The organism is Paenibacillus sp. p3-SID867 (genome assembly GCF_025142895.1).
GTDB lineage: Bacteria > Bacillota > Bacilli > Paenibacillales > Paenibacillaceae > Paenibacillus_AQ.
The window spans coordinates 1-115,343 of sequence record NZ_JAMBDM010000015.1; the positions used below are offsets into that span (position 1 = coordinate 1).

At 51.3% G+C, this 115,343-nt stretch carries 108 protein-coding genes, 9 tRNA genes, 1 rRNA gene and 1 pseudogene (1 of these 119 running past the window's edge); 94 read left to right on the top strand and 25 right to left on the bottom strand.

The window, feature by feature from the left end:
* The 28 genes from M4D81_RS25555 to trxB form a co-directional block, all read left to right on the top strand.
* A 23S ribosomal RNA gene (locus M4D81_RS25555) occupies positions 1 to 152 on the top strand; the annotation flags it as partial.
* An 83-nt stretch (positions 153 to 235) separates the two neighbouring features.
* Positions 236 to 327 (top strand) — tRNA-Ser (locus M4D81_RS25560).
* A 32-nt stretch (positions 328 to 359) separates the two neighbouring features.
* Positions 360 to 436: transfer RNA gene (locus M4D81_RS25565), tRNA-Met, on the top strand.
* 9 nt (positions 437 to 445) lie between these two features.
* Positions 446 to 521: transfer RNA gene (locus M4D81_RS25570), tRNA-Val, on the top strand.
* A 25-nt stretch (positions 522 to 546) separates the two neighbouring features.
* A tRNA-Thr gene (locus tag M4D81_RS25575) sits at positions 547 to 622 on the top strand.
* A 13-nt stretch (positions 623 to 635) separates the two neighbouring features.
* Positions 636 to 712: transfer RNA gene (locus tag M4D81_RS25580), tRNA-Asp, on the top strand.
* A gap of 84 nt (positions 713 to 796) precedes the next feature.
* Positions 797 to 869, top strand: a tRNA-Phe gene (locus M4D81_RS25585).
* 12 nt (positions 870 to 881) lie between these two features.
* Positions 882 to 967, top strand: a tRNA-Tyr gene (locus M4D81_RS25590).
* 7 nt (positions 968 to 974) lie between these two features.
* Positions 975 to 1,047: transfer RNA gene (locus M4D81_RS25595), tRNA-Lys, on the top strand.
* Positions 1,048 to 1,197: 150 nt separating this feature from the next.
* Positions 1,198 to 2,418 (top strand): PucR family transcriptional regulator, encoded by a 1,221-nt coding sequence (locus tag M4D81_RS25600; RefSeq protein ID WP_260068490.1) that lies wholly within the window; start codon positions 1,198 to 1,200, stop codon positions 2,416 to 2,418.
* Positions 2,419 to 2,526: 108 nt separating this feature from the next.
* Positions 2,527 to 3,651, top strand: a complete 1,125-nt coding sequence (locus M4D81_RS25605; protein WP_071219439.1) for an ABC transporter ATP-binding protein — start codon at positions 2,527 to 2,529, stop codon at positions 3,649 to 3,651.
* A gap of 434 nt (positions 3,652 to 4,085) precedes the next feature.
* Positions 4,086 to 5,024, top strand: a complete 939-nt coding sequence (hprK, locus tag M4D81_RS25610) for an HPr(Ser) kinase/phosphatase (RefSeq protein ID WP_071219440.1) — start codon at positions 4,086 to 4,088, stop codon at positions 5,022 to 5,024.
* Between the two features lie 20 nt (positions 5,025 to 5,044).
* Entirely contained in the window at positions 5,045 to 6,178 is a 1,134-nt protein-coding gene (gene lgt / locus M4D81_RS25615) for a prolipoprotein diacylglyceryl transferase (RefSeq protein ID WP_071219441.1), read from the top strand.
* A gap of 7 nt (positions 6,179 to 6,185) precedes the next feature.
* Complete coding sequence (gene ppaX / locus M4D81_RS25620) at positions 6,186 to 6,836, top strand: pyrophosphatase PpaX (protein ID WP_260068491.1); 651 nt, start codon at positions 6,186 to 6,188, stop codon at positions 6,834 to 6,836.
* 13 nt (positions 6,837 to 6,849) lie between these two features.
* Positions 6,850 to 7,356 carry an acyltransferase gene (locus M4D81_RS25625; RefSeq protein ID WP_071219443.1) on the top strand — a complete coding sequence of 169 codons (507 nt, stop codon included), beginning with the start codon at positions 6,850 to 6,852 and terminating at the stop codon, positions 7,354 to 7,356.
* Positions 7,357 to 7,537: 181 nt separating this feature from the next.
* Positions 7,538 to 8,764 (top strand): acyltransferase, encoded by a 1,227-nt coding sequence (locus M4D81_RS25630; protein WP_260068492.1) that lies wholly within the window; start codon positions 7,538 to 7,540, stop codon positions 8,762 to 8,764.
* Positions 8,765 to 9,162: 398 nt separating this feature from the next.
* Positions 9,163 to 10,356, top strand: coding sequence for an ATP phosphoribosyltransferase regulatory subunit (locus tag M4D81_RS25635; RefSeq protein WP_071219445.1), 1,194 nt, complete (start codon positions 9,163 to 9,165; stop codon positions 10,354 to 10,356).
* Positions 10,357 to 10,409: 53 nt separating this feature from the next.
* A complete protein-coding gene (gene hisG, locus M4D81_RS25640; protein ID WP_071219446.1) occupies positions 10,410 to 11,057 on the top strand; it encodes an ATP phosphoribosyltransferase in 648 nt (215 codons plus the stop codon).
* A gap of 124 nt (positions 11,058 to 11,181) precedes the next feature.
* Positions 11,182 to 12,465 carry a histidinol dehydrogenase gene (gene hisD, locus M4D81_RS25645; RefSeq protein ID WP_260068493.1) on the top strand — a complete coding sequence of 428 codons (1,284 nt, stop codon included), beginning with the start codon at positions 11,182 to 11,184 and terminating at the stop codon, positions 12,463 to 12,465.
* A gap of 60 nt (positions 12,466 to 12,525) precedes the next feature.
* Entirely contained in the window at positions 12,526 to 13,131 is a 606-nt protein-coding gene (hisB, locus tag M4D81_RS25650; protein WP_009595657.1) for an imidazoleglycerol-phosphate dehydratase HisB, read from the top strand.
* Between the two features lie 3 nt (positions 13,132 to 13,134).
* Entirely contained in the window at positions 13,135 to 13,749 is a 615-nt protein-coding gene (hisH, locus tag M4D81_RS25655) for an imidazole glycerol phosphate synthase subunit HisH (RefSeq protein WP_071219448.1), read from the top strand.
* Between the two features lie 42 nt (positions 13,750 to 13,791).
* Positions 13,792 to 14,523 carry a 1-(5-phosphoribosyl)-5-[(5-phosphoribosylamino)methylideneamino]imidazole-4-carboxamide isomerase gene (gene hisA, locus M4D81_RS25660; RefSeq protein WP_260068494.1) on the top strand — a complete coding sequence of 244 codons (732 nt, stop codon included), beginning with the start codon at positions 13,792 to 13,794 and terminating at the stop codon, positions 14,521 to 14,523.
* Positions 14,524 to 14,591: 68 nt separating this feature from the next.
* Positions 14,592 to 15,350, top strand: coding sequence for an imidazole glycerol phosphate synthase subunit HisF (hisF, locus tag M4D81_RS25665; RefSeq protein ID WP_071219450.1), 759 nt, complete (start codon positions 14,592 to 14,594; stop codon positions 15,348 to 15,350).
* Positions 15,347 to 16,048: a bifunctional phosphoribosyl-AMP cyclohydrolase/phosphoribosyl-ATP diphosphatase HisIE gene (hisIE, locus tag M4D81_RS25670; RefSeq protein ID WP_260068495.1), complete on the top strand. Its 702-nt coding sequence runs from the start codon at positions 15,347 to 15,349 to the stop codon at positions 16,046 to 16,048. The genes hisF and hisIE overlap by 4 nt, the downstream gene beginning before the upstream one ends.
* Before the next feature lie 11 nt (positions 16,049 to 16,059).
* Positions 16,060 to 16,899, top strand: a complete 840-nt coding sequence (hisJ, locus tag M4D81_RS25675; protein WP_260068496.1) for a histidinol-phosphatase HisJ — start codon at positions 16,060 to 16,062, stop codon at positions 16,897 to 16,899.
* A 173-nt stretch (positions 16,900 to 17,072) separates the two neighbouring features.
* Positions 17,073 to 18,023 carry a ribose-phosphate diphosphokinase gene (locus M4D81_RS25680; protein WP_071219453.1) on the top strand — a complete coding sequence of 317 codons (951 nt, stop codon included), beginning with the start codon at positions 17,073 to 17,075 and terminating at the stop codon, positions 18,021 to 18,023.
* An 89-nt stretch (positions 18,024 to 18,112) separates the two neighbouring features.
* Positions 18,113 to 19,849, top strand: a complete 1,737-nt coding sequence (locus M4D81_RS25685; protein ID WP_397376780.1) for a tetratricopeptide repeat protein — start codon at positions 18,113 to 18,115, stop codon at positions 19,847 to 19,849.
* A 111-nt stretch (positions 19,850 to 19,960) separates the two neighbouring features.
* Positions 19,961 to 20,914 (top strand): thioredoxin-disulfide reductase, encoded by a 954-nt coding sequence (trxB, locus tag M4D81_RS25690; protein WP_071219455.1) that lies wholly within the window; start codon positions 19,961 to 19,963, stop codon positions 20,912 to 20,914.
* A 127-nt stretch (positions 20,915 to 21,041) separates the two neighbouring features.
* Here the strand turns inward: trxB and M4D81_RS25695 are convergent, their stop codons facing one another.
* Both M4D81_RS25695 and M4D81_RS25700 read right to left on the bottom strand, forming a co-directional pair.
* The gene (locus tag M4D81_RS25695; protein WP_071219456.1) at positions 21,042 to 21,524 is read right to left on the bottom strand and encodes a spore coat protein; all 483 of its coding nucleotides are present in this window, start codon (positions 21,522 to 21,524) and stop codon (positions 21,042 to 21,044) included.
* Between the two features lie 84 nt (positions 21,525 to 21,608).
* Complete coding sequence (locus M4D81_RS25700; protein ID WP_071219457.1) at positions 21,609 to 22,061, bottom strand: GNAT family N-acetyltransferase; 453 nt, start codon at positions 22,059 to 22,061, stop codon at positions 21,609 to 21,611.
* 186 nt (positions 22,062 to 22,247) lie between these two features.
* Here M4D81_RS25700 and M4D81_RS25705 point away from each other — a divergent pair, with 186 nt between their 5' ends.
* From M4D81_RS25705 to M4D81_RS25725, 5 genes are all read left to right on the top strand, one after another.
* The gene (locus M4D81_RS25705) at positions 22,248 to 23,066 is read left to right on the top strand and encodes a methyltransferase domain-containing protein (RefSeq protein WP_260068497.1); all 819 of its coding nucleotides are present in this window, start codon (positions 22,248 to 22,250) and stop codon (positions 23,064 to 23,066) included.
* Positions 23,067 to 23,187: 121 nt separating this feature from the next.
* Positions 23,188 to 23,526 (top strand): YuzF family protein, encoded by a 339-nt coding sequence (locus M4D81_RS25710; protein WP_260068498.1) that lies wholly within the window; start codon positions 23,188 to 23,190, stop codon positions 23,524 to 23,526.
* Positions 23,527 to 23,692: 166 nt separating this feature from the next.
* Complete coding sequence (locus M4D81_RS25715) at positions 23,693 to 24,469, top strand: aminoglycoside 3'-phosphotransferase (protein ID WP_260068499.1); 777 nt, start codon at positions 23,693 to 23,695, stop codon at positions 24,467 to 24,469.
* Positions 24,470 to 24,481: 12 nt separating this feature from the next.
* Positions 24,482 to 24,982 (top strand): GNAT family N-acetyltransferase, encoded by a 501-nt coding sequence (locus tag M4D81_RS25720; RefSeq protein WP_260068500.1) that lies wholly within the window; start codon positions 24,482 to 24,484, stop codon positions 24,980 to 24,982.
* Between the two features lie 45 nt (positions 24,983 to 25,027).
* Complete coding sequence (locus tag M4D81_RS25725; protein WP_260068501.1) at positions 25,028 to 25,579, top strand: GNAT family N-acetyltransferase; 552 nt, start codon at positions 25,028 to 25,030, stop codon at positions 25,577 to 25,579.
* A 233-nt stretch (positions 25,580 to 25,812) separates the two neighbouring features.
* On the opposite strand, the gene M4D81_RS25730 is transcribed toward M4D81_RS25725, so the two are convergent.
* From M4D81_RS25730 to M4D81_RS25745, 4 genes are all read right to left on the bottom strand, one after another.
* A complete protein-coding gene (locus tag M4D81_RS25730) occupies positions 25,813 to 27,234 on the bottom strand; it encodes an NAD-dependent malic enzyme (protein WP_260068502.1) in 1,422 nt (473 codons plus the stop codon).
* 37 nt (positions 27,235 to 27,271) lie between these two features.
* Positions 27,272 to 28,798 (bottom strand): tripartite tricarboxylate transporter permease, encoded by a 1,527-nt coding sequence (locus M4D81_RS25735; protein ID WP_260068503.1) that lies wholly within the window; start codon positions 28,796 to 28,798, stop codon positions 27,272 to 27,274.
* An 18-nt stretch (positions 28,799 to 28,816) separates the two neighbouring features.
* Complete coding sequence (locus M4D81_RS25740; protein WP_071219463.1) at positions 28,817 to 29,272, bottom strand: tripartite tricarboxylate transporter TctB family protein; 456 nt, start codon at positions 29,270 to 29,272, stop codon at positions 28,817 to 28,819.
* A gap of 68 nt (positions 29,273 to 29,340) precedes the next feature.
* Positions 29,341 to 30,348: a Bug family tripartite tricarboxylate transporter substrate binding protein gene (locus M4D81_RS25745; RefSeq protein ID WP_071219464.1), complete on the bottom strand. Its 1,008-nt coding sequence runs from the start codon at positions 30,346 to 30,348 to the stop codon at positions 29,341 to 29,343.
* Between the two features lie 257 nt (positions 30,349 to 30,605).
* Here M4D81_RS25745 and M4D81_RS25750 point away from each other — a divergent pair, with 257 nt between their 5' ends.
* From M4D81_RS25750 to M4D81_RS25815, 14 genes and pseudogenes are all read left to right on the top strand, one after another.
* Positions 30,606 to 32,216, top strand: a complete 1,611-nt coding sequence (locus M4D81_RS25750) for an ATP-binding protein (protein WP_260068504.1) — start codon at positions 30,606 to 30,608, stop codon at positions 32,214 to 32,216.
* Positions 32,194 to 32,886, top strand: coding sequence for a response regulator (locus M4D81_RS25755; RefSeq protein ID WP_071219466.1), 693 nt, complete (start codon positions 32,194 to 32,196; stop codon positions 32,884 to 32,886). Before M4D81_RS25750 ends, M4D81_RS25755 begins: the two co-directional genes overlap by 23 nt.
* A gap of 89 nt (positions 32,887 to 32,975) precedes the next feature.
* A pseudogene (locus M4D81_RS34980) lies at positions 32,976 to 33,447 on the top strand (HAD family hydrolase); the annotation flags it as partial.
* 228 nt (positions 33,448 to 33,675) lie between these two features.
* A complete protein-coding gene (locus M4D81_RS25765) occupies positions 33,676 to 34,086 on the top strand; it encodes a hypothetical protein (protein ID WP_260068505.1) in 411 nt (136 codons plus the stop codon).
* Positions 34,087 to 34,394: 308 nt separating this feature from the next.
* Entirely contained in the window at positions 34,395 to 35,501 is a 1,107-nt protein-coding gene (locus tag M4D81_RS25770; RefSeq protein WP_260068506.1) for a VanZ family protein, read from the top strand.
* Between the two features lie 104 nt (positions 35,502 to 35,605).
* Entirely contained in the window at positions 35,606 to 36,223 is a 618-nt protein-coding gene (locus M4D81_RS25775; RefSeq protein WP_260068507.1) for a hypothetical protein, read from the top strand.
* Positions 36,224 to 36,271: 48 nt separating this feature from the next.
* A complete protein-coding gene (locus tag M4D81_RS25780; RefSeq protein ID WP_260068508.1) occupies positions 36,272 to 36,601 on the top strand; it encodes a hypothetical protein in 330 nt (109 codons plus the stop codon).
* 186 nt (positions 36,602 to 36,787) lie between these two features.
* The gene (locus M4D81_RS25785; protein WP_071219470.1) at positions 36,788 to 37,249 is read left to right on the top strand and encodes an NUDIX domain-containing protein; all 462 of its coding nucleotides are present in this window, start codon (positions 36,788 to 36,790) and stop codon (positions 37,247 to 37,249) included.
* Between the two features lie 66 nt (positions 37,250 to 37,315).
* Positions 37,316 to 37,519, top strand: coding sequence for a DUF4177 domain-containing protein (locus M4D81_RS25790; protein WP_006207549.1), 204 nt, complete (start codon positions 37,316 to 37,318; stop codon positions 37,517 to 37,519).
* 26 nt (positions 37,520 to 37,545) lie between these two features.
* A complete protein-coding gene (locus M4D81_RS25795) occupies positions 37,546 to 38,295 on the top strand; it encodes a DUF3891 family protein (RefSeq protein WP_260068509.1) in 750 nt (249 codons plus the stop codon).
* A gap of 102 nt (positions 38,296 to 38,397) precedes the next feature.
* A complete protein-coding gene (locus tag M4D81_RS25800) occupies positions 38,398 to 38,574 on the top strand; it encodes a hypothetical protein (RefSeq protein WP_164762893.1) in 177 nt (58 codons plus the stop codon).
* Between the two features lie 63 nt (positions 38,575 to 38,637).
* A complete protein-coding gene (locus M4D81_RS25805) occupies positions 38,638 to 39,447 on the top strand; it encodes a DUF368 domain-containing protein (protein ID WP_260068584.1) in 810 nt (269 codons plus the stop codon).
* A 202-nt stretch (positions 39,448 to 39,649) separates the two neighbouring features.
* Complete coding sequence (locus M4D81_RS25810; protein WP_260068510.1) at positions 39,650 to 39,844, top strand: hypothetical protein; 195 nt, start codon at positions 39,650 to 39,652, stop codon at positions 39,842 to 39,844.
* A gap of 162 nt (positions 39,845 to 40,006) precedes the next feature.
* Positions 40,007 to 41,020, top strand: coding sequence for a serine hydrolase domain-containing protein (locus M4D81_RS25815; protein WP_260068511.1), 1,014 nt, complete (start codon positions 40,007 to 40,009; stop codon positions 41,018 to 41,020).
* Positions 41,021 to 41,105: 85 nt separating this feature from the next.
* On the opposite strand, the gene M4D81_RS25820 is transcribed toward M4D81_RS25815, so the two are convergent.
* The 8 genes from M4D81_RS25820 to M4D81_RS25855 form a co-directional block, all read right to left on the bottom strand.
* A complete protein-coding gene (locus M4D81_RS25820; RefSeq protein WP_260068512.1) occupies positions 41,106 to 41,558 on the bottom strand; it encodes a hypothetical protein in 453 nt (150 codons plus the stop codon).
* A gap of 59 nt (positions 41,559 to 41,617) precedes the next feature.
* Positions 41,618 to 42,307 carry a hypothetical protein gene (locus tag M4D81_RS25825; RefSeq protein ID WP_260068513.1) on the bottom strand — a complete coding sequence of 230 codons (690 nt, stop codon included), beginning with the start codon at positions 42,305 to 42,307 and terminating at the stop codon, positions 41,618 to 41,620.
* Positions 42,300 to 43,178 carry an ATP-binding cassette domain-containing protein gene (locus tag M4D81_RS25830; RefSeq protein ID WP_260068514.1) on the bottom strand — a complete coding sequence of 293 codons (879 nt, stop codon included), beginning with the start codon at positions 43,176 to 43,178 and terminating at the stop codon, positions 42,300 to 42,302. Before M4D81_RS25830 ends, M4D81_RS25825 begins: the two co-directional genes overlap by 8 nt.
* Positions 43,179 to 43,183: 5 nt before the next feature.
* Positions 43,184 to 43,552 (bottom strand): GntR family transcriptional regulator, encoded by a 369-nt coding sequence (locus M4D81_RS25835; protein WP_071219476.1) that lies wholly within the window; start codon positions 43,550 to 43,552, stop codon positions 43,184 to 43,186.
* 171 nt (positions 43,553 to 43,723) lie between these two features.
* On the bottom strand, positions 43,724 to 44,335 hold the full coding sequence (locus M4D81_RS25840; protein ID WP_071219477.1) for a response regulator transcription factor: 612 nt from the start codon (positions 44,333 to 44,335) through the stop codon (positions 43,724 to 43,726).
* Positions 44,268 to 45,500 carry a sensor histidine kinase gene (locus M4D81_RS25845; RefSeq protein ID WP_260068515.1) on the bottom strand — a complete coding sequence of 411 codons (1,233 nt, stop codon included), beginning with the start codon at positions 45,498 to 45,500 and terminating at the stop codon, positions 44,268 to 44,270. Before M4D81_RS25845 ends, M4D81_RS25840 begins: the two co-directional genes overlap by 68 nt.
* 20 nt (positions 45,501 to 45,520) lie before the next feature.
* Positions 45,521 to 46,267: an ABC transporter permease gene (locus M4D81_RS25850; RefSeq protein WP_260068516.1), complete on the bottom strand. Its 747-nt coding sequence runs from the start codon at positions 46,265 to 46,267 to the stop codon at positions 45,521 to 45,523.
* Between the two features lies 1 nt (position 46,268).
* On the bottom strand, positions 46,269 to 47,192 hold the full coding sequence (locus M4D81_RS25855) for an ABC transporter ATP-binding protein (RefSeq protein ID WP_260068517.1): 924 nt from the start codon (positions 47,190 to 47,192) through the stop codon (positions 46,269 to 46,271).
* 309 nt (positions 47,193 to 47,501) lie between these two features.
* On the opposite strand from M4D81_RS25855, the gene M4D81_RS25860 reads away from it, so the two are divergent.
* The 8 genes from M4D81_RS25860 (at position 47,502) to M4D81_RS25895 (ending at position 55,697) form a co-directional block, all read left to right on the top strand.
* Positions 47,502 to 48,452, top strand: a complete 951-nt coding sequence (locus M4D81_RS25860; RefSeq protein WP_071219480.1) for an ROK family glucokinase — start codon at positions 47,502 to 47,504, stop codon at positions 48,450 to 48,452.
* Positions 48,453 to 48,504: 52 nt separating this feature from the next.
* Positions 48,505 to 49,413 (top strand): RNase adapter RapZ, encoded by a 909-nt coding sequence (gene rapZ / locus M4D81_RS25865; protein WP_071219481.1) that lies wholly within the window; start codon positions 48,505 to 48,507, stop codon positions 49,411 to 49,413.
* A gap of 57 nt (positions 49,414 to 49,470) precedes the next feature.
* Positions 49,471 to 50,412 carry a gluconeogenesis factor YvcK family protein gene (locus tag M4D81_RS25870; RefSeq protein WP_181469905.1) on the top strand — a complete coding sequence of 314 codons (942 nt, stop codon included), beginning with the start codon at positions 49,471 to 49,473 and terminating at the stop codon, positions 50,410 to 50,412.
* A 5-nt stretch (positions 50,413 to 50,417) separates the two neighbouring features.
* Positions 50,418 to 51,347 carry a DNA-binding protein WhiA gene (whiA, locus tag M4D81_RS25875; protein ID WP_071219483.1) on the top strand — a complete coding sequence of 310 codons (930 nt, stop codon included), beginning with the start codon at positions 50,418 to 50,420 and terminating at the stop codon, positions 51,345 to 51,347.
* A gap of 102 nt (positions 51,348 to 51,449) precedes the next feature.
* Entirely contained in the window at positions 51,450 to 51,719 is a 270-nt protein-coding gene (locus tag M4D81_RS25880; RefSeq protein ID WP_006207570.1) for an HPr family phosphocarrier protein, read from the top strand.
* A gap of 383 nt (positions 51,720 to 52,102) precedes the next feature.
* Positions 52,103 to 53,902 (top strand): ABC transporter ATP-binding protein, encoded by a 1,800-nt coding sequence (locus tag M4D81_RS25885; protein WP_260068518.1) that lies wholly within the window; start codon positions 52,103 to 52,105, stop codon positions 53,900 to 53,902.
* Positions 53,903 to 53,940: 38 nt separating this feature from the next.
* Positions 53,941 to 54,621, top strand: coding sequence for a response regulator transcription factor (locus M4D81_RS25890; RefSeq protein ID WP_071219485.1), 681 nt, complete (start codon positions 53,941 to 53,943; stop codon positions 54,619 to 54,621).
* Positions 54,621 to 55,697, top strand: a complete 1,077-nt coding sequence (locus M4D81_RS25895) for a HAMP domain-containing sensor histidine kinase (protein WP_260068519.1) — start codon at positions 54,621 to 54,623, stop codon at positions 55,695 to 55,697. The genes M4D81_RS25890 and M4D81_RS25895 overlap by 1 nt, the downstream gene beginning before the upstream one ends.
* 489 nt (positions 55,698 to 56,186) lie before the next feature.
* On the opposite strand, the gene M4D81_RS25900 is transcribed toward M4D81_RS25895, so the two are convergent.
* Together M4D81_RS25900 and M4D81_RS25905 are read right to left on the bottom strand one after the other, a co-directional pair.
* Positions 56,187 to 56,915 carry an amino acid ABC transporter ATP-binding protein gene (locus M4D81_RS25900; protein ID WP_260068520.1) on the bottom strand — a complete coding sequence of 243 codons (729 nt, stop codon included), beginning with the start codon at positions 56,913 to 56,915 and terminating at the stop codon, positions 56,187 to 56,189.
* On the bottom strand, positions 56,908 to 58,296 hold the full coding sequence (locus tag M4D81_RS25905; protein WP_260068585.1) for an amino acid ABC transporter substrate-binding protein/permease: 1,389 nt from the start codon (positions 58,294 to 58,296) through the stop codon (positions 56,908 to 56,910). Before M4D81_RS25905 ends, M4D81_RS25900 begins: the two co-directional genes overlap by 8 nt.
* Positions 58,297 to 58,622: 326 nt before the next feature.
* Between M4D81_RS25905 and M4D81_RS25910 the strand changes: the two genes are divergently transcribed.
* The 7 genes from M4D81_RS25910 to M4D81_RS25940 all read left to right on the top strand — a co-directional run bounded on the left by M4D81_RS25910 (position 58,623) and on the right by M4D81_RS25940 (position 65,219).
* Positions 58,623 to 59,384, top strand: a complete 762-nt coding sequence (locus M4D81_RS25910; protein ID WP_260068521.1) for an SIMPL domain-containing protein — start codon at positions 58,623 to 58,625, stop codon at positions 59,382 to 59,384.
* Between the two features lie 404 nt (positions 59,385 to 59,788).
* Positions 59,789 to 60,760, top strand: coding sequence for an ABC transporter ATP-binding protein (locus tag M4D81_RS25915; RefSeq protein WP_311200706.1), 972 nt, complete (start codon positions 59,789 to 59,791; stop codon positions 60,758 to 60,760).
* A complete protein-coding gene (locus M4D81_RS25920) occupies positions 60,757 to 61,605 on the top strand; it encodes an ABC transporter permease (protein WP_260068522.1) in 849 nt (282 codons plus the stop codon). Before M4D81_RS25915 ends, M4D81_RS25920 begins: the two co-directional genes overlap by 4 nt.
* Positions 61,606 to 62,412, top strand: coding sequence for an ABC transporter permease (locus M4D81_RS25925; protein WP_311200707.1), 807 nt, complete (start codon positions 61,606 to 61,608; stop codon positions 62,410 to 62,412).
* Positions 62,413 to 62,470: 58 nt separating this feature from the next.
* Positions 62,471 to 63,523, top strand: a complete 1,053-nt coding sequence (locus M4D81_RS25930; protein ID WP_311200708.1) for an ABC transporter substrate-binding protein — start codon at positions 62,471 to 62,473, stop codon at positions 63,521 to 63,523.
* 231 nt (positions 63,524 to 63,754) lie between these two features.
* Entirely contained in the window at positions 63,755 to 63,925 is a 171-nt protein-coding gene (locus tag M4D81_RS25935; protein WP_260068523.1) for a hypothetical protein, read from the top strand.
* A 220-nt stretch (positions 63,926 to 64,145) separates the two neighbouring features.
* Positions 64,146 to 65,219, top strand: a complete 1,074-nt coding sequence (locus M4D81_RS25940; RefSeq protein WP_260068524.1) for a PdaC/SigV domain-containing protein — start codon at positions 64,146 to 64,148, stop codon at positions 65,217 to 65,219.
* 541 nt (positions 65,220 to 65,760) lie between these two features.
* Here M4D81_RS25940 and clpP read toward each other — a convergent pair.
* The gene (gene clpP / locus M4D81_RS25945) at positions 65,761 to 66,357 is read right to left on the bottom strand and encodes an ATP-dependent Clp endopeptidase proteolytic subunit ClpP (RefSeq protein WP_006207581.1); all 597 of its coding nucleotides are present in this window, start codon (positions 66,355 to 66,357) and stop codon (positions 65,761 to 65,763) included.
* A gap of 162 nt (positions 66,358 to 66,519) precedes the next feature.
* Positions 66,520 to 66,594 (bottom strand) — tRNA-Arg (locus M4D81_RS25950).
* A 260-nt stretch (positions 66,595 to 66,854) separates the two neighbouring features.
* Between M4D81_RS25950 and M4D81_RS25955 the strand changes: the two genes are divergently transcribed.
* The 14 genes from M4D81_RS25955 (at position 66,855) to M4D81_RS26020 (ending at position 84,284) form a co-directional block, all read left to right on the top strand.
* On the top strand, positions 66,855 to 67,898 hold the full coding sequence (locus M4D81_RS25955) for a sugar-binding transcriptional regulator (protein ID WP_071219496.1): 1,044 nt from the start codon (positions 66,855 to 66,857) through the stop codon (positions 67,896 to 67,898).
* Between the two features lie 100 nt (positions 67,899 to 67,998).
* The gene (gap, locus tag M4D81_RS25960) at positions 67,999 to 69,003 is read left to right on the top strand and encodes a type I glyceraldehyde-3-phosphate dehydrogenase (RefSeq protein ID WP_071219497.1); all 1,005 of its coding nucleotides are present in this window, start codon (positions 67,999 to 68,001) and stop codon (positions 69,001 to 69,003) included.
* Between the two features lie 194 nt (positions 69,004 to 69,197).
* Positions 69,198 to 70,379 (top strand): phosphoglycerate kinase, encoded by a 1,182-nt coding sequence (locus M4D81_RS25965; protein WP_194540401.1) that lies wholly within the window; start codon positions 69,198 to 69,200, stop codon positions 70,377 to 70,379.
* Positions 70,380 to 70,455: 76 nt separating this feature from the next.
* Positions 70,456 to 71,208, top strand: a complete 753-nt coding sequence (gene tpiA / locus M4D81_RS25970) for a triose-phosphate isomerase (RefSeq protein ID WP_260068525.1) — start codon at positions 70,456 to 70,458, stop codon at positions 71,206 to 71,208.
* A complete protein-coding gene (gene gpmI / locus M4D81_RS25975) occupies positions 71,209 to 72,753 on the top strand; it encodes a 2,3-bisphosphoglycerate-independent phosphoglycerate mutase (protein ID WP_071219500.1) in 1,545 nt (514 codons plus the stop codon).
* Positions 72,754 to 72,801: 48 nt separating this feature from the next.
* Positions 72,802 to 74,091: a phosphopyruvate hydratase gene (gene eno / locus M4D81_RS25980; protein WP_071219501.1), complete on the top strand. Its 1,290-nt coding sequence runs from the start codon at positions 72,802 to 72,804 to the stop codon at positions 74,089 to 74,091.
* Positions 74,092 to 74,554: 463 nt separating this feature from the next.
* Positions 74,555 to 75,457 carry an RsiV family protein gene (locus M4D81_RS25985; RefSeq protein ID WP_260068526.1) on the top strand — a complete coding sequence of 301 codons (903 nt, stop codon included), beginning with the start codon at positions 74,555 to 74,557 and terminating at the stop codon, positions 75,455 to 75,457.
* Positions 75,441 to 75,623, top strand: coding sequence for a hypothetical protein (locus M4D81_RS25990; protein WP_260068527.1), 183 nt, complete (start codon positions 75,441 to 75,443; stop codon positions 75,621 to 75,623). Before M4D81_RS25985 ends, M4D81_RS25990 begins: the two co-directional genes overlap by 17 nt.
* A 201-nt stretch (positions 75,624 to 75,824) precedes the next feature.
* On the top strand, positions 75,825 to 77,609 hold the full coding sequence (locus M4D81_RS25995; protein WP_071219503.1) for a sensor histidine kinase: 1,785 nt from the start codon (positions 75,825 to 75,827) through the stop codon (positions 77,607 to 77,609).
* A gap of 72 nt (positions 77,610 to 77,681) precedes the next feature.
* A complete protein-coding gene (locus M4D81_RS26000) occupies positions 77,682 to 78,491 on the top strand; it encodes a response regulator (protein ID WP_260068528.1) in 810 nt (269 codons plus the stop codon).
* A 152-nt stretch (positions 78,492 to 78,643) separates the two neighbouring features.
* Positions 78,644 to 79,975: an ABC transporter substrate-binding protein gene (locus tag M4D81_RS26005; RefSeq protein WP_071219505.1), complete on the top strand. Its 1,332-nt coding sequence runs from the start codon at positions 78,644 to 78,646 to the stop codon at positions 79,973 to 79,975.
* A gap of 275 nt (positions 79,976 to 80,250) precedes the next feature.
* Positions 80,251 to 81,132, top strand: a complete 882-nt coding sequence (locus M4D81_RS26010) for a carbohydrate ABC transporter permease (RefSeq protein WP_071219506.1) — start codon at positions 80,251 to 80,253, stop codon at positions 81,130 to 81,132.
* 12 nt (positions 81,133 to 81,144) lie between these two features.
* Positions 81,145 to 81,972, top strand: a complete 828-nt coding sequence (locus M4D81_RS26015) for a carbohydrate ABC transporter permease (protein WP_071219507.1) — start codon at positions 81,145 to 81,147, stop codon at positions 81,970 to 81,972.
* A gap of 56 nt (positions 81,973 to 82,028) precedes the next feature.
* Positions 82,029 to 84,284 carry an FAD-dependent oxidoreductase gene (locus M4D81_RS26020; RefSeq protein WP_260068529.1) on the top strand — a complete coding sequence of 752 codons (2,256 nt, stop codon included), beginning with the start codon at positions 82,029 to 82,031 and terminating at the stop codon, positions 84,282 to 84,284.
* A gap of 166 nt (positions 84,285 to 84,450) precedes the next feature.
* Here M4D81_RS26020 and M4D81_RS26025 read toward each other — a convergent pair whose 3' ends face one another.
* On the bottom strand, positions 84,451 to 85,335 hold the full coding sequence (locus M4D81_RS26025; protein ID WP_260068530.1) for a LysR family transcriptional regulator: 885 nt from the start codon (positions 85,333 to 85,335) through the stop codon (positions 84,451 to 84,453).
* Between the two features lie 109 nt (positions 85,336 to 85,444).
* Here M4D81_RS26025 and aroC point away from each other — a divergent pair, with 109 nt between their 5' ends.
* On the top strand, positions 85,445 to 86,503 hold the full coding sequence (gene aroC / locus M4D81_RS26030; protein ID WP_260068531.1) for a chorismate synthase: 1,059 nt from the start codon (positions 85,445 to 85,447) through the stop codon (positions 86,501 to 86,503).
* Positions 86,504 to 86,518: 15 nt separating this feature from the next.
* Positions 86,519 to 86,665 (top strand): hypothetical protein, encoded by a 147-nt coding sequence (locus M4D81_RS26035; protein ID WP_260068532.1) that lies wholly within the window; start codon positions 86,519 to 86,521, stop codon positions 86,663 to 86,665.
* A gap of 133 nt (positions 86,666 to 86,798) precedes the next feature.
* Here M4D81_RS26035 and M4D81_RS26040 read toward each other — a convergent pair whose 3' ends face one another.
* The 3 genes from M4D81_RS26040 to M4D81_RS26050 all read right to left on the bottom strand — a co-directional run bounded on the left by M4D81_RS26040 (position 86,799) and on the right by M4D81_RS26050 (position 88,687).
* Entirely contained in the window at positions 86,799 to 87,923 is a 1,125-nt protein-coding gene (locus M4D81_RS26040) for an NADH:flavin oxidoreductase (protein WP_071219511.1), read from the bottom strand.
* 117 nt (positions 87,924 to 88,040) lie between these two features.
* Entirely contained in the window at positions 88,041 to 88,352 is a 312-nt protein-coding gene (locus M4D81_RS26045; RefSeq protein WP_009590170.1) for an ArsR/SmtB family transcription factor, read from the bottom strand.
* 116 nt (positions 88,353 to 88,468) lie between these two features.
* Positions 88,469 to 88,687: a helix-hairpin-helix domain-containing protein gene (locus M4D81_RS26050; protein ID WP_260068533.1), complete on the bottom strand. Its 219-nt coding sequence runs from the start codon at positions 88,685 to 88,687 to the stop codon at positions 88,469 to 88,471.
* 305 nt (positions 88,688 to 88,992) lie between these two features.
* On the opposite strand from M4D81_RS26050, the gene M4D81_RS26055 reads away from it, so the two are divergent.
* Entirely contained in the window at positions 88,993 to 90,027 is a 1,035-nt protein-coding gene (locus tag M4D81_RS26055) for an ABC transporter substrate-binding protein (RefSeq protein WP_260068534.1), read from the top strand.
* The gene (gene fhuB / locus M4D81_RS26060; protein ID WP_260068535.1) at positions 90,024 to 92,129 is read left to right on the top strand and encodes a Fe(3+)-hydroxamate ABC transporter permease FhuB; all 2,106 of its coding nucleotides are present in this window, start codon (positions 90,024 to 90,026) and stop codon (positions 92,127 to 92,129) included. Before M4D81_RS26055 ends, fhuB begins: the two co-directional genes overlap by 4 nt.
* A 134-nt stretch (positions 92,130 to 92,263) precedes the next feature.
* Here the strand turns inward: fhuB and M4D81_RS26065 are convergent, their stop codons facing one another.
* Positions 92,264 to 93,196, bottom strand: coding sequence for an ArsR/SmtB family transcription factor (locus M4D81_RS26065; protein ID WP_260068536.1), 933 nt, complete (start codon positions 93,194 to 93,196; stop codon positions 92,264 to 92,266).
* A gap of 146 nt (positions 93,197 to 93,342) precedes the next feature.
* Here M4D81_RS26065 and M4D81_RS26070 point away from each other — a divergent pair, with 146 nt between their 5' ends.
* Positions 93,343 to 96,144 carry a glycoside hydrolase family 2 protein gene (locus tag M4D81_RS26070; RefSeq protein WP_260068537.1) on the top strand — a complete coding sequence of 934 codons (2,802 nt, stop codon included), beginning with the start codon at positions 93,343 to 93,345 and terminating at the stop codon, positions 96,142 to 96,144.
* A 390-nt stretch (positions 96,145 to 96,534) separates the two neighbouring features.
* Here the strand turns inward: M4D81_RS26070 and comI are convergent, their stop codons facing one another.
* Both comI and M4D81_RS26080 read right to left on the bottom strand, forming a co-directional pair.
* Complete coding sequence (gene comI, locus M4D81_RS26075; protein ID WP_260068538.1) at positions 96,535 to 96,630, bottom strand: competence inhibitor ComI; 96 nt, start codon at positions 96,628 to 96,630, stop codon at positions 96,535 to 96,537.
* Between the two features lie 134 nt (positions 96,631 to 96,764).
* Positions 96,765 to 97,427 carry a M50 family metallopeptidase gene (locus M4D81_RS26080; RefSeq protein ID WP_260068539.1) on the bottom strand — a complete coding sequence of 221 codons (663 nt, stop codon included), beginning with the start codon at positions 97,425 to 97,427 and terminating at the stop codon, positions 96,765 to 96,767.
* Positions 97,428 to 97,565: 138 nt separating this feature from the next.
* Between M4D81_RS26080 and M4D81_RS26085 the strand changes: the two genes are divergently transcribed.
* From M4D81_RS26085 to pdxA, 13 genes are all read left to right on the top strand, one after another.
* Positions 97,566 to 99,548 (top strand): TerB N-terminal domain-containing protein, encoded by a 1,983-nt coding sequence (locus M4D81_RS26085; RefSeq protein WP_260068540.1) that lies wholly within the window; start codon positions 97,566 to 97,568, stop codon positions 99,546 to 99,548.
* Between the two features lie 62 nt (positions 99,549 to 99,610).
* Complete coding sequence (locus M4D81_RS26090; protein ID WP_260068541.1) at positions 99,611 to 100,948, top strand: ATP-binding protein; 1,338 nt, start codon at positions 99,611 to 99,613, stop codon at positions 100,946 to 100,948.
* Positions 100,945 to 103,164 (top strand): DEAD/DEAH box helicase, encoded by a 2,220-nt coding sequence (locus M4D81_RS26095; protein WP_260068542.1) that lies wholly within the window; start codon positions 100,945 to 100,947, stop codon positions 103,162 to 103,164. Before M4D81_RS26090 ends, M4D81_RS26095 begins: the two co-directional genes overlap by 4 nt.
* Positions 103,112 to 103,969 (top strand): phosphotransferase, encoded by an 858-nt coding sequence (locus M4D81_RS26100; protein WP_260068543.1) that lies wholly within the window; start codon positions 103,112 to 103,114, stop codon positions 103,967 to 103,969. Before M4D81_RS26095 ends, M4D81_RS26100 begins: the two co-directional genes overlap by 53 nt.
* 176 nt (positions 103,970 to 104,145) lie before the next feature.
* Positions 104,146 to 105,165, top strand: coding sequence for a LacI family DNA-binding transcriptional regulator (locus M4D81_RS26105; RefSeq protein WP_071219522.1), 1,020 nt, complete (start codon positions 104,146 to 104,148; stop codon positions 105,163 to 105,165).
* A gap of 119 nt (positions 105,166 to 105,284) precedes the next feature.
* Positions 105,285 to 106,274 (top strand): ABC transporter permease, encoded by a 990-nt coding sequence (locus M4D81_RS26110; RefSeq protein ID WP_216535182.1) that lies wholly within the window; start codon positions 105,285 to 105,287, stop codon positions 106,272 to 106,274.
* A gap of 24 nt (positions 106,275 to 106,298) precedes the next feature.
* Positions 106,299 to 107,183 carry a carbohydrate ABC transporter permease gene (locus M4D81_RS26115; RefSeq protein ID WP_260068544.1) on the top strand — a complete coding sequence of 295 codons (885 nt, stop codon included), beginning with the start codon at positions 106,299 to 106,301 and terminating at the stop codon, positions 107,181 to 107,183.
* An 83-nt stretch (positions 107,184 to 107,266) separates the two neighbouring features.
* Positions 107,267 to 108,910: a type 2 periplasmic-binding domain-containing protein gene (locus tag M4D81_RS26120; protein WP_260068545.1), complete on the top strand. Its 1,644-nt coding sequence runs from the start codon at positions 107,267 to 107,269 to the stop codon at positions 108,908 to 108,910.
* Between the two features lie 112 nt (positions 108,911 to 109,022).
* Complete coding sequence (locus tag M4D81_RS26125; protein ID WP_260068546.1) at positions 109,023 to 110,372, top strand: glycoside hydrolase family 30 protein; 1,350 nt, start codon at positions 109,023 to 109,025, stop codon at positions 110,370 to 110,372.
* Between the two features lie 176 nt (positions 110,373 to 110,548).
* Positions 110,549 to 112,261, top strand: a complete 1,713-nt coding sequence (locus M4D81_RS26130) for a sigma-54-dependent transcriptional regulator (RefSeq protein WP_260068547.1) — start codon at positions 110,549 to 110,551, stop codon at positions 112,259 to 112,261.
* A 237-nt stretch (positions 112,262 to 112,498) separates the two neighbouring features.
* Positions 112,499 to 113,488 carry a 2-keto-3-deoxygluconate permease gene (locus M4D81_RS26135; protein ID WP_100539636.1) on the top strand — a complete coding sequence of 330 codons (990 nt, stop codon included), beginning with the start codon at positions 112,499 to 112,501 and terminating at the stop codon, positions 113,486 to 113,488.
* 15 nt (positions 113,489 to 113,503) lie between these two features.
* Positions 113,504 to 114,805, top strand: a complete 1,302-nt coding sequence (locus M4D81_RS26140) for a four-carbon acid sugar kinase family protein (protein WP_260068548.1) — start codon at positions 113,504 to 113,506, stop codon at positions 114,803 to 114,805.
* A protein-coding gene (gene pdxA, locus M4D81_RS26145) for a 4-hydroxythreonine-4-phosphate dehydrogenase PdxA (protein ID WP_260068549.1) crosses the window boundary here: on the top strand, positions 114,802 to 115,343 show its 5' portion. 463 nt of this gene lie beyond the right edge of the window; only the first 542 of its 1,005 coding nucleotides appear in the window; its start codon is at positions 114,802 to 114,804; the stop codon falls past the right edge of the window. The genes M4D81_RS26140 and pdxA overlap by 4 nt, the downstream gene beginning before the upstream one ends.

Here is a 115,343-nt window from a genome sequence, read left to right on the forward strand (position 1 = left end):
AAGCGCTGAAAGCATCTAAGCGTGAAGCCCCCCTCAAGATGAGATTTCCCAACTAGTAAGACCCCTTGAAGACGACGAGGTAGATAGGTTGGAGGTGGAAGTGCAGCAATGCATGGAGCTGACCAATACTAATCGGTCGAGGGCTTATCCAAAAAAATATTTCAATGTGCTGCAAATTTCGTTTCGTATCTAGTTTTCAGGGAATCAATCTCTGTAACTGCATACAAGTTATGATGGAGAGATACCCAAGTGGCTATAAGGGGACCCTCTGCTAAGGGGTTAGACTGCGTAAGCGGTGCGAGGGTTCGAATCCCTCTCTCTCCGCCATTTGAATAACTTGAACGCAAATAGGTTTATATGGCGGTGTAGCTCAGCTGGCTAGAGCGTACGGTTCATACCCGTGAGGTCGGGGGTTCGATCCCCTCCGCCGCTACCATACATACCTGGAGGCTTAGCTCAGCTGGGAGAGCATCTGCCTTACAAGCAGAGGGTCGGGGGTTCGAACCCCTCAGCCTCCACCATGTACTATTTTTATCACCTTACCATGCCGGTGTAGCTCAATTGGTAGAGCAACTGACTTGTAATCAGTAGGTTGGGGGTTCAAGTCCTCTCGCCGGCACCATCTTTAATAATGTGGAACTGTGGTGTAGAGGCCTAACATGCCTGCCTGTCACGCAGGAGATCGCGGGTTCGAATCCCGTCAGTTCCGCCATTATTAATTTTAAGGAATAAAAATAGTCGGTTTTCCACAGATTAAAGTGGGATGCCGAACTTTATTTTTATGTCATTTATGTAAGGCTCGGTAGCTCAGTCGGTAGAGCAGAGGACTGAAAATCCTCGTGTCGGCGGTTCGATTCCGTCCCGAGCCACCTTTATATCCTGGAGGATTAGCGAAGTGGCCAAACGCAGCAGACTGTAAATCTGTTCTCGTCCGAGTTCGGTGGTTCGAATCCATCATCCTCCACCAGTAATAAGAGCCATTAGCTCAGTTGGTAGAGCACCTGACTTTTAATCAGGGTGTCGAAGGTTCGAGTCCTTCATGGCTCATCCGAAGAGTCGTCAACGTTGTTGACGGCTCTTTTTGTGTTGTTTTAAGCTGTTTTTGTACAATGTAAATAGGCTTAGAGAGAAGGCATTGTCGCTTGTACTGGGTCTTATGCTAAAATAAGAAAAAACGATAAAGTGGTGGAGTCATCAATGGTGGAGATGGAGCACATCGTTCAGAAACTGGAGCAGACCTTGGGTACCTCACTCGGTTTAAAAACATTGAATGATCAGGAAGCGGCATGGTTAACAAAATCAATGGCGACCTCACCGCCATTCGGTGATCGGATTGGTCATGAGGTAAGAGCCCAGGGGTCTGATAACCGTGTAGAAAACGGAAACGGAACCTCGCACAAATCACAAAGGGTTAACGGCGCCTATGCTCGCAAGGACCTGGGTGAGATTTGGATTCCAGTGAATCCACAGGATCCTAGCCGGGTAATCGTAGCGGATCAGGGTGCTCTGACGGAGTCGGAGATTGGGCTTATAACTCTACTATTGTCGAGCCTGCAGGATACGATGTCAGGGGGAGTACCCAAGAATACCGGTAAAGTTGAAGAAGAACGACGCGCCCAACAGTTGGGTGGTTGGTTAAAGGAACGCCTGCAAGCCGGTGAACTGCTTGCTGAATTACCAGAGGAAATGTGGATTCGGACAAGTTTGACAGAGGACATGGTTCCCTTTCTTCTAATTCATGAGAGCGAGCATGCCCCCACTCCAAGTTATAAGGCGCTGCATCGATTACTGCGCAGCTATTTTGGCGGGGACATCATTCTGGTGCCGCTGCTTGATAAGGAATGGATTATCCTAGCGAACCAAGAATTGCTGGATGGTATAACGACGGATGATAAAGAGGATACTTCGTTGGAAGGCGACCAGGATTTGCTCTCCTTATTCTGTATGGGGCTCTACGAGCTGATTTCAACGGAATGGGTGGGGGATTTCCATATCTCTGCGATACCGGCGGTTAATGCGCTGCACGCTCTGCCACAGACCGTTAGCATGTTAAGAGAGACCATGACCATCGGCCGTACATTCCAGGTCAAGGAACATATCCATTTATCGACCGGGCTTCATCTGGAGCGTCTGGTTTATAGCATTCCCGAGTACCAGCGCAATCAATTTCTGCGCGAGTACGCTGCCGGCCATACCGATTTGTTCGAGGATAGCGAGACATTGTCAACGCTCGAGTCTTTTTTCGAATTGGATTGTAACGTGAGTGAGACGGCCAAGCACCTGTATATCCACCGTAACACGCTGCTGTACCGCCTGGATAAGATTAAACAGGAGACGGGGCTAGATGTTCGCAGCTTCAGTGATGCGGTTTTAGTGAAAATAACGCTTCTATTGTATAAAGTGACGAAAAGGAAATAGGTTTTTTGTGCAGATTGTGTATAGCAAGTCAGGTGCCTATGGGGTAATATAAGATTATAAATTAATTGTATTCGATTTCATAACATTCATATGAGGGGGCAAATGCACATGGCTGGTGTACGCTTAGAGCATATTTACAAAAAGTATGCAGGTTCGGATAAAGCAACTGTAATTGACGTTAATTTGGATATTAAAGATAAAGAATTTTTGGTTTTGGTAGGTCCTTCCGGTTGCGGTAAGTCCACGACACTGCGTATGATTGCAGGTCTTGAGGAAATTTCTGAGGGTAAACTTTACATTGGCGACCGTGTTGTTAACGATGTAGCACCTAAAGATCGTGACATCGCGATGGTATTCCAATCCTACGCCTTGTATCCACATATGAACGTATACCAGAACATGGCATTCGGTTTGAAACTCCGTAAAGTGAAGAAAGACGAAATCGATAAGCGTGTACGTGAAGCAGCAAAAATCCTGGATATCGAGCATTTGCTTGAGCGTAAGCCAAAAGCTCTGTCCGGTGGTCAGCGTCAGCGTGTTGCCTTGGGTCGTGCGATTGTCCGTGATCCACAAGTCTTCTTGATGGATGAGCCGCTTTCCAACTTGGATGCGAAACTCCGCGGTCAGATGCGTGCCGAAATCACCAAGCTGGTTAAGCGTCTTGAAACCACTTGTATCTACGTAACGCATGACCAAACAGAAGCTATGACAATGGGTGACCGTATCGTTGTTATGCAGGACGGCATCATTCAACAAGCGGATTCCCCAGAGCAACTGTACAACAATCCGAACAACCTGTTCGTTGCTGGTTTCATCGGTTCCCCAACCATGAACTTCATCAACGGTAAATTGTCCGAGCAAAACGGTGGCGTATACTTCACTTCCCAGGGCTTGAACGTTCAAGTACCAGGTGGTAAAGCACAATTGCTCAAAAATAAATCCATGATTGGCAAAGAAGTGATCATGGGTGTTCGTCCGGAAGATATTCATGAAGAGCCAGTCTTCCTGGAAGCTTCCCCGAACACAATCTTCTCTGCAAAAGTCGATGTAACCGAGAACCTTGGTCACGAAATGCTCTTGTACCTGAGCGGCTTGGGCACCGATACGGTTATCGGCCGTGTAGACGGACGTTCGACTACTCGCGAAGGCGACAATGTGAAATTGGCACTCGACATGAACAAAGTTCATATCTTTGATAAAGAGTCTGAATTGAACGTATTGCTCGAAGACTAATCTTCAGCAATCGGGATCTCTTGAAAACCGCCCCCTCAAGGGGCGGTTTTTTTAGGAGAAAAAGACAATATCATGCTAGGATTCTCGCCCTGGGAAAAGGTTTGGATCTCCTTTGCCGATGCCAGTTGAGGTTTTCCATGGGCAGCAATCTATTTAAAGCACACCTCTATATAAGCCTAATGTCGCAATGGAGTAGTCGGTTAGAATTGCATTCATTGGCTTTTTTCGATAAGATAAGCACAAAGCAAGGCATACATAAGTATTGAACATATGGGATGTTGAGCATATTTCATGATAATTCCCAGGTCGAGATAAGTGTACAGAAGTGCTCTTTAGGAATAACTGAATAATGGAATATATCATCCAAGACGGGCCGTGCCATATGGCGGTTTCGTTGTGATGTCAACATACAATGGAAGAAGAGGGGTAAGACCATGGCCAAGAAAGTGAAGGTATCCGAGCTGGTCCAGCAGTTTCAGCTGGAGGTCATCGCAGGTGAGGAGGGCTTGAAACGTCAGATTACAACGGACGATCTGAATCGCCCGGGATTGGAAATGGCCGGTTATTTTGAATACCATCCGCGGGAGCGGGTTCAGCTTATGGGGCGCACGGAGTTGGCTTTCTTCGGAATGCTGAAGCCGGAAGAGCGTAAAGAGCGGATGCGCAGCCTGTGCACGGAAGAAACACCCTGTATCGTCGTAACACGTTCCTTGGAGGTGCCGGAGGAACTGGTGGAACTCGGGAATGAGAGAGGTTTGCCTGTACTGCGCAGCAGCATGGCAACAACCATTCTGACAAGCCGATTCACAAGCTTTCTGGAACGCAAACTTGCACCAACTACAACCATCCACGGGGTATTGTGCGATGTTTATGGCGTAGGGATGCTGATAACAGGCTCAAGCGGTATCGGGAAAAGCGAGACGGCACTGGAGCTCGTCAAACGCGGACACCGATTAATTGCGGACGATGCGGTGGAGATACGTCAGACATCGGATTTTCAGCTGCACGGTACGGCGCCGGAGCTCATTCGCCATCTTCTGGAGATTCGCGGAGTCGGTATTATTAATGTAATGACGTTATTCGGTGCAGGAGCCGTTCGAAACAATAAACGGATTACCCTTGTTGTGCGATTGGAAGCCTGGCAGCAGGATAAACAGTATGATCGTCTGGGGTTAGATGAAGAAACAACACGAATTATTGAGACGGACATCCCTCTGGTCACCATTCCGGTTCGTCCAGGACGTAACCTTGCGGTTATTATTGAAGTGGCAGCTATGAACTACAGATTGAAACAAATGGGACTGAATGCTGCGCTGCAGTTTACGAACAAACTGACAGCTACGATCGCTGAAGATATGGACGATTTGGACTAGGACTAGGGAGGTTATAAAAGATGCAAACATTGCTCATCGATCCGGTGGCGTTCTCCATCGGATCGCTGCGTGTTCATTGGTATGGCTTGATTTTGGGTTTGGGTGCTTTGGCGGGGCTGTTACTGGCCATTCGCGAGGGGAAGCGTTTTGGTATTCCGCAGGAATTTTTCATGGATTTGCTCTTGCTTGGCGTGCCTTCCGCAATCATTGGTGCTCGTATTTATTATGTAGCTTTTAAATGGGAAGACTATAAAGACAACTTCCTGGACGTGTTCAAAATATGGAACGGCGGGATTGCCATATTCGGTGCCCTGATTGGTGCCATTATCTGTGCGTTGATCTATGTTCGCAGAAAAGGCTACTCCTTCTGGCGGATTGCCGATATCTGTGCTCCGTCCCTGTTGGCCGGCCAGATCATTGGTCGCTGGGGGAACTTCGTGAACCAGGAGGCCTATGGCGGTCCTGTAAGCGAGTCCTTTTTACGCGGGCAGCTCCATTTGCCTGATTTCATCGTCAATCAAATGAATGTACAAGGCGTATTCCATCATCCTACCTTCCTATATGAATCCTTATGGAACTTGGTGGGTATTGTCATTCTCCTTATTCTTCGCAGGCAGAAATTCCTGCGCGCAGGCGAGCTCTTCATCGGATATTTCATCTGGTATTCCATCGGTCGATTCTTCATTGAAGCCGTACGCACGGACAGTTTGGCGTTCCAAGGCGCAGCCGGACTTGCCGACTTCATTAACAATACGTTATGGGCACCGATGACTTGGATGGGCTTTGAACTGGGCCATCTGGACCCGGCTTACGGCAATATTAGGATCTCCCAGCTGCTGTCCGTATTGATTGTCATTGGAGGCATCGTACTGATCATTGTGCGCCGTGTAACGGGTCGCGCCAATGTGCGCTATTTGGACCCTATCGTGTCAACGAAAACCGGAGCAGGTCCTACACCTGAAGCGGACCTTCAGACCAATAAAGCCGCGAAGTCGTCTGCGCAGGCACCTGTTAAGCAGGACAAACCGGCAGCAGAGCCAGCAGAGACGGCTGACAAAAGCTCTCTAACCCAAGTCCAGGAGCCGGAAGTTAAATCGTCCCCAGTAGAAGATACTCCGGCAATAAACCCAGATACGGAGGACAAAAAGGAGTAGTTGCAGCATGATCGAAACCGTACTGTTTGATTTGGACGGAACCATTATTGATACGAATGAATTGATTATCTCGTCGTTTCTGCATGTCTTCGAGGCTCAGACCCCAGGAGCGCTAACCAGGGAGCAGATCATTCCACATATGGGAACCACGCTGGAGCAGCAGCTGCAGGCTTTCTCGGGGGGCGTTGAGGACGTTAGTCCGCTTATCAAAGCATACCGCTCCTTCAACACGCTTCATCATGATGAGATGGTTCGACCGTTCCCCCATGTAAATGAAGTCGTGGAGCGTCTTCATCGTCACGGGCTTTCACTGGGGATCGTAACCACGAAGATTCGTCCTTCCACGATGATGACTTTGGAGAAGTTCGATCTGGAGCGTTTCATGTCGGCGATTGTGACGGTGAACGACGTCGAGCATCCGAAACCGCATCCTGAGCCTGTTCTGACGGCGATCGAGCGGCTGGGCGCCAATCCGGCTACGACGTTGATGATCGGGGACAGCCCGGTCGATATTCAATCTGCCAAGGCGGCGGGCGTGAAGGCCGCAGCTGTAGCTTGGTCCCTGAAGGGTGAGCAGAAGCTGATGGAGTATGGTCCGGATTATGTTTTAAAGGATATGAAAGACCTGTATGAGATCGTAGGACTTCAAGAGGAATAGGAGTTTTGGCAGCATGGCCAGAAAGATTACCCGTTATCCTGTAGAAGGGCCCAACGCGTTATGGCAAATCTACCGCACTGTAAGCCCGTTCAAGGGCGTCAAGAACTTCATCTTTATCCAGTTGGCCCGCTATTGTCCTATCCTGCCCTTGAAGAACTGGATATACCGTCATATGCTCGGGATGAAGGTGGGGAGGCATACCGCGTTTGGATTGATGGTCATGGTGGATGTGTTTTTTCCGGAGAAAATATCCATCGGCGAGAATTCGGTGATCGGCTACAATACAACGATTCTTGCCCATGAGTATTTAATAAAGGAATATCGTCTGGGTGAAGTGCGGATCGGGGAGAACGTGCTCATCGGCGCGAACACCACGATTTTGCCTGGTGTAACGATCGGAGATGGCGCGGTTGTTGCAGCAGGGTCTGTCGTACATAAAGATGTGGCACCGGGTGTTTTTGTAGGCGGCAATCCATTGCAAGAGCTGAAGAGGACATCAACGGAAAGTGAGTCAATTTGAGGTAATGTGACAAGTTAGGTTCTCAAGCTACCTGAATTATTGTAGAATGAGTAGAGGATAACATGACACAAAGCGATTCAATAGTCCCCTGGGTATGATAGCCTTGAGGGACTTTTTTGCCCGCCTATCCTTATACAATGACTCTATGAAAATACTTGAAAACAAGGAGGCGACGCCTGACATGAGTGCAACGCTGAACAAAAAGGAAAGGCTCCCGCAGCTCGATATTTATCGTGCGCTGGCCATCCTGGGCGTGCTTCACGTTCATGCGACTTCATTTGCAACTGTGGATGCGATTGATTCGCGATTCTATTATATTATTAATTTTTTGAATATATTTTTTAAATATGGTACACCCTCGTTTATATTCCTAAGCAGTTTTGTCCTGTTCTATAACTATGCGGACCGGCCGCTGACCAAGGATCTGATCAAAAACTTCTACAAACGGCGGCTCTTGTACATTCTGCTGCCTTATGTGTTGTTCTCGATCATCTATTTCTTTGTGCGGATGTATCAGAACGGGTTGCTCAACAGCTCATTTGATCTATGGGCGCAGATGCCGATTTTCTTTGAACGCTTGATTCGGGGGCAGAACTATACGCACTTATACTTTGTGTTTATTAGCTTGCAGTTCTATATCCTGTTTCCGATATTCCTCAAGCTGTTCAAATCGTCCCGGTTTCTCGTACGGTGGGCGGTTCCCATCGGGTTCCTGCTTCAATGGGGCTTTATCATATGGAATAAATACGAGCTGCACTACACGTTTAAAGGAAGCTTGGCGATCTCGTATTTAGCCTACTATATGCTGGGTGCTTATCTGGCGATGAATTACGACAAATTCAAGGGCTGGCTTACGTCATCTTGGAAAAAGCAGACGTCAGGTCAAAGAGCAGGTACAGTCGTGTTATGGGCGGGCTGGCTCGCGATGGCGCTGACGCACGTGCAGATTTGGTACAATCAGAGATTGCACGGTGCCAAATACGACTCCCTGTTGTACGAGATGTTATGGAATCTGCACACGGTTTTCTCCGCCATTGTGCTGATGCAGCTAGCCAGCTGGCTGTATAACAGCGGTTGGAGACTCATCGTGAAGGTGCTGACGCGGATTGGCGAGTTGTCTTTCGCGATCTATCTGGTGCATCCTCTCTGGCTGTTCCTGTATCGGGAGTACGATCTCAAGCTGAATCCGGTAACCGATGATTATCTCATCTGGATTTATGGCGGCATGGTAACTGCGCTGATTGTTAGTGCGCTGGTCGTACAAACGGTGTTCCGGTGGATTCCAGGCTCCTGGGTGCTGCTTGGCAGCGTTCCACGATCATTGAAGCCATCATCCAAAGCGCCAAAATCGCCATCGCAGAGAAAAGACACCGTTGCAGGCGACAGCAAGAAATCAGTTGATCTATAATCATAGCAGGCATATTCTTTATTCTTACCAAACATGATGAAGCAAAGCCGTCCGGCAATCGGGCGGCTTTTTTGTATGATTGGGTCATTCAGAGATTACGGGGGGCCTAATCATACGAAACCAGCTAATGTATTTGTATTTATGCCGCAAAAGACATGGGAGAGGTTTAACCCATAGACAAGCAAGCCACTCCAGCTTGTTCTTGTGTTACAATTATACCCAGAAGTTAAGCGAATTCTTTGGCGGCTAAGGTGAAGAACAACAGAGAACGATACATAGCAGGAAGCGTCCATGATGCATTGACGATCGGGCAGAGTTCATGGTAATATAGCCAATATCCTTTAATTAGGTACCACTTTACCATATTAAAGACTTTTCTGAATTTGAGGTGGAGCGTCATGTCTAAACCGAAAGGCTTCGAGAAACCGGCAGGTGTTCGTGATTATCTCCCTCATGCGGTCACGAAGCTGCGCCGCATTGAACGTGAAGTGCTGGCATGTATGGACCGCTGGGGATACCGGCAGATTATGACACCAACAATGGAATATTACGATACGGTAGGCGTGGCTAGCTCTACGTCGGACCAAAAACTGTTTAAATTATTGAATAAGCGCGGAACGACAATGGTGCTGCGGTCCGATCTGACCGCTCCCATAGCAAGGGTCATGTCGTCGCTGCTGAAGGATGAGCCGTTACCGGTGCGTTTGTCTTATCATGCGAATGTATTTCGCGCAATCGAAGAGGAGGCGGGCCGGGAGGCTGAATTCTTCCAGACGGGTGTAGAGCTTGTAGGCGACGATACACCGGAGGCCGATGCCGAAGTGATTGCACTGGCTATCGAATCCCTGAAGGCGGCAGGCGTGGAGAAATTCAAAATCGCGATGGGGCATATGGGTTACCTTAATGGCCTGCTCCAGGAATTGCTGCCTGAGCGGACGGAGGATCAAGAGAGCCTGAAGCAGGACCTGCTGAACCGCGACTATGTCGGATACCGTAACACCATTGCCAGTCTGCTCCTTACGGAGACACAGCAGGACCAGCTGGAGGGAATCCTGAAGCTGCGCGGGGGCCGGGAGATTGCCGGGCAGGCACTTGAGATTAGCAGCAACAATCTCGCAAGAGCTTCTATTGAGCATCTGTGCAGAGTATGGGAGGTGCTGGAGGCATACGATGTCTCCAGGCATGTTCTGTTTGATCTGACGATGCTCGGGGACTTCTCCTATTACACCGGAATGACATTCGAGGGATATGCCGCTGAACTTGGCTCACCGGTCGCAAGCGGCGGTCGTTATGATAAGCTGCTGCAGCAGTTTGGCCGTGCAGTCCCGGCAACAGGCTTTGCACTCAAAACTAATCGTATTCTGGATGGGGTGCAGGGCGAAGAGATTGCGGAGGAGCTGCCCATTCTGATCCGTTACACGGCTTCTTGTCGCAAAGAAGGTTTGGCGAAAGCGTCAGAACTGCGGGCGCAGGGCCATACCGTCATCACTTCGATCATTCCGGATTCGGCGAATATTCGCGATGAAGGCGTGCCCGTCGTATCCGGCAGTCTGCTTAACAGAGGCTACCAGGAGATCATTACCCTTCGATAGAACGTTGATATATCACCCTATTTTATATAGGTCAAGGTCAGGAGGATTTGAACGTGGCGGAAACGTTGAAAGTAGCGATGCCCAAAGGGCGTATATATAAAAAAGCATCCGCGCTGTTCCGTTCAGCCGGACTTCCGATTCCCCTCGATGTGGATGAGACGCGCAAGCTGGTCATTCCCTTGCCGGAGGCAGGAATGGAATTTATTCTGGCAAAGCCGGTGGATGTGCCGACTTATGTGGAATACGGTGTCGCGGATATCGGAATCGTTGGCAAGGATGTGCTGATGGAAGAGAACAAGGACGTCTATGAGCTGCTCGATCTCGGCATCGCAAGGTGCCGGATGTCGGTTATCGGCTTGCCGGACTGGAAGCCGGGCATTCGGCAGCGGGTTGCCACCAAATATCCGAATGTCGCTTCGCAGTATTTCCGTGAACAAGGCCAGCAGGTTGAGGTGGTTAAGCTGAACGGTTCGATTGAGCTTGCACCCCTTATCGGGTTGGCGGACCGGATCGTGGATATGGTGGAAACAGGCCAAACGCTCAAGGAGAACGGACTGATAGAAATGACCAGCATCTTTGAGATCACAAGTCGCCTGATTGCCAATCGCGTCAGCTATCGGATGAAGAATGATGAAATTCAGGCATTATGCGATCGCCTGCAAACGGTCATTATGTCTGAGGGAGCGAATATACAGCGCTAAGAAACACAGCTACAAACAGGATGAGTATGGTGATCGGACAGATTGATTATCGATTGAGTCAGAAACGATATGCGTGTATCGAAAACAGAATGTGATGCAAGCAGCGGGATTGGGGGAGATTAAGGTGAAGGTTGTATCAGCACGGGACTTTCAGCTGAAACGGGAAAATGATTACGGCACACCAGAGCAGAATGAAGTCGTGAAGGCGATTGTGCGGGATATTCGGTCTGAAGGAGATGCTGCCTTGCTGCGGCATACCGAGCAATTGGACCGTGTCCGTCTGACCGCAGATCAGCTTCGAGTTACAGAAGAAGAGCTCAAAGCGGCTTATGATCATGTGGAGCCCTCGTTCGTGAAGGCAATTCAGGCTGCCGCGGAAAACATACGCGCTTTTCATGTGAAGCAGAAGCGGAATTCCTGGATGGATCTTCAAGCCGACGGCAGCATCTTGGGGCAGATCATTCGCCCGTTGAAACGCGTGGGTGTATATGTGCCCGGAGGAAAGGCAGCCTATCCTTCGTCCGTGCTGATGAACGTAATCCCGGCGCAAGTGGCAGGCGTGCCCGAGATTGTCATGGTCACTCCCCCGGCAACCGGCGGGAAGGATGGGATTAATCCCTATATCCTGGTAGCTGCGGCCGAGGCCGGCGTTACGGAGATCTACCGCGTTGGAGGAGCTCAGGCCATTGCGGCGTTGGCCTACGGTACGGAGACCATTTCCCCCGTTGATAAAATTTGCGGTCCCGGCAATATTTACGTTGCGCTGGCCAAGCGAGAAGTATATGGTGCGGTCAATATTGACAGCCTGGCCGGTCCGAGCGAGATTGCAGTATTAGCCGATGACAGCGCGAATGCTTCGTATATTGCGGCGGATTTACTCTCCCAAGCAGAGCATGACGAGATGGCTTCGGCCATTCTCGTAACGCCTTCACGCAAGCTGGGTGAGGCCGTTGCCGCCGAGGTAGAGCGGCAGCTTGAGATGCTGCCGCGGCGCGACATTGCCCGGGCCTCCGTGGACACTTACGGCGCGGTGATCATCACGGAATCCCTTAACGAAGGAATAGAAGTTATTAACCGTTTGGCGCCGGAGCACCTGGAGATCGTGACGGCGGAGCCGATGGCCATCGTGGGCCAGATCGAGAACGCAGGCGCAATCTTCCTCGGGCCATATAGCTCGGAGCCGGTAGGTGATTATTTTGCAGGGCCGAATCATATCATCCCGACGAATGGGACGGCACGGTTTGCGTCGCCGGTGGATCTGGACGATTTCATTAAGAAATCGAGCTTGATCTACTATAGCAAGGAAGCGCTGCTGCGCGACGGAGAGCAGATTATGGAGCTGGCCCGGCGAGAAGGGCTTGAAGGCCATGCCCGGGCGATCGAGATTCGACTGGAGCAGGAGCGTTAATCAATAAAGAGGAGCATCAATGATTCGTTATATTAGATACGTATAGAGGAGGCAGTCAACGTGAGCAGTTTGGATGCAGCAGCAAGATCAGCCGGCGTGAGCCGCAAAACCAATGAAACCGATATTGCCTTGGATTTCAATGTCGATGGAACCGGGATCTCGGAACTGGAGACCGATGTACCGTTTCTGAATCATATGCTTGATTTGTTTACGAAGCATGGCCAATTTGATCTTCGCGTGAAAGCGAAGGGGGATATTGAGATCGATGACCATCACACGGTGGAGGATATCGGGATTTGCCTGGGGCAGACGTTCCGCGAGGCGCTGGGCGATAAAAAGGGTATTAAGCGATATGCCAGCGTGTTTGTACCGATGGATGAGGCGCTTGCTCAAGTCATTGTAGATATAAGCAATCGCCCGCATTTTGAGTACCGAGCGGAATATCCTTCGCAGCAGGTAGGCTCTTTCCATACCGAGCTTGTTCATGAATTTCTGTGGAAGTTGGCGCTGGAAGCCCGTATCACGCTGCATGTCATCGTTCATTACGGACACAATACCCACCATATGATTGAAGCGGTATTTAAGGCGCTTGGCCGTGCATTGGATGAGGCGACTACCGTGGATCCGCGGGTGACGGGCGTCCCATCCACGAAGGGAGTGCTCTAATCGATGGCGATTGCAATCGTGGATTATGGCATGGGCAATCTGCACAGTGTGAGCAAAGCAGTGGAGCGGCTTGGGTATGAGCCGCTCGTCACGGGGAAGCGGGAGGAGATTCTGGCTGCGGATGGCATCATTCTGCCGGGCGTCGGCGCGTTCGGCGATGCCATGGAGCAACTGCGCGAAACCTCGCTGGACTCGGTCATGAAGGATGCTGCGGAATCAGGGAAGCCGCTGCTGGGAATTTGCCTCGGCATGCAGCTCCTGTTCAGCCGGAGTGAGGAGCATGGCCAGTTTGAAGGGCTGGATATTTTGCCCGGATCGGTTGTTCGGTTTACGGGTGGTGACTACAAGGTGCCGCATATGGGCTGGAATTCATTGCAGTTCGAGAAGCGGGAGCATCCGCTGTTTGCGGGACTTGAGGAAGGTCATGTGTATTTTGTCCATTCGTATCATGTTCTTCCTGAGGTTCAGGCTGATTTGCTGGCGGTTACCGATTACGGTCAGCCAGTGACAGCCATCGTGGGGCGCGGTTCGGTGTACGGCATGCAGTTCCATCCCGAGAAGAGCGGGGAGCTTGGGATGAGCCTGCTTCGCAATTTCTTGGCTTTGACATTAACGTAATGTAAGGCGATCAAATAGACCAGAAGGAAAGTGGGAGTGGGGATGTCCTCTTTTATCATATATCCGGCAATCGATATACGTGGCGGCAAATGCGTCAGACTCGTGCAAGGCGATTATAATCAAGAAACGGTATACAATGATAATCCGCTGGAGGTAGCCAAATCGTGGGAAGAGCAGGGCGGCACGTTTATTCATCTCGTGGATTTGGACGGAGCCAAGGCAGGCCATCCGGTAAATGACGATATCATCGGGAAGATCGCAGCCAGCGTCCAGGTTCCGGTTCAGGTAGGCGGAGGCCTGCGCACGCTGGCGGATGTGGAGAGGCTGTTGTCGCTTGGCGTCAGCCGGGTGATCATCGGTACGGCGGCGATTGAAGACCGTGTCTTTACGGAAGAGGTGCTGGGCAAGTACGGGGATAAGGTGGCCATCGGGATCGATGCGCGCGACGGATACGTGGCAACTAGAGGCTGGCTGGAAACGTCCGAGGTTCAAGCCGAAGTGTTGGCTAAGGAGCTGGCAGCCAAAGGAGCGGAAACCTTCATCTTTACCGATATTTCCCGTGACGGGATGATGCAGGGGCCTAACGTGGAGGGGATTGTCTCGCTTGCCAAAGCCAGCGGCCGCTCGGTCATCGCTTCGGGCGGCGTGACGAAGCTGGACGATTTGCTGGCGCTCAGCGCGCACAGCGGTGACGGTGTAGGCGGAGCAATCGTAGGAAAGGCACTGTATACAGGCAATATTGACTTGAACGAGGCCATTACGCGAATCAAGTGAGGCCGGACCTAGGTTCCGTTCAAATAAGCGATTAATCGACAGAGTTCATAGGGGAAGAGGGGAAAGGCATGCTGGCAAAACGGATCATACCTTGCCTGGACGTGAAGGACGGCCGGGTGGTGAAGGGCGTAAATTTTGTGAATCTCCGCGATGCGGGCGATCCCGTGGAACTGGCGGCTCTCTATGACCGGGAAGGCGCAGACGAGCTAGTCTTTCTGGATATTTCAGCATCGGTCGAAGGCCGGGCGACGATGGAGGAAGTCGTGCGGAGAACGGCAGGGGAAATTGCCATCCCTTTTACCGTGGGTGGAGGCATCTCGTCCGTCGAGGACATGAAGCGGATTCTGCGGGCGGGCGCGGATAAGATCGGGATCAATACGGCAGCGGTCAAGCAGCCGGAGCTTATCTCGGCCGGAGCGCGCAAATTCGGCTCCCAATGCATCGTTGTAGCCATCGATGCCAAGTACAACGAAGCGTGGGGAGAATGGGAAGTGTACACGCACGGCGGACGTACGCCCTCCGGCATCAAAGCGCTGGATTGGGTAAAGCAGGCGGAAAGCCTGGGTGCGGGCGAAATTTTGTTGACCAGCATGGATGCGGACGGAACGAAGGATGGGTTCGATCTGTCGCTAACCTCTGCCGTATCTTCGACGGTGCAGATCCCGGTTATCGCGTCCGGCGGCGCAGGCAAAGAGGATCACTTCTATGACGTGTTTACCAAGGGCAAGGCGGATGCGGGTCTTGCCGCAACGATTTTCCATTATAAAGAGATCTCGATTCCTCATCTGAAGTTGCAGCTTAGTCAAAAAGGAGTGGATATACGGTGAGCGAAGATATGTTGAAGGATTTATCCCTGGAGCAGGTCAGCGAGCATATCCGTTGGGATGCCTCGGGCTTGGTGCCGGCGATTGTACAGGATGCACAGAGCAAGCAGGTGCTGATGATGGCTTATATGAATCGGGAGTCTCTTCGCTTGACGCTGGAAAGCGGGGAAACTTGGTTCTGGAGCCGTTCGCGCGAGGAGCTGTGGCATAAGGGAGCAACTTCCGGGAACGTCCAGACCGTGGTTGCCATGACGTACGATTGCGATGGAGACACCCTCTTGCTGCAGGTGAATCCGAAGGGACCGGCTTGTCATACCGGACAAACGACCTGCTTCTTCAATGAGATTACGGTTCAGGGGCAGAAGAGCGGGCTTGTGAACAACCGTGCAGCTGCAGAGAGCGGGCGGTTTGCGGTTCTTGCCGAGCTGGAAGAGGTTATTGCCCAGCGTGAAGTGGAGCGGCCTGAAGGGGCTTATACGACTTACCTTTTTGATAAAGGGGTAGACAAAATCCTTAAGAAGGTGGGCGAAGAAGCTTCGGAAACGATCATCGCCGCCAAAAATAAAGACAATGCCGAGCTTAAGCTTGAAATCAGCGATCTGATCTACCATCTGCTGGTACTTCTCCAGGAGCGGAAGCTCCCGCTGGATGAGATCATGGATGAGCTAAGCCGCCGCCATGAACGGCCGCGCCGCGATTAGGAGGCTTACCGATGCATATTGATTACCATACCCACCATGCCCGGTGCGGACATGCCGAGGGGCAGCTGGAGGAGTATGTACGGCGCGCTATTGAACTCGGGATGGATCAATTGGGCTTGTCGGATCATATGCCTTTGATACACGTGGATCCGGAGGCGTACTATCCGGAGATGGCCATGCCAATGGACGAACTGCCGCGTTATGTGGAAGAGTGCCTGCAGTTGAAGGAACGCTACCAAGGGCAGATTGACATTCGGATCGGACTCGAAGGCGATTATATCGAGGGTTATGAAGAACAGATTGAGCGAATTGTGAATGACTATCCATGGGATTATGTCATTGGCTCCGTTCATTTTCTTGGTGAATGGGATATTACGGATTACCGTCAGACCAAAGGCTGGGAGGGCAAGGATCCGCTTGAGGTTTATAGACGATATTATGATGCGGTGCAGAAAGCTGCTGCCACCGGCTTCTACGATATCATGGGGCATCTGGACGTGATCAAGCGGTTCGGTTATGGGCCGGGTCCCGAGCAGAAGCCGGAAGTGATCGCATTGGAGCAAGCAGCGCTTGCGGCCGTGGCCCAAAGCGGAAAAGCCATGGAGCTGAACGCCTCCGGCTTATCGAAGGCCTGTGAGGAAATGTTTCCAAGCCGCCGCATGCTGGAGGAAGCGATGAAGCTTGGCATTCCGTTGACTTTAGGGTCGGATGCCCACCAGCCGATGAAGCTGGGCGAGCATCTGGATCAGGCCCGGGCACTGCTATCGGAGCTTGGCGTTCGGGAGGTTGCGACCTTCCGTAACCGGAAGCGGGAGATGGTGCTTTTGAATGTTGAGGGAAACCATGTATAATAAAGAAAAGCACTAATTGCAAACAGGTTTATTGCAGACGGCTGTTTTCTACTCCTAGAGACCCTTCTTCGAAGAGGTTGACGGAGGCGGGAACGGCCTGATTTGACGATAGCGCTTTCAACGAGATCCCTGCATCAGCCGACATTATCAACCACTCTCGTCAGGAGGTCCTCATGTATCGTTCATTACGATTGTTCGCCGGCACTTCAAATCCGACGCTTGCCGCAAATATCAGTCAGCAGTTGGGAGTTGAACTGGGAAAGATCAAGATTTCCCGCTTTCAGAGTGGCGAAGTTTATGTGCACTTTGAAGAGAGCATCCGCAATTGCGATGTTTTCCTGCTGCAGTCCTTTTCTCACCCTATCAATGAAATGTTCGTGGAGCTATTGGTGATGATTGATGCCGCGAAGCGCGCTTCCGCCAGAACGATCAATATCATTGTGCCTTATTACGGTTATGCCAGACAGGAACGAAAGTCAGCGCCGCGTGAACCGATATCGGCCAAAATGGTAGCCGACGTGCTGACCACAGCCGGTGCCAACCGCGTGATAACCATCGATCTGCATGCGCCAGCCATTCAGGGCTTCTTCAATATACCGGTGGATCATCTGACTGCGCTGGATTTGATTACGGAGTATCTGAAGTCCAAGAACATCGAGAATCCGGTTATCGTTTCTCCCGATGCCGGACGGGCGAAGACGGCCGAGAAGCTTTCGAGCCGCCTGGGGTCGCCGTTTGCCATGATGGTCAAGCAGCGTCCTGCCCATAACGAAGCGGTAATTACCCATGTCATTGGGGACGTGGCGGGTCGCACGCCGATTATTATCGAAGACTTGATTGATACGGGAACCACCATCGTGCAAGTGGTGGAAAGCTTAAAGGAACGGGGAGCCAATGATGCCATTGTGTGCGCGACCCATGGCCTTTTCTCCGGTGAAGCACTTGACCGTCTCGACCATGCACATATCGAGGAAATCGTGGTCACAGACTCTATTGTGCTCCCGGATCATCACTGCAAGATGCGGCTTAAGGTGCTGTCCGTAGCGCCAATGTTAGCCCAGGCAACCCATATTATTATCGAGGGCGGATCGATCGCCACTTTGTTCAAAGACGCCGGTGTGTAAACTGGTGTCTTTTTTCTGCAAATGACGTTGAAACTTGTGTTATACTGTTGTGGATAGAGGAGCAAGTTAAAGGAGGTGCCTTGCTTTTCGTGAATGGTCATCCATATGGGTCCAGTGACCCCCACAATGTTATATCTATCGAGATGAATGCCAATTTCTTCTTCGATCGCGCGGTTCGTTCGCTTGATCGTTTCCAATATGACAAGGCTCTGAAATATTTCCGCAAAGCTGTTGAATATGAACCGGATAATCCGGTGAATCATTGCAATATGGCGGGTATATTATCAGAGACGGGAGATTATAAAGCTTCCAACGATGTGCTGGCTCACATTCTGGAGCAGGTTGACCCGTTGATGACGGAGTGCTACTTCTATATGGCGAACAATTACGCCAATATGGAGCAATTCGAGAAAGCGGAAGAAGCGCTTGTTACCTATCTGGAGGAAGACCCGAGCGGTCAGTTTTTGGATGAGGCTGAGGAGATGATGGAGCTGCTTCATTACGAGCTGAATCGTCCAGCCAAGCTGAACCGGATCAAGAGTCGTGAAGGCGTGGTCGAGCATGAGCATGCGCGGGCACTGCTGGAGGAAGGGAAATTCGCACAAGCGGTCAAGCTGTTGGAGGAAATCGTCAAGGATAATCCGGATTTTCTGGCTGCGCGCAACAATCTGGCTCTAGCCTATTATTATATGGGACGCTTTGATACCGCGAAGCGCACCATTGGCGAGGTGTTGGATCAGGAGCCGGGCAATCTGCACGGTCTATGCAATCTGGCTATCTTCTTTCAGCATGAAGGAAATCAGGAGCAGCGTGACCGATTGATGGACATGCTAACGGTGACGGTTCCTTTCCATCAGGAGCATGTGTTTAAGCTGGCGACAACGATGGGAATACTGGGGCAGCACGAAATTGCCTACGGTCATTTTCGCCGTTTGTTGAAGGATGAGGAGTTTAGCGGAGATCCTAGCCTGTATCATTACACGGCCGTTGCGGCATGCAATAGCGGTTATTATGACAGGGCCGAGAAATATTGGCGGCAAGCATTGAAGCTGGATGGGGATTCGGTGATTCCGGATTTCTATCTGGCACAGCTGCAGAAGCGTAAAGAGACCGGTACGAAACAGATGAAGGTGAGTTATCACTATCATCTTCCGTTCGAAGAGCAGTTCAAACGCTGGGAGCATGACGGCGACAAATTGACGGAGGAAGCGAAGCAAAATCCGCTGATTCGTTCTTCGTTCTTCTGGGCGCTCCGACATGGCGACCCCCATACCAAGCTGCAGGTGATCCGGACGCTGGAATTGATTGCCGATGAAGAGGTGCAGCATGCGCTGCAATCGTTCCTGCAGGAACCGGGAGAGGATGCGGAGCTGAAGGATGCCGCCCGCCTGGTGCTCCAGCAGATGGAGGCCGCAAGCAATCGGCTGAAGGAACGCCGCGACGATCGCGATATATCCAGCAGCAAGACCCGCGAGGTGCTGCCGGATTGGCTGCCTTCCTGGAAGGCGGTGCTGGAGAAGGCAGAGCAGACCATGGACATGCGGGTAGACGCTTTTTGGAAAAAAGAGATGGAGAATCTCTGGTCCGAGTTCCTGAGCCGGCTGTACCCTGATATTCCGAACATTCGGAATGTGGAGGGCTGGGCTGCGGCATTGGAATATTTGACGGCCAAGAAGCGTGGAAGAACCCTGACCTATGAACAAGTAGCTGTCCGTTACGGCATTTCGCCATCAACGGTGAGCCGTTACGCACGTCAAATGGATAGCGTATGTGAAACGAAAGCACAGCCGGATGATAATTTCCGGCCATTTACGGAAAACATTTAAGTAAGAACCCATATTCGGATACTTAGGAGACCTTGGTACATGAAGATTCCATAAGTCCTGAATAGGATGTAGCACGTAACAGAAATCGACACCTTAAAGGAGGCCGTATCTATGTACAAATCAATCGTAATCGGAACAGGACCTGCCGGATTGACGGCAGCCATCTACTTGGCACGCGCGAACTTGAAGCCGCTCGTTATCGAAGGAATGCAGCCGGGCGGTCAGCTTACGACAACGACCGAGGTTGAGAATTTCCCCGGATTTCCGCAAGGAATCATGGGCCCCGAGCTGATGGATAATATGCGTCAACAAGCGGAGCGCTTCGGTGCGGAGTTCAAGAGCGCCTGGGTCGAGTCCGTTGATTTCTCCGAGCGTCCGTTCAAGGTGAATGTCGAGGGCATGGGCGAGCTTCTGGCTGAGTCCGTGATTATCTCGACGGGAGCTTCCGCGAAGTATCTCGGAATTCCGGGAGAGCAGGAGAACGTTGGTCGCGGCGTAAGCACATGCGCCACTTGCGACGGGTTCTTCTTCCGCGGGAAAAAGATCATTGTTATCGGCGGGGGCGATTCCGCGATGGAGGAAGCCAGCTTCCTGACGCGTTTTGCTTCCAGCGTAACGGTAGTGAACCGCCGCACCGAGCTGCGTGCATCCAAGATCATGCAGGATCGCGCGCGTGAGAATGAGAAGATCCAGTGGGCTCTGGACCGTACGCCGGTTGAGGTGGTTACCAGCGAAACCGGAGTTAAAGGGTTGAAGGTCCGCAACAATGAAACGGGAGAAGAAGAACTGATTGAAGCGGAAGGTGTATTCGTGGCGATCGGCCATACGCCGAATACGGGCTTCCTTGGCAATCAGATTACAACCGACCCGACAGGCTATATCCTGGTTAAACCGGGAACGACGGAGACGAACATCCCGGGCGTGTTTGCTTGCGGCGATGTCCAGGACACACGCTACCGCCAAGCGATTACGGCTGCAGGCACAGGCTGTATGGCCGCTATGGACTGCGAGAAATATCTCGAAGGCCATATGGTGCATGACTGGAGCGAAACACTGAATAAATAATCCCTGACTTTTAGGGGATGATATGTGAAATAGAAAAAGCCTCTGAGCTATACAGCTGACGGTTTTGGCGATACTAACATCTCGTACCTAACCTGTCTTGTGTAGCCCGGGGCTTTTTTTGCTGATGTTACAGGCTTAATGCCTTGTTGGCATTCTTCACGTCATTCTCCAGCAGCTGCTTCAAATTGTAGGAAGGATACAGACCGCGCGCATACATGAAATAGAAGACCTTGCCGTGCAGTTCAATGGCTTTGTTCAATTGTTTCTGCAGGGTTTCTCTTACGCTTGGCGTTGCGGCTTCGGTAATGGCAATGGCGTAGCTGCGGACAGAGGTTTTGGCGAAACCCAGCAGATGGCCTGCGTAATACGCCGTCAAATCGGCACCGGAAAGACTGCGGGTTCCTGTGGGCGCTTGTGAAAAATAAGGCAGGAGTTCCCTCAGGTTTTGTTCTACTCCATTTATCGCTTCTGTATACAGCCCATGGAGCTCCGGGTCCTTGATATCATGTAATGACATCTTGAACCCCATCAGGTTATTTGCCTGAAAGGCGGTTAATTCATGAATCTCCAACGTTTCATGCCAAGCGAGATGCCTCGGATTTTGACTCATGCTCAAGTAGATTCTCCTCCATAATCAATATGCGATAGCCTATTCATCGGATGGAGGAATGGTGCAACTGCCCAGCCACAAAACTTACAAATCTAGCGACAACCGCACCATATCGCGCAGCCGCATGCCATTTTCGTAGATTTCTTCATCATAATGACGGACAAAAAAGTCCCGGTCGATGCCTGTCATCCGAAACCCGCATTTCTGATACAGCGCCAGCTGCGCCACGCCCGTACTCCCTGTTCCGACTTCAATGGTTGCATATCCAAGCTCTCGGGCCTGCCCGATGGCATGATTCACAAGCTGTTTGCCATATCCCTGGCCGTGCAGATTCTCGCTTATGGCAACGTTAACGAGTTCGATCGTATCAGGCCTTGTAGGCAGCAGGACGTAGACCCCGATGGGATGCGTGTCCTCCTCAGCGACATAACAATGACCGCGCTTTACATAGTCCTCAACGAGCCTTATCGATGGATCTGCAAGCAGCAGCAGGTCCATTGGGGGTTTTTCATGAGTATTCAGCTTTCTAATGTTCACGAGTTTCTCCCTCATTATCATCTATAGTGATTATAAAAACAGGTTTATTGTAACATGCCTGGCCATCGATTTCCTGGATTTGGATGATTTCAACTGGCGGTTGAATTCTCTTGGGATTCAATAACCAGGTTATTGTATGCCTTACGCAGCGCCCCTACAATGTGGTTATATAGGAGCGTGATACATATGAGAGACATGTTAGCCAAAAATATTCATCGATACCGCAAAGAACGGAGGCTCACCCAGGAGGGGTTGGCCCATAAGCTGGGCGTTACGTTCCAGGCGGTGTCCAAGTGGGAAACGGGACAGACCATGCCTGATACGGCGCTGCTTCCGGAGCTGTCACAGCTGCTTGATGTCAGCATCGATAAGTTGTTTGGTTATTCTGCGACGGGCAAGCCAATCAGCATATATGAAGAGGAGTACAAAACACCGGAGTACTATTGGGGCACGGAGCCGAATGCGGCCTGTTATCAGGTGCTTGAAATGATTCCTCCCACAAGAAGGGTGAAGCTGCTGGATATCGGGTGCGGGGAAGGGAAGGATGCCGTGTTTTTTGCGCGTAACGGCTATGATGTCACAGCATTCGACATTTCGGATGCGGGGATTGAGAAAACGAAGAAATTGGCCGATCATATCGGGGTTCACGTGAACGTATTTAAGGCGGATATTTCGGATTACCGTTTGGATTCGGAGTTTGACGTGCTGTATTCCAGCGGCGTTCTGCATTATATCAGACCCGAGTATCGTGAAGAGATCTTTGCTAATTATAAAAAATTCACGTCGGCCGAGGGGCATCATTGCCTTAATGTGTTCGTACAAAAGCCGTTCATTGCGTCTCCTCCCGAGGATGAGCCGTACGCTTACGACTGGAAATCCGGGGAGCTTATGATGCATTATCACGACTGGTTGATTCACAGCTGCCCGGAGGTGATTTTTGATTGTAACTCATCGGGTATCCCGCACCGGCATGCGATGAGTAAGTTGATTGCACAGAAGGTGTAAATGGAAGGGAGGTTGGGCGGTTTTCTTGCTTTTACACATAAATATGAGGATTGTTAACATAGCGGCCCCATCTCGGACATACATAAGGGTGTAGGAATAATATTGGCATGGGAGGTCTTTCATGAACAACCATAACCATTTTGGTTATCCAGCCCCGCCTGCGGGTTATGCACCGGGTTACTATGCCTATCCCCCGCCCCAACCTATACCGCCGAATTACGCGCCGCGTACCCTGGCAATTCCGCAGCCAGCCCACTACGCAGCGCTGGTTGAACCGGCATTTATTGAACATCTGCTCCGGCATAAAGGAGCCAAGGTAGTCATTATGACCACCGCGGGGAAAGTCGATGGGATCTTATCCGGCGTTGCGGTGGACCATCTTCAATTGACGGTCGGGGATCATAAAGCGCTGCACATTCGTCTGGCCGAGGTGGTGTACTTCGAGGGAGTTCCGTTCTGATAAACAGGGATCAAAAATAGTTTAAACGAAAAATTACCTGCTGGTAGGGAAGGATTAGGCCGGCAAAGCGCCAATTTATACAGTACAGATCCGAAGGCGTTCCGATGGGGACGTCTTTATTCTATTGAACTGAGGCCGACCGATTTGGGGTCGGTGTGGAGGAACGATGAAAAAAGTACGTATTCCATTCGACATCAAGGCGCTGCCTGCCAGCTTGCAGCCATATATCCAGACCGCTGCCGTCTATGACAGCAGCTCATCGGAACAGGCCAAAACCCTGTACATCGAGGGAGCGAACCAACCGATGTTTTTGAAGATAGCGAAACGGAGTGAACTTAAGAGAGAAGGGATGATGTCGGAATATCTGCACGGAAAGGGCCTGGCTCCCAAGGTGCTGGCTTATGAACAGCATGGCGAGAACGATTACCTGCTGACCGTCGCTCTGCAGGGTGAAGATGGGGTGTCCGGGGGACACCTTGATGATCCGAAGAGGCTGGCTGCCGTGTTCGGGGAGAGTTTGCGTTATCTCCATTCTGTATCGGCTGCGGATTGTCCCTTTCCGAATCGAACGGCTGAACTTCTCCAGGAATATCAGGAAAGTTTCATGAACAAAACGGAAGATATCGAAGGGTTTCCGGGTGGAAGAGAACAGGCTCTATTAAGCCTTGAGAAGCTGCAGGGAGCAGCACATCATGATGTGCTACTCCACGGCGATTATTGTCTGCCGAATCTGATAATGAGGGATTTCCAGCTTGAAGGTTTTATCGATCTGGGTTATGGCGGGATCGGGGACCTTCACTACGACCTCTATTGGGGGATATGGACGCTGCGATATAACCTGGGGAACGATGACTACAAGGATATTTTTCTCGACCATTACGGCCGGAGCGATTTCGATCCGGAGAGATTGGCGTTATGGACTGTACTGACGGATCGTATCTAGGAGGAAAGGGAGATGCACATGGAATCATATCATATTCGAGTCGCTGGCCGGGAGGATGTATCCTTTCTACGGGAAATGCTGTATGAGTCCCTGTATGTGCCCGAGGGAGAGGAGCCTTTTAGCAGGGATATCCTCGAGGAACCGTTTATGAAAAAATATGTGGAGAACTGGGGGAGAGAGGGCGATTTAGGCTATATTGCCGTGAATGCCACAGGAAAGCCGACAGGCTCGATTACGATCCGTTATTTTGATGAAGGGAACAAGGGATTCGGTTACGTGAGCGATGACATTCCGGAACTGGGCATGGCGCTGCTGCCGGAATCCCGCGGGCAAGGGCTCGGAACGGCCCTGATGAAGGAATTGTTCAGAGGAATGAAGGAGCAGGGAATTCAAAAGGTATCGTTAAGCGTCGCTCCGGAGAATACGGCCGCTATGAAATTATATGAGCGGTTCGGATTCCAGGAGGTGGGCATGAGCGGAACCTCTATTACGATGCTTGCGGATGTAATCTGAAGAATGAGAATTGGGGATCTAATAAGGGAAGATGGGGGGATCGCGATGCTGGTGTACGAGGCTGGACCGATTACGGTTCGCGAGCTGGAGGAGAAGGATGAAATATCCTTAGCTTCTTGGCTGTCCAATCCGGATGTGCTGCAGTATTATGAGGGACGGGACAATCCTCACGACGTGGAGCGGGTGCGGGAGCATTTTTACGTGGATGATGATGAGACTCGCTGCATCATTGAGCATAATGGGAAACCGATCGGGTATATTCAGTTTTATCTTCTGGATGAAGAGACGTTAGGCGAGTATGGATATAACGGGAGTGATGCAGACTGCAGAACCTTCGCCACGGATCAATTCATCGGGGAGCCGGATTATTGGAATCGAGGCATCGGTACGAAGCTCATGACTTCCATGGTGGAGTATCTCGTGTTTCAGAGGCAGGCTGATCGGATCGTAATGGACCCGCAGGCATGGAATGAACGGGCGATTGCTTGTTACGAAAAGTGCGGCTTCCGGAAGGTGAGACTGCTGGAGAAGCATGAACAGCATGAAGGTGAACTGCGGGACTGCTGGATTATGGAGTATCGGGCAGAGCGAAAGTAAATCGATTGGGCATTGAAGGGATGGGCCGGAGCGGCTAAGATTATACGTGCTGCGTTTTCAGTGTAGGTAGGAAGCAAAAGAGTACGGGGCCTAGAGGAAACCGTACTCTTTTGCTCTTTTTCTTTAAATACTCATATCTTAAGATGGGTCGCTCTATAGATCTTAGGGATCAATCCTCTTTCAGCTGCAGCTGGTGCTTGACGAATCCTCCCCGTTTCATGGAATCGTAACCGTTAGCGGTATTCCCTTGGAATACGGCGCGCGACCCCGGTTCGGATGGCTGCCTGGATGACAAGGTCCCGGATACCGCTGACGACTTGTTGGTTGAATACGCTCGGGATGATGTAATGCCGGCTCCGTTCCTTGTCCGTGACCGCCGATGCGATCGCTTCGGCCGCGGCGAGTTTCATCTCCTCGTTGATGGCAGAGGCTCGGCAGTCCAGGGCGCCGCGAAAAATACCGGGAAAACATAACACGTTGTTAATCTGGTTCGGGTAATCCGAGCGGCCTGTTGCAATGACGCCCGCGATATCCTCTGCCTCCTCCGGCAGAATCTCCGGGATCGGATTGGCCATCGCGAAGACGATCGGACGCTCTGCCATCGCTTGAACATCCTTTCTCTTCAGGATTCCACCGGCAGACAAGCCGATGAATACGTCGGCGCCCTGGATGACGTCTTGAAGTGAACCGGAACGCCGTTCGGGGTTGGTGTTGCTGGCGTACCATTGCCACATTGGATGGTCATACGTCTGATCGGAGGTCAGCGCGCCGAGGCGATCGACGCCGATGATGTTCTTCACGCCCGCCGACATAAGTATTTTGCTGCAAGCAACGCCTGCGGCGCCAATGCCGCAGACGACAACCTTCAGATTCTCTACGGATTTACCGACGACCTTCAGCGCATTGATCAAGGCTGCATACAGGACGACGGCGGTTCCATGCTGGTCATCATGGAACACCGGGATGTCCAATTCCTCGCGCAGACGCTGCTCAATCTCAAAGCATCGCGGCGATGAGATATCTTCCAGATTGATACCGCCAAACGCGGGAGCGATCGCTTTGATCGCCGTAATGATCCCTTCGGTATCCTGTGTATCCAGACAGATTGGGAAGGAGTCCACATCCGCCAGCTGCTTGAAGAGCATCGACTTGCCCTCCATCACCGGCATGGCCGCATAGGGGCCAATATTGCCAAGTCCCAGGACGGCGCTGCCGTCGGAGATGACGGCTACGGTGTTGCGCTTGACGGTGAGCGTAAAGGCTTTACGCGGTTCTTCGTGGATTGCCATGCATACGCGAGCAACATCCGGCGTATACACGCGGGAGAGGTCGTCGCGGTTCTGGATCGGCGCTTTCAGCTTGGTTTCAATCTTTCCTCCAAGATGGAGCAGGAAGGTGCGGTCAGATAGATGCAGCAGCTGAACGCCGGACATGGCGCGAATGCGCTCGGCAATAATGTCGATGTCGATGGTGTCGATCACCGTGATGGTGACGTCGCGAATCGTCGTATGCTTGCTCGTCTGAATGACGTCAATGGCCACGATATCGCCTCCCGCCTCGAAGATGGCGGCCGTTACTTGGCCAAAGCTTGCTTCTTCCGTATGCATTTCGATTCTTGCGATGACACTTTTGCCGCCTAGTTTGCTGGTATTCATGACTGCCTCCTTGGCTTATCGATATTCGTATGATGGGTTAGCCTTCTTCGTTCACGATAACTTCCTTGCCTTTTCGTTTGAGTAGAATCGGAACGATAATCCAAAGCAAGGCGATGATGAGGAATGCCAGCGACATCGGCTTCTGCAGGAAGATCATAAAGTCGCCGTTGGATGTGGTCAGCGCCCGGCGCATATTGTTCTCGATCATGGGACCCAGCACGAGTCCGAGCACCAGCGGCGCGAGCGGAAAGTCATTGCGGGCCAGCAGGAAGCCGGCAATGCCGCAGATGAGCAGCAGGACCAGGTCAAAGATCTGTGCTTGAACGGCGTAAACGCCGAAGATGGAGATGGCAATGATGATGGGTATGAGATATTTGGCCGGGGTCTGGATGACCTTGGCAAATACTTTAACCAGCGGCATATTCAGTACAAGCAGCAGCAGGTTACCGATGAGCATGCTGGCGATCAGTCCCCATGCAACTTGAGGGTGCTCTTCGAACAGCAGCGGGCCTGGCTGGATGTTGTACATGATGAGTGCCCCCATCAGGATGGCAGTTGTTCCGGAACCCGGAATTCCCAGTGTCAGCAGAGGGATCATAGCGCCTCCGGATGCCGCATTGTTGGCCGACTCGGGTGCAGCAACGCCAGCGATATTGCCTTTGCCGAAGGATTCGGGATGCTTGCTAACCTTTTTCTCAACGATATAACTGAAGAAGGAAGCAAGCGTTGCGCCGGCACCCGGCAGGATGCCGATAAAGAAGCCGAGGATCGAGCCGCGGGCAATCGGTCCCGCGCTATCCTTCATGTCTTGGCGTGTCGGGAGGATGCGGCCGATCTTGGAAGTTGGACCCGCTGCGTAGTCCCTCTCCAGGATGGATTTAAACACTTCGCCAAGGGCAAACAAACCGACGGCAATCGTTAGAAATTCCAGTCCGGAATACAGGATGGGAATATCGAAGGTGAATCGGGCGACGCCGGATACGGTATCCATGCCGATGGTCGCGAGCAACAGACCGAATACGGTCATGATGAGCGCCTTGGTGATCGATTTACCTGCAAGCCCGCTTACTGCACAGAGTCCCAGCAGCATGAGCGAGAAATAATCAGCTGGGCCGAATTTAATCGCTACATTGGATAAAGGCTCCGCCAGCGCGATCAACGCCACAAGCGCGAAGAGCCCGGCTGCGAACGAGCCGATCGCAGCGATGGACAAGGCGGGGCCTGCCCTGCCTTGCTTCGCCATCTGGTAGCCGTCCAGCGTCGTAACAACAGAAGAGGACTCCCCGGGCGTGTTCAGCAGAATCGAAGTAGTAGATCCGCCATACATGGCTCCATAATAAACGCCTGCCAGCAGAATGATTGAACTGGTTGCTGCCGCTTCCGCCGGCAAGCCGCTAGTCATGGAGGCGGTGACGGGGATCAAAAGCGCGACGCCGCTCATCGGACCGATGCCGGGAAGCACCCCGACCGAAGTGCCGATCAGCACGCCTAAAAAGGCAAAGAGCAGGTTATGCCACTGCAAGGCGGTCATAAAGCCGTCCGCCAGATAATCCAGAACATTCATTGTAGATTCCTCCCATGCTCATGATAGCCAAGACGGGAAGCCCGGCATGGAGCCTTCCAGCAAAACAACAAAGATGACGTACACGCCGCCGGAGAACAGCGCGGAGATTAGAATGGATTTCAGCCACTTGCCTCGTTCCAGCGTCTGAAACGCAAACAGGAGGAACAGGAAGGTACCGATGATATATCCGATGAATTCCAGGAAATAGGCATAAAGAAAGGCTGCCGCAAAAATCATGAAGAACCGTTTGTAGTCCAGTTTCTCTGTACGGTTCTCCGCCGGCTTGGCTTTCAGGGCTTCATAAAACAAACGAATGCTCAGCAGCACAAGCGCCAGCCCGAGGCCGAACGGGAATATGTTAGGGCCAACGGTGCTTCCGTACGCGGATGAGCTGATCTTGGCGCTCTGCCACATAAAGCCGATGCCAAGGAGCAGAAATACGATGCTGGCGTAGCGGTCAAACGTTCTGTTCAAGGTGGACACCTCCTCAAGGATGAAACGGGAGAGGGGAGGGGAGCGCACCGCTCCCTCAACTCCAAGGCTTACTTCTGCATACCCAACGCTGTGAGCAGCTCCTGCACGTCTCGCTCCTGTTCTTCAAGGAATGCCTTGAAGTCAGCAGCGTTTCGGTATTCGCTTGCCCAGTCGTTGGCAACCAGCTCTTTCTGCCATGCTTCGTTCTCGGAGAGGTCCTTCAGCGTTTTATCCCAGAAGGCCAGCTGTTCTTCCGTCAGTCCCTTCGGACCGAATACGCCGCGCCAGATCGTAAATTCGGCATCCAGACCGAGCTCCTTCAGGGTCGGTACATCCGCGAAGTCTCCGCCCAGGCGTTCACTTGAAGTAACGGCCAGGATTTTGATCTTGCCGGCTTTCAAGTAACTGCCGAGCGAAGAGATATCCGTGCCGATCGCATCGGCATTGTTGCCGAGGAGGGCCGCGATGGCTTCGCCGCCGCCATCATAAGATAAGTACTTAACGGTTCTCGGATCCACGCCGGATTTGAATGCAGGCAGAACGCTGATCAAGTGGTCCATCGAGCCCGGAGCGGAGCCACCAGCTAGCGTGACTGAAGTGGGATCGGCTTTGATCGCGTCGATCAGCGATTGCAGATCGGTAAATTTGGAGTTTGCCGGTACGGCAATCGCTCCAAAGTCTTTGGTCATTTGGGCGAGCGGTGTCACGTCTTTGTAGCCAAATGGACTGTTCCCTTCTTTTTTCAGATTGTTAATGAGAATGGGCGGAGAACTCACGAACAGCTTGTAGGGATCTTCGTTGTCTTTTGCCACGTATTCCGCGAGAAATACGGTCCCGCCGCCGCCGGGTTTATTCTCAACCGTCATGGTCTGTTCGATGAGCTTCGTTTCCGTTAATACTTTGGTGAGGGAACGGGCCGTTTTGTCCCATCCACCGCCGGCGCCTGAAGGCGCGGTCACGATAAATGGTTTTTTCGGATAATCGCCGGTGCTGCTTCCGGAAGTACTGCAGGCTGTCAAGCTCATCGCCAGGACAAGTGCAGAAGCTATGATTGTGAAGCCGGTTCGTTTTAGCATGAATGAGTTCCTCCTTTATGGATAACCAATGCTCGTAACTACTGTAAGCGCTTACTTTATGAGATTCCTCTATACTACCATCGTGAATCTAGCTTGAATAGAATTGCGACATAAGTTGAAAAAGCTTCATTTCGCTAATTTTGTTCATAAAATTCACGGCCGATTTTTGTCAGAGACTATTGTTACAGGTGTGATCTAGAATACAATAGGGAAATCAGAGCCGCGTTTATGGCGATAATCCTTATGGAGGAATATGAATGCGTTTACAGACGAGATTGATTCTGCTTATAGGCACCCTTTTGTTTTCTGTTATTGTCGCCTTGACCTTCAGTTTTGAGCGGCTGCTCGTCACAACGCTGGAGAAGAGCATTGGCGCTTCGGCATTAAAGCTGGCGAAGGCCGTGGCGGAGATGGACGTCATTCAGGACGCGTTCGAGGAAGAGAACCCGTCTGCCATCATTCAGCCTGTGGTCGAGGAAATTCGGCTGGAGACGGACGCGGAGTATATCGTCATCGGTAACCGAGAAGGGATCCGTTATGCGCATCCGCTCGCCGATCGGATTGGCAAAGAGATGGTCGGTGGCGACAACGGCCCGGTACTGCAGGGCATGAGCATCATATCGAAGGCGATTGGCTCCATGGGACCCTCGCTTCGGGGGAAGACGCCGATCTACAATGATAAGAATGAAATCATCGGTATCGTATCGGTCGGCATTTTAATGAAAGATATCGAGATATCAGCACAATCGTATCGCAATCGTGTCCTGTTCTTTGCAGGACTTGCATTAATCCTGGGATGTTGCGGCGCTATATGGATATCGTCCAGCGTCAAGCGATCCATTCACGGGCTGGAGCCCAAGGAAATCGGCTTATTATATCAAGAGAAACGGGCGATTCTGGAAACGATTCATGAAGGCATTATCGCTGTCAATCGGGAGGGCATCGTAACCTTGGCCAACCATACAGCCATGATGCTGATCGATCCGGAGGAGCGCAGGGTGATCGCCGGGCAGTATATTCAGGACGTTATCCCGGGCACCAGGCTGCTGGAGGTGATGCAAACCGGGGTAGCAGAGAAAGACCAAGAGATGGTCATTAACGATCATGCGGTTGTGGTGAACCGGCTGCCTATCTATGATCATGAGCATCGGATTGTAGGGGCGGTCTCCAGCTTTCGAAACAAGTCCGAGCTGCTGCACTTGACCGAAGAGCTCACGCAGGTGAAGAGATATACGGAAGCGCTGCGCGCGCAGACGCACGAATATTCCAACAAGCTGTATACGATATACGGCCTGATTCAGCTGGAATCGTACCAGGAGGCGATGGATCTGATTACGCATGAGACCGATGTGCACCAGAACCTGATTCAATTCCTGCTGCAGGAGATTCCCGATCCCATCATCGGCGGCATTCTTATTGGAAAGTTTAATCGCGGAAGCGAGTTGAAGGTGAAGGTTGAGATCGACCGGAGCAGTTCCTTTAAAGACATTCCCGGTCATATTAGCCGAAACCAGCTCGTCACTATTATCGGTAATTTGATCGACAACGCCATGGAGGCAGCAATGGGATCCAAATCGGACAATAGATGGGTAAGGATAGAGTTACACGATCAGGCCAATGAATTAATGATCGAAGTATCCGACAGCGGGACCGGTATTGCCGAGGCTGGAACGGATCGACTGTTTGAGCTGGGTTACTCCACCAAGGGGGAGCGCAATCGAGGTTTTGGCCTATCAATCGTCAACGGGACCATACAGCAACTGCAGGGTACCATTGCTTTCCGCAACGCACCTGAAGGCGGGGCCGTGTTCACGGTCAAGATACCAAAAACAAGGGGAGATGTTCATGATTCGGGTAGCAATCATTGAGGATGATGTGCGTATTGCCAGCATTAATCAGCGGTTCGTTGAGAAGGTGGAGGGCTTCGAGGTGATAGGCATTGCAACGGATCGGGCCCAGGCGCATGAGCAGCTGGATATTCTGGCACCTGATCTGGTGCTGTTGGATTTGTATTTTCCCGATATGTCGGGATTGGATCTGCTGCAGCACATTCAACGGGGATATCCGAATACCGATGTTATTATTATAACGGCAGCCAAGGAATTCGATACGGTGCGGGAGGCGATTCGCGGCGGTGTGTACGATTTTATGATCAAGCCGGTGGTCTTCGACCGTTTCCAGGAGAAGCTGAAAGCCTATCGAAAATATTATGAGCAGATGAAGCAGCTCGGCGGCGCGAACAAGCAGATCGATCAACAGGGCATCGACCAGCTGTTATGGCGTGCCGGTGAACGGATGGACAGGGAAGTGTATTTTCCAAAAGGCATCGATAAACTGACGAGCGAGAAAATCCTGTCCTACATCGAGGAGTCCGGGGACGTGTGGACCGCGGAGGAATTGGGCAAGCGTGGAGGCTTCAGCCGAACGACAGCAAGAAGATATCTGGAGTACTTCGTGGAGAAGGGCGTCCTCGTGGCGGATATTTCCTATGGCACGGTAGGCAGGCCGGAACGGGTATACCGGAAAGCGGAGGATTAAATAACAGGATGATGGTGCGGCAACTCTCCTAAGCTTGCAGGGTTATCGCTTAAGCTATTACCTGTATTCTCAGAGAAAGGACGGACGCTATGATTACTACCGTTGTTTTTGATCTGGACGGGACCCTGCTTGACCGCGATACATCACTGATTCGCTTCGTACAAGACCAGTATGATCGTTTATTGCTCCATGATGCGGCAGTGGACAGAGAGGTGTATGTGAGACGGTTTGTTGAGCTGGATCGCAGAGGATATGTATGGAAGGACCAAGTGTATCGTCAGTTAATCGAGGAGTTTGCTCTTCCTCTGCCATGGGATACCCTCCTGACCGATTACATATCCGAGTTTCATCAACATTGCGAAAGGTAAGGGAATAAAACTCGGACTGATCTCCAATGGTTACGGCGAATTTCAATATAACAATATCAAGGGACTCGGCATCGAGCCTTATTTTGATATTATTGCGATTTCGGAGTGGGAGGGCTTACGCAAGCCCGATCCAAGGATTTTTGCCAATACATTAAGCCGTCTTAAATCAAAGGCTGAAGAATCGATCTATGTCGGCGACCATCCGGACAACGACGTAACCGCAAGCCGGCGTATCGGCATGAAGGGCATCTGGAAGCGGGATCCCTACTATGATCCGGACTTCGCCAAGGATGGGGAGATTACCGATTTGCTTGAGATTATGAATTATTTGCAAAATTGAAGAACCATTCCCTATGCCTCCTCGTTATTATGATATGAGCCTAATCGGGATAACCGGTTGTGCTGGGTGAGGAGGTTCCACGTGAATCGAAATAAAACCATGACCTTAACAGGCAAGGGTGAGAAGTGGAAAGCAACTTATGCCATTACCCATCAGGATAAGATCAATGCGAAGTTTACCGTGTTTCAGGATTCGCTTGGCGGAAAGCTGAAGCTGCAGTACTTAGGAAAGGAACCTCTCGACCATGGCAAGGTAGACTATCGGCTGGAGGATATGGCGGGCCACTTTATGGAGGGCGGAATCGTCGTGGGGATCGACTATGCTGCCATGAAGGAAACCAAGGGGAAGCTTGATTTGGAGCATCTGCTTGATATGATGAACCCTAACAAGGATCTAACCCTAAAGATAGAGTGGAACGGGTATCGTGAGCAGTTCACGCTGGGACTTCCCAGGAAGATCAGCTTTGGAAAAGCTGCGCGTAAGCAGAAGTAATAACTGGACTTCATGGAAGCTGTACTGGGTCTGGCTCCCGTCAACCAATGCGTGAAGGTAGGAACAATGACCATGTTATTCCGATGACATTCACTCAAATGCTTCTTGCATATGGTGATCCTGCCCACACTGTTGGTGTGGGTTATTCGGTTTTGGGGTATAACCGGAAACCCCCGGGTTAACAGCAGGGCCGATTATGACGCGGGTGTGCGTTTTTTTAAACGCATTTTAAACATAGGAATCCCCGTCATTTAAACTTGATCCTGTAACTTATAAGTAGAACATCACAGAGGGAGTGAACGAAGAGCATGCTGGAAGCCTATCTGTTTCCTATATCTTATGCATTTTTAACCTTTCCCATAGCGGCTTTGCTGTGCGCAGTTCCCTTTCTGATTGTGCAGTATCGCAAATATGGTTATTTTAATAAATTCCGGGGATTTCTGCTGTATCTATTTCTGCTCTACATGATGAACGCGGTGTATCTGGTGCTCCTTCCTTTGCCTGCCTCGCGGCACAATTCCCCGATGAATGTAGCCTCGGTCATGCAGTGGATTCCGCTGAATTTTATACAGGATATATTGAAGGAGACCAAGGTGGTATGGGGCGTGCCCTCGACTTACCTGCATTTGTTGAAGGAAAGAGCCTTCTTGCAGGTCGTGTTTAACGTATTTCTCGTGGTTCCGTTCGGTATGTTCCTGCGTTATTACGCTCGGGCATCCTGGCTTACGTGCTTGGTGGCCTCATTCGGACTATCGCTGTTCTTCGAGGTGACCCAGGTGACCGGCATTTACGGCATCTATGATCACCCTTACCGGTTGTTTGATGTGGACGATCTGCTGTTGAATACCATGGGTGGGATGATGGGATTCGTGCTCGCGGATTGGATGAAAAATCACCTGCCACGCCTTGATCGACTGGACGAGACGGTGGATCTGTCGCAGAAACGGGTCAGTTATACGCGCCGGGCGATCGCTTTTGGCATTGATGCAGGGGTCGTGCTGCCGATCATAGGCGTGTTGACCGTACTGAACGTGAGGGGTGCGTATTTTATTGTCGTCATTTTATATCATATCGTGCTGCCTTATATGATGCAGGGACAGACGCTGGGCAAGTGGATTGTCCGGGTCCAGATTCGAGGTGCAGAGGAACACCTGAAGTTGAAGGAAGTGATTACCCGTAACGGTCTGTTATATGTGGTATGGGGTGGACTTCATGCCCTGCTTATTACCGTTAATGTCTTGGGTTCACAAGTCCTGGCTGCCATGTATGCACTAGGGGTATTGCTTCTGGATGGCGTTGTGTGTATCCATGTGCTGTTATGTCTCATCCATCGTGACCGGAAGCTGCTGCATGAAGCCAAGAGCGGAACGAGGCTGGGTATTGTAGAGAATAAACCATTAACCAAGACGGATTAATTAAGGTTACCACAGGGTCTCTTATTTGTTATAATGTGGAAAATGGGTTCGCCGAGGAGGAGATATAACTGAAGGGTAAAATCCTCTCCATTTCCGCAATCATTGTGGGGTTGCTGTTTATTTCCAATCAGCATCTGGGCTATTCGTTCGGGGATGATCTGTTTCGCTGGGCAGGGATCTCGCCATGGACTAAGCAAGGCAATTATGGCTTTCATCTTCCTGTAATTACCGGTCTAGTTTTGTTGATGGTCGGTATCCTGTGGGTGGTCCGCAGATATCGCCCCCGTTATCCGAAGATCATGAGCCGGGTGATGGTCGGCTGTGTTGCATGGATCGTTATTTTTCCATTTATATCAGAGTTTGTTATGTATGTGGTGAATTATAATTCGAGCGGAATATCCACCGTGTCCTACTCCAGAAAAGACAGCAATTGTGATTATCGCTCAGAGAATGATGCTATTCGGGCACACTGCCAGATTCATATTTACAGTTATGGCACTGAGCAGCAGGTTATGGTACGACCGCTAAGCGTTAATATTGGAGGGAAGATGGTTAATTTCGAGCCTAAGGCAGTTACGGTTCGGCCTCGAGGGGTGGTGCAGGTCGAAGAAACCTTTGAGGGTTCGACAGAGCAAATCGATGCTTCATACGGTGTTTCAGGCGGAATAAACGAGCCAGGCATCGAGTTGATCGTCGATGGCAGGAGCAAGCAGATAAAATAGCCTCCCGTTACGTATGAAGGTACATGACTCTGATATCCGAGGTGGACCATGGTAAATTTCCATCGTACGGAATGGTATATGAAATTACCGATCACCTACCATACGGATCGGGAAGGGACCTACGGCGGCAACTTCTCTAATATTTACCCAAAGGGAACAAAATACTATGCCATCCAAGGAATTACTCCGGAATCCGTGATCGCGGTTGAGACGCTGGAAGGCTATGTCATGGCTCGTTATGATGGTGAGTCTGGCGGGGCCCGTGTTCCGTGGGAGATCATTAAGGATTGGATTGTGGCAGGGTTCATCCTTCTGATCGTTGTGTGGGTGGCGGCCGTTGTTCGCAAGAAGCGGGCGAGTGGCTCATATAGGCGCTAGATGGCTTCGGGAGTTAGGCATTTATTCGTGATGTGTTTATAACACAGCCGGTATTCTTTGAGCATGCTCATAGGACACCGGCTTATTACATTCATGTATTTGTACGAATTGCAGGCTGACTCATGGAGGATTTATATTTGCTACAATAGAATACAGAACTAGAAACCGATACAAAGGAGACAGCTCATGAAACCGATACGAAACTCGGCCAAGGCCGTCATTATGCGGAATCATCAAATTCTTCTAACGAAAAACGTAGATCATTTGGGGGATTTCTATCTGTTCCCTGGCGGCGGACAAGAGAAAGGGGAAACCTTGGTGCAGGCGGTGCTCAGAGAGTGTCAGGAGGAAATCGGGCGTAAGGTGGAAGTTCGCGATCTGCTGCATGTCCGTGAATACATAGGGTCCAACCACGAGTTTGCGGAATGGGATTCCGATGTGCACCAAGTGGAGTTTTATTTTGAGTGCAACTTGGCGGATGCAGGGGATACCTTTCTTGGCCATAACCCGGATGAATACCAGGTGGGTGTGGAATGGATCGATCTGTCCGCATTGGATGACATTCGGGTATACCCTCGCTCCCTGGTTAAGCCGCTTCAGGATAAGGCTGCGCGCCCCGTGGTTTGCTATGTTGGCGATACGAACTGATTTTATCTACAGAAAATGTTCAAGTTTGTGATCTAAATTCAAATGAGATGATGGAGGATGCCGCGTATGGATCAATGGGAATACAAAACGCTGAAATACAAAACCGGAGGATTTCTCGGAGGCAAGGTGAATGAGGAGGAATTCGAGGATTTATTGAACAGCTACGGTATTGACGGCTGGGAATTGATCTCGTGCTTTGATACGAGCGTGCATCAAGGCCAGTCCAGAGACATCATTGCCGTGATGAAGCGAAGGGCATATCTGGGGTAGAGAATGAATAGAGGGGAGACGATCTGATGATCATTCGCGAGACAGAGGATGCTTTTGTGATGACCACCCAGGACGACCATGGCCGATTCTCGGGCGATGTTGCCCGGGGCTTCCGGCGAGAGCTGTTTATGGATGAGTCTGTATTGGAAGAAGTACTGCTGGCTATTACCGAGCATGACCGCGCTTGGCTTCGGATGGATGACACGCCGATTTGGAATGACGAGAGCCGGACTCCGTATACTTTTATCGATTATCCGGTCCGGCCGAAAATGCTAATGTATACCAAGGGTGTTGATGAGATCGAAGCGATGAGTCCTTATGCAGGGTATCTCTGCAGCCTTCATTTTGCGTCGTTTATGAAAAATGCGGCGGAAGCCCCGCTGGTAGAATTCTACCGTTCGGAGACGGAACGGCAAAAAAGACTGCGTGAACAGTTTTCATTTCCCGATGAAGATGTGGTTAACAGGCAGTTTGGCCTGCTGCAGCTGTGCGATGATATCTCGCTCTATGTAAACATGAATGCACCCGGTGTTCCCAAGGATCAGGAGCATCCTTGGTTCAAAGAGGGCTTCGATATGTCAATCGATGGGGAAAAGGTTATGGCGTCCTGGGCAAGCGAGCATGAAATTCGATTGCGTCCATTTCTGTTCGAACAGGCATGGTCGGCTTCAGTGAAGTGGAAATATGTGCTGAAGGCGAAGATTGATCAGCAGGGAGTGGCCAAGGCATTTGATGGAGCAGCGTGGACGGATCAGACGGTTACTTTTGTACCGTAAGTTTATATAACGGTCATCCTTCATCGGCAAAAATATGATATGATCACCACAGTGGGTTATAGACTGGACGATTTGATTCTGTAGGAATGTAGAGGATGAATAATGAAGAAAAAGGAATTTTTGATCGTTGCGCTGCTTAATTTTTTGGCTGCGATAGCGTTCTTGGTGGTTGTTTTCATTACGGATCGAAGCTCTTGGCAGTGGGGATTTGGAGTCGTTTCACTGTTGTTTGCGATTGGTGGAGTAGGAAACTTGGTTTTGCATGCCAAGAACAAGTAAAACCTCCTTCGTAGGGCTATCACGATAAGATTCACTTTGTAAGGCAGGAGGATTATGATTTTGATAGAATGGAAGAACCTTTATCGGGGTGTGCTGATGGGAGTCAGTGACCTGATACCAGGTATAAGCGGCGGCACCATTGCTGTCGTGCTCGGTATCTATGATCGTTTGTTGGCGGCTATCAGCGGATTTTTCAGCAGGGAATGGAAGAAGCAGCTGGGCTTTTTGATTCCGCTTGGCGTTGGAATTGGAGCAGCTCTATTGCTGCTGAGTCGCTTGATTGAATACCTGCTGGCAAGCTATTATGAGCCCACCCAGTTTTTCTTTACCGGATTGATTTTAGGGGTGTTGCCTCTTATTCTACGTAAAGCGGAGGCAAGAACCAAATTCAAAGCCGTGCATGTGGTCGTGTTGATTGCAGCAGCCGGTTTATTGGCTTCGACGGCCTTTCTCAGAACGGATGCCACATCCGATCCGATAACGGTCCTGACCTGGTCCAACGGGATCGGACTGTTCTTATCCGGCTGGTTAGCCAGCATGGCGATGCTGCTGCCTGGCATTAGCGGGTCATTTGTACTTCTCCTTCTAGGCGTATATTCTACTGCCATTTCAGCTCTTTCCTCATTAAATATAGGAATTATAGCTGTCATTGGTGCGGGAGTGGTGGTTGGCTTTGTAGTTAGCAGCCGGTTGATTCGGTACCTGCTTGACCGTTTCCCATATATGACGTATGCCGTGATTATTGGATTGATATTAGGATCTATTGTTATCGTATTTCCGGGTATTCCGTCCGGAACGGGGATGATGGCTACCAGTGTAGGCACCTTGCTGCTGGGGCTTATCGTAGCGGTATTCATGGGTAGAAAAGAATAAGCTTGAAAATGTAAAACAGGGAGCCGCGTGCTTCCTGTTTTTAGGTTGACACGGAGTAACTTGACTATGGCGGAGCGAAGCGTTGAGGTGGAATATGAATCAATTATGACTTTACTTGTCATCATATTTATGTGATAATATTCACAAATGGTGGCGATGTTTAGATACCGATGTTGTCTTTCCAAGTAAAGGAGCGTTATTCATGAGGAATAATGGGATTTGTGTCAGCTGCGGCGGCGAGGTATACCCTGCTTCTAACAGATGCGCTCAATGCGGAATGCTGCAGACGTCCGGTCCAACCAAGCACACATTCATGCTGCAGGTCGCTTCGATGATTGGTGCCGGGTTGCTTATTTTTGCAGTCCCGGTGATCCTGCTGATGATGTGGAGATATTAGGATCGAAGCGAATCATTTGTATAAATCCCCCACTGGAAGACTGTGATTGAAGCGTTCATCAAGTGATGAGGGGGTTTATTTCATTATATTGATCTTGTACCGAGACTCTCATTCAGGATGCATGGTAAAATACCCCTAACTAGAAAAAGGATGGGGTTCGCGATGATACATATAATAGAAGAATTTGCTGCCAGCATTCGTTTTTCGGGTGCTGTGCTCGTAACCGACGAAAATGACAACATCGTATGGAACGGTGCCTTCGGTTATTCAAACCGGGCCGATCAGATCCCGAATCAAGCAGACACCCGGTTTGGCATTGCCTCAGGCTGTAAGCTGTTCACCGCGATTGCGGTTTGTCAGCTTATCGAACAGGGCAAGCTGTCGCTGGACAGCAAGCTAAGCGATTGTCTGGATATTCCGCTGCCTAATTTTAGCCCGGAGATTACCGTTTTTCATTTGTTGAGTCACAGCTCGGGTATCCCGGATTACTTTGATGAAGAGGTTATGGACGACTTCGAGGATCTGTGGAAGACAATTCCCATGTATACACTCCGTAACGGAAGGGATTTCCTTCCTCTGTTCCAGGATAAGCGTATGAAATTTCAGCCCGGTGAAAGATTCCATTACAACAACGCAGGATTTGTGGTGCTTGGCCTGATCGTTGAACAGCAGGCTGGAATGCCGTTTCGCGACTATGTCCAGCAGTTTGTATTGGAGCCGTGCGGCATGCAGCATTCGGGATATTTTCCGCTGGATCGTCTGCCCGCGAATACGGCTTACGGGTATATTGATGAGGAGGACGATACGTGGAGAACGAACCAGTATGCCATTCCGATTCAAGGTTATGCCGATGGCGGGGCCTATGTGACGGCACCGGACATGATCAAGTTATGGAGATCGCTGATGAACAACACGATGCTCACCGCACCCCTGACCGAGAAGCTGCTGGCTTCACATATACAAGTCCCTGGCAGTGATCTGCATTATGGACTTGGCGTGTGGATTACCAAGAAAAATGAGAATGTGTTTAAATACCACGTCATGGGCTATGATCCGGGGGTGAATTTTCGGTCTGCTTATTATCCGGCCACCGGTCATACCCTTGTAGTGGCTTCCAATGCCGTTGGTGGCGCTTTTGAAATGATGCAGTTCATCGAGGAAGAATGGTTGAAGTGATCTGATCTATATGAAACAGCCCCGGGCCTTGAATTGGTCAGGGGCTGTTGCTTTGTTGATTCCAAGATCAAGCGGGTGCTGAGACTTACGATTCAGCTTTGAAGTACCGATTCGCCGCGGGTCGGAACATAAACATCAAGGCTGCAACAACGGCGATTATATGAAGGATACGGCTGGAGGCAAACAGGATGGATATATTATCTGCATTAGCAAATGCGTCCCAAAGGGAGCCGCCATTTATGAGCCATTGGATGGGGTCAATGATAAGGGAGAGAATGCCAAACCCGCCTAAAAACAAAGCGAGTGTGATACGCGCCCAATTCTTACCACGAAGCATTCTGACCATGATGTAGACAAGGACTGCGAACATCATGGTTCGTGCTGCGACTTGAGTGAGAATACCGACAATTCCAGCACCCGTTTGGCTGGATATCGAATCGATGACAGCCAGAGTCATCTCGAATACTCCTGCACCGATGGCAATGATCCATAACAGAAAGGACTGGAACACCTCAGAGGGGATAGCATCCTTTTTCAAGATTCATCATTCCTTTCGTGCTAGAGTGATACAATAACACGTTGTTAGGAGAAACAGGTTTAAACGATGGTGCGTCTGGCCGTGAACCACCAGCCTCCTGCAAGCAGAACGAGGGAGATAATCAGCGTGAGCCCAAGCCCTTGTAGCAGCGAATCGTTGAAGAGAAGGGCCAGCAAGCCGTCAGCCAGCGTATGCCGGAGTGAAGGAATGGAGGTAAAGATCGGGATTGCCGCAATAAATACCACCCAGATCACCCAGCCCATGATGTGACGCAGACCGGAAAACAACAGATTCAGTAGTGAAATAAGAAGCAGGTAAGCGCCGAATTGATAGAAGAACATGCCAACGATTCCAAATTGAGTCCACCCAAAGATTTCAAGAATGTTGAAGGTATTCTCGTATTGTCGTATAAAGCTGATCTCCACCTGTAACCAGATGATATTGAGGACAGCAAAAATGGCGGACCATATGGAGTAAACCAGAAGCATGCCAACATAATATTCTTTTCGTGTAGCTCCTAAATTCATTACCCGCCGGAACAAGCCTGCCGGGAGCACGCTGCCTACAAATATAAGGAACACGATGAGGAGATTGGCCGCAGACACCTGCGTATTCTCCGTACTGTCTCCAAGAGACAGGCTTACGATTACATTTGTAATCATACTTATCGCAACAGTGCCCAGCATCACCAGGAGATAAGGTCGAAGCTGAAGAAATGAAGCCCTCATAAGCGCAGTGGTTTTATTCAATGGATTGACCTCCTTCGATCAAATAGGAGAAAAACTTTTGCAGCGGTAAACCGTCAATAGCGATACCAAGCTTGTTGGCTTGTGCACGGTCTGCCTCATGGATGGCTCCATATATCGCGGTTAAGGAACCTTTACCATAAGATTCTTTATAGATCACGTGGCGATCCTTCGTAAACAGTTCGACTTGCTCCTGGTTCCCGGTCAACAGATGAGAATTGGCACGGATATGGTCAACATCGTCATGCAATAACATAGCGCCGGAATCCATGATGTAAACTTTCTCAACAACGGTTGCGATCTCATCAATAAGATGGGTCGAGAGCAGGATGGTCCGTGGATGATTGGCATAATCCTCAACCAGAACGCGATAAAATCTCTCTCGCATGAGCACATCCAATCCCAGCACCGGTTCATCAAATACGGTAATCGGGGCCCGGCTGGCCAGACCGATAATGTTTCCGATCAAAGACTCCATTCCCCGTGACAGCTGGCGGATTTTTTTGTCCGGGTTCAGCTTGAATGTCTTCAGCAGGCTCTGGGCATAATCCCAGTCCCAGTTCTCGTGAAAGGCCGATGCCAAGCGCAGCACTTCAATCACCTTGGCACCGCCGAAGAACAAATTCTTCTCTCTTACGTAACAGATCCCTTTCGGGGTTTCCCCATGCTTAAGCTTGACACCCGAGACCTGGATGCTGCCATGGTCGGGAAAAGATCCCCCGGTCATCATATTAAGCAGCGTGGTCTTTCCGGCGCCATTGCGTCCCAGCAGGCCATAGATCGTATTCTCTTCCAGCTGGAGCTCCAGATTTCGGACCGCTTCCGTACGCCCGTAACTCTTGCTCAGGTTGGAACAGGTAAGTATTGCGTTCATCGTGCTCATCTCCTATCTCTCTGTTTGATCATTTCTATAACGTCGTCGGTGGTCAATTCAAGCTTTTCCGCTTCATCAAGCAGCTTCAATACGAGTTCGTTGTAAAACCGGTCCTGCCGCTTGGTCAATATGATCTGTTTGGCATCTGCTGCAACAAACATGCCGAGCCCCCTTTTCTTGTACAAGATCCCTTCATTGACAAGCAGGGCAATGCCTTTTACAGCTGTAGCGGGATTGACCTGAAAAGTACTCGCGAACTGCGACATCGAGATAATCTGATCATCCGCTTGGTATGTCCCGTTCAATATGTCATCCTCAATCATATCTGCGATTTGCTGAAAAATCGGCTGTCCTTCGTCAAACCTGGAATTCATGATATCACCCTGTCGGTATGTTAGTCTTGTAACATACTATAATGCCAAGTGGAAAGATGTGTCAACTAAAAAAGAAAAAAACAGGCCAACGTAGGCCTGTTTGCGATTGAAGTACAAAAAGCCCCCGTCTTGAAGAGACGGGGGGAGGTGTGTGAGCAATCTGTGAGGGGCCTATATCCAGCCCTTCTCCTCCGCCATCGAGATGGCCTCGATCCGGTTCTTGGCACTCAGTTTGCTTAAGATCTCGGACATATAGTTGCGGACAGTCCCGTAGGATAAGTGGAGCTTCGACGCAATTTCATTAGAACTGTTACCGTCGGCAGCCAATCGCAGCACTTCCCGTTCGCGTTCGGTCAGCGGATTGGCACCCGCACCTGACAGCGTACCGAATACGAGCTCAGGGGAGACCTCCCGCCGTCCATCCATGACTCGGCGGATGGCTTCTGCCAGCCGTTCACTGGGCTCATCCTTAAGCAGGTATCCCTGAACGCCCGCCTGCACGGCCCGCTCGAAATAACCGGGCCTAGCGAAAGTGGTCAGGATGATGACCCGGCTGGGATAACCGCGCAGCTTTACTTCCTCCGCCACTTCGAGACCGCTGCGCGCAGGCATTTCGATATCGAGCAGGCATACATCAGGTTGATGCAAGGCAATCAGGGACAGCGCTTCATCACCGTCGCCGGCTTGACCAATCACATCAATATCGTCTTCAAAATCAAGCAAGGAAGCCAGAGCGCCGCGCAGCATTCTCTGGTCCTCGGCGATCAGCACTTTGATGCTCATGGGAAGTGTCCTCCTTCCGGTTCTTGATGATGATCGGAACACGAATTACTAATATCGTGCCTTGTTGCTCGGAGCTGGCCTCAACGGTGCCCCCGATAAGGGATAGCCGCTCAGCCATGCCTTTCAGGCCATTACTGTTGGATGAAGCTGATGGATCTTCTTCCTTGCTATGAAGACCAACGCCATCATCGGCCACCTCTAGCCGCCACTCATTGCCCAGCGACTCGATGGCAATCCGGCACTGGCTCGCCTGACTGTGCTTCACCACATTGGTTACGGCTTCCCGCAAGCAGAGGCTCAGAATATTGTGGGCCAGGTCGGAAATTCCCTCCAGCTTCGGATTGCCGGCACAGCTGAACTGGATATCGGCGCTCTCCAGAATGATCTGGGCCTCGACCAGTTCCTCGGGCAAGGTGGCGGTCCGCATGTCGGATACCAGCTCACGCACTTGGCGGAGCGCGGCCCGCGAGGTGTTCTGAATCTCCCGGGCCTCGATTTGGGCTTTCTCGGGATCCTTTACCGCCAGCTTCTCTACAAGCTGGCTCTTCAACGTGATAAGAGACAGGGTATGACCCAAGGTGTCGTGAAGATCTCTGGCGATACGCATCCGCTCTTCGCCTTTAATCAGATTGCGGATCTGCTCGTTAGCCTGCGCGAGCTCCTTCTCCAGCTGCTGCCGCCGGTTTAGAGAGCGGATGCCGAAGGGTGAGAACAGCATGATGAGAAAGAAAGGAATCATAAAGACCAGATCCTTCCATCCCAGCATGCTTGCGTTTTTGATTAAGGGAACAACCTCTATGATGGCAAACAGCACAAGGGATATCGTGAATTTGCGCCGGTCGGTATACCAGCCGATGAAATTGGCAGTGAAAAACCCCATATACATATAGGTGGGGTGGTACCACATGCAGAGAATGAAAATGATGGACATCTGAATGCCGAGCCACCAGAAAAAACGAGGCGTGCCAGCAGCGAAGTAAAGCTGGCGGTACGTGAGGAGAAACAAGGCAATCAGCGTATATCCAATCCCCATCTTCCAACCTTCTTCGCTCATCATGTTGATTACGGGCAGAGATATATAAATGAGCCACAGATAGGGGAAAAACCCCAATTGCGTTGGAAAAACCTCAAACCCTGCGGATTTTGCGTCTTTCAATTTTTTCATGAAGCCATCATCCTATCCCCTTAATCGGCTTGTTGTTTTTTCCGAATATAGGTGGATAGTAACATAAATACTGCCAAATATCCTGCTAAAACCATGAAATTATCCAGTCCCGGCGCTTCTCCGCGAACGATTGACCAGGCACCTCCGCCAAAATGATAGGAGGGCATCCATTTGCCGATGGCTTGCATGATGGAAGGCATCGCTTCGATCGGGAACCACATCCCGCCCGTAACGGCCAGCCCTAAGTAGATGCCGTTGCTGACGCCGCTTGCCGTGTCGACCCGTTTCATGGATCCAATCAAGGTACCGATGGCAAGAAACGGGACGGATGCGATCAGAATCCAAAGTCCGCTGAGCAGCCATTGTCCGAAGGTGAGGGAGACTCCGTTAATCAGGTAGCCGGCTACAAAAATGACGAGGATGCAGAGCAGATGCATAACCGTCTGCACAAACATTTTGCCAAAGAAATACACGCTGCCAGGAAGCGGCGTTACCCGCATATATACAGCCCAGCCCTGGACTCTCTCTTGCACGAGGCGAATGCCGAGCGACATGATGGCGGTGCCCATGACACTGAAGGACGCCATCGACATGAGATAGTGGGCCTGCCATTGTCCGGTATCGTCGGCCCCCGTATTCACGACCCGCGTAAAGATGAAATAGAACAGAATTGGCATGGCCAAAGACCAGAAAATATAATACGGATTGCGTACCATCCGGAGTAATTCCATTTTGCACTGCAAGGTGATCAGTTTCCAGGTTGTCATCTTATACAGCCTCCCCTTGATCCATCGTTAATTGGTCGAATGCTTCGTCCAGGCTTCCTTGATCGATGCGAATGTCGCGTACAGCCAGCCCGGCCCGGAACAGAGCCGCCAGCGCCGTGTCCGTATCATCGGTAACGGCGTTCAGCCGGCCGTTGTGTTCATACACATCGGTTACGCCGGGTACCTCATGAAGCAGCTCCTTGACCTGCTGGTGGTCCGCATCCACGATAAAGGAAACCGACCTTCGTGTCAGCTTGGCTTTGATCGCTTCCGGCGTGCCATCGGCGGCAACCTGACCTTGATGGAACAGCAGAATGCGGTCGGCCATATCGTCCGCCTCTTGCAGATAATGCGTGGTAAACAGAATCGTTTTGCCCTGGTCGGCAAGCTTGCGTACCGTCTGCCAAAATAGCCGGCGGGCCGATGTATCCAGGCCGACCGTTGGTTCATCGAAGAACAGCAGCTCGGGGTTGCCCGCAATCGCCAGCGCAAAGCTGAGCTTGCGTTTCTGGCCGCCGGACATTTTGACAGCCCATTTATTCAGTTCTTCAGCGGTAAGTCCGCTCAAGCTCGCGATTTCATCCAGTGTTAGCGGGTTCGGATAATAGCCTCGGATGAGATTGATAATTTCGCGCGTCCGCAATCCGTCCATAACACTGACCTCTTGAAGCATGGCGCCGATCTTCTCACGTACCTTCAAGTCCTTCGGACTGCGCCCGAACAGGAGAACCTCACCCTGGCTGGCGTCTTTAAGGCCGAGCATCATGGAGATGGCGGTTGATTTCCCTGCTCCGTTGGGTCCGAGAATGGCTGTGATCGACCCTTTCACTATCGTAAACGACACTTGGTTGACGGCTTTTTTGCTTCCGAACATCTTGGTTACCTGCCGCAGCTCTGCAATAGGTTCTTGGATTGGGTTTGTCATGGAATCGCTCCTCCGTAATCGAAATGATCTGAATTCATCATACGAAAGCAGAGGAATGCCTGTTAGTAAAGGATGTCACCACTTCAGAGTGACAATTGTCATATCGATCTGCCATAGGGAGAGGGGAGTTAGATGATGAACAAACAAGGGAGGTTTCGCGGATGTTTGGACACGCTTACATAATCGAAATTAAAGGACTGCTTACCGTTTTCCGTCACGTGGTGTTCTCTTGACCGCAGAAGTGCCTTCAATTATAGTGGGTACAGTAGGAGCAATCTATAATATAGAAGGAAAAAGGTGGCTTGAAACATGTCTGAGAACATCTACGTCGGTGTCGATCTGGGCGGAACAGCAATTAAAGTTGGAATTTGCAATGAAGAGGGGCATCTTCTGCATAAGTATGAGGGGCCGACGGAAACAGCCAAAGGCGTTGACACGGTTATTGACAACATTGAGAAATATGTGCGTCACATTGTGGAAGAATCGCCATTCAGCTGGGATCAACTTGCTGGTGTGGGAGCTGGATTCGCCGGCTTTACGAATATTCGTGAAGGCATCATTATTCTGGCACCGAATGTAGGATTTAAAGATGTACCGATTCGCGCACTGCTTGAAGAGCGTCTCGGCAAGCCCGTCAAAATAGACAACGACGCCAATGTAGCTGCATTGGGTGAAGCCTGGAGCGGCTCAGGGCGCGGCGTTGAGAACTGCGTATGCTACACGCTGGGTACCGGTGTTGGCGGAGGCATTATTATTAACGGCAAGATTTATCAAGGCTTCGGCGGCATGGCTGGCGAGCTTGGACATATCTCGGTTGTGCCGGACTTGGAAGCGATTCAATGCGGATGCGGTGAAATGGGCTGTCTGGAGACAGTTTCGTCGGCAACCGGCATTATCCGTATGGCGAAGGATGCCGTAGAGCGTGGGGACCGTACTTCCCTTGCCCATGTAGAGAGCATTGCGGCGAAGGAAGTGTTTGATGCTGCAAAGGCTGGCGATGAAGTTGCCATTCGGATCGTGAATCGCGCAGCTTATTACCTGGGCAAATCTATGGCTGCCGTTGCGGCCGTGTTGAATCCGGAAGCCTTTATTATCGGCGGCGGCGTATCCAAAGCCGGCGACATTTTGTTTGATGAAGTCCGCGCTGTATTTGCGAAGCTGACACCAGAGCCGCTTCAGCGAGGTGTGCGTATCGTTCCGGCTGAGCTCGGCAATGATGCCGGCGTTGTAGGCGCTGCCGGACTGCATTTGCGTTCGTAATCATTATTCACCATACATCGTCTGATCTAAACTTATAAGGGAGGGAAAGCTGATGCTGGAAGCAGCCAACCGAGGCAGCAACACATCATCCATGGCCACCCTGATCATCATCACCGGGATGTCGGGAGCAGGTAAGACCTTGGCCGTACAAAGTCTGGAGGATCTTGGATTCTTTTGCGTCGATAACCTGCCTCCGGTGCTCATTCCCAAATTCGCGGAGCTGATCGATCAATCCAAGGGTAAGATCGGCAAGGTTGCATTGGTCATCGACCTGCGTGGCCGCGAATTTTTTACGGCTCTATCGGAGTCTCTGAGTTACATCAAGGACCACTTTACCATCCACTGCGAGATTCTATTCCTGGATGCAACGGATTCCGTGCTTGTACAACGTTATAAGGAAAGCCGCCGTCGCCATCCGCTCGCTCCGGAAGGCATGCCGCTTGACGGAATAAGGTTGGAGCGCAAAATGCTGGATGAGCTGAAGAATTCGGCTACCCAGGTGATCGATACGAGCAATATGAAGCCTGTGCGATTGAAGGAGAAGATTATCTCACGTTTCACACATCTGGAGAGCAGCACGTTATCGGTAAATATCACATCCTTTGGGTTTAAATACGGGATTCCGATTGACGCTGATCTGGTGTTTGATGTGCGCTTTCTGCCCAACCCGCACTATGTGGAGCAGCTGCGCCCAAATACCGGCCAGAACAGTGATGTATATGAATACGTGATGAAATGGCCGGAGACGCAGGCGTTTCTAACCAAACTGCTCGATATGCTGCATTTCTTGATCCCGCAGTATCGGAAGGAAGGCAAAAGCCAGGTTATTATCGGCATTGGCTGTACCGGCGGGAAGCATCGCTCCGTTGCGATAGCGGAATACCTTGGCAAAATGCTGGGCGTTAGCGAAACGGAGACGGTATCGGTGAGTCACCGTGATTCCGATCGGGATCGGCATTAATTAAGGGAAGTGATAAATGTGGCTGTGCAAGCTAGAAAGCGTCCCCGCATCGTCGTGATGGGTGGAGGAACCGGGCTGTCCGTTATGCTCCGGGGACTCAAGGAGAAGCCGCTTGATATTACGGCTATCGTTACCGTCGCTGATGATGGGGGAAGCTCCGGCATACTGCGTAGCGAATTGCAGATGCCGCCCCCGGGAGATATTCGAAATGTACTTACAGCGCTCGCCGATGTGGAGCCGCTGTTATCCGATATATTGAAATACCGCTTTAAGAATGGCTCGGGACTGGCCGGGCACAGCCTCGGCAATTTAATCTTGGCTGCCATGACGGATTTGCACGGTGATTTTGTCACGGCAGTCAAGGAGATGAGCCGGGTTTTTGTTGTTCGAGGACAGGTGCTGCCCGCGGCGGGTGAAGCCGTTATTTTGCATGCAGAGATGGAAGACGGTTCTATTGTGACCGGTGAATCCAAAATCCCGGAGGCTGGGCGCCGCATTAAACGGATCTTTCTGGAGCCGGAGCATGTTGAGCCACTGCCGGAAGCGCTGGAGGCGATTCAGCAGGCCGATGCGATTCTGATCGGTCCGGGAAGCCTATATACCAGTATTTTGCCCAATTTACTTGTTCCCAAGCTTGCTGAAGCCATCGTATCCTCTGAGGCGATCAAAATGTTCGTGTGCAATGTGATGACGCAGCCTGGAGAAACCGATAATTATACGGTGAGCGATCATTTGCAGGCCGTTTACGATCATATTGGTCTTCATCTGTTCGATTATGTTATTGTAAATGATGGCGAAATCCCGCCGCAGGTTCAGGATAAGTATGCTCAGAAGGGTGCAAAGCCCGTGTTCCTGGATCGTGATGAGGTGACCAGCAGAGGGTACAAACTCATTGCAGATAAGCTTGTGCTATTTAGAACATACTTAAGACATGACGCTGACAAGCTGAGCAATCATATATTTCAGCTGGTACAGGATTGGATTACACGAAAGGGGTGAGTACCTTGTCCTTTGCGGCACAGACGAAGAAAGAACTGACAATGATCGAAAGCCAGAACTGCTGTGAAAAAGCCGAGCTGTCCGCGCTCATTCGGATGAACGGTTCTGTTCAGCTTTCGAACAAAAAGGTAATCCTGGATATTTCAACGGAAAATGCCGCGATTGCAAGACGTATTTATTCCTTAATTAAGAGGCATTTCCAGGCACATACCGAACTTTTGGTGCGTAAAAAAATGCGTTTGAAGAAGAATAACGTATATATCGTTCGTATTCCCGCCCAGGTTCAGGAGATACTTAAAGAACTGCGCATCGTTTCCGAGGGCTTTCTGTTTCAATCGCGGATTGATGAACAAATCGTTCGCAAAAATTGCTGTAAACGCGCTTATTTGCGCGGTGCCTTTATGGCTGGCGGATCCGTGAACAATCCGGAGGGGTCTTCATACCATCTGGAAATTGCCTCAATGTATGAAGAGCACTGCCAGTCCCTGGTGGATCTGGCGAATGAGTTTCATCTGAACGCACGCTGCATCGAGCGGAAGAAAGGCTTTATCTTCTACATTAAGGAAGGCGAGAAAATCATCGAGTTCCTTAATCTGATCGGTGCCCACCAGGCATTATTCAAGTTCGAGGATGTCCGGATTATGCGGGATATGCGGAATTCGGTGAACCGGATCGTAAACTGCGAGACCGCCAACCTGAACAAAACGATCGGCGCTGCCGTCCGTCAGATTGAGAACATTAAGCTGCTCCAAAAGGAAATGGGTCTTGAGAATTTGCCCGATAAACTGCGGGAAGTGGCTGAAATTCGACTGGCTCATCCGGACATGAATCTGAAGGAAGTCGGCGAGCTTCTTAAAGGAACCGTCAGCAAATCCGGCGTTAATCACCGCCTGCGCAAAATCGACGAATTGGCCGAAAAGATTCGGAATGGGTAAGAATTTTTTCTTCTAGTGTCCTGTATGGTAAAATGGTATAATATTATAAAATGTCAATCGCGCTTTCAATGCAGCAGATTTATTAGATAGGGGGTAATTTTCATGACAAAGCACCCGGTAGTCGTTCGGTTAAAGACGGGTCTTCACGCCAGACCGGCCGCGCTGTTCGTTCAGGAAGCGAATAAATACTCATCTGAAATCTTCGTTGAAAAAGATGATAAAAAAGTTAATGCCAAAAGTATCATGGGAATTATGAGCCTTGCGATCAGCTCTGGTACGGAAGTTTACATTAGTGCTGAGGGAGCCGACGCGGAGCAAGCGGTTACTTCACTCGTGAACTTGGTGAGCAAAGAGGAACTCGAGAACCAATAAGGGTCACCGTGATTGAAGTTTAAGAAAAGTCTTGTTACTGCAAGGCTTTTTTTGCTATCAAGGCCTTCTGTTGCTGGATTCTCGCTTGGTTTTCGTGCGTACATATGGATAGATTTCGAGAAGGGGCGGAGAAATCCGCTCTTTTTGTACATCGTGCGCACTGCTGCTGCGTGGTCCGGGGCATACTTAGATGGCTTATTACTATATTGGAATATTGGGGGTCCCCGCAAAGTAGTTGGAATAAGATCGTAGCTTAGGCTCCATTTGGTGGGGTCATTTTAGGTTGTTTCTCTAGAAATAAGCCTTCGTTTAACTTCAGTTTAACTTGTTGAACTATTCTTTCCTTACAGACAATAAACAAGGATGGAAGGGAAGAGAAAACGATGAGAGAAACGGACCATACTTCTATACAGGAAATAGCTCAGGAAAGGCAGGCCGGCAGCGGCAAAGCGGGTTCGCAGGCCTTCTTCCGGCTGTTAAAAGAAACGAAACCGCCGATGCTGCTGCTGATTGGAGCCATCTTGCTGAATGTGGTATCAACCCTGGTCGGGCTAGTCATTCCGATGTTTACAAAGAGCCTGGTGGATGGCTTCTCCTTAACGGATATGAACCGCTCCCATATCATCGGACTTGGGATCGCATTTGTGGTGCAGACGATAGCCTCAGGGGTTTCGATCTTTTTGCTGAGTTATACGGGACAGAAGATGGTGGCCGCCCTTAGGGAACGGCTGTGGAAAAAGCTCCTGGTGCTGCCGATCCGCTACTTCGATCATAATCGTTCAGGGGAATCGGTCAGCCGGATGACGAATGATACAGGAGTGATCAAAAGTCTCATATCGGACCATGTGGCCGGATTTTTTAGCGGGATTATTTCTATCGTCGGTTCCATTGGGGTGCTCCTCTATCTAAACTGGAAGATGACACTGACGATGTTTATCGTCATTCCGATTGCAGCGCTGATTCTTGTGCCGCTTGGCAAGAAAATGTATAAAATCTCGCTTGGCATGCAGGATGAGACGGCTACGTTTACGGCGAATATCAGTCAGGTGCTGTCGGAGATTCGTTTGGTGAAAGCATCAAACGCTGAGGACAGAGAGTATGAAAATGGGCATAAAGGGATCACCAATCTGCTAAATTTCGGGATCAAGGAAGGTGTAGTATCCGCCTGGATCGCGCCGCTGATGTCTTTCGTGCTGATGATGCTGCTGGTGGTGGTCATCGGGTATGGCGGACTTCAGGTATCCACAGGGGCATTGACCGCCGGCGAGCTGGTTGCGTTTATCCTGTATCTGATTCAAATCGTGATGCCGATGACGCAGTTAACGACGTTTTTTACCCAGTTTCAGAAGGCCAAAGGAGCAACCGAGCGAATATTGGAAACACTGGATGCAGAGGAAGAATCCATTTCGGAAGGTAGCGATGTGGTGAACGCGAATCAGCGGGTGTCTATCGAGAATCTGTCGTTTGGTTACAAACCGGATGAGCTGGTACTGCATGATATCAGCTTTCAGATGGAGCCGGGCACGGTCACGGCAGTGGTTGGACCGAGTGGCGGAGGCAAAACGACGCTGTTCTCCATGCTTGAGCGTTTTTACCTACCGCAAAAAGGACAGATCCGATTGGGCAAGACGGCGATTGATACGTTCTCTCTACGCTCATGGCGCGGGTTGATTGGTTATGTCTCACAGGATAGTCCAATGATCGCGGGAACCATTCGCGACAACTTATGTTATGGGATGGACCGGGAAGTGAGCGATGGGGAGATCCGAAGAGCGGCAGAAATGGCCTATGCAGATGGATTTATCGACGAGCTGCCGCATGGTTTTGATACGGATGTGGGCGAACGGGGCGTGAAGCTCTCCGGCGGTCAGCGGCAGCGGATTGCCATAGCCAGAGCCTTGCTGCGGGATCCGAAGATTCTGATGCTGGACGAAGCCACCTCCAGTCTGGACAGCCGTTCCGAGATTGAAGTGCAGAAGGCCCTCAAGAACCTGATGGCTGGCCGGACGACGATTATTATTGCGCACCGGTTATCCACGGTTGTAGGAGCGAATCAGATTATTTTCATTGAAAAAGGAACGGTAACCGGACGGGGAACGCATGATGAATTGATTGAGCAGCATGACATGTACAGAGAGTTTGCCGTGCAGCAGCTGCAGATGAATGAAACGATTGAGGCCTAAGGGTGCCTTGAAATGCTGGGGAAGAAGGGAGGGCCACCATGGCAAAAATATTGGTAGTGGACGACGACCCGAATATCCGCGAACTCATAAAGGTGTTTCTGGAGGAAGCGGGGATGGAAGGGGTATTCGAAGCCTCGGATGGCGTCGAGGCCTTGTCCGTCATGGAACAGACATCCGTCGATCTGGTCGTGATGGATATCATGATGCCGAATATGGACGGATGGGAGCTGTGCCGGGAGATCCGGAGGAACACCGGTATTCCGGTGCTGATGCTGACGGCAAAAGGGGAAACGAGGCAGATCGTGAAGGGTTTTGAGCTGGGTACCGACGATTATCTGGTGAAGCCCTTCGAACCAGCGGAGCTTGTTGTGCGCGTCAAAGCGCTGCTGAAGCGGTATCAGGTAGCCGCATCGCAGACGGTGACCATCGGCAAGCTGCAGATGAACCGCAGAACCTATGAGGTCAAGGCGGGTGATGAGGCTTTTACCCTGCCGCTGAAGGAGTTTGAGCTGCTCTTCAAGCTGGCCAGTTATCCGGGGAGCACGTTGCCGCGCGACAGGCTGATCGAAGATATATGGGGATATGACTTTGAAGGGAACGAACGGACGCTGGATGTCCACGTGAATCGGCTGCGGGAGCGGTTCCCGGAGGAGAAATACCGGTTCAGGATTCGAACGGTGCGCGGTCTGGGTTACCGCCTGGAGGCAGGTGAAGGTTAATGAAGAAAACGCGCAAAATATTGTGGAAGATCGTTCGGGAAACGCTTCAGACCATCTTGGTCTTTGCGGTATTAGGCGCGTCATGGACGGCGGCGACCTATGTGACGCGGTTTATTTACACCTGGACGGGAACGCCGCGTTGGGATTATGTCGTCCAGCTGATCAACTTGTTTGTTGGCGTCATCATCTTCTTCCTATGCATGCTTGTCGTGGGCATGTTCTTCAAGCATCGGCAAATGGCCATGCTGAATTCCATTACGGATGCCATGCGCCGGATATCGCAGGGAGACTTCAAGGTAAAGATGAACGAAAATGAATGGCGCGGGGAGTTCAAGATGATCGCCAGCAGCATTAACGACATGGCCGGCGAATTGGGGCGGATGGAGACCATGCGTCAGGATTTCATCTCCAATGTGTCCCATGAAATTCAATCCCCGCTTACTTCGATTCGGGGGTTTGCAAGGGCGCTCCGAAATCCCCGCCTCACGGAGGAGAAGAGAGCCCGTTACCTGGAGATTATCGAAGGAGAGAGCCGCCGCTTGTCGCAGCTGAGTGACAATCTGTTAAAGCTGTCATCCCTGGAAGGAGAGCAGCCGGCATTCGAAAGGGCCCGTTACCGGCTCGACGGGCAGCTGCGTGCGGTCGTTTTGGCGCATGAGCCGCAGTGGCTGGCGAAACGGATTCAGGTGGATTTGGATCTCGCAAAGGTAGAGATTGAGGCCACAGAGGATCTGCTGAGTCAAGTGTGGACCAACTTGCTGCACAACAGCATCAAATTCACGCCGGAAGGCGGTATGATCACCATCGTGCTAAAAGCAAGGGAAGACGGAGCCGAGGTTACGATGACGGATACGGGGGTCGGGATGTCGGAGTCGGACCAGCTGCATATATTCGAACGCTTCTACAAGGCGGATAAATCGCGCAATCGCGCCGCTGGCGGCAGCGGGCTTGGATTATCGATCGTGAAGCGGATCGTCGATATTCATCAAGGTAAAATAATGGTCCAATCCGAGCTTGGGAAGGGCTCGGCATTTACCGTGAAGGTGCCGTATAAGCGATCACTGGATACGAAGTAGTGATCGTGCGGTGAAGGTTGGACATAAGACATAAAGCATTTCCTCGGTAATCTTGCGAATGTAACGGACACCAAGGACCTTATTTTCCGAATGAAGCACCATAAACTAAAATAACGGACACCAGATCCGTTATTTTAGGATTTGTATAGCTAAATGCAGTCTTTTGGAAGGAATAACGGATCCTTAGTCCGATTGTCTTCGGAAAAGCCCCATTTCCCATCAAATAAGGTACTCTCGGTCCGTTAGCTCCACTAAAGCAGGGTTCAATGCACATGAATATGCTCGACAGCTGAGCACATTCCGAGGCCACGCACCGTGTTTACCGCGTGCCTTTCCCGCGCGGTGTAATAATGGCTGCTGCAAGATGATCAGCGTTGAGTGCACCTCGGCCACTCATCGTGCGCACAGGGAGCAGTGCGCACAGGGAGCAACCCGCAAGGTACGTGCAGCCATACGGCAACGGTTGCTACAGGTAGGTTAGCTGCACCATTACAGCACCTTCTCCAAAAAGCTGATCGTACGCTCATGCTTCGGTCTGCCGAATACTTCCTCCGGCGGGCCTTCCTCTACGATATACCCGCCATCCATGAAGATCACCCGGTCCGCAACCTCGCGGGCAAAGCCCATCTCATGCGTGACGATCATCATCGTCATGCCTTCGCGCGCCAGATCCTTCATGACGCCGAGCACTTCGCCGACCATCTCCGGGTCCAGCGCCGATGTCGGCTCGTCAAACAGCATGATGTCCGGATTCATCGCCAAGGCCCGGGCGATCGCAACACGCTGCTTCTGACCGCCCGACAGCTGGCTGGGGAAGGCCTCCGCCTTATCGGAGAGTCCTACTTGCTCCAGCAGCTTCAGCCCCGTGGCACGCGCCTCGGACGCGCTCTGCTTGCCCAGCTCGACCGGGGCAAACGTGATGTTCTTCAGCACATTGAAGTGGGGAAACAGATTAAAGTGCTGGAACACCATGCCGATGTTTTCACGTGCCTTGTTGATGTCCGTTTTAGGGTCATTGATATCCTTGTCATGCACGAACACCCTGCCTGCCGTAATGTCCTCCAGTCGGTTGATGCAGCGCAGGAAGGTGCTTTTGCCGGAGCCCGAGGGCCCGATGACACAGACAACCTCGCCTTCCTGAACCTGCATGTTAATGCCCTTCAGCACCTCGTTCGTGCCAAAATTCTTCTTCAGTCCTTCTACGCGGATTTTATCCATGACGCACCTTCCCTTCCAGACGGCCCGAAATTTTGGTCAGAATGGTAATCACGACCAGATACATGATGGCGACCACGAGCCAGATATCAAACGAAGCGAACGTTCTTGCGATGATGATTTTCCCGGATTGGGTCAGCTCGACCAGGCCGATTACCGACAGGATCGATGTATCCTTGAGCGTGATCACCAGCTGGTTAATAAAGGTCGGGATCATGACCTTAATCGCTTGGGGAATGATGATTTTCATCATGGCTTTGCGGTATGGCAGACCGAGCGAACGGGCAGCTTCCAGCTGTCCAGGGTCAATGGATTGAATACCGCCCCGGATAATTTCCGTGACATAGGCACCGGCATTCAGGCTAAGTGTCAGGACAGCTGCCACGATCGGCGACATCGTGAACCCGAGCGCTTGCGGAATACCGAAATAGATGAAGAAGGCAAGGACCAGCAGCGGTATGCCGCGGAAAATATCCACGAATACAGTTGCGATGCCTCGAAGCCATTTATTGCGTCCAACCTTCATAAAACCGAATATCAACCCTAGGAAAAACGCGAAGAACAGCGATACGATGGTCAACAGCAGCGTATTGCCAAGGCCCTTCAGCAGCGAAGGCAGCGACTCCACGATCAGCTCCCAGCGGCTTTGATTCGCGGCGCCTACCGCATTTTCGCCAATGTATTTTGCCTTAATACGTTCATACTCTCCGCTTGCCTTCAGGTTGATCAAGCCGGCATTGAATTTCTCCAGAAGCTCCTGGTTCCGTCCCTTGCCGACGGCAAATCCGTAGGAGGCGCCGGGCTCCATTTCCGTGACGATCTTCAGTCCGTTGTTCTGTTCGACTCCATAAGCCAATACGGGGAAGTCGTCAAAACAGGCAACGGAATTGCCGGTCCTGACATCGTCATACATCTGGGCCGAATCGTCAAAAGGCACGATGGTGAATCCGTATTTGGAGGATATGGATTCAGCAAAACTGTAGCCCTCCGTACCGGTTTTGACGGCGACTTTTTTTCCTTTTAAATCCTCATACCCTTTAATAGACTCCTGATCCTGGCGAATGGCCATGACCACACCTGAGTTAAAATAAGGTTCGGAGAAGTCGAATTTTTGCTTTCGCTCATCCGTGATGCTCATGCCGGCAATAACTCCATCGACCTGATTGGCTTCCAGCGCCTGAACCGCCGCATTGAAGCCGAGCGGCTTGATCTCATATTTGAAATTTTGGTCTTTTGCGATCGCATCCAGCAGATCCATGTCGATACCGACAAATTTGCCGCTTGCATCCTGGAATTCAAACGGGGCAAACGTAATGTCCGTTCCGATCTGATAGGTTTTACCGGAGGCTGGCTCTGCCGCGGCGCTTGCCGCCCCGTATGGCATGCCCGCTGCCATGAGTATCAGCAGTGACATGAACGCGTATAACATCCGGAATGATTTCATAGTGACCTCCTCTTTTTAAACACCGATGTAAGTTAGTTACCCATTAAGGCTTCCTTATTAAACAGTTGCCGTCTTCTTCATTGGGTATCTTATTTTGCTAATCAACCAATCATGCCTAGATATACCAATTAAATGGGGCGTACCGAAATAAGTTGAAGAAAAATCTCAAAACGCTCCAATCCGGATGCAACATTTACCAATGCCCTCACGTTAGAAGGGTAAGGCAAGCATGGCAGCGATGCCAATATTGAAGGAGGCTGACAATAATGAAAAAATGGGTCAAACAAGTAGGTTCCATCATGATTGCAGGTGCACTGTTGACTGGAAGTACGGCTGTAGTAGGATTGAGCGGGGCAACCGAGGTGCATGCGGCGGAGGCAGCACAGCAAAACCTTCTGACCGTACTCGGTAAAGGCGAGATCTCGGTGAAGCCAGATATCGTATATCTTTCCATCGGGGCTGAATCATATGCGGAAACCGCAAAATCTGCACAGAAGAGCAACGCACAGAAAATGGATAAGATTACGAAGCTGCTGAAAGAAACCTGGAAGATCGATGACAAGGATATCAAAACCGAGCAGTTCTATGTACAGCCTAACTATACGTACTCTGATGATAATGGACGTAAAGTGAAAAACTATTCGGCGTATCATTCTCTGGAAGTCACGCTTCGCGACTTAAGCAAAGTCGGTGATGTGCTTGATGCAGCGTCCGATGCCGGCGCCAATTCCATTGGAAACGCACGTTTCTCGGTTGAGAACCGCGATGCGTTCGAGGCCCAAGTGATTGATAAGGCGATGGCGAATGCAGACCTGAAAGCTCAGGCGATGGCAAAAGCCTCCAAGCGCCAGTTGGGTATCGTGCTGAACATTGTGGAAGGTTCCGTTGGTGTAGATACCATCTACGGTCTCGAAAAAATGGCGTTGGAAGCACAATCCACGGCAGCGGACGCGGGCGCAAACACATCCGTGAAGCCGGGCGAAATCAAGATCTCGACGCAGCTGTACGTGCAATATGAGCTGAAGTAGCAGCTGTTTATGACTTAGAATACAGAAAACCGTTCATCCGGGTATTACCGGGGTGGACGGTTTTTTGTGTATCCTTTTTTGAAAAATGAAATACCATAATCAGGGCCCACATCCGTCCCTTCCCCTGTCGAAATACACAGAAAAGTGTTGTGTATAGGGGGAAAACGAGGTATAGTGAATATGCGAAAAACTGAACTTTGATCTGAACGTTACAGCCATACCCATGGATATGGCTTTTTTTTCTTAGTAGAGACTTTTAGCCGCCTCCACCTTTAAGAAACGGATTCTGCCAACCTGAGCACAACAGGCAGTAGGACCGTTTCTTCTTAGTGGGGAACGTTTTTGTGCATCCTGGTTAGCAGGAATGTACACATGGAACAGGTCACATTTTGAAGAAGGGGTTGATGCATGTGATTGAACTTGTCCAGATCGAGAAGCATTTTCAGGGACAAGCGGTCGTGCATCCGCTGTCGCTCTCCATTAAAGAAGGGGAATTCCTGACTTTGCTGGGCCCCAGCGGCTGCGGCAAAACGACGATTCTCCGAATGATAGCAGGATTCGAACAGCCAACCAAAGGGCAGGTCTGGCTGGCGGATCAGAATGTGACGGAAATGCCTGCGAACAAGCGGGATTTGAATCTGGTATTCCAACACTATGCTCTGTTTCCGCATATGACCGTAGAAGATAATATTGCTTTTGGGTTGAAAATGAAGAAAATGCCGCGTCAACTCATCAAGGAGCGGGTGGACGAAGCCGTTGCCATGACGCAGCTGACCGCCCTGCGGGAACGCTTCCCGCACCAGCTGTCCGGTGGACAGCAGCAGCGCGTCGCCATCGCCCGCGCCATTGCCAACAAACCGAAGGTGCTGCTGCTGGATGAACCGCTTGGCGCACTGGATCTGCAGCTGCGGAAGAATCTGCAGTCCGAGCTCAAGCATTTGCAGCGGACGCTCGGGATAACGTTTGTATATGTAACGCACGACCAAGAGGAAGCCATGATGCTCTCCGACCGGATCGTCATCATGAACCATGGACGGGTAGAGCAAATCGGTACGCCGCGCGAGATCTATGCAAGACCGCAAACGCTGTTTGCCGCTACGTTTGTAGGGGAGAATAACGTTTTTTCCTCGCCAGAAGGTCTCTTTGCCGTGCGGCCGGAGAAACTCATTCCCCAGCGGGAATCGGGTGCCAAGAAGAGCGGCGTGATTGAGGATGTGCAGTACCTCGGCAGCGTTCATAAACTGCTGGTCCAACTGGATGATGAGCCGATGAAGGTCATGATTGCCCTCGATATCTCGGATGATCAGCCATGGGAGGTTGGCGAACGGGTTGGGGTGAACTGGAACGCCAAAGATGAGGTGATCATCGGATCATGAGGAAATCAAGGTTCCTATTGACTCCGGTCCTGCTGTGGTTATCCCTGTTCCTGATCGTTCCGATGCTAATCGTGGTCGGCATCTCCTTTCTCTCGCGGGATTCGCTGGGGAACGTCGTGTTTTCCTTCAGTCTGGAAGGATACAAGACCTTCTTTGATCCATTATATTTGGGGATCTACTGGGATACCTTGGTACTGTCGCTGCTGACTACGGTGATCTGCTTGTTAGTCAGCTATCCTTTGGCCTATTATATAGCCAACGCTTCCCCGCGTATCCAAACCTGGGGATTAATTCTGATCACGGTCCCGTTCTGGATCAACTTTTTGATCCGCACCTATGCCTGGGTCCTGCTGCTTCGGACCCAAGGCGTGGTGAACAGCCTGCTGCTGTGGATGGGATGGATCGACGAGCCGATTCAGATGCTGTATACGTACGGCGCCGTACTGCTCGGGATGGTGTATAACTTCATCCCCTTCATGGTGCTGCCGATTTATGTGGCCCTGGAGCAGATGGACAAGCGCCTCCTGGATGCGGCCAGCGATCTGGGCGCTTCCAGGTGGAAAGCATTCCGGCACATTACCTTGCCGCAGAGCAAATCCGGCATCATGACTGGAGCGGTTCTGGTCTATGTCTCGACTTCCGGGATGTTTGTAGTTACGGATATTTTGGGAGGCGCGAAGTCCTCCATGATCAGTAATATCATTCAGCAGCAGTTCCTGGGTGCGCGCAACTGGCCCTTTGGAGCGGCGTTGTCGGTGATCTTTGTGATTACGTCCCTGGTGCTGATCCTGCTCTTTAACCGGGCGATGCAAGCCCGGCATCAACGCGTAGGGGAGGAGAGATAAGTGAAGAAGAAGAATCATCCGCTGCTTGGAATTCACTCTTTCCTTATGATGGCTTTCATCTATATACCGATCATCATGATCATCATCTATTCCTTTAACGACACGCGGCTTAGCGGCAACTGGGAAGGATTTACGCTTGAATGGTATGTGTCGCTATTCGAAAACCGGCACGTGATGGAAGCGCTGATGAACAGTTTGACGGTGGCGGTCATATCGACGATCGTTTCCACCCTGCTCGGAACCGCAGCGGCGCTCTCGCTTCGGAGTATGGGGCGCAGAGGTCGCAGCGGTATGAATGGGCTGCTGTATCTGCCGGTCATTATCCCGGATATTATTATGGGGCTGTCGCTGCTGGTATTGTTCAGTCAACTCAATATGCCGCTCGGTAAAACGACCGTTATTATAGCCCATATCACCTTCAGTATGTCTTATGTATATGTTGTAGTTACGGCCAGATTGTCTGGAATGGGCAAACAACTCGGTGAAGCGGCGCAGGATTTGGGAGCTACGCCTTGGCAGACGTTCCGGCACGTCACGCTGCCGCAGATTGCACCGGGCATTATCTCCGGCGCCTTGATTGCTTTTACGCTCTCATTGGATGACTTTATGGTCAGCTTTTTTGTCGCCGGCCCAAGCTCAACGACGCTGCCGATCTATATTTACGCTCAAGTGAAGCGCGGCATCTCGCCAGAGATTAACGCGCTGTGTACGCTGCTCATTCTGGTCAGCATCACGCTGATTCTGTTAGCCCAATATATTCTTAACCGCGGCAACGGACAGAAGAAACACAAAACATTACCGATTTAAGCGATAGAACGCTTTTTTCGAAATAAAACATGGAAGTGGAAAGAGAGGAGATATTGAATTGAAAAAATCAAGATGGACCCGCCTGCTGACGGCAGGCATGGTTGCGGTATTGTCTGTAGGACTGCTGGCCGGCTGCGGCTCGGATAAGGAGACGCTTCATATTTACAGCTGGGCGGATAATTTTGATCCCGAGGTGCTGAAGGACTTCGAAGAGAAGTTCGACGTGAAGGTAACCTACGACAATTACGCAAACAATGAAGACCTGCTGGCTAAAATCAAGGCTGGCGGCAGTGGATATGACCTCATTCAGCCGTCCGATTATATGGTCAAAACGATGATTGAATCGGAGCTGCTTGAGTCGCTTGATATGAATAATATCCCGAACTTCGTCAATCTTACGGATACTTTCAAAGATCCTTCTTATGACCCGGGCAATAAATATTCGATTGTCTACACGTCCGGTGTAACGGGAATTGCATATAACAAGAAGTATGTGAAGGACGAAATCAACAGCTGGGAAGACCTCTGGAACCCGGAATACAAAGGTAAAGTCCTGCTTCTGGACGACAACCGCGAAATGATTGGCATGGCGCTTAAGAAGCAAGGAAAGTCCAACAGCAGCACAGATGAAACGGAAATCACCGCAGCTGCGGATGAGCTGAAGAACCTGCTGCCGAATGTGTTAGCGTTTGATACGGATAACATCAAGCAGAAGATGATCCAAGAAGAGGGCTGGATTGCTACGGTCTGGTCCGGAGATGCGGCCTTTATTGCAGCTGAGAATCCGGATGTGGCTTATGTCGTGCCAGAAGAAGGGGCTACCATCTTCTCTGATAACTACGCGATTCCTAAGGGTGCCAAGAATAAAGAGCTGGCCGAGAAATTCATCAATTTCATGATGGAGCCTGAGGTCAGCGCCAAAAACTATGAATTTATCGGATACAGCAATCCGAACACCAAAGCGATGGAATTCCATAGCGAGGAATACCGCGCCAATACGATGATCAACCTGACAGATGAAGAGCTGGGCCGTACCGAATGGCTGGATAATGTCGGTGACTCGCTCTCGATCTATGATCGTTTATGGACTGAACTGAAGAGCGGTCGTTAATTATAGGGCTTGCATTTTCATATTTTTGTAATAAAAAGAGTCTGTCCCATTGGGGGCAGGCTCTTTTTTGTTTGTAAAGAATAGGCCCTTAGTCCCGGAATAGGAAGAAATAGCCGATTTATATGAATCAAACCACAACTTCGTGGCCCGTTTCGTTGTTATATATAAAGGAGGACGCAAATAACTTAAACCAGGTTTCGATACGTTTAATCAGGAAAAGGAGAAAGCGGCTTGAGCGATGTGATGGGCTTGTTGGTTATTGCAGGAATCGTTGCCGTCGCAGCAGCGGTGTTGTTTCTGAACATCTTCAGGAAAAGCGCGCTGTATCTGCTGTTATTGAGTATTCACAGCCCTCGTTGCCATCGGTTTGATTCTTCTAGCTTACGTTGTTCAAGGCAGTGAATTGCTGCTGCTTGCGGGTACATGCGCTCTCTTGTTCGGTGTATTTCTAAGCGTAAAAGCATTCATGCAGAAGGATTAAACGAACGTATAGGTCCCGAGGCATGGAATCAAAATTGTCATTGACTTTGTTACCAATACATTGAAAGCTTTCCTTATAATGATTAAGGGTAATAGATTAACAACTAACGGAAACTTAATTTAACAAAGGTGGAATTCTGATATGAATCCTAAATTACGTGTATGTGCATCATTAATTGCAACTAGCGTCCTGCTTGGCGGTCTGGGTTTGAGCGGACAGGTCATCGATGCAAGCGCCGCTAAGGCACCCGTTTCCGCCAGCCAAAAATCGTCGAAGAATGAAGTCGTACTGAAATGGAATGGCAAGACCCTGTCACAGAAAGGTCTCGTGCTGCACGGGGTAACTTATGTGCCGGCAACCGCTTTGCGGGACGGCCTGGGAATGCCTCTTAAATATGATGCAAAAAAACGTACGTATACACTGGGCAACGGTTATAACAAACTGAGTGCCATCGTATATGATTCAACTGAAATCGGTATTCTGGTGAACGGTTCGTATGCCGGCGAGCCTGGGGGACAGATCATTAATGGTCGTCTGTATGTGCCATTCAAAACGGTCAGCGAATACATGGGTGTTCAGGGACAATGGAACTCTTCCGTGAAAACACTCAGCATGACGCAGAAGAAACAGAACGACATTACGATCAAATCGGCTACGCTGAAGAAAAAGATTCAGGGCGTGGATGCCGTTGTGAACTATCCTGTAATCAGTGGACTTGCAAATGCGGAGGCGCAAGCCGAGATCAATAAAGTACTGAAGGAAAATGCGTCCGGCGTAATCACCGGTGCCGAAGGGAATGCTGAGGAATTCCCGCCATCGGAATCCAGTTTCCCTTACGAGTTCAGTGGGGATTTCGTGGTCCATTATAACCAGAATGATATCCTGAGCATTACAGCATACGATTATTCCTACACGGGTGGCGCCCATGGCATGACCTTCCGTAAAAGCTTCACGTTCTCCTTGAAGGATGGCAAGCAGATGAAGCTGGGCGATTTCATCAACATGCAGGGCAAGAACAAACAGAAGCTGAACAACCTTGTGCTGAACAAGCTGAAAAAAGAAGGAGGCTACCTCGGCGGATTTGAAGGCGTGCCTGCCGATGCTGATTTTTATGTGAAGGATAATGCTGCGGTGCTGTACTTCCAGCTTTATGAGTACACCGCGTATGCCTATGGATTTCCGGAGTTTGAGTTGAAGCTGAAAGAGTGGAAGTAAGAGCATACGGTAGCGGTTTGTGTAAACTGCAATCATTTATTTTCATACTATAGCTTGTTAGAAACATGATGTTGTCCTAATGTAACACTGTACTGGAACGAGTTACGAAAATCCCTTGATCATTTGAGTGTGGAGCGTGTATTCTCCTTACCTGCGATCAGGGGGTTTTTCGTTTACCTAGAGGTTCGCATCCGTGCATTATTAGGCTTTACGCAATCCGATTGCCCGTGCAAAGGAACCCTGCCCGGGCTTTCCTCTATTCCCCTCCCCACAAGTTAGAGGCAGGCCTTTTAGGAGGGGGATGTCCTTTCCGTCTTTATGTATTATTGAAAAAAACGTACCGAAGTGAGGGTATCCTTGGAGGAGCAACGCGTTCGCCTTTGAAATCGGGAAACCTCCCTATCCATTCATTCAAGTTTCCCGATTTCAACAGCGACCGGAGGGGATATTCTCACTATTTAGTACTCAAAGTTTTCAATGATCCAGAGGATAAGAAAGGGCAGGCACCGGATAACGGCGCCTGCCCTTTACTTCATTTCTTTTATAAGCCTTGCGGTGGTGTATTCTCTAATACTTGATCAATCAGACCGTATTCTTTGGCTTCGTCAGCCGTCATGAAGTAGTCGCGATCGGTATCCTTCTCAATGCGCTCCAGCGGTTGGCCAGTGCGATCGGACAGGATGCGGTTCAGCTTGTCGCGCATTTTGAGGATGCGGCGAGCACGGATCTCAATATCCGTGGCTTGACCTTGTGCGCCGCCGAGCGGCTGGTGAATCATAATCTCGCTGTTAGGCAGACCGTAACGTTTGCCTTTAGCGCCTGCGTTGAGCAGGAATGCGCCCATGGAAGCAGCCATGCCGACACAGATCGTCGAAACGTCCGGCTTAATGAACTGCATCGTATCGAATATCGCCATACCTGCGGTAATGGAACCGCCAGGACTGTTGATGTAAAGATGAATATCCTTCTCAGGATCCTCAGCCGACAAGAACAGCATTTGGGCAATGATGGAATTGGCGACCACGTCATTTACGTCGGAGCCGAGGAAGATAATGCGGTCTTTCAGCAATCTGGAATAGATGTCGTACGCCCGCTCACCGCGGTTGCTTTGTTCAACGACCATAGGTATAAAACTCACGTGGAAAACCTCCTCTTAAGTACCTCATATAAATACTGTTACCGTATTACCCACATGATAAACAATTTAAATCAAAAAGTCAAAGATAGTCAAACTATTGGGTAAAAAAAAGAGCCGTCATGGGCGCTTTAGGGTAATCAGTATAGAGAATAAAAGTTATAATGGCGCGCCCGCGAGGAATCGAACCTCGATCTCAGGCTCCGGAGGCCTACGTCATATCCATTGGACCACGGGCGCAAAAAAAATTAGCAACGAAGTTGATTATACCGCATCTATTTAAAAAATACAATAGCAGACAAAACTTTGTTCCTATTATATAGACGAGCCAGTACTTGGCCATAATGTATAAGAATGCCCGGGGCAGAGAAATATACTTTCGGACACTTGCAACCGGCATAATTATTGGTTAGAATAAAGGTGGGACTTAAAAAGTTCAACTGGGACATTTTACGACCAGCTAGAGAAGAGCCGAGACGAAGTTTGCAGGAGTGGAATGCATGCGTAACCTATTAGAAATACAAGAGCAGCTTCTGCCGGATCTGATGGACACTCTTAAACGAAGGTATACCATCCTTCATCAGATCAAGTTGTCCGGAATTGTTGGCCGAAGAACATTGGCTTCATCACTCTCGATGACCGAGCGTGTTCTCAGAGCAGAGACTGATCTTCTGAAAGCGCAAGGGCTGATCGAGATTGAAACGCTTGGCATGCGCATCAGCAGCTCAGGGATATGCTTGCTGGAGGAACTGGAGCCGGTCATGAATGAGTTATTCGGACTGGTTGAACTGGAAGAGAAGATTCGTCAGGCTTACGGGCTTCGTAAAGTGGTCATTATTCCCGGTGACAGTGAGTCATCTCCGGAAGTCAAACGTGAGCTTGGCCGGGCCGGAGCAAGAACGCTGCTAAGTTTTGTCCAAGATGGAGATACGATTGCCGTAACCGGCGGCTCCACGCTCGCCGAAGTGGCCGAGCAGATGTCCTCTTTGCCAGGCGGCGAACCGCTGACAAGCACTTGGTTTGTGCCAGCGCGGGGCGGTCTTGGGGAGAGCGTGGAGATTCAAGCGAACACCATTGCTTCCAAGATGGCAAAGCGCGTTGGAGCTGAGTACCGATTGCTTCACGTACCGGATCTGCTAAGCGAGGATGCCTATCAGTCTCTGGTGCAGGATCAGCATATCCAGGAGATCGTGGATGTGATCAGGCGCTGCCGAGTCATTATTCACGGCATCGGAGATGCCATGGAGATGGCAAGAAGACGCAAGCTGGATGAAAACTCTATTCAGAACTTGCAGGCAGATGGCGCGATTGCGGAATCCTTCGGCTACTACTTCAGTGAAGATGGTGAAGTTGTCCACAAAATGCTTACTCTCGGGCTGCGGCTTGAGGATATTATGCGGACAGAGACGATCATCGGCATTGCTGGGGGTCAAGGCAAGGGTAAGGCGATTCACGCGGTGTTGAAATTCGGACATGAGGATATTCTCGTTACCGATGAAGCCGCGGCACTGGAAGTCGAGAAGGAGATTGACGCCGGGATTTGAACCCACGGGCGTGCACACTGATTTTTCCTTATTGTTGTCTTGATTGGCTTAACGGCCAATCTTGAATATATAAATTTTACAAATATGGAGGGAACTACTCATGGTTAAAGTAGGTATTAACGGTTTTGGACGTATTGGACGTAACGTGTTCCGCGCTGCGCTGAACAACAGCGAAGTTGAAATCGTGGCAATCAACGATTTGACGGACGTAAGCACGCTGGCACACCTTTTGAAATATGACACAACTCACGGAAGACTTAATGCAACGGTTGAAGCTAAAGAAGGCGCACTCGTTGTAAACGGCCGTGAAGTGAAAGTATTCGCTGAGCGTAACCCTGAAGCATTGCCTTGGGCTGAGCACGGCGTTGAAATCGTTGTAGAATCCACTGGTATTTTCACAGCGAAAGACAAAGCTTCCGCTCACTTGAAAGGCGGCGCTAAGAAAGTTATCATCTCCGCTCCAGCAACTGACGAAGATATCACCATCGTTATGGGCGTTAACGAAGACAAATACGATGCAGCTAACCATACTGTAATCTCCAATGCTTCTTGTACAACAAACTGCTTGGCTCCTTTCGCTAAAGTTCTTGACGAGAAATTCGGTATCGTTAAGGGTATGATGACTACGGTTCACTCCTACACGAATGACCAGCAAGTGCTTGATCTTCCGCACAAAGATCTGCGTCGTGCTCGTGCAGCTGCTGAAAACATCATTCCATCCACAACTGGTGCTGCTAAAGCGGTTAGCCTCGTTCTGCCACAATTGAAAGGCAAATTGAACGGTATGGCAATGCGTGTACCTACGAAGAACGTTTCTGTAACGGATCTCGTAGTTGAGCTGTCCCAGAATGTAACCCTTGAAGATGTTAACGGAGCTCTGAAAGCAGCTGCTGAAGGCCCGCTGAAAGGCATCTTGAACTACTCCGAAGAGCCGCTTGTATCCAGCGACTACAATGGCGACCCAGCTTCTTCCACTATCGATTCGCTCTCCACTATGGTAGTTGGCGACAACATGGTGAAAGTTGTTTCTTGGTATGACAACGAGTGGGGCTACTCCAACCGTGTCGTTGACCTCGCTGCTTACATCGCAAGCAAAGGTCTGTAATTGATCTAGCCATACAATCGAAGAGGAGTTCCGTTTCACGGGTCTCCTCTTTGGTTCATGGTTTTTCCTTGTTTTCATGCCAGAGCACTGGGAAGAATAGACAAGATCCGGGCGCTGGTTAGCGATAGAGAGAGAAACGAGAGCAACTGCATGCTGTCGGTGAGGAGAATAGTTTTCTTAGGAGGAACGTGGAGATGAACAAGAAAAGTGTACGTGATGTAGAAGTAAGCGGCAAACGGGTGTTTGTCCGCGTCGATTTCAATGTACCGCTCGAAGATGGTAAAATTACAGACGACACTCGTATTCGCGAGACTTTGCCGACCATTAAATATCTGGTAGAGCAAGGAGCGAAAGTCATCCTGGCCAGCCACATGGGTCGTCCAAAAGGAGAGGTCGTTGAATCTTTGCGCCTGACTCCGGCAAGTCAGCGTCTGTCCGAGCTGCTCGGCAAACCGGTAGCCAAAGCGGATGAAGCAGTAGGAGAAGCCGTTAAAGCTCAAGTCGAGAAGCTGCAAAACGGCGATGTGCTCGTGCTTGAAAATGTTCGTTTTTACGCTGGTGAAGAGAAGAACGATCCGGAACTTGCGAAGCAATTCGCCGAACTGGCCGATCTGTTCGTGAATGACGCGTTTGGTGCTGCTCACCGTGCGCACGCTTCGACAGAAGGTATCGCTCATCATCTTCCGGCTGTATCGGGATTGTTGATGGAGAAAGAGCTGTCCGTTCTTGGTAAAGCCCTTTCGAATCCGGACCGTCCTTTTACCGCCATCATCGGTGGATCGAAGGTTAAGGACAAAATCGACGTGATCGACAACCTGCTTACGCTTGCTGACAATGTCATCATCGGCGGTGGACTTGCTTACACGTTCTTCAAAGCTCAAGGCCATGAAATCGGCCAATCTCTGCTTGATAAAGAGAAGCTTGATGTTGCACTCGGTTTCATCGAGAAAGCTAAAGAGCTGGGCAAAAACTTCTACCTGCCGGAAGATATCGTCGTTACGGACGAGTTCAGCGCAGACGCGAATACCAAGGTCGTTGATATCGACGGCATTCCTGCCGATTGGGAAGGCGTTGACATCGGACCTAAGACTCGCGCCAAGTATGCAGAAGTGATCAAGAACTCCAAGCTTGTCGTGTGGAACGGTCCTATGGGCGTATTCGAAATCGCTCCGTTCAGCAACGGTACTCGTGAAGTGGCACAAGCTTGTGCGGATACGGAAGCTTACACGATTATCGGCGGCGGCGACTCGGCTGCAGCTGCAGAGAAATTCGGTCTTGCCGACAAGATGAATCACATCTCGACAGGCGGCGGTGCATCTCTTGAGTTCATGGAAGGCAAAGCACTTCCTGGTGTTGTGGCACTGAACGACAAATAGAAATAGGCACTATATTGGATAGCAAGTGGATGAAGTTTGGACCCCGATTCTTCGGGGGAATAAAGGAGTGAATCGTGTGAGAACACCTATCATAGCTGGTAACTGGAAAATGTTCAAAACCGTTCCGGAAGCAGCTTCATTTATTGAAGATGTGAAAGGCAAAGCGGAAGTAGAAGGCGTGGAAAGCGTGGTTTGCGCGCCATTTACCAATCTTCCTGCATTGGTTGAAGCGGTCAAGGGCACGAACATCAAAATCGGTGCACAAAATCTTCATTTTGAAGACAATGGCGCCTTTACGGGTGAAATCAGCGGTTTGATGCTGAAGGATCTGGGCGTGGACTATGTCATTATTGGACACTCCGAGCGCCGTCAGTATTTTGCTGAAACCGATGAGATCGTGAACAAGAAGGTACATGCGGCATTCCGTCATGGTCTTCTTCCGATCGTATGCGTCGGCGAGAAGCTGGAAGAACGCGAAGCCGGCCAAACCAAAGACGTGTGCAAAGTACAAACGGAAGCAGCGTTCGCAGGTGTTCCTGCTGATCAAGCGGTTCATGTCGTTATTGCATACGAGCCAATCTGGGCGATCGGAACGGGCAAATCCTCTACGGCAGAGGATGCGAACGAAGTTATCGCTTATATTCGTGAACTCGTTAAAGGCCTTTACGGCGAAACCGTTGCAGAGCAAGTTCGCATTCAATACGGCGGCAGCGTGAAGCCTGAAAATGTAGCGGAGTATATGGGACAAAGCGACATCGACGGCGCGCTCGTTGGTGGTGCAAGTCTACAACCGGCTTCCTACATCGCACTCGTTGAGGGGGCGAAGTAAATGTCTGCTCCAAAACCCGTAGCTCTGATTATCATGGACGGTTTCGGGCTTCGCAACACCGAGGTGGGCAATGCGGTCGCTCAAGCGAACAAGCCTAACTACGACCGGTATTTGAAGCAATACCCGAACACCACGTTGACTGCTTGCGGTGAAGCCGTAGGCTTGCCGGAAGGTCAAATGGGGAACTCCGAAGTGGGTCACTTGAACATCGGCGCAGGCCGGATCGTGTATCAGGACTTGACCCGCATCACGAAGTCGATTCGTGAAGGAGAATTCTTCGAGAACGAAACGCTGGTGGAAGCCGTTCGCGCTGCTAAGAACAACAACAAGAAGCTGCATCTGTACGGGCTGGTATCCGACGGCGGCGTTCACAGTCATATTGAGCATATGTTTGCCATGCTGGATCTTTGCAAGAAGGAAGATTTTCATGACGTATACATCCATGGCTTCATGGATGGACGCGACGTGGCACCGGACAGCGGCAAGCAGTTCGTTAAGGATCTGATTGCGAAGATCGAAGAAGTGGGCGTTGGACAAATCGCTACGCTTTCCGGTCGTTATTATGCGATGGACCGCGACAAGCGTTGGGATCGTGTCGAGAAGGCTTACCGTGCCATGGTGTATGGCGAAGGACCGAAATATACGGATCCGCTGAAAGCCATCATCGAATCTTACGAGAAATCGGTTTACGATGAATTCGTAGAACCGACCGTGATTGTGAATGGTGAAGGCGAGCCGGTTAGTCTGGTGGAGAGCGGAGATTCCGTTATCTTCCTGAACTACCGCCCTGACCGTGCGATTCAGCTGTCCCAGGTGTTTACGAATAATGATTTCCGTGGTTTTGAACGAGGACCGAAGTTCCCGCAAAACCTGCATTTTGTATGCTTGACGCTGTTCAGCGAGACGGTGGAAGGCTTTGTTGCCTACAAACCGAAGAATCTCGATAACACGCTCGGCGAAGTGCTGGTTCAGCACAACAAGAAACAGCTTCGGATTGCGGAAACCGAAAAGTACCCGCACGTGACATTCTTCTTCAGCGGTGGACGCGATGTTGAGCTTCCTGGTGAAACGCGCGTACTGATCAACTCGCCGAAAGTGGCGACCTACGATCTGAAACCGGAGATGAGCGCTTATGAAGTGGCGGATGCTTGCGTGAGAGAAATCGAAGCGGATAAGCACGATGCGATCATCTTGAACTTCGCCAACCCGGACATGGTAGGTCATTCCGGTATGCTGGAGCCGACGATTAAAGCCGTTGAGACTACGGATGAGTGTGTTGGCAAGGTTGTTGAGGCTGTTTTGGCAAAAGGCGGGGTAGTTCTGATTACCGCTGACCACGGGAACGCGGACATGGTATTTGACGAGAATGGACGTCCATTCACCGCACATACTACAAACCCGGTTCCGTTCATCGTAACGGATGAGAATGTAACGCTGCGTGAAGGCGGTATTCTTGCCGACATCGCGCCAACCATTCTCGACCTGATGGGTCTGCCGAAGCCGGATGAAATGACGGGAACTTCCATGATTGCAGCACGTAAATAAGTGGTTCATAATGGAACATAAACATAACATTAAAAGGAGACTATACACATGACTATTATTTCTGATGTATATGCACGCGAAGTCCTTGACTCCCGTGGCAATCCAACCGTAGAGGTTGAAGTATACCTGGAATCCGGTGCAATCGGTCGCGCGATCGTTCCATCCGGTGCTTCCACTGGCGTTCACGAAGCCGTTGAGCTCCGCGACGACGACAAATCCCGTTACCTGGGCAAAGGCGTTCTGAAAGCCGTTGAGAACGTGAACGAAATCATCGCGCCTGAAGTGATTGGCATGGACGCTCTGGACCAGCTTGGCATCGACAAACTGATGATCGCTTTGGACGGTACGCCGAACAAAGGCAAATTGGGTGCGAACGCAATTCTGGCCGTATCCATGGCTGTAGCTCGCGCTGCTGCTGATGCATTGGATCTTCCACTGTATGTTTACCTTGGCGGATTCAACGCAAAACAACTTCCAGTACCTATGATGAACATCGTTAACGGTGGCGCTCACGCGGACAACAACGTTGACGTTCAAGAATTCATGGTATTGCCTGTTGGCGCACCTAGCTTCAAAGAAGCGCTTCGCATGGGCGCGGAAATCTTCCACAACCTGAAATCCGTTCTGAAGGGCAAAGGCCTGAACACAGCGGTTGGTGACGAGGGCGGCTTCGCTCCTAACTTCACGTCTAACGAAGATGCACTGTCTTCCATCATCGAAGCGATCGAAAAAGCCGGCTACAAGCCAGGTGAAGATGTATTACTGGGTATGGACGTTGCTTCCACCGAGTTCTTCAAAGATGGCAAGTATGTTCTGGAAGGCGAAGGCAAATCCTTCACGCCGGCAGAATTCGTGGACTTGCTCGCTTCTTGGGTAGACAAATACCCAATCGTAACCATCGAAGACGGATGCTCCGAGGACGATTGGGAAGGTTGGAAATTGCTCACCGAGAAATTGGGTAACAAAATTCAACTCGTGGGTGACGACCTGTTCGTTACCAACACCGAGCGTCTGGAAAAAGGTATCAACGAAGGCATCGGTAACTCCATCCTGATCAAAGTAAACCAAATCGGTACATTGACTGAAACGTTCGATGCGATCGAAATGGCAAAACGCGCAGGATATACGGCTGTTATCTCCCACCGTTCCGGTGAGTCCGAGGACAGCACCATCGCTGATATCGCGGTGGCTACTAACGCAGGTCAGATCAAAACGGGTGCTCCTTCCCGTACGGACCGTGTGGCGAAATACAACCAATTGCTTCGCATCGAAGACCAATTGGGCGAGCTTGCTCAATACAACGGCTTGAAGTCGTTCTACAACTTGAAGCGCAAATAATTGAAATAAGAGAAAGCCCGGCTCCTGCTTTTGAGGGAGCTGGGCTTTTTTGCATTAATTTGAGGGGATGCAGGGTTGTGGGGCTGCACACTTTGTTATCATGCCGAGGGGCGGTACGTATATCGTCTCCGGTCGCTGTTAAAATCGGGAAGCTGGAATGAAATAAGCAGAAGAAGCTTCCCGATTTTAAAGGCGAACGCGTTGCTCCTCCACCGATATACGCACCTGGGCAGGGGAGGTGTGCAGCCTCTTGTGGGCATCTCATAGGAGCGCAAAGAAGAAAGCCCGCTCTGTGAAGTCACATGAGCCGAGCTTTTGGGCGTGGGAGGGGGAGAGAGTGAATGGCAGGACATGCTCAGCTATGCTCCGTTTGGATGAGGAAGGAATTCCATTTTTTATAATATACAGGCGTATTCTTCGGCCGTATAATGGATCCTAGTATGTTGAATCTAGGGGGAACGTAATGAGAAAAGTCATTTCAGGATGGTTGATCGTGTGTTTGATCAGCCTGATCTTTTCCGAAGCAAATGCTGCAGCCGCAACAAATGTTAAGACAAGCATTCATTTTTACCACGGCCAGCAATATATGCAAATTAGCGGAGAAAATAAAAAAGTGGTCAGTAAAATCAATAAGATACTTAAAGCGCATGCCATTCTTTCGGCTGCCTGGAATATGGAATATAAAAAGAGTAGTGAAAATGCCTCCTTTCGATCTAAAGCCAGTACCCAATTCAATAAAAACGGAAAGTTATCGATTCTTTTTAACGACAGCTTAACCCAAGAGGGCAGCCAACTCACCTTCGCAACAATCTATAATTTCGATCTAAAAACAGGCGAACGGTTGTGGTTAGAGGATGTAATTGATACAGAGAGTAAAATGCTTAATTTGGTAGAGGCTGTAACAGCGCAACTTGTAGACAGAGAGTCTAAAGGAGATCCAATATTCACGGAAAATATTCATTTTTACCTTACTCAATCGAACCCTTCATACTACTATTATGATCATGGCATCATTATCCGCTTCGATCCGGACCAAGTTGCACCTCTTTCCGAGGGGTACGTGGATGTTAAAGTGACTTATACAAAAATTAACAAGAAGAGGAATGACCTAACGTCGCCTGCCCCATCAATTCCGGGTCATGACTATGTCACGAAGTCGCATATCGAAAATGAATTTACTGGATACGACTACGGAAATATTTATGAATTGGCTAACGGGCAAATGTGGAAGCAAGTGGAGTATACTTTTTATTTCAATTATGCCTCAAGTCCGGAAGCGATCATTTATCAAAAAGGATCCCAGTATTACTTGCAAGCTGAATACATTGATTCGGCCGTACAGGTTGAACTTGTCGGTACGCATTAACCGGCCCATGGCCTTTCATCATGGCGGGATTAATGGTTATACGGCTTCCTATCTGAAGCTGCTGGATCAGGGAACCGCGGTTTTCGTGTTAAGCAATGTGTCGACGATGCTGACCTCGATGTTAGCGGGCGTGATCGTTAACGCGCTTGAGCACGAAATGGGTTGATGCAGTAGATGAGGACCAAGCTCTCTTACGGAGAGTTTGGTCTTTTTTTGTCTGATAAAAATAGAACAAATCTACACATCCACTGCGCCTTCCCCCACCAACGACCGCACATATCCATGCAATTTCAGGCATTGCCATTCTCAAGCGAACCGGTGCTGATATAATTGAAGAACAAGCGAGCGAAAAGGAGAGTGCGGGAGGGTGCTGAACCGAATACGATCCCTGTTTCCACACAAGCTGAAATACCGTCTGTTTGCCGCGTTCGTTTTGGTCATCCTGCTGCCTTTCGGCATTTTGAATTTGTACAACTATCAGCGGATCGAGACCTTGGTCCAGGAGAAAATCAGCCAGCAGAGCCACAGCCAGCTGGAGCAAATGTACCGAACGCTGGAGGATCAGTTGAGCGTAGCCTTCAAAACGCTGATATTTCTGGAGCAGGATTCAACGGTGGCCTCCGTGCTGACCCATCCCGGGCAGCGGCAGGGACTCGAGAACAAAAACCTGATGGAGGAAAAGTTCAAAAATTTGAACAACAGCTTTTTCCTGTACAATCCGTCGGTCTACTTCACGATTCTCGATTTTCATGGTAACGCTTACACCTCATATTCTCCCAGGGAGGCCCTCGATTACAGAAAGCTGCGGGACAACCCTGGCTTTGATCGGGAACAGATGGAGGGCGTGTCGTATCATTGGGTTTCGAGCGATTCGAACTACGTGCTGCGGGATATCTCGACGAGTCCTTACCTGCTGTCACTGTACGCATACATGGAAACTCCCCGCAACAAGCCGTACGGCATGGCCCGGATCAGCATCGATTATTCCTTCTGGTTTCAATCGGTATTGAAGCAGTCGACGCTGCGGCAGGAATATTTCTTGATTACGAGCGCTGGCGAGAACGTATCCCAATCGATCTTGAACAGCAGTCTGACCGGCGAGGTAAAAGCCAGGATTGCGGCCGAGCCCAGGCAGAAGTATTTTATCGACAAAGCCTCCAATACCCTGGTGAATTACATTTACGTGGAATCGCTGGATTGGTATATCGTGAACCGGATTCCACTGACGGTGCTCTTTAACGAGATCGAGGAGCTGAAGCGCCAATATTTTATGACCTTTTTCCTGCTGACCGGGGCGTTTCTCATCATGACCTTCATTATTGCCGCCACGATTACCCGGCCCCTATCCCATTTGCAGAATAAGATGAAGGCGGTTGTCCGAAACAATCTGAAAATCCGGCTGCCGGAGCACAAGTTTCGAGGCGAGATTCTGGAGCTGACGCAGACGTTCAATTCCATGCTCAACGACATGGATGTGCTGATTCAGCGATTGAAGGCCGAGGAAAGGCAGAAGGAAGCGGTGCATTTTCATATGCTGCTGGCTCAGATGAATCCGCATTTTCTGCTCAACACGCTAAATACGGTCAAGTGGAGTGCCATTCGCCACGGGAATGAGGATATCACCAATATCACCCTGTCTCTCGGCAAGCTGCTGGAGGCAAGCCTGAATACGGAGAAGGATCTGGTGCATCTGAAGGATGAAATCGAGCTAGTGCAGGCCTACGTCCATATTCAGCAGGTGCGTTACAATCACCGTTTTGACGTGACCTTTGCGTGTGATGAGGACATCCTCTATGCGCTTGTGCCCAAGCTCAGTCTGCAGCCGCTCGTGGAGAATGCCATCATACACGGAATCGCGCCTCTGCCGGAGCAGGAAGGGCTCATTGAAATTACGGTTACCCGGGAAGGGCCGAACCGATTGGCGGTGGAAATCAAGGACAATGGCGTCGGCATGGAGCAGTCCCGACAGGTGGGCGGGATGCGTAAACGTCCGGGCATCGGTCTCAGCAATGTACAAGAGCTGCTGCGGCTGCTGTTTAAAGAAGAGGGCAGCATGGAGATTATTTCTTCGGAGCGGGGAACGCGGATTCGATTTTCGATCCCGCTGTTAATCTCTACGCCTTATCAGAACGATCACTTGATTTCATCATAACGGGAAGATGATTCGTCTCGGGCCTGTGTAGGCTTTGAACCGGATTTAAAAAGCTTCGAGGAGGGGAGACCTATGTGGAAGGTGCTGCTGGTGGAGGATGAGGTGTTTGTGCGAGAGTCCGTGCGGGAGATCATCGCGTGGGAGGAGCTTGGGTTCAAGGTGGCAGGAGAGGCAGGAAACGGCGCCGAGGCGCTGGAGATGATCCGGAGCAATCCGCCCGATCTTGTGCTGACCGATATCGTAATGCCGGAGATGGACGGCGTGGAGCTCCTCCGCAGAACACGGGAAGAAGGGTATGCCTCGAAGTTCGTGATGCTGACCTGCATGAGTGAATTCGAGTATGTCCGGCAAGCGATGGAATACGGGGCATCCAACTATATCCTGAAGCTGTCGATGAGCGTGAATACGCTGCGGGAAACGCTGCACAAAATGAATGCTGAGCTGATGAAGAATAACCCGCATCCGAGCCCGAGCCAACCTGTTTCGCAGGTCGCGTCCACGGAGACGATGCCGTCGCAGCCGGCGCATCATGCCTCCCCCAGGGAAATCACGTCGCACCCGGAGGTACAGAAAATATTGCAGTACATCCATGAGCACTACGAGCAGGACATTACGGTTAAATCGATGTCGGGCTACGTGATGATGGGCGAGAATTACGTCAGTGCGCTCTTCAAGAAAAAGACCGGACGCACCTTGATTCATTATTTGCACCAGGTCCGGGTGGATAAAGCCATCGCGTATTTGCTTCAAACCAACCTCCCTGTTCACGAGATCGGCCTCCGGGTGGGGTTCGTGAACGACAATTATTTTATTAAAATCTTCAAACGGTTGACCGGCTTCACCCCGAGTAAATACAGACAACACAGCAAAGACCTCAAATAGAACGATTCGATGCAGGACATAGGATTCGCCGAATCAGGAATTCCATCGTTTTGTTCCATCATCTGAATGGATATGTAGCTTAAAAGCGGCTCCCGTTTCCTGCTACGATGAGAGGGCATCACACCAATATAATTCTCGGGGAGGTCTCTAATGTGAGAAATAAAAAAGGATGGACGATGCTTCTCATCGGCATATTGCTTCTAGGTCTTCTTGCGGGCTGCGGCGGCAAAGCAGCCTCATCAGTAACTGAGGGACAAGGAACGGATAATTCGAAAGCGCCTTCATCCGGCGAGCCGGTCAAACTAACCATGTGGGGCGGTGTGCCGCCAGAGGCGGGACCGCAAGAGGTCATCGATGCGTGGAACGCCGAGCATCCTGATATTCAAGTCGAGTATGTCCGCTACGTCAATGACGATGACGGGAACCTGAAGCTTGATACGGCGATGATTACCGGTCAGGATGTCGACCTGTTCGTGAACTACACGCTTTCCCAAACGTCCAAACGGGTGGAATCCAACTTAGCCCTGGATCTAAGCCAATTCGATGATTACAATATCGACGAGAAGATGGGTCCTGACGCCGAAGGCTGGAAAATCAACGGGAAGTATTACGGAATGCCGACCACGAAAAGCGCCTTCTTCGTCGCGCTGAACAAGGATGCCCTTGATGCAGCGGGCCTGCCCGTTCCGAAGGACTGGACGTGGGATGAGCTGCGCGAATATGCCAAGAAGCTCAAAGTCGGCAATAACTACGGGTTTATTCAAAATATGGAGCCGTTCGTCGATCCGATTGATTCGGTGTTATCGCAAGAGGGATACACGAAGGCGGATGGAACTTCGAATCTGGACCACCCGCTGGTCAAAAAATGGCTGGAAACCCTGAATGTCATGATGAAGGAAGACAAGACCACGCCGCCGCTCGGAGAGCAGCTGACTTCCAAAATGCCGGTGGAGCAAGTGTTCCTTAGCGGGGAAGTGCCCATGCTGAATATCGGAGCTTGGCTGCTGCGAAGCTCGAATAACTTTACCGATTTTCCCCGCGACTTCACCATCGCGTTCGCCCAGGTGCCGAGACTAACGGATAGTGCGGACAGCTATGTAACAAGGGGCGGCCTTGGGGATTACATCTCCATTAATGCCAAATCCAAAAAACAAGCGGAAGCTTGGGAATTCCTGAAGTGGTATGCGGACGGAGGCATGGCTCCTATGGCTGCGGGCGGAAGATTGCCGGCTTCGAAGGACGCCGATCAGGATGAGGCGTTAAAGAACCTGCTCGGTGATAAGAAAGACACGTATGACCTGGATTCCCTGATGCACGTCATGTTCGAAGACAAAACGCCTACGTACGTAAGAAGCTTGCCGCAAGAGGTGATGGATATGCGCGCCCAGGAGTATGAGAAGTATTTCCTTGACGCCCAATCGCTCGATCAAACGCTGGAGGCCATGGTGAACCGGCATAATACGTTTTTAAAAGATGGCAAATAAGGGGCTGTCGGCACCAATAGAAGGGGACTATCGCTTCGGCGGCGAGTCCCCTTTTTGATCGGCTTCGACACTGCCTATCTCGGCATGATCCGGGATGGGGAATTGATTGCCGCCTTTTTTCTCGTCGGCCATAGAACAAAACTACGGAGACGCTGAAATTCACAACCCTGCAATTGCATACTTCTGTAGCATAAAGTCGAAGGTTTTGTTCCTTATCCCCGCTTGGTCCCGACTGCTATGCTTGAGATGAAAAAGACCAAGAGGAGTGGGGCTATGTGAAAACATCCTGGATGAAACGGCAACAGTATCTCGGCTATCTGTTTATCGGTCCGAACATGGTCGGCGTGATGCTGTTTTTTATTGTGCCAGCCTTGTATTCGTTCTATCTCATGTTTACGGACTACAAATTTATGAGCTCGGACACGAAGTTCGTGGGTCTGGCCAATATTCAAAAAATGCTGGGCGACGAGGTTTTCTATATTTCGATCAAAAATACGCTGTTCTTTCTGTTATCCGTGCCTGTATCGATCGGACTGGCTTTCATCGTCGCCGTGGTTCTGAACCGCTCGGTGTATTTAAAAAAGCTGCTCCGCGCCTTATATTTCATGCCTTACATCACCAGTGGCGTCGCCGTCGCCTTCGTATGGATGCTGCTGTTCCATCCGAATAACGGCCCGATCAACGGAATCCTCAAGTCGTTCGGCATAACCAATCCCCCGGGATGGCTGTCCACCATGGATTCCTCCATGTATGCCATCGACATCATCTGGATCTGGTTTATGCTCGGCTATAACATGATCATCTACCTGGCCGCGCTGCAAGAGGTCTCAACGGAACTGCTGGAGGCTGCCAAAATCGACGGGGCCCGCGCCTGGCAAACGGTTCGCAGCATCCTGTGGCCGCTCGTCAGCCCCACGACCTTCCTGCTGCTTATTACCGGACTCATTATGACCATCAAGCAGTTCGGGATCATTCAAGCCATTACGCAGGGAGGCCCAGGCAACAGCACCACCGTGTTGTCCCTGTTCATTTATCAGAACGCTTTCCGCTACTACGAAATGGGTTATGCATCCGCGATCTCCTGGGCGCTGTTCTTCATCATTATGATCTTCACTGTCATTCAATGGATCGGTCAGAAGCGCTGGGTTCACTATTAAGGAGGAAGGAAAATGACCAAAGCCTTATATACTAAAATAATCATCACGCTTATTATGCTGTTCTTCAGCGTGGTTATGATCGTTCCCTTCCTCTGGATGATTAGTACCTCGTTCAAGATGCCGGCGGAAGTGTTCCAATACCCGATTAAGTGGATTCCTGCCCAATTCATATGGGAACATCATGTGAAAGTGTGGACCGGCGTGAACAGCTTCGGCCACTATTATCTCAACTCGCTTAAAGTTGCCTTGGTCAGCACTGTCGGTGCTGTATTGCTGTCCGCTTTAGCCGCTTACGGTTTTGCCCGGATCGAGTTCAAGGGGCGGAATGCCATGTTCATGATCTATCTGTCGATGATGATGGTCCCTCCCCAGGTTCTGTTTGTGCCGAAGTTCATCATGTTTGACTGGGTCGGTATTTACAATACACATTGGGCTCTTATACTGCCGGGCGTATTCACGATTTTCGGGGTGTTCATGATGCGGCAGTTTTTTCTCTCCGTACCGTATGAAATTTCGGAGGCTGCCTTTATCGACGGAGCGGGCCATTTCCGCATTTTTTCGCGGATCATTCTGCCAATGGCGAAGCCTTCGCTAGCCACGCTGGCCATTATCGATTTCTCTTGGCACTGGAACGACTACGAGAATGCCTTGGTGTTTTTGATCGATCAGGATCTGTATACCGTTCCGCTGGGGCTGCAAAATTTCATTCTGGAAAATACCGTGGATTATAACGGCATGATGGCGGCGGCGACCGCAGGCATTATTCCGATGATTCTCGTGTTCCTGATCGGTCAGAAATATATCATTCAGGGCGTGGCAAGCTCGGCCGTAAAAGGATAGCCCATAATCCAGGTTCATACATGAACTGGATTAACATGAAAGGAGTCGGATCATTCATGAGAAATGAAACGGTAATAAGTGACATTACGGTGATTGGCGGCGGTTTAGCAGGGGTATGCGCGGCGGTGGCGGCCGCGAGGCTCGGACAAAAGATAGCACTTGTGCAGAACCGCCCCATGCTGGGAGGTAACTCCAGCAGCGAGGTGCGCGTTTGGGTATGCGGCGCGACGGCTCACGGGATCAACCGCTATGCCCGGGAAACCGGCATTATGGGCGAGATGTTCGTGGAGAACCAGTACCGGAATCCGGACGGCAACCCGTATTTATGGGATTTGATCGTATTGGAAACCGTGCGGGCCGAGTCGAATATAACTCTGTTCTTGAACACGGACGTGCATGAGGTTGAAGCAGATGGCGACCCTGACGCTCGGCAGATTCGATCGGTCACCGGTTGGATGATGGGCTCGGAGCGACGCATCCGGTTTGAGAGTCCCGTGTTTCTGGATTGCACGGGGGACGGGCTGGTCGGATTCCTGGCAGGAGCGAAATACCGGCTTGGGCGGGAAGCCCGGGATGAATACGGGGAAGAATGGGCGCCGGAGACGGCGGACGATGTGACGCTCGGCAGCACGCTGCTGTTCTATACGAAGGATGCCGGACATCCGGTAAAATTCGTGCCGCCCGTCTTTGCCAAGGATATTACGCAGACGCCGATCCCGATCAAGCGGGTCATCCGCAGCGGCGATTCCGGCTGCCATTACTGGTGGATCGAATGGGGCGGGGAGCTCGACACCGTGCATGACAACGAGAGGATCCGCGACGAGCTGTGGTCGGTCATCTACGGCATTTGGGACTATATCAAAAACTCCGGCAATTTCGATGCGGCCAATATGACGCTGGAGTGGGTCGGCGCCCAGCCGGGCAAGCGGGAGTACCGGCGCTTTGTCGGCGATTATGTGCTGACGCAGAACGACATTATGGCTCAGGAGCCGTTCGAGGACCGGGTGGCCTTCGGCGGCTGGTCGATCGATTTGCATCCGCCGCAGGGCATGTACGCCGAAGAGAGCGGCTCGAAGCATATGCATGCGGACGGGAACTACCATATTCCGTACCGCAGCCTGTATTCGGCGAACGTGACCAATCTGTTGTTCGCCGGGCGCAACATCAGCGCCACCCACGTGGCCTTCGGCACCACGCGGGTGATGGCGACCTGCGCCGTCCTGGGCGAAGCGGCCGGCACGGCTGCGGCGCTGTGCGTCCAGCACGGCCTCACGCCGCGCGAGCTGTCCCGCAGCCGGAGCGGGGAGCTTCAGCAAACGCTGCTGAAGCAGGATGCCTCCGTGATCGGGGGGGTAAACCGTGATCCGCTGGATCTGGCCCGAAGCGCCAAGGTCAGCGCATCGTCCCACCTGTCCAGGATCGCGATCAAGGAGGCGGAGGCGCCATATCCGCTGGAGCGGGACATCGCTGTGCTGATGCCGGCCGATCCGGGGCTGAGCGGGGAACTGGAATGGCTGATCGATGCGAAGCGGGAGACCGATATGACGGTGGAGGTTTGGAGCACGGGACGTCCGGAGAATTACGTTCCGGCCGTGTTGGAATTTCGCACCTCTGTCCGCATCATGCCGGGGCAGGGACAGTGGGTCCCCGTCCAACTGGATTGGCAGCCGGCGGAGCCGCAAAACGCATATATCATCGTGCGCAAAAATCCGGATATGACGCTGTATCTGTCATCCAAGCCGATGAGTGGGCTGCTTGCCTTCGAACGGGGGACGGCGGCTCGCGTCTCCAAGGAGCTGGAAGACCATGATGACAGCCAGCCGGTGGTGGAGTGGAGCATGAAGGGACTGGTCCGGAGGCTGTTCTGCCTGCGGTCGGCGATCGGTTCGAACGCTTATCACCCCGAGCATGTCATTGACGGTTATAAACGTCCGTTCGGCGGTCCGCATATGTGGGTATCGGAGCGAATCGCAGACGGGGAGACGCCGTGGTTAAAGCTGGAATGGGAAGAGGCTCGAGCGATTCGTGAGATTCATCTTATTTTCAACGATGACGTTAATGAAGATCTGATCAATCTGCACCATCATCGTACGCCGTTCGATATCATCCCTGAGCTGGCCTGTACCTACAGAGTAGAGGCGCTGGATTCGGAAGGGAATTGGGTTATGCTTGCCTCGGAGGCGTTTAACCGCCGCCGCAAAAGAGTCCACCGTTTAGAGGAGCCTATTCAGAGCACGGCGCTCCGGTTGGTGGTCGAGAGCACGAACGGCTCGGACTATGCCGAGGTTATTGAAGTGAGGGCTTACGGGTAGTTTTTCAAAGCTAAAAGCTGCTTATGTATTCAACAGGTGCCAGTCTGGACAGGAATTAATGAGGTTCTAACGTATATCTGCTGAACCGATAGTCGATCAAAAACGAAGCAAAGGCAGCCGTTCATCCGGCTGCCTTGTTCAGTTGGGTAATGTAGGGCGAAGATCATCAATTCTGCTGCAGCATCTCCAAAAATGCTTCTGCCGCCAGCGATGGCGACTGGTGCTTCCGCACGGCGACGCCGATATATCGATCGGGTAATGGCGTTTCGGTTCGAAGCTCCAGCAAGGAACCGTCCGAGATGCGGGACGCGACAAAGGCTCGTGGTAAGAATGCTGTTCCATAACCGCGCTCGGCAAATTCCGCTAACATGTCCAGGCTGTTCAACTCGAAGTCGGCTTCCGCTTCCACTCCCTGCGATCGGAACCACCCTTCGATGAAGGAGCGCGTCGAGCTGCCAGGGGATAGCAACAAGAGGGGGAGCTCCGTCAATTCTTCCGTCCGTTGAGGCCTGCGTGCCCAATCTGCGAAGGCCGTTCCGACTACGGCGCAATAAGGCGAGGTACGGGAGTCGATGATATGGATTTCCTCGTCCGATACGGGAAGGTGAACAAAGCCAAGATCCAACGAGCCTTTCTTTAAGCGCTCCACGATGCTGCTGGTTCGTTCCTGTGACAGCTGAATGCGGATGTCGGGATAACGAGCATGGAATCGGTCGAGCAAGGAGAGGAGAAAGTCCTTAACGATGGCCCCGTTCGCGCCAATCCTCAGCCTGCCTTCGCCGAACTGCTTCAGCTTCTTCAATCGCCGCTCGGCTGAATCAAGTTCGTCGAATGCTTGCCTTACATGCTGATACAAGGCTTGACCTTCTTGCGTCAGGCGGACGCCCTTGGATAACCGGTCGAACAGGCCCACGCCGAGTGCTTCTTCCAACTGTTTGATGGCATAACTCACAGAAGGCTGTGTCATATGGAGGTTTTGTGCAGCTTTCGTCAAATTGGACGTCTCGGCGGCATGCAGAAACACCCGATACCATTCGGTGTTGGCGATCATTTGTCATCAATCCTCTCTATGGCATCTGTGCGATATTACGATTTCATTTATTTCAACTATAACCTTAAACTAAATGAAAAGGAATCGAAAGTATTCGGGAGGTAGGGACATGGCAGGAAGTACGTTTGGAGAACGATTGAAAATGACTACGTTTGGGGAATCGCACGGAGACGCAGTCGGCGTCATTTTAGAAGGTGTCACACCGGGCGTTGAGTTGGACGAGGGCTACATTCAGATTCAGATGGATCGCAGAAGGCCGGGGCAATCCTCTGTTACGACTCCCCGCAAGGAATACGATAAGATCCGCATATTATCTGGACTTTTCGAGGGACGAACGACGGGGACGCCACTGTGCATCATGCTTAACAACACTGACATGCGCCCGTCGGCTTACGATATGATCAAATCGACCTACCGGCCCGGGCATGCGGATTTCACATATGAAAAAAAATACAAGATTCGCGACTATCGAGGAAGCGGAAGAGCTTCGGGAAGGGAGACGGCTGCGCGAGTGGCTGCTGGAGCCGTGGCGCGGAAGCTTCTGGAACGTCGGGGTGTCTCCATCCTGGCGTATACGACCGAGATCGGAGGTATCCGATGCGAGCAATTTGACGCCGATGCTATCGAACGGAATGCCGTTCGTGCGTGTGATCCGGAAGCAGCCGTACGCATGATTGAGAGGATAGAACGACTGGCCGAAGAGGGGGACAGCTGCGGGGGGATTGTCGAATGCCGAATTAGCGGCATTGCCGCGGGACTGGGGGAACCCGTATTCGACAAGCTTGACGCTGAGTTAGCGAAGGCTATGTTGTCCGTCGGCGCGATTAAGGGCATTGAATTCGGGGCAGGCTTTCAAGCAGCCTCTATGCGGGGAAGCGAACACAACGATCAGATGGACGCGGGAGGGTTCCGGACGAACCATGCCGGCGGAATCATCGGTGGTATCAGCACCGGGGCGGATATCGTGTTCCGAGTCGTCGTAAAGCCGACTTCATCCATTTCTACCCCTCAACAGACTGTCGATGTAGACGGCAATGAACGGGAGATTGAGACGATCGGCAGGCACGATCCATGCATCTGTCCCCGCGTCGTACCGGTGATCGAAGCGATGGCTTGCATGGTAATCGAGGATCATTACAAGCGTCAAGCCGCCTTGCAGGACGAATAGCAGGGAACAATCTGGATGAAGCCGACCCGAGAGTGGCAGCTGTGTCACATTTCAGCATCAGGTATTTCAGGAAGTATGCTTCGCCGCGTCAATTCTTCGGGAAACAATCCGTTGAATGGAGCTGGAAGCGGGTGTGCCATTGGCGGCCGGCTGTCCAGGTGAGCGATAAGAGCAAGCAAGTTCATATACAGCAAAAAAACCGGAAGGAGACTGAAGTCTTTCTTCCGGTTTTTGATTTATTTAAAGATCTAATGCGGCTCTCAGGTCCCAAGGGGGCTGGGGAGCTGAAAGCGCATTAAACCAGGGTTTGCAAGGAATCCGGCTTGAATGGTGCCAGCTCGTCGAAACGTCCGTCTCGAACCTTAGCGGCCCATTGCGGATCAGCCAACAGGGCACGGCCGACAGCAACCAGGTCAAATTCATGTTCTTCAAGGCGGCTAAGCAGCTCTTCAAGGTCCCTCTGACCGGCACCCTTACCTTGGGTGAAGAGGCTGGTGAATACTTCATCGAGACCGACGGAACCGACGGTGATGACTGTTTTTCCTGTCAGTTTCTTGGCCCATCCAGCAAAGTTCAGGTCAGAACCTTCGAATTCAGGCTCCCAGAAGCGACGGGTCGAGCAGTGGAATATATCGACCCCGGCGTCAGACAGCGCGGTTAACAACTGACCCAGCTTTTCAGGCGTATCCGCCAGCTTGGCCTCATATTGGGTCGTCTTCCATTGGGATAGGCGGATGGCAACTGGGAAATCTGGACCCACCGCCTCACGTACGGCTTTGACCACTTCGACCGCAAAGCGGGCACGCTTCAGCATGTCACCTCCGTATTCATCGGTACGCTGGTTCGTTCTCTCCCAGAGGAATTGGTCGATCAGGTATCCGTGGGCACCATGGATTTCTACGCCGTCAAAGCCAAGGCGTTTGGCATTCGCGGCTGCATCGGCATAAGCTTGAATAACCTGCTCGATTTCATCCTTGGTCATAGGTTTTGTGACGACGTTGCCGTCAAGGTCAAGTCCGGATGGTCCGATCGGAAGTGCTTCCGGGTTAGGCTCGGCACCTATTGGTCTAGTCATGCCGATGTGCCAAATTTGCGGCATGATCTTACCGCCGGCTTCGTGGACCTGACGGACCACCTCGGCCCAGCCGTTCAATGCGGCTTCACCATGGAAGTTAGGTACATTGGGGTTATCGGTTGCAGCCGGGTGATTAATCAGTGTTCCCTCGGTAATGATCAATCCGACGCCATTCTCCGCACGCCGACGGTAGTAAGCGGCCACATCTGGGCCTGGAACGCCGTTTGGAGAGAACCCGCGCGTCATAGGGGCCATCACCACGCGGGATGGAAGAGTAAGGTTGCCGATGGTATATGGCTCGAATAGGGATGCTGTAGATCGGACACTTTGATTTTGATTGCTCATGTATGGAATCCTCCAATATGTTTAATATGCTTTTCTGTATTTTCATAAAAATAGATATATATGATAAAAAGAAAGAGCTTTTAAGCTTAATCTTCAATCTGAATTTGCTTTTTAAGCCTAAAGCTCTTCCTTGAGTTGTTCGATAAAACGCTTAATGCCCTCCTCATTGCGTCTGTAATATGTCCACTGGCCTGCTCGATGGGATTCCAGTAAACCGGCCTTTTGCAATTTTACCAGATAACCAGAAACGACCGACTGAGCGAGTCCTGTTTTTTCTGAAATGGAGCCCACGCAGATACCGCCATGAAAATCACATTTGGAAGGCATGTGATCCTGCGGATCAAAATGTTCCTCCGGATGCTTCAGCCACTCCAGAATTTTAAACCGGGACTCGTTTGATAGTGCTTTGATGGTTTGTAAGGTATCCATGTGTTTCATTATATCTATTTTTATAGAAATGTAAATATGGAATTTGAAAATATGGGAAAAAAATAAACACGATAGATCCCTGGTCCTTATGGCTTCAGGAGACCTATCTTGTTTATTTATTCTTTGAAGGCTAGTCCCTTCTCGGCGAGAGCTTCACGTAGTATTCTGACCGCTTTGGGTCCTACCCCGTGAAGCGCCAGCAGTTCTTTCTCGGATGCTTGGGTGAGGTCGGCAAGCTGATGATAGCCTGCAACGATAAGGGCTTGACGTGCAGGTTTGCCGGCCTTAACAGGAAAGTCGCTTTCTGCAGCCGGAGTGGGGGGTTTGTCACGCATGGAGATCCCTCTCTTTTCGATTGTTTTGTTTAATGGATACAAGGCACAAGAATAGTGGTAGAGGTTAAGTTTGTAGGAATAATCAGTAAGATTATGTTATACATCTAATGTTCTGTAAAGAACGAATCCTATACTCATGGAAGAAGGATTCATGGATCGTTTAGACAATCTTCATAAATTCTATTGACAATCTTAATGAGAATAATTATCATTGTGCTGAGTGTTGATAATGATAATTGTTCTCAATAATTATTATTAATAAACAATATCTACAATACATAGAGGGTATGAGGGGGAGAAATTCGATGCGCAGTATGAAGGGTCTCGTGTTTATCGTATTGATATTTGCTTTGGCTTTAGCCGGTTGCGGCGGGGGTGCGGCATCCAATGAAGGAGGCAGCTCCACGGCAGCGAAGAATTCGGATCAAGGGGCCGCACAGGGCGGGGATAACACTGAAAGCACGCCGGAGACCCGAACCATCAAGCACGCTCTGGGCGAGACGAAAATTACGGGCGTTCCGAAGCGTATTGTCGCGCTGGAATGGCTTTACGCAGAGGATGTCCTTGCACTTGGTGTTCAGCCTGTGGGCATTGCAGACATTGAAGGGATGAACCAATGGGTGAACATCCCCGTAGAGATTGGGGCGGACGTTACCGATGTCGGCACCCGTCAAGAGCCGAATCTGGAGCTGATCGCTTCCTTGAAGCCGGACCTGATCATCGGTTTGAAATCGAATCTTGAAGCCGGCTATGATACGTACAACAGCATCGCGCCTACCTTGGTGTTTGATCCTTATCCGACTGAGGGACAAGGGGATCAATATGAAGAGATGGTTAATACCTTCAATACGATTGCCGACGTGCTTGGCAAGAAAGACGAAGCCGCAAAAGTGCTGAGCGATCTGGATCAAACCTATGCCAATGCCAAATCCAAGCTTGAAGCAGCCGGCATGACGGAAAAACCGTTTGCGCTCGCCATGGGATACAGTAACCAGAATGCGGTGACGTTCCGGATTTCAACGGATAATTCCTTGGCCGTCAAAATTCTGGAGCACATCGGGCTGACTAATGCCCACAAACCTGATCAATTTGAGGTTTATGGCTTTACCACCACAGACGTAGAGGCATTGCCTGCCCTTCAGGATGCGAATTTCCTGCATATTATCCAGGAGAGCGATAACATCATCGAGAACCAATTGAAGGACAATCCGGTGTGGAAAGGTCTGAACTTTGTTAAAGAAGACCGCGTGTACGCACTTGGCGGTGACATGTGGCCATACGGCGGCCCATTGTCTGCCCAAACCATGGCCCAGAAGACAGCTGATCTGCTCACAAAATGAGTCTCGGCAACAAACTGGCACAAGGCTCCGCGCCGGTGAGCATCCATCCAGCCCCACCCGTTTCCTCAGGTAGGGGCTGGAAGCCGTTATGGTTGCTGGTTGGAGGCCTGGTGGCTCTGTTATTTCTCACGTTTATCAGCTTAACGCAAGGGCTAGCCGATATATCCGTCAATACGGTCGTGCAGGCTCTGTTATCTCCGCAGGATATTGCGGATCACCATCTCATCCGCAGCGTGCGCCTTCCGCGTACGGTCATGGGCCTGTTGGCTGGCGCCGCCTTGGCGGTGTCGGGCGTGCTTATGCAGACCGTCACGCGCAACCCGCTGGCCTCGGAGACGACGCTTGGCGTAAATGCCGGCGCTTATTTGGCCGTCGTGGCGGGGATGATCTTCTGGCCGGGACTGCTGCATCAGTATGCCCTTCCACTGGCAGTGGCAGGCGGAACGCTGGCGGCTGTCGCCGTCTATGCGCTGGCGGGAAAAACGCAGGGCTCTCCTCTGCGGATTGCATTATCCGGGATGATTGTTACCCTGGTTTTATCCTCCGTTACGAGTGCGCTGGTGCTGCTGAACCAGCAAACGACGCAGGGGATTTTTCTGTGGGGCTCCGGCTCGCTTATTCAGAATGACTGGGATGGCGTAGCTTTTTCATGGCCGTGGATCATTGGCGGGCTGATCGTGCTGTGTTTGGCGGTACGCCAGTGGGACATTCTCACCCTCAATGAGGAGTCGGCACGTTCCCTTGGCCAAAAAGTCGGCACCACCCGCTTGCTTGCGATGGGAGCAGCGATTGTGCTGGCCTGCGTGACCGTGAGCGTGGTCGGCCCGATCGGCTTTATCGGGCTTGTCGCTCCCCATCTGGTCCGCCTGTCCGGCGTGGTCCGGCATGCGGGGTTAATTCCGCTGGCTGCCTTATGGGGCTCGGCACTCCTTGTCGGGGCCGATACGGTGGCCAGGATGTTCATAAACGCCTACGGTGAGCTTCCGGTCGGGGCCATTACGGCCATGATCGGAGCCCCGTGCCTCATCTGGCTTGCAATGCGGGTATCCCGCTCGTTGATCGGAGGGCGCGGGTCTTCCGGCGGATCGATCATGGCGGGCACGAGCCTGCGCCGGATACCTTATCCGGCCTTGGTAACACTGTTTAGCGTGCTGCTGGTGCTGGTATGGGTATTCAGCCTGATGAGCGGCAGTCTGCGCATTCCCTTCACGGAAGTGCTGGCCGTGCTTACGGGAGGCGGCGAGTCGATGTATCGCCAGATTCTGCTGGAGTTCCGCCTGCCGAGGCTGTTAACTGCCGGATTGTCCGGCATGGCGCTGGCCGTCAGCGGCAGTCTTCTGCAGAATGCGGTCCGCAATCCGCTGGGGGATCCCCAGGTGATTGGAGTGACCAGCGGAGCCGGTGCTGGCGCACTGCTCCTGATGATCGGTTTTCCGCAATTGTCGGCAGGCTGGGTCCCGGTCGGCGCGGTGCTTGGGGGGATGGCTGCAGCCGCTTTGGTATATGCGGTGTCCTGGAAAAGAGGGCTTCATCCGACGATTCTTACACTTGTCGGCATTGCCGTTGCCGCGCTTGGTTCCGCCATCATCAATCTGATGATCATTCATGCCAAGGTCGACGTAGCCCCCGCATTGTCCTGGATGGCGGGAAGCACATATAACCGGGGCTGGACGGAGGTGCAGCGGATTGTTCCCGCTATTCTGATCCTGCTTCCTCTGGCTGCGTGGCTCGGGCGGAAGGTGGATCTGCTGACGTTCAGTGAAGAAAGCTCAACTGGCCTCGGTCTTCATGTGCGGAATACCCGGATGTATGTCGCCATCATTGCGGTGCTGTTGGCTTCGATCGCCGCAGCCAATGTCGGCTCGGTCGGCTTTATCGGACTGCTTGCGCCGCATGCCGCCAGGATGCTGGTTGGGGCTCGCCATCGGCAATCGATGGTCATCGCGGCGCTGCTCGGCGGAATTTTGCTGGCTGGGGCAGACTGGATCGGGCGGGTGGTCATGATTCCGAAGGAATTGCCATCGGGTATCGTTACCGCGCTTCTCGGTGCGCCGTACCTGTTATATTTGATGGGAAAAACCAATAAGCTGAAGAAGAAATAACCGTCGTGAGGATTAAATATTCAAAAAGGCTATTCCATAGTCGCCAAGAGAGGTGGCATGGGATAGCCTTTTTTGTCTTCATTCGGTTGATTATTAGATTTGCCTTTTTTTCTTCTTCTGACTGCGGTCGGCTGTTAGGCTTCCGTGTACCGCACAAAAGACAGGATGATATCCTGCGGATGATCTCCGAAACCCGAACCATACAGATTCAGGCCGTTCGGGTGCTCGGCGTCTCTCTTCACTTCAAAGCGGACGCGGATGGGCCGGTTAAACGCAAGCTCCAGCGAATCGATGGTCGTGGCGCTGGACTCGTGGCCATTGACTTGGCTGCCTTGTTTGGTTACGCGCCATTCCGTTAGCAAACCGTACTCGCTGCCGCTTCTCCATTTATCCGGGGTGAGTTTGCCTTTGCGGTCACCAAAATCACCGGGACTTGTCCAAGTGCCTACAGGAAGGTCGTTGATGCTAACGGTGATGTCGGATGGCCAATCCTGCTGAAAGGAAGGCGCCTCGGAGCTAAGCTCCGCGCGGATGCGCAGCTCATCAAGAGCCGCTCCGGGCGGCATAGGGTTCGCAAAATAATATTCGATATATCCTGATCCCGAGAACCAGAGCAGCGCAGCCTCCGTTCGTTCCGGCATGTAAAAGGCGCGCGGATCGTCAGGGGACCCGATTAGAGATCCGTCCCGAGCTGCCATACCGCAGGTTGGCTCGATGGAACAGTGGGAGAACATGCCGATCGGCATGTGGATTTCTTCCGTGCGCTGCAGCCCCTCACCTGGCCTCGAGGGCAGCTCGAGAAAAATGGAGCGGCAGGTGACGGCGCAGATTTTTTCCCGATTCGCTCCTTGCGAAGAGACGATCAGATCCGCTTGCTCCAGCATCTGGACATTAATGGACACCGTAGGCTGCGCAATCCCAAGCGACTCCGCCAACTGACCGACACTCATCGGTTTATCGCCGAGCGCTTCAAGAATGCGGACACGGACATCACTGGAGAGGGCTTTGGCCACTTCCACGATCCGGGATGCCGGATAACGGTTGGTTTCCAGCTTCGATTCGTTCATAATCCCCTTCCTTTACTGAAGAGTTATAGTGACTCCAAGTGTACAATAAATTCGATATATTGTAAAAGTATAATGTACATTGCATTTATTGTATATAGGTGCTAGAATAGGGGCGAATTCAGAAAAGGAAAGGTTGTGTTCGCTTCATGAAGACTTCTGTAGCACCCTCCATTCATACAGAAATTCCGCGCGCGGAGTACCCCAGACCGGACTTTGAACGAAAAGACTGGCTGAATTTGAACGGCCAGTGGTCGTTTCGGCTCGATACGGAAGGATCAGATGATGTACGGAAACAAGTGGATACTGGCACCGGTGATTCCGCTGCTGTCTTGCAGGGCGGAGACGCCAGCCTGTTTACCTCAGAGATTACGGTGCCGTTCTCTTGGGTCAGTCCCTTGTCCGGTATTGAGCGTAACGAGAAGGGGGTAGGCTGGTATCGTCGGTCCGTGAAATGGGAGCCGGCGAAGAAGCAGTCCCGAGTCTTTCTGCGGTTTGGGGCCGTGGATTATCTGTGCGATGTATGGGTCAATGGCAAGTTTGTCGGCTCGCATCAAGGCGGGTACGGAGCCTTTGAATTTGACGTGACAACGGTGTGGGATTCGGCAAAAGATAATACGATCGTGGTGCGTGCAGAGGACTTCGACCACAATTACCAAGCCCGCGGGAAGCAGGGGTATGGCGAGATCCGGGGCATTTGGCAGCCGGTTTGGCTGGAGGCCCGGCCGCAAACCTACATGGAGCAAGCCATCTTTACGACCTCCATTGACGGTCAGATTGAATTGAAATCCAAGATCCAGGCTCAAGAAGCAGGGGCAGTGACACTCCAACTCTCGTTTGCGGAGGGCTCGGTTACGCATCAGGTGGAGTGGGAACTGCAAGAAGGCGCGAATGAACGGACAACGGTGTTCCAAGTCAACGACCCGCGGCTGTGGAGTCCCGAAACCCCTCACTTATATGAAGGGGAGCTGCGTCTCACGAGTTCTTCCGGCGAAGATGTCGTCCATACTTATTTTGGCATACGGGAGATCGGAACGGCGAAGTTTGACGGACGGGATTACCGCTGGATTACGCTGAACGGAAAGCCGGTCTATTTAAATGGAACGCTGGACCAGTCCTATCACCAGACGGGATTCTTCACTTACCCGACGGATACGGAGATGCGGGACGAGATCTATCTGATGAAACGGCTTGGACTGAACTTCGTGCGGATTCATATCAAGCCGGAGGAACCCCGCAAGCTGTATTGGGCGGATAAACTCGGGATTCTGGTGATGGAGGATATGCCGTGCTTCTGGGGCAATCCGGATGAGACCGCGCGTGCCGCCTATGAGCGCGAAGCGCTGGAAGTGATTGAGCGGGACCGGAATCATCCGTCGATTTTTTCATGGGTCATGTTTAACGAAACTTGGGGACTCCGCACGGATAGTGAGTCTGCCGGCCTGACGGGCGGCGAAGGACAGCATCGGTATTATCTTCCGGAGACCCAGGAGTGGGTAAGGGAGAAATACAGATGGGCCAAGGAGCTGGACCCGACCCGGATTGTGGAAGACAATTCTCCATGCGCTTACGATCATGTGGAGACGGATATCAATACCTGGCATTTTTACATCAACGGTTATGAACCGCTGCGGAATCATATCGAGGAGATTGTCCAGAAGACCTATCCAGGGTCCGAACACAACTATATCGGCGGCAATCAGCAAGGCGACGCTCCGCTCATGAACAGTGAATGCGGGAACGTGTGGGGAATTGACGGAGGAGCCGGGGATAGCGATCTCGCATGGCATTACCGTTACATGCTGAACGAATTCCGGCGCCATGATAAGCTGTGCGGCTTCGTATTTACGGAGTTCCGCGACGTAACAAACGAATTCAACGGCTACTACCGTCTGGATGGGACGGACAAAAAATTTGGGTACGAAGATTTTGTGCCGGGCATGACGATCGCCGATCTGCACACGCCGGACTTCATCGTTATTGACGCACCGCCTTGTCAGACGCTGGACCAAGGGGCAGAGAAGACCATACCACTGCTGCGTTCCAGTTATTCGGATCAATATCATGGGCAGAAGCTTACCCTTGCCTGGGAATTATCCTATGATCAGCTCGGAACGAAGTTTGTGGCTGATCAAGGTACTCTGGAAGTAGCATGGGACGGCTATGGTGTAGCACCAATAACTGAACTGAAGCTTCGCATGCCGGAGACGGATGCGGTTGCCATCCTCGGTGTTCGTCTCTTGAATGAAGGAAGCGGTGTAGTGACGCGTAACTTTACAACGTTTGACGTGCGTGGCGGCAAGGAGCACGGGAACCGGAACTCTGCAGATAGAGCGGAAGGCAACACCGTAAGCATCCCGGTTAACACATTCCGTGAGCAAAGCTTCGCCTACATGTGGGAGGCGCTTCAAGGCTCCAAAGTGAATGGCGGTGGAGAGGGACGATTCATCTATGATGTGCAGCTGCCGGATTGCGACGAACAGCCGCTGATCCGCGATATCGAGATACTCTTCGAGGCTGGCGCGAAACGCTTATTGGCCAGAAATATCGAGGGGGCGCGGCATCGGACGCACGGAATTGACTTTATGCACGGGGCATCGGCGGACGTGGAGTATAACCCGAGCACGTACTATATGACAGATGAAGAGCTGCATGAATCCCGTATCTCCGTGTGGGTGGACGATGTCCAAATCGGCGATGTTGTGCTCGCGGATGACCCTGCCGATAGCCGAGGCGTGCTGTCGTGGCATTATCAGCCGGTCCATAACCTTCTGGAAGAGGCCGGTTCGTACGGATACCTGTGCCAGGCGCAGGTGCCGGGAAGACTCGCGGCAGAGCTTGACCGCAAGCGCAGCTTCCGACTGGAGCTGCGGGCCGAGGAAGGTGGCATCAGTCTGTATGGACGGAATGCAGGCCGCTATCCGATCGATTTGCTGGTGCGGTGCCGGTGATCATGGCAAATACAAACCATTAATGTAAAGTTTAATAGTAATTGGGCTGTCTATTCGTAGTGAAAAACGACTTGCCGGGCAGCCCATTTTTTTATGATGATTTTTCGTTTCGATTTTCTTTGAAAAGCCTCGAGCAGACCATGGGCAATGCCCCAGCGCGGATACGTTGTTATGTGATGGAGCTGCTGCCATTTTCGTTTACCTTCAACTTAATTCTTCTTGTTTCAATGTTCATCCTACACTTTGATACATTTTTTTCATTATGTTATTATATATGTAATAAAGACCAAGTGCAGCGAACACTTGGTCAGTACAATTGGCTTGGATGGTTATCCCTTCTAAGTCGATAGGAACAAAACCCACCTCTGGCCTCAACCTTTGGGTGGGTTTTTACTTTCTCTTGTTGTTATTATTAATGTATGTTAAAAGAGCAAGAATGAACGTTCCAAAAAGGAACATAATCGTTAATGCATCTTTCACTTTCATGGCTTCGCCTCCTTTCGAAGGGAAACCATGCCTGAGGACATTCCAAGCTGCCAACGGGTCCTTCTAAAAAAGCCAGCGTCATTCCAAAGATTGGATAACGCTGGCTTCTTTTGCCTGTCTTGCAATTAACTGTTTCACCGCTTCTTCCAGAACAGCTGGAGCGCCATCCTCGCGCACCACAGGGAGAACAGCAGGAACAACAGTGCCCAGACAAAGGCCGGGAGCACGGTCATGTTGGCCAGGTTGGAGGCGTCGCCTGCTTGCTTGGGCTGGGTCAGCGCCATGGTCAGGAGGGTTAGCGGACCGACCACGGACTCTTCCAGCACGAGAAAGGCAAGCAGCAGGTAGTAGAAATTACGTATTTTTTCGGCGAGGAAATAGAAGATCAAATTCACGATCATAAAAATAATGAGCCACCATAATCCATAGCCGGCGCGAACGAAGAAAATGATCATAATGAGAGCAAGCACGGTAATGGTGATCAGGCCGGTGGCCTGCTTTTTCTTGGCATAGCCGTAGAACATCAGAATGGCGAACAGGGACGCCGACATATAACCTGCTAGCGAGACCACAATCGGACTCCAGCCGCCAGAAGCCAGCATGGAATAGGTCACGCCGCTGTGATCGGGATTCAGCTCGATGCTGAGCACCCGCCCCGACATGAGTAGGGTCATGACGGCATGCCCCAGCTCATGGATCATCGTATCCAGGATACGGAACCAGGAAGAGAAGGGGATCAGCCTTGTCAGAATAGCCGCGCCCACTAGAAATAACAATGCTTTCAGCCATTTATTCATTCGAAGGTCCTTTCAGCATAAAGTCATTCGCTAGACTATCATTCCGTCCATTATAATACAGATGAGAAACATGTGAAAACCGGGTAGTCCCTATCGGTTAAATGGTATAATTGAAGTTGTGACGGAGGTTCATGTTCGATGACAAACGATAAGCCTAACAACGACAATCAGATAAAACATATAAGACAAACTACGCACGTGAGCGACCAGGGGATTCGTTTTGCCGAATTCGAGCTGGCCGGTGATGAGCAGGACGTTTCGCTGCCGGACAAGCACTCAGATATGCTGCATCAGGAGCAGGAACCCATGAATCCTGTGGCACCAACGAAGAAATCCTTGATTGTGAAGCCGCAGCAGCCGCTGGATATGAATTGGGGCGAGGACTTCCGCTACGTGACCAAGGAGCAGCAATTCGTGCAGAAAGCAAGGGAGCTCGCATGGCATGTGGAGGGAGAGGCCCCTTTTGTGGCTTTCAAAAGCTATTGGCCGACCTACGACCAGATGGCCAGCGACCAGTTCAAGTGGTATTTTTACTGGCGGGAGGAAGTCAGGTCCGGGCGGTACCCGGATACGGACTTATCCTATTTGTTTGTCTATTTTTACGAGCTGATCCATGGCGTGGGCTGGAGCGATCCCCTGCAGGGCTATGAATTGATGGAGCAGGCGTGGCATGCCTACCGTAAGCGTTATACCAAGCTGGATACGTACCTGCGGGAGTGGTTATATGATTTTATGATCGTGCATGGCCTGGATATGCCGATCCGCGAAACGTACCAGCGCTTTCCGCGCGTTCTATCCAGTGAGCTGAAGGAGAAGGAATGGAAGCGTCGGTTCTCCCTCCAGCCCGTGGAGCTGACGTGGGAGCTGCTGCTCGATTTGCTGGATTATGACGTGGAGAAGAGCCGTTTTTACCAGGAGAATGGACGCAAGGATCTGGAACAGTATGCCCCCAAGGTGATTGCGCTCGTGGACAGCTACTTAGCCAAAATGAAGGGGCAGCGCTTCATCGACCGTTTTCAGCCGCGGCCTCGGCAGGTGAAACGGCATTTATTCCGCAGCGCGGTGTACGATCATGGATTATACGGGCGAAACGTCGTGCTGACCGTGGTGTCGTTAAGCGAGTATGCTCCTCTGCGTTCCTATATAACGGGACTGGTTCGCTTGACTGAGAATAAACTGCGGGAGCTGAGGGGCTTTAAGGGACGGCTGCGCGGCGCGGATGCAGTTGAGCCCGAAGTGGAAGAGATTATCAGCCGTTATCTGAAAAAAGAGATTCAGGAGCAGCTCGAGGCGGAGCGCAGACAGGCGATACCTGAGGTTCAGATCGACACCGGGAAGCTGCGCCGATTACAGCAGGAGTCGGACCAGGTCCGCGACATGCTGATTACGGAGGAAGCCGGTCTGCAGCAGGCTGAAGTAATCAACAGCCAGCCGGCACCGGAGTCTGCTCCATCTGTTGGTGCTTCTTCAGGCCACTCCGAAGATACGGGAACAAGCACTAACCTGGCTGTGCCTTCCAAGGGTCGGTCCTCCCGAAAATCGGCGGCGAAGAAACCGGATGTGTTCCAGGCGGTGATGGATTTTGATGCGGATCCTTATGAGCTCGATTCCTTAGATGTGCGTGATCAGCTTGATGATGCGGATGTTATCGTTCGTTCCGTGAACACGGAAGAATCGGAATCAGCAGCAGCTAACGGAAGGTCTATGGAGCCGTCAGGGAGTGCTGATGATCGCTTGATGCAGTCCATGGGCTCTCTAGAAGAGCATTCATCTGAAGCTGGGGGTACCCATGTTAGGGACCCGCACGTCGTAGATGAAGAGGCCCTTATAGGGATGACTACAGTAGGAGAGCAGTTGTGGCAATGGGAGGTAGAGGATGAGGAATGGCAGGAGCTCGCAGAGCGTCTAAATCCGATCCACCTGGAGGTTCTCCATGCCCTCAAGGCGGGGCCGAACCGCTCGGAGCTGCAGCAAATTGCGGAGAAGGCCGGTTCTATGCCAGCGTTATTGCTCGATGAGATCAATGAAGCCGCGATGGATACCATTGGTGATCTTTTGATCGATGGAGAGATCATTGCAGATGATTATATAGATATGCTGGAAACATTGAGGTCCGTATAACTGGATGTTTTGAAATCGATAGGATTCGTTATGACTGTAAGATGCTTGAAAGAGGTGGAACTATGACGGAACTAAAAATACCGAAACGGCTCACAACCGCCCTTGTGAACTCTTTGACGGCAGGGGTTGTGCCACGGGTGGGGCTTGAGTTCATCGCCGTCGGCCGGAAGCCGGAGGTGGAGTCGATCCTGCGCGATATGGATAATATCGCTGAGGGCGGCGCCGCCTTCCGCCTGATTACGGGCCGCTACGGAAGTGGCAAAAGCTTCCTGCTGCAGATCATCCGCAACTACGCGATGGACCGCGATTTCGTGGTGGCGGATGCGGATCTGTCGCCGGAGCGGCGGCTGGTGGGCACGAAAGGGCAAGGGCTTGCCACATACCGCGAGCTGATGACCCATCTGTCCACAAGGACGCGTCCGGACGGGGGTGCGCTGGAGGCCATTTTGCAGAAATGGATTGCCGCGATCCAGCAGGACATCATGCAGGAGACGGGCATGCGGCCAGATGATCCTGCCCTGAATGATCGGGTGGAGCTGCAGATCTATGCGGTGACAAACGGCATGCAGAATCTGGTGCACGGGTTTGATTTTGCGAAGGTGCTCGCTGCTTACTGGAACGGCTATAAGCTTGGCGACGATGACCGTAAGGGAGCGGCGCTGCGCTGGCTCCGCGGGGAAGTTCCGACGAAGACGGAGGCGCGTAAGGACCTTGGCGTCGGGGTCATAATCGATGACGACAATTGGTACGATTACATGAAGCTGTGGTCGGAGTTTACGGCTGCCATCGGGTATAAGGGATTGCTATTGTTCATTGACGAAGGGGTCAACCTCTACAAAATCACCAACAGCGTATCCCGCCAAAGCAACTACGAGAAGCTGCTGACCATGTTCAACGACACGATGCAGGGCAAAGCGGAGCATCTGGGTATCTACATGGGCGGTACGCCGCAGTTTGTCGAGGATGAGCGCCGGGGGCTGTTCAGTTATGACGCGCTGCGTTCCCGCCTAATCGACGGACGCTACGGCAGCAGCTCGCTGAGAACGTACACTTCGCCCATCCTGAAGCTGGACATGCTGTCGTATGAGGAGATTCTGATCCTTCTGCAAAAGCTGCGGGATATCCACGCCCTGCACTTCAAATATGAAGCGCAGTTAACGGATGATCAGCTCATTGCATTCATGCAGACGGCCGTGAATAGGTTGGGAGCAGAGGAACTGCTCACCACCCGCGAGGTGGTGCGGGATTTCATGGATCTGCTGCATACGCTGCATCAGCATCCGGAGGCCACGTTTGAAGAGCTGCTAGGCGAGCGTGCCGAAGCGCAGCCGCAGGGCAAAGGGCCAGATGGTGCCGATTCGGACGATCTGGACGATCTGCTGGCGGAGTTTGAATTATGAATGCGAACCCTTTTTCCAGACTGGCCCCGTTTATTCAGGAATTCATCTATAAAAAAAGATGGGATACACTCCGTGAGGCGCAGGTGGAAGCCTGCCGGGTGCTGTTCGACACGCCCAATCATCTGCTGATCGCTTCCGGTACGGCATCGGGCAAGACCGAAGCCGCGTTCTTCCCGGCGCTGACGGAACTGTACAACGTGCCTTCCAGCTCAGTAGGGATCCTCTATATCGGCCCGCTTAAGGCACTGATAAACGACCAATTCGAACGCATCTCCGATCTGTTGAAAGAGGGTCAGGTGCCGGTATGGCATTGGCATGGCGATGTTTCTCAAGCCGAGAAAACGAAGCTGATGCAGAAGCCGTCGGGCGTGCTGCAGATTACGCCGGAATCGCTTGAAGGGCTGCTCATGAACCGGCCGAACGCCATCCCGGCGCTGTTTCAGGATTTGCGGTATGTCATCATTGACGAGGTGCATGCCTTTATGGGAGCGGATCGGGGCATTCAGGTGCTGAGCCAGCTGACCCGGATCGAGCGAATGGCTTCCTGTTCGCCTCGCCGTATCGGGCTGTCGGCTACGCTTAGCGATTACGAGACCGCAGCGGGCTGGCTGGGCGCAGGAACGAAGAACGCGGTCGAAGTCGTCTCGCCGCAAGGGGGGCGGAAGCTCCGGCTGTCGGTCGAGCATTTCTCCTTCCCGGATGCGCGGGATGAGAAGCAGGCGGAGCAGCTGGAGCTTGCTCGTAAAGCCTATTACGATTTCGTATACGACAACACGCATCTGAAAAAAGCGCTGGTCTTCACGAACAGCCGCTCGGATGCCGAGCTGACCACACTCGAGCTGCGCCGGATTGCCGCCAAGCGCGAGCAGCGGGACGTCTTCCATGTGCACCATGGAAGCATCTCCGCGATGCTGCGCGAGGAAGCCGAGGCCGCGCTCCGCGAAGGGCCGGGGCCAGCGGTTGCGGCAGCCACCCTGACGCTGGAGCTCGGCATCGATCTCGGCGAGCTGGAGCGGGTGATTCAGCTGGGCGCGCCGTACAGCTGCTCCAGCTTCGTTCAGCGGCTCGGCCGCTCCGGCCGGCGCGGGGATCAGGCCTCCGAGATGATGTTCCTCTGTCCGGAGGACGAGGATGAGGAGGCCATGCTGCCTGCGCGCATGCCATGGATGCTGCTCCGGGCCATTGCGGTCATCGAGCTGTATATTCGCGAGAAGTGGGTCGAACCGCTGGCCCTGCGGAAGAAGCCGGTGGGCGTGCTCTATCATCAGACGATGAGCACGCTCAAGAGCATGGGCGAGGCAGAGCCGCCGGATCTGGCGAGAGCGGTGCTGACGCTGCCGGCTTTCCGCGGCATCGAGCCGGAGGAATACAAAGAGTTCTTGCAGTATTTGCTCCAGACGGACCATATCCAGCGTACGGAGGAAGGAAGCTTGATCATCGGCCTTGGCGGGGAGAAAATCGTGAACAACTACCGCTTCTACGCGGTGTTTAAGGACGATGAAGAGCATGTCGTATATAACGGGTCCGAAGAAATCGGATCGATTACGACCGTGCCGCCGCCGGGCTACTGCTTCTCGCTCGCGGGCAAGTTGTGGAAGGTGGAGGAAGTCGATACGAAGCATAAGGCCCTGTATGTAAAGTCGGCTAAAGGCAAGGTCGATACCTTATGGCTTGGCGCAGGCGGCGATGTGCATACTCGCGTGGTGCAGAAGATGCGGGAGGTGCTGGCGGACAGCGCCATTTATCCGTATCTGGCGCCGGGCGCGGTGAATCGTCTGGAACGGGCTCGTCGTCTCGCCCGGGAAAGCGGACTGCTGAAGCAGGTGGTCCTACCGGCGGGCGGCGACTCCCTGTTCATCCTGCCTTGGGCGGGCAGCAAGCAGTTCCGCACGCTGGAACGACTGCTGAAGCATAATCTGTCCGAGCGGCTGGCGCTGCGCTCCATCGTGCCGATGGAGCCGTATTATATGGTGGTTGCGGGTAGGGTCGATCATAAGACGCTGATGGAGGAAATCAAGCAGGAACTGATGGATTGCGAGGACGCAAGCGCGCTCCTGGATCCGGACGAAGCGCCATATCTCGGCAAGTATGACGAGTTCGTCCCGCCGAAGCTCGTTCGCACCGCTTTTGCCGCCGACGGATTGGATCTGGAGGGATTGGCTGATGTGCTGGGGATGGCACATGGAGCAGCGGGAAGGGGAGCTATGGATGTGTGACAAGGAGGAAATACTTCATGGTGGCAATGTGAACGAAGTCGTACGTATCGGTAATAACGTTCATCGTACGACTGAATGGAGTTCTTTCGTGCATGACTTGCTTCGACACTTGGATAAGCAGGGGTTTGAAGGCGCCCCCAAGTTCATAGGCATTGATCATAGCGGTCGCGAGATCTTGTCTTACATTCCTGGCGAAGTGCCGGGAAACCAATATCCTGATTTTAAACCCTATATATGGTCGGATCATACCCTTATCCAGAGTGCTGTGTTGTTACGGCGTTATCATGACGCCGTACAGGACTTTGCCGCAACTTCAATCCAACCGGAGGTTGCACATAACTCTCAGGCTTCGGGGGAATGGGACGAAGAAGTGGTCTGTCACAATGATGCCGCGCCATACAATATCGTGTTTCAAGACGAGGTGCCGGTTGCACTGATTGATTTTGATCTGGCTGCGCCAGGTCCAAGAATCTGGGACGTCGTTTATATGCTGTACACCTCAGTCCCGCTGGCAAGCTTTGCAATAGATTACACTACGGGGACATCGATACCTTATCAATCGGAATTACATGCTGCGGATCGCACGCAGAGAGTATCGCTGTTCTTTAAGTCCTATGGCATATCACCTCCTCCCAACCTGAAAGAATGGACTATTAGACGCATCAAGGCATTATGCGATACACTTACAACCGGTGCGGCACAAGGCAACAAGGCTTACCAGAACATGATCGACGAGGGGCATGTGGCCCATTATGAGCGAGAGATTCAATTTCTGCAGGCACACTTTGAAGAGTGGTACCGATGAAGGGGACCGATTTGAAGAGTGCCTGCTTTTTTTCATATCTATCCCCCAGGGGTCGCTGAGCATAATCGAAAAAATATTTGTAACCCCTTCCAAAAAAACATTGTGTTCACCTCGCGTATGTGGTAACTTATGTACATAAAAACGTTTTTATCGCAAAGGAAGAATGGAATGGTTATATGGGTAAAGTAACAATCAAGGATGTGGCAAGAGAAGCCGGCGTCTCCATTTCTACGGTTTCGAATGCATTGAACGATGTAGATGTATTGAACCCGGAGACCAAATCCCATGTGCTGAAGGTGGCGGAGCGACTCAATTATGTGCCTAACCTGAACGGAAAGCTGTTGAAGTCGGGGAAGACCAAGATGCTGGGCTTCTTTACGACAAGCGTGTCAGGGCCTTACTTCTACACATTGGTGGAGTCGATGTCACGTGAATGTGACCGTCTGGGTTATGGATTGAACGTATTCGTGACGAAGGATAAGCAGATAATCATGAGCAATATTATGGGCGGCCGGGTGGATGGCGTCATTATCTTTGAAGAGCTGAAGATCGACGATAGAGACATCGCCGCTATGGAGAAGGACAAGATTAAGGCTGTTTTTCTGGATCGCGAGGTTCAGAGTGAGACGATGGGCAGCATTATATTCGACTCTTACGTAGCCGGTTATGAAGCAACCAAGTACCTGATCAGCCTGGGACATAAGAAGATTGCCTACATCTCCGGCGTGGATACGATGTTTGACAGCGTGCAGCGGAAAGAAGGATATCTGGCCGCGCTTCGGGAGTGCCAGTTTCCGATCGACGGAGACTACATCCTGCAAGGCTATTTTGAGGAAGAGGGTTCCTATAACGCCGTCAAATCGTTTCTTCACTTACACCCTGGCAAAGTGCCGGACGCGTTTCTTGCCGGTAATGACGTGAGTGCCATCGGCTGCATTCGGGCGTTGAAGTCCCATGGATACGAGGTTCCGCAGGACGTCAGCGTCGTAGGCTTCGACGATATCGATATCGCGCAGTATTTTACGCCGCCTTTATCGACCGTACGCAATCAGATTGCCAGACAGGGGATTCTGGTCGTGGACCATCTGGTGCGCATGATTCAGAAGAAAGAGAAGGGCAAGATTCAGAAACTTCCAGGGGAACTAGTCGTTCGCGGCTCCAGTCATGTGAAGATGAATCGGAATGAATTGGGTTAAGCCAAGAGACGAGACTTACCAAGTCATTTTTTTAAAATGATTCCATAAAATCAGGGCATTTTTTCGCCCAAAAATAAAAACGTTTTTATGACGGTTTTGTATCAAAGGAGGCTAAGCAGGTGAGCAAAACAGCTGCAGTTCAGTCAACCGGCACTGGCCCGGTTCAACCTACCGGGAAAAAGCCGATGGGGCAGAGGATCAAGGAATTCTTTATTGATTACAAGCGGCAATGGGAGCTTCAATCGATGATCATTCCCGGCGTCATCTTCATGTTCATCTTCTGCTACATACCGATTTACGGTTTGACGATTGCGTTTAAAAATTACACCGTTATCGATACGCTGGATTCCGCGCCGTGGGTTGGCCTGGACAATTTCAAGATTATTTTGTCGGACAAGTATTTTTGGGATTCCGTTGTCAACACGCTGGGCATCAGCTTCTTGAAATTGGCGATCGGCTTTGTCATTCCGATCATTCTGGCCATCATGATTTACGAGGTTGGCATGGGGCGCTTCAAAAAATTCGTCCAAACCGTCTCCTACCTGCCCCACTTCTTGTCTTGGATCGTATTGGGCGGCATGCTCATTACCTGGTTCTCGACATCCGGCCTGTTCAACGAAATATTGCTTGCTTTGGGGCTGATCTCGCAGCCGCAAAACATTTTGCTTGATCCAAGCAAGTATTGGTGGATCGCAACGCTGTCGGATATTTGGAAAGAGGCCGGCTGGGGAACGATTCTGTATCTGGCGATCATGGCGAAGATCGATCCTACCTACTACGAGGCCGCAAGAATCGACGGGGCCAGCCGCTTGAGACAGATCTGGAACATCACGCTGCCGAACATGAAGATGATTATCAGCTTGAATCTGATTCTTACTGTAAGCGGTTTATTGGGATCAAATCTGGATCAAACCCTGGTGCTCATGAATTCGCAGAACCGGGAAAAGGCTGAAGTCATTAACTCGTACGTGTACCGGATGGGTATGACGCAGGGCGATTTCTCCTATGCCACCGCCGTTGGTTTGGGTGTATCCATCATCTCCGTCATTCTGCTCGTTACGGCCAACAAAGTGACCAGTAAATTGAACGATAATCAATCCGTCCTATAGGTCGTGCAAAAAGGAGGTATTACGGTGAATTTGAAAGCAGCAAAAGGGGATCTCGACAGTAGGATCTTTGATACGATCAACATCATTTTACTGGTTACGTTTACCATCATCATCGTGGTTCCGTTATGGAACGTCGTCGTCTCATCCTTCAGCTCGGGCAGATCCCTTGCCGAGGGCGGGTTCATCTTCTGGCCAACCGAATTCTCGCTTGAGAATTATCAGGCTGTGTTCCGGGATGCGAATATATGGAACGCCTTCTTCATCTCGGTAGCCAAAACCGTGATCGGGGTTATCACGCACGTGTTCTTCTGTGCCATGGTGGGTTACGGCTTGAGCAAAAAATACGTACGCGGCCGCAAGTTCTACGTCGCGATGGGTGTCGTCACCATGTTTTTCTCGGGCGGCATGATTCCGACGTACCTGTTGATTAAGGACTTGGGGATGTTAAACAGCTTCTGGGTTTATATTATCCCAGCCCTGTTAAGCTTTTATGACGTCATCATTCTGATGAATTTCTTCCGCAACGTACCGGATTCGCTGGAAGAGTCGGCGAAGATCGACGGCGGGGGCGACTGGAGAATTTTCCTGAGCATCTTCATTCCGCTTTCCATGCCGGCTATGGCGACGATTGCCCTGTTTAACGGGGTGGGGCAGTGGAATGATTTTATGACCACCAAATTGTATATCACCGATCAGTCGCTGTATCCGTTACAGATGATGCTGTATGAGATTATTGTGCAGTCTCAGACCCAATCGATGCAAAATATCGGTTCGGTTGCGATTCAGACGACCACCAAAGGGGTCCAACTAGCAACAATTGTCGTGACGACGCTGCCGATTGTTGTGATGTATCCAATATTACAGAAATATTTTATCTCCGGCATGATGCTCGGAGCTGTTAAAGAGTAGAGTAACTGCTCTTTAAAGGGGTGGAACAGAAGCAAGTCAGGGTCTGAAAAGTAAGCGCTTTTATTCAAAGGGAGGGTTACAGGATGTTGATGAACAAAGCTTTTGGCAAGAAAGGACTTACGCTGATTACGGCACTGATGGCGGTTGTGCTGGTTGTGAGCGGCTGCGGCGGGTCGGGCGGGAATTCCGGCTCCAAGAAGGAAAATTGGGTTTCGATCGAGGATCGTTATACACCGAATGCCGAGACGCCGGCTTGGCAGCTGGATAAAAAAGAAGAGACAACCGAGCTTACGTGGTACGTGAATGCGGATTGGTGGAATACGGATTTTGGCAAGGACGTTGTAACTAAAAAGATTAAGGAAGACCTGAACTTCAATATTAAATTTATCACGGGTGACGACACCAAGCTGAATACGTTTTTTGCCGGCGGGGACATGCCGGATCTGATTACGACGTTTGACTCCAATTCTCCGGTTGTGCAGAAGGCGGCGACATGGGCGCTGCCGCTGAACGATCTGGCCGAGAAATACGACCCTTACTTCAATAAAGTAGCGGCGCAGGATACCCTCAACTGGTTCCAATTGAAGGATGGCAAGACGTACGGATATCCGAACTACTCCAATACCCAGGAGGATTATGACAGCGGTAACATTCCAGCCAAAACGGCATTTATCATCCGCAAGGATGTTTACGAAGCGTTAGGTAAGCCTGCTATGGGAACGCCGGAGGAATTCCGGACCGTTCTTGCTGATATCAAGAAGCAATTCCCTGCTCTGATTCCACTTGGATTCAACTCCATCGGCGAAGGAACGGGCTCGCTTGGCGACGTGCTGCAGGATTTCATCGGCGTACCGCTGGAGGAGAATGGCGGTTTCTATAACCGTAATCTGGATGAAGATTATCTGACTTGGGTGAAGGCGTTCAATACCGTATATCGGGACGGCGCGATCAGCGATGACAGCTTTGCCGATGACGGAACGGCTTTTGAAGAGAAGGTAAAGGCGGGCAAATACGCAACGATCATGCTGGACGGTACGCCGCAGCAGGGCGGAAACCTGCAGAGCTTCTACAGCAACAACAAAGGCAAAGAATACATCGCAATTGACGGACCGCAAAGCACGGCAGGACGTAAGCCGACGCTGAATCAATCCGGTATCACGGGCTGGATGATCAGCTTCATTACGAAAAATAATGCAGATCCTGCCAAGTCCATTCAGCTCTTCACCTACCTGTTAAGCGAAGAAGGACAAATGCTGATGAATTACGGCATCGAAGGCGAGACCTACCAGGTGAATGCAGATGGAACGGTGGAGTTCCTCCCTGCCGTAAAGGATCTTCAGATGAACAATCCGGATACCTTCAAAAAGGATTACCGCATGGGCGAATTTATGTTCTTCGGGCATGACCGCCATAAAGCGCTGAGCGGGGATGCGTTCCCGGATGCGATCAAGCAAATGCAGGAATGGGGCAAAGGCAAGCTGACGCCGCACTTTATTTTGGAGAACATCAACCCGGATCAGGGAACACCGGAAGCACGCTCCCTGACGGCCATCAATACGAAATGGAACTCCACGCTCGTCAGCATGATTCGTTCCAAGGACGACGCAGCCTTCGATAGTCTCTTGAACGAATATAAAAAGTTCCTGGACGATAACAACTGGGATAAAATCGTCGAAGTTCGCAACGAAAAGATGAAGGCGAACAAAGAGAAGCTGGGGCTGAAATAACTCTAGGGTAATGGTAGGGAGGGCCCCCTTCTTGACAGGAGAGGAGCTCTTTCCAAAGTTATCTTCAGTAGGCCATGGATAGGAAGACACAAGAAAGCTGGAGGGAAACAACATGCTGAACATCACCATCTACCAGTCAAACGGGGAAGAAGAATTATTCGTGAAGAAAGACAAGGCACAGCTGACACCCGTAACTACGGGTGCACAGCAGCATACGGTTGTCATCGATGAGGAGCAGACGTTTCAGGAGATGGACGGCTTCGGCGCGTCCTTCACGGACTCCGCTGCTTATCTGATCCATCAGGTGCTGGATGCGACGCAGCGTTCAGAGCTCATGAAGCAGCTCTTTGATCCCAGCGAAGGGATCGGATTATCTGTACTCCGCCAGCCGATGGGGGCATCCGATTACGCGCGTGACTTCTACAGCTATAATGATATGCCTGAGGGTCAGACGGATGTAGAGCTGGAGCATTTCTCCATTGCGCATGACGAGGAAGACGTTATTCCTCTCCTGCAGGAAGCGCTCCGTTTGAATCCGGACGTCAAGCTGATGGGCTCCCCGTGGAGTCCGCCCGGCTGGATGAAGACGAGCGGGTCAATGATCGGTGGAGAGCTGAAACCCGAATACTATTCGGTGTATGCTAATTATTTTGTGCGTTACATTCAAGGGTATGAAGCTAACGGTCTGCCAATCTATGCAATCACGCCGCAAAATGAGGCATTGTACTCGCCGGGTCATTATCCAGGCATGATCATGCTGCCCGAGGCGCAAAGCGATTTCATCAAGAATCATCTGAAGCCGCAATTCGTGAAGAACGGTATCGATACGAAAATCTTTTGTTATGACCATAACTGGGACAAGCCGGACTACCCGTTGACCGTTTTTGAGCAAGCGGGAGACGCTGTGGATGGCGTCGCTTGGCACTGGTACGGCGGCAAGCCGTCGGCCCAATCCGAAGTGTTCGATGCATTCCCGGGGAAAGAGGTTCATTTCACGGAAGGATCGGGCGGGGAGTGGATCCCGCCGTTTGAGCAGGCCTTCTCCAATGTGATGCGAACCGGAATCGAGATACTTCGCAATCACAGTAAATCCTACGTGCTGTGGAATATGGCGCTGGACGAGAAGAACGGCCCTACCGTTCCGGGCTTTGGAAAAAGCACCTGCCGCGGCATAGTCACGGTAAATCAGCAGACGAAGGAGCTTACCTATACGCTGGACTACTATGCGCTGGCGCATTTTAGTAAGGTGATCCGTCCGAAAGCGGTTCGCATTGCTTCTACCAGCAATGAGTGCATCCGTTCGGTAGCATTCAAGAACACGGATGGATCGATTGCCGTTGTGTTGTTTAACGACAGCGAGCATGTGGAGAGTACTGCACTGCGCTTGCGAGGAACGGAACACCTTAACCTCAGCCTTGCGCCGAAAAGCGCTGTATCTGTATTGATAGAGGTGTTAGGGTGAGGTAACATTTTCATAGGTTAGATAAGATAAGGCACTCTGTTCGGCGCCATCGGCCTTTTTGGTTGATGGTTGCATTGGCTGGGGTGCCTTTTCATATATAGAGTTGGTTATTTCATATAGAAACGGTAGAATAATAACAAGAATAAGGTTTACCAAAGAAAATACAGGTGACAATCATGACCATTAAAACGTTATTTATTGCTCCGTATCCCGCAATGAGCCATTTAATAGAAGAATGCCGGAAGGAAGAGCCGGAGCTGGATGTGCAAGTCGAGGTCGGCAATTTGCTAGAAGCGGTTCCTCTGGCAAAGGAAGGCGAACGCATGGGATATGACGTGATTATTAGCCGGGGCGGTACGGCTAAGCTGATCGAATCCGAGGTACGCATTCCCGTTATCGATGTCCATGTTTCAGGCTATGACATGCTGCGCGTGCTCACCTTAGCCAATCATTTTCCAGGCAAAAAAGCCATTGTGGGCTTCTCCAATATTACGCTTGGAGCCAAAGCCATTACCGATGTGCTGGATATCGAGGTTGACGTGTTCACGGTAGAGAAGGCCGAAGAGGTAGATCGGCTGCTGGAGGATCTGAAGACGAAGGGCTTCGAATTAATCATGGGCGATGTGGTGACGATAGAAGCAGCTGCCAAGCACCATTTGGAAGGGATTCTGATCCAATCCGGGCGCGAGGCCATCTTCGATTCATTTCAAAAGGCCAAATCCGCGTTTCGGTTACATGAACAGACGCAGTGGGAAATATCTTTTCTGCAAGCACTGCTGAAGGAAACGGCTGCGAACCTTGCCGTATTGGATGCTGAGGGACAGGTTGTATATGAACAGTGGCCGGATTATGGTTCCTGTCCGCTCCCGGTGGAAGCCTTGCAAGCCGATCTACGGCTAAACCGGGAGGCGGAAGCCTCTGTCCTGATTCAGGATGACGGAACCCGGAAGCTTAAGCAGAGAAGGACGCTGAAAGTAATACAGGGACAGCGGTACTACCTGTACACTTTTTCCGAGATGAAGCAAAATGGGGAGGCCGCAGGCTATCATGTCGAGGCCGTGGCCCAATTGCCGATGTTGATATCGCAAAGCGAGGCGATGAGCGGCTGCCTGCAGCGGATCGAGAACCATCTGGACAGCCGTGCCCTGATTCTCATCGGCGAAGCCGGTACAGGCAAGCAGCTGCTCTCCCGGTATATTCATTACCGAAAGAACGAAGGCCAGGGCTTGTATGTCCGGCTTACCGGTAAGCAGGCTGTGGCTTTGTCGGAAAAAGACAAAAACGAAGCTTGGGATGAAGACATCCGCACGCTGTACATCCATGGATTGGATGCGATTGCTCCCGAAGAAATGGCGGATTTGAAGCAGTGGATTAACGTGATGAAAAACCGGGCGTTCACGATTATCCTCTCGCTGGAAAAGGACGATTCGAATTATCATCCCCTCCTGCTGGATGAGGAGGCGGCAAGGATTGCCGTGCCGGCTCTGCGCGATCGCAGGGACGACATCAAACCATTGGTGACTTATTATATTGCGTCCTACCATGGCACGCTGGGGACTTCACCGATCAAGATCAAGGATGAAGCGATTCAGCTGCTGACCCAGTACGATTGGCCTGGCAACGTGTCGGAGCTGAAAATCCTGCTCCAGGATGCAGTGACGGAGGAGAAGGGCTACGTGATCGGCAAGCCGCTCATTTCCCGGCTTCTTGCCAAGAAAGAAGGTCACCCGTCAGCTGCGATGAGCCCCGAGTTTCTTCATGGTACGCTGGATGAGATCGAGAAGAGGATCATCGACGCGATTATGGAGGAAGAACAATTTAATCAGACGAAGGTTGCGGAGCGGCTGGGTATCAACCGTTCGACCCTGTGGAGAAAGCTGAAACAATAGTTTCAGCTTTTTTGTTTTGCGATCAATAGTTCCCTCTGTTTCGGCAGATATTAGGATAAAGAGGGATATATTTCAGCATGTATGCGAAAGCGCAAACATTGATTGTTTAAATTTGCAACAATAATTCTTTAATATGTTGCAAATTTAATTGAATGCACTTACAATAAATCCTGCAAGCGATTTCAATGTGAAATCACTGTTTAATATTGAAACAATTATTAGAGGGGTGTTACAATAATGAAGATTAAAGCGACGTTGGATCGGATTCCTGGAGGTATGATGGTGGTTCCGTTGCTTATTGCAGCAGTCATCAACACCTTTGCTCCGGATTTACTCCGAATTGGGAATTTCACGGAGTCTTTATTTGTAAACGGTTCAAGTACATTAATTGCGCTGTTCCTCCTCTGTACGGGGGCACAGATTAACGTCAAGTCCTTTGGCGTATCCGTAGGAAAAGGAGCCACGCTGCTTGTCACGAAGTGGGTTGTTGGCGCAGCATTCGGACTGATCGCTTACCTGTTTGCCGGAGAGAACGGATTGTGGCTGGGTTTGGCGCCGATCGCCGTCATTGCGGCGATGACCAACAGTAACGGGGGATTGTTCGTAGCTTTGGTAGGCCAATACGGCAGCAAGGAAGACCGTGCCGCATATTCGCTTCTTGCCCTGAATGACGGACCCTTCCTCACGATGGTGGCCTTATCGATCTTCGGCGCCATGGGATTCGTGGACGGCATGTTCTCCTTCGTATCCTTCATCTCGGTTCTTCTTCCGATTATTGTAGGGATGGTGCTGGGTAATCTGGATGAAGAGATGCGCAAGTTTTTGGACAAAGGCAGCTCCATGCTGATTCCGTTCTTTGCATTTGCGCTCGGGATGGGAATCGACTTCGGAGCGATTGTGGATGGCGGCTTGTCGGGTATCATTCTTGGGCTGCTGACGGTTTTCGTTACAGGTACCGCAGGATACTTTGTGTTTAAAGCGTTGAAATGGAATCCGATCGTGGGGGCGGCGGAAGGCTCCACAGCCGGTAATGCCGTGGCTACGCCTGCTGCAATCGGGGCAGCGAATGCTTCCTTTGCGGCATTTACCGATATCGCGACGGTGCAGGTTGCCGCGTCCGTGGTAACGACAGCCATTTTGCTTCCTCTTTATGTCGGATTTTTAGTGAAGCGTCTAGAGAAGAAAGGTCATTCATTTGATACAAAAACAGCAGATGCCGAATCATAGAAGGTGTGATGAAATGTGAAAAAACAAATTGGAATCATCGCGGACGATCTGACCGGAGCAAATGACTCGGGCGTACAATTGGCGAAGAAAGGACTGGCCTCCACCGTCGTATTCGATCATCGCCATTACCGTCAGGACACCCGTGCCGAAGTGTTGATCGTGGATACGGATAGCAGGGCGAAACGCAGTGCGGACGCCTATGAAGCGGCGTATGAAGCCGCTCAATTTCTTGAAGAGCAGGGCTGCCGCCACATCTACAAGAAGCTGGATTCGACCTTGCGCGGGAATGTTGCAGAGGAATTGCGGGCGGTGCAGAAGGTATTCCGGCCAGACTTGGTGCTGATCGCCCCGGCTTTTCCCAAAATGAACCGCACGACGGTACAGGGACATCACTATGTTCAAGGTGTACTGATTACCGAGACGGAGTTTGCCAAGGATCCTAAAACGCCCGTCATGGAAAGCTATATCCCCAAACTGCTGCAGAAGGAGGGAGAGCCTGAGGCGGTGCTGATTTCAACAAGTCAAACACGGCAGTCCGCCGCGCAATTTCTGCCATGGCTCCAATCCAAGCTGGCCGAAGGTCAAACCTGGTTTGTATGCGATAGTGAGACGGAAGAGGATTTACAGGCGATAGCGGGATTATTCTCACAACTTGATAAGAAGATCCTGTGGACCGGTTCCGCTGGATTAATCGAATACTTGCCGGAGGCCCTGTCCCTGACCTCCTTGGAGGAGGGGAGCCAAGATTGGGCCCAGGCGGATAAAGCGCTGATCGTATCAGGAAGCTTGTCCCAAACGACCCGGCGGCAGCTTCGTGCCGTCGAGGACATGCCCGACTCGTTGATGCTGGAGATTGATCCGGCCGCGCTGATTCGTGAAACTTACGACACAGAAGACGTCCTGCAGCAAATCGCTCAGGATATGGACAAGCGCTGCTTGGTCCTGTACGTCGACGCTTCGGAAGAAAACCGCAGGCTTGCAAAAGAAGCAGGGGATGAGCGGGGATTATCTCCAACCGAGGTAAGCGAAGCGATCTCGCTGGGACTCGGAAGAATGACAAAGGCCATTTTACAGGCATACGCTGAGATCCAAGGGTTGGTATTAACCGGCGGGGATACGGCTAAGGCTATCTGTATGGAACTTGGAATGGGAGAAATGCAGTTGTATTCGGAAGTAGAGCCCGGCCTGCCGTTCGGAAGGCTTCAGGGCATGGGAAAAGGCTACTGGACCGTCACCAAAGCCGGGGGCTTCGGAAATGATCAATCCCTGGCAGATTCCCTGCACTATATAACAAATAAGAAAAAGGTGAGAATATGAGCCAGCATAAACCGGTTATCGGGATTACCATGGGAGACGCCGCAGGCGTAGGTCCTGAAATTATACTCAAAAGCCTCATGAATGAGGAGATGTATCATATCAGTCACCCGGTTGTGATCGGGGACGTGAAGATATTGGAGCGGGCAAAGACCTTCGTGGGCAGTGACTTGACTATCGAAGCGATTACTGCCGATGAGCTCGGGCAGGTTGACTACCGTTTTGGCACGGTTCATGTGCTTGATCTGGATCTGCTGCCGGCGGACTTGCCGATTGGACGAGTTGCCCCGGAAGCCGGACACGCCGCGTTCAAATTTTTGGAGACGGCCATCGAATTGGCGAAGGACCATAAAATCCAGGCCATATGCACCGCTCCGCTGAATAAGGAAGCCCTGCATAAAGGGGGTCACAAATATCCGGGTCATACGGAAATTCTGGCGGATTTGACCGGAACCACGGATTACTCCATGATGCTGTCCGCACCGAATTTGAAGGTCATACACGTTACGACCCATGTCGGCATCCTCGACGCCGTCCGGTC

What these genes read in the sequence shown, in the direction of transcription:
- M4D81_RS25680 (WP_071219453.1), top strand. Translation starts at nt 17,073, where the DNA reads ATGTATCGTTCATTACGATTGTTCGCCGGCACTTCAAATCCGACGCTT.
- M4D81_RS26085 (WP_260068540.1), top strand. Translation starts at nt 97,566, where the DNA reads ATGACAAACGATAAGCCTAACAACGACAATCAGATAAAACATATAAGA.
- M4D81_RS25910 (WP_260068521.1), top strand. Translation starts at nt 58,623, where the DNA reads ATGAAAAAATGGGTCAAACAAGTAGGTTCCATCATGATTGCAGGTGCA.
- M4D81_RS26100 (WP_260068543.1), top strand. Translation starts at nt 103,112, where the DNA reads ATGTGCTGGGGATGGCACATGGAGCAGCGGGAAGGGGAGCTATGGATG.
- M4D81_RS25625 (WP_071219443.1), top strand. Translation starts at nt 6,850, where the DNA reads ATGGCCAGAAAGATTACCCGTTATCCTGTAGAAGGGCCCAACGCGTTA.
- M4D81_RS25720 (WP_260068500.1), top strand. Translation starts at nt 24,482, where the DNA reads ATGCACATGGAATCATATCATATTCGAGTCGCTGGCCGGGAGGATGTA.
- M4D81_RS26090 (WP_260068541.1), top strand. Translation starts at nt 99,611, where the DNA reads ATGACGGAACTAAAAATACCGAAACGGCTCACAACCGCCCTTGTGAAC.
- M4D81_RS25745 (WP_071219464.1), bottom strand. Translation starts at nt 30,348, where the DNA reads ATGCTAAAACGAACCGGCTTCACAATCATAGCTTCTGCACTTGTCCTG.
- M4D81_RS26000 (WP_260068528.1), top strand. Translation starts at nt 77,682, where the DNA reads ATGTGGAAGGTGCTGCTGGTGGAGGATGAGGTGTTTGTGCGAGAGTCC.
- M4D81_RS26035 (WP_260068532.1), top strand. Translation starts at nt 86,519, where the DNA reads ATGAAGCCGACCCGAGAGTGGCAGCTGTGTCACATTTCAGCATCAGGT.
- fhuB (WP_260068535.1), top strand. Translation starts at nt 90,024, where the DNA reads ATGAGTCTCGGCAACAAACTGGCACAAGGCTCCGCGCCGGTGAGCATC.
- M4D81_RS26015 (WP_071219507.1), top strand. Translation starts at nt 81,145, where the DNA reads ATGACCAAAGCCTTATATACTAAAATAATCATCACGCTTATTATGCTG.
- M4D81_RS25725 (WP_260068501.1), top strand. Translation starts at nt 25,028, where the DNA reads ATGCTGGTGTACGAGGCTGGACCGATTACGGTTCGCGAGCTGGAGGAG.
- M4D81_RS25985 (WP_260068526.1), top strand. Translation starts at nt 74,555, where the DNA reads ATGAGAAAAGTCATTTCAGGATGGTTGATCGTGTGTTTGATCAGCCTG.
- hprK (WP_071219440.1), top strand. Translation starts at nt 4,086, where the DNA reads ATGGCCAAGAAAGTGAAGGTATCCGAGCTGGTCCAGCAGTTTCAGCTG.
- M4D81_RS26130 (WP_260068547.1), top strand. Translation starts at nt 110,549, where the DNA reads ATGACCATTAAAACGTTATTTATTGCTCCGTATCCCGCAATGAGCCAT.
- M4D81_RS25915 (WP_311200706.1), top strand. Translation starts at nt 59,789, where the DNA reads ATGCATGTGATTGAACTTGTCCAGATCGAGAAGCATTTTCAGGGACAA.
- M4D81_RS26120 (WP_260068545.1), top strand. Translation starts at nt 107,267, where the DNA reads ATGTTGATGAACAAAGCTTTTGGCAAGAAAGGACTTACGCTGATTACG.
- comI (WP_260068538.1), bottom strand. Translation starts at nt 96,630, where the DNA reads ATGAAAGTGAAAGATGCATTAACGATTATGTTCCTTTTTGGAACGTTC.
- ppaX (WP_260068491.1), top strand. Translation starts at nt 6,186, where the DNA reads ATGATCGAAACCGTACTGTTTGATTTGGACGGAACCATTATTGATACG.
- M4D81_RS25885 (WP_260068518.1), top strand. Translation starts at nt 52,103, where the DNA reads ATGAGAGAAACGGACCATACTTCTATACAGGAAATAGCTCAGGAAAGG.
- M4D81_RS25920 (WP_260068522.1), top strand. Translation starts at nt 60,757, where the DNA reads ATGAGGAAATCAAGGTTCCTATTGACTCCGGTCCTGCTGTGGTTATCC.
- M4D81_RS25815 (WP_260068511.1), top strand. Translation starts at nt 40,007, where the DNA reads ATGATACATATAATAGAAGAATTTGCTGCCAGCATTCGTTTTTCGGGT.
- M4D81_RS25710 (WP_260068498.1), top strand. Translation starts at nt 23,188, where the DNA reads ATGAACAACCATAACCATTTTGGTTATCCAGCCCCGCCTGCGGGTTAT.
- gap (WP_071219497.1), top strand. Translation starts at nt 67,999, where the DNA reads ATGGTTAAAGTAGGTATTAACGGTTTTGGACGTATTGGACGTAACGTG.
- M4D81_RS25795 (WP_260068509.1), top strand. Translation starts at nt 37,546, where the DNA reads ATGATCATTCGCGAGACAGAGGATGCTTTTGTGATGACCACCCAGGAC.
- M4D81_RS25810 (WP_260068510.1), top strand. Translation starts at nt 39,650, where the DNA reads ATGAGGAATAATGGGATTTGTGTCAGCTGCGGCGGCGAGGTATACCCT.
- trxB (WP_071219455.1), top strand. Translation starts at nt 19,961, where the DNA reads ATGTACAAATCAATCGTAATCGGAACAGGACCTGCCGGATTGACGGCA.
- M4D81_RS26070 (WP_260068537.1), top strand. Translation starts at nt 93,343, where the DNA reads ATGAAGACTTCTGTAGCACCCTCCATTCATACAGAAATTCCGCGCGCG.
- M4D81_RS26125 (WP_260068546.1), top strand. Translation starts at nt 109,023, where the DNA reads ATGCTGAACATCACCATCTACCAGTCAAACGGGGAAGAAGAATTATTC.
- M4D81_RS26055 (WP_260068534.1), top strand. Translation starts at nt 88,993, where the DNA reads ATGCGCAGTATGAAGGGTCTCGTGTTTATCGTATTGATATTTGCTTTG.
- M4D81_RS25750 (WP_260068504.1), top strand. Translation starts at nt 30,606, where the DNA reads ATGCGTTTACAGACGAGATTGATTCTGCTTATAGGCACCCTTTTGTTT.
- M4D81_RS25630 (WP_260068492.1), top strand. Translation starts at nt 7,538, where the DNA reads ATGAGTGCAACGCTGAACAAAAAGGAAAGGCTCCCGCAGCTCGATATT.
- M4D81_RS26040 (WP_071219511.1), bottom strand. Translation starts at nt 87,923, where the DNA reads ATGAGCAATCAAAATCAAAGTGTCCGATCTACAGCATCCCTATTCGAG.
- M4D81_RS25830 (WP_260068514.1), bottom strand. Translation starts at nt 43,178, where the DNA reads ATGAACGCAATACTTACCTGTTCCAACCTGAGCAAGAGTTACGGGCGT.
- M4D81_RS26065 (WP_260068536.1), bottom strand. Translation starts at nt 93,196, where the DNA reads ATGAACGAATCGAAGCTGGAAACCAACCGTTATCCGGCATCCCGGATC.
- M4D81_RS25735 (WP_260068503.1), bottom strand. Translation starts at nt 28,798, where the DNA reads ATGAATGTTCTGGATTATCTGGCGGACGGCTTTATGACCGCCTTGCAG.
- M4D81_RS25635 (WP_071219445.1), top strand. Translation starts at nt 9,163, where the DNA reads ATGTCTAAACCGAAAGGCTTCGAGAAACCGGCAGGTGTTCGTGATTAT.
- M4D81_RS25715 (WP_260068499.1), top strand. Translation starts at nt 23,693, where the DNA reads ATGAAAAAAGTACGTATTCCATTCGACATCAAGGCGCTGCCTGCCAGC.
- M4D81_RS25905 (WP_260068585.1), bottom strand. Translation starts at nt 58,296, where the DNA reads ATGCCATACGGGGCGGCAAGCGCCGCGGCAGAGCCAGCCTCCGGTAAA.
- M4D81_RS25800 (WP_164762893.1), top strand. Translation starts at nt 38,398, where the DNA reads ATGAAGAAAAAGGAATTTTTGATCGTTGCGCTGCTTAATTTTTTGGCT.
- M4D81_RS25870 (WP_181469905.1), top strand. Translation starts at nt 49,471, where the DNA reads ATGGGTGGAGGAACCGGGCTGTCCGTTATGCTCCGGGGACTCAAGGAG.
- M4D81_RS26135 (WP_100539636.1), top strand. Translation starts at nt 112,499, where the DNA reads ATGAAGATTAAAGCGACGTTGGATCGGATTCCTGGAGGTATGATGGTG.
- M4D81_RS25770 (WP_260068506.1), top strand. Translation starts at nt 34,395, where the DNA reads ATGCTGGAAGCCTATCTGTTTCCTATATCTTATGCATTTTTAACCTTT.
- M4D81_RS26045 (WP_009590170.1), bottom strand. Translation starts at nt 88,352, where the DNA reads ATGGATACCTTACAAACCATCAAAGCACTATCAAACGAGTCCCGGTTT.
- M4D81_RS25785 (WP_071219470.1), top strand. Translation starts at nt 36,788, where the DNA reads ATGAAACCGATACGAAACTCGGCCAAGGCCGTCATTATGCGGAATCAT.
- M4D81_RS25600 (WP_260068490.1), top strand. Translation starts at nt 1,198, where the DNA reads ATGGTGGAGATGGAGCACATCGTTCAGAAACTGGAGCAGACCTTGGGT.
- M4D81_RS25855 (WP_260068517.1), bottom strand. Translation starts at nt 47,192, where the DNA reads ATGACAAACCCAATCCAAGAACCTATTGCAGAGCTGCGGCAGGTAACC.
- hisH (WP_071219448.1), top strand. Translation starts at nt 13,135, where the DNA reads ATGGCGATTGCAATCGTGGATTATGGCATGGGCAATCTGCACAGTGTG.
- M4D81_RS25845 (WP_260068515.1), bottom strand. Translation starts at nt 45,500, where the DNA reads ATGAAAAAATTGAAAGACGCAAAATCCGCAGGGTTTGAGGTTTTTCCA.
- M4D81_RS25850 (WP_260068516.1), bottom strand. Translation starts at nt 46,267, where the DNA reads ATGACAACCTGGAAACTGATCACCTTGCAGTGCAAAATGGAATTACTC.
- M4D81_RS25900 (WP_260068520.1), bottom strand. Translation starts at nt 56,915, where the DNA reads ATGGATAAAATCCGCGTAGAAGGACTGAAGAAGAATTTTGGCACGAAC.
- M4D81_RS25695 (WP_071219456.1), bottom strand. Translation starts at nt 21,524, where the DNA reads ATGAGTCAAAATCCGAGGCATCTCGCTTGGCATGAAACGTTGGAGATT.
- hisA (WP_260068494.1), top strand. Translation starts at nt 13,792, where the DNA reads ATGTCCTCTTTTATCATATATCCGGCAATCGATATACGTGGCGGCAAA.
- eno (WP_071219501.1), top strand. Translation starts at nt 72,802, where the DNA reads ATGACTATTATTTCTGATGTATATGCACGCGAAGTCCTTGACTCCCGT.
- rapZ (WP_071219481.1), top strand. Translation starts at nt 48,505, where the DNA reads ATGCTGGAAGCAGCCAACCGAGGCAGCAACACATCATCCATGGCCACC.
- hisF (WP_071219450.1), top strand. Translation starts at nt 14,592, where the DNA reads ATGCTGGCAAAACGGATCATACCTTGCCTGGACGTGAAGGACGGCCGG.
- M4D81_RS25940 (WP_260068524.1), top strand. Translation starts at nt 64,146, where the DNA reads ATGAATCCTAAATTACGTGTATGTGCATCATTAATTGCAACTAGCGTC.
- M4D81_RS25705 (WP_260068497.1), top strand. Translation starts at nt 22,248, where the DNA reads ATGAGAGACATGTTAGCCAAAAATATTCATCGATACCGCAAAGAACGG.
- hisJ (WP_260068496.1), top strand. Translation starts at nt 16,060, where the DNA reads ATGCATATTGATTACCATACCCACCATGCCCGGTGCGGACATGCCGAG.
- M4D81_RS26080 (WP_260068539.1), bottom strand. Translation starts at nt 97,427, where the DNA reads ATGAATAAATGGCTGAAAGCATTGTTATTTCTAGTGGGCGCGGCTATT.
- M4D81_RS26095 (WP_260068542.1), top strand. Translation starts at nt 100,945, where the DNA reads ATGAATGCGAACCCTTTTTCCAGACTGGCCCCGTTTATTCAGGAATTC.
- M4D81_RS25835 (WP_071219476.1), bottom strand. Translation starts at nt 43,552, where the DNA reads ATGAATTCCAGGTTTGACGAAGGACAGCCGATTTTTCAGCAAATCGCA.
- M4D81_RS25840 (WP_071219477.1), bottom strand. Translation starts at nt 44,335, where the DNA reads ATGAGCATCAAAGTGCTGATCGCCGAGGACCAGAGAATGCTGCGCGGC.
- M4D81_RS25965 (WP_194540401.1), top strand. Translation starts at nt 69,198, where the DNA reads ATGAACAAGAAAAGTGTACGTGATGTAGAAGTAAGCGGCAAACGGGTG.
- aroC (WP_260068531.1), top strand. Translation starts at nt 85,445, where the DNA reads ATGGCAGGAAGTACGTTTGGAGAACGATTGAAAATGACTACGTTTGGG.
- M4D81_RS26025 (WP_260068530.1), bottom strand. Translation starts at nt 85,335, where the DNA reads ATGATCGCCAACACCGAATGGTATCGGGTGTTTCTGCATGCCGCCGAG.
- M4D81_RS25880 (WP_006207570.1), top strand. Translation starts at nt 51,450, where the DNA reads ATGACAAAGCACCCGGTAGTCGTTCGGTTAAAGACGGGTCTTCACGCC.
- gpmI (WP_071219500.1), top strand. Translation starts at nt 71,209, where the DNA reads ATGTCTGCTCCAAAACCCGTAGCTCTGATTATCATGGACGGTTTCGGG.
- M4D81_RS26105 (WP_071219522.1), top strand. Translation starts at nt 104,146, where the DNA reads ATGGGTAAAGTAACAATCAAGGATGTGGCAAGAGAAGCCGGCGTCTCC.
- M4D81_RS25755 (WP_071219466.1), top strand. Translation starts at nt 32,194, where the DNA reads ATGATTCGGGTAGCAATCATTGAGGATGATGTGCGTATTGCCAGCATT.
- M4D81_RS25955 (WP_071219496.1), top strand. Translation starts at nt 66,855, where the DNA reads ATGCGTAACCTATTAGAAATACAAGAGCAGCTTCTGCCGGATCTGATG.
- M4D81_RS26020 (WP_260068529.1), top strand. Translation starts at nt 82,029, where the DNA reads ATGAGAAATGAAACGGTAATAAGTGACATTACGGTGATTGGCGGCGGT.
- M4D81_RS25890 (WP_071219485.1), top strand. Translation starts at nt 53,941, where the DNA reads ATGGCAAAAATATTGGTAGTGGACGACGACCCGAATATCCGCGAACTC.
- M4D81_RS26050 (WP_260068533.1), bottom strand. Translation starts at nt 88,687, where the DNA reads ATGCGTGACAAACCCCCCACTCCGGCTGCAGAAAGCGACTTTCCTGTT.
- M4D81_RS25730 (WP_260068502.1), bottom strand. Translation starts at nt 27,234, where the DNA reads ATGAATACCAGCAAACTAGGCGGCAAAAGTGTCATCGCAAGAATCGAA.
- M4D81_RS25780 (WP_260068508.1), top strand. Translation starts at nt 36,272, where the DNA reads ATGGTAAATTTCCATCGTACGGAATGGTATATGAAATTACCGATCACC.
- M4D81_RS25860 (WP_071219480.1), top strand. Translation starts at nt 47,502, where the DNA reads ATGTCTGAGAACATCTACGTCGGTGTCGATCTGGGCGGAACAGCAATT.
- lgt (WP_071219441.1), top strand. Translation starts at nt 5,045, where the DNA reads ATGCAAACATTGCTCATCGATCCGGTGGCGTTCTCCATCGGATCGCTG.
- M4D81_RS25605 (WP_071219439.1), top strand. Translation starts at nt 2,527, where the DNA reads ATGGCTGGTGTACGCTTAGAGCATATTTACAAAAAGTATGCAGGTTCG.
- M4D81_RS25790 (WP_006207549.1), top strand. Translation starts at nt 37,316, where the DNA reads ATGGATCAATGGGAATACAAAACGCTGAAATACAAAACCGGAGGATTT.
- M4D81_RS25895 (WP_260068519.1), top strand. Translation starts at nt 54,621, where the DNA reads ATGAAGAAAACGCGCAAAATATTGTGGAAGATCGTTCGGGAAACGCTT.